This is a genomic window from Iodobacter fluviatilis (genome assembly GCF_900451195.1).
Lineage (GTDB): Bacteria > Pseudomonadota > Gammaproteobacteria > Burkholderiales > Chitinibacteraceae > Iodobacter > Iodobacter fluviatilis.
In genome coordinates this window covers 115079-230421 of the sequence record NZ_UGHR01000004.1, presented here as the reverse complement: position 1 = coordinate 230421, position 115343 = coordinate 115079, and the positions used below count along the sequence as shown (strand labels likewise).

The following is a 115343-nucleotide window of genomic DNA, read 5'->3' as shown; positions in this document are numbered from 1 at the left end:
GGTTGCGCCTTCCAATATTTTAGCTAAGCCTTGGCTGCTTTTTTCTAAAGCATGCAGGCTCTCAAAACTGCGTAATGAAGCAATCACTGTGGTAAATATTTTATTCGCGACCAGCTCAGTTTTTGTTTTGTAATCATTGATATCGTATTCAAGTACAACCTGCTGCTCTGGAGCGTGCCCCGGCTGCCCGGTACGCAGCACAATACGTACCAGCTGATTGCCTAATTCATCACGAATACGCCGCACGAGGCGTAAGCCTGCGTCGTCGGTTTCCATAACCACATCTAAAATCGCTAAAGCAATATCATGATGCTCCGCGAGCTTCTCAAACCCTTCCTGCCCTGAATAAGCATGGAGAATTTCTAAACCACGCCCTTTAAAAACGATATTTTTTAGGGCCAGAATCGTAGCGCGATGTACATCAGGCTCATCATCCACAATGAGTAGCTTCCAAGGCTGACGAACAAGCGCTGCAGAGGCTGACGCATCATTCTCATCATCCTCCAGCATCCAGTCTTCATCATGATCAAGTGCCATTAATTATTTTCCTGAGTTCAAACTCATGTTTCACGGCGGCCCCGACGGGCTTGCCTGAATCAATATATTTTTCATTTAAGAATAGAGTGATTAACAAGCAATGCCAAGCCTTGATCACTGCACTTAATCCATTATTTGAACAAGCACACACTGCGATAAATCATCTTTGCATAAAAAAGGCATCCGGGAACTAAGGCAATACGGGCAGTTTGATAAAACGGATTCTGTCTTCAGTGAATCAACACCACCCAATAAGGTTAAAACAACGGCAATCATGACATCTACGTCCGCTAGCCTTTCGAATGCGATTACAATAGAGGCTAAATTCATACCGAGTCCCCATTATGGCTATTCACCAACTACTCACCTCCCGCTTTGCTGCTGCACTGGCCCAGGTTGGCGCTCCTGATGCTTCACCGAATATTCAAGTCGCATCCAAACCAGAATTTGGCGACTACCAGGCCAATGGGATTATGGGCGCGGCAAAAGCCCTGAAAACCAATCCACGCGCCTTGGCTGAACAAGTGCTGGCCTGTGTTGATCTGGCAGGCATTGCTGATAAGCTGGAAATCGCGGGCCCGGGCTTTATTAATATCACTCTGAGTAATGCGTTTCTGTCGCAAACCCTGAGCACCCAGCAGGCCGATGCCCGGCTTGGCACAGGGGTGGCCAAAGCAGAAACCGTCGTAATTGATTATTCATCGCCGAATCTCGCAAAAGAAATGCATGTAGGCCATTTGCGCTCCAGCATTATTGGCGATTCGCTGACCCGTATTTACGGCTATCTGGGCCATAAAGTCATCCGCCAGAATCATGTGGGCGATTGGGGCACGCAATTTGGCATGCTGACCGCCTATATGCTGGAAAATGAAAATCAAAATTCGGAATTAGCGCTGGGCGATTTAGAAGGCTTCTACCGCGCCGCCAAAGTGCGCTTTGATGCCGACCCTGCTTTTGCTGATTTATCCCGCGAATATGTCGTGAAGCTGCAATCGGGCGACGCACAAGTGCGCGCGCTGTGGCAACGCTTCCTCAATATTTCAATGAAGCATTGCGAAGACGTTTACCAAAAGCTGGGCCTGTTGTTAACCCGCGATGATGTTAAAGGCGAGTCCTCTTATAACGATGATTTACCCGTCGTGATCGATGATCTGCGCGCCCAAGGTTTACTGACCGAAAGCCAAGGCGCTCAAGTGGTGTTCCTTGAAGAATTCCGCAATAAAGACGGCGATCCCGCTGCCTTTATCGTACAAAAGCAAGGCGGTGGTTTTCTTTATTCCACATCTGACTTAGCCACAGCCCGCTATCGCACTGGCGTGCTGGGCGCAAACCGTATTCTGTATGTGGTCGATGCCCGTCAGGGGCTGCACTTCCAGCAGCTGTTTACCGTGGCCCGCAAAGCAGGCTTTGTGCCCGCCGACACCCACCTAGAACACGTCGCCTTTGGCACCATGATGGGCGACGATGGCAAGCCATTCAAAACCCGCAGTGGCGAGTTGATCAAGCTGGTGGATTTACTCTCCGAAGCAGAAAGCCGCGCCTTTGATTTGGTGAGCAGCAAAAATCCAAATATGGACGAAGCCACCCGCCACCATATCGCCCACGCAGTAGGCATTGCTGCGGTCAAATACTCGGATCTGTCCAAGCACCGCACCAGCGATTATGTATTCGACTGGAACAGCATGCTGAGCTTCGAAGGCAATACCGCGCCTTATCTGCAATACGCCTACACCCGTATTGCCAGCATCTTCCGTCAGGCGGGTGAAGTAGACGCCAATGCAAAAATCGAGTTAATCGAGCCAGCCGAGCACGCGCTTTCCCTTACCATAGTTCAATTCCCGGATATCTTGCAACAAGCAGCAAACGACACCTGCCCGCACGTTTTATGCAGCTATCTCTATACCCTAGCCACCCGCTTCTCGCGCTTTTACGACGCCTGCCCAGTGCTTAAAGCCGAAGGCGAGATTCGCAGCAGCCGCTTAGCCCTTTGCCAGGCTGCAGCTAAAACCATGCAAACAGGTTTGGATTTATTGGGAATTGAAGTGCTGCAAGAGATGTAATCTTTAAGTATTTGCACTCTAAAATAAAAAACGCCACTCTATTTCTATAGAGTGGCGTTTTTTATTATTGAAGATAAGTTTTTGAAAAAAATAGTTTTACAATCAAAACCTAATTAGCAACTACAACTCTAAACTATTCACCCACCATGGCACGGGAATATTCACAATAGATAAATCAGAAGAGAGTGCTAATATTTGCCGCCAGTTTACAGGCAAGGTCAGAAAAATAAGGGGTTTTACCTATACATTCTGACGCATCTCTCTAATACTTCTTTGTAGAAAAAAATGAAAAAGAATATTCTTGCATCCCTGCTTCTCTCCACACTGATCGCATCTCCTGTATTTGCTGAAGGCTTCTATATTGGTGCAGATGTAGGCAGCAGCAAAGTAAGCTCCGACTTTATTTCCGGCAATGACACAACATTTGGCATTCACGGTGGTTACAAATTCTCACCTTATCTTGCCGCTGAAATTGGTTATCGTGACCACGGAAAAGCCGAAGAGAAATACTCCATTTACAACTTATCCGTAAACGCAAAATCAGTAAATGCATCCGTAATCGGCTCCTACCCATTTACTGAAGCATTCAGCGTGTATGGCCGCTTAGGCGTTGCTAGCATTAAAGCAACTCTTGAAGCTAACACAAAGAATAGCTATACCTTCTACTCCGATGAAAAAACAGAAACGAAAGCGATGTTTGGTATCGGTGCACAATATGCATTTAATAAAAACTTCAGCCTGCGTACTGAATACACACAATATGCTGAAATTGAAGATGTAAAATTATCTGCATTCACTATTGGTGCAAACTACAGCTTCTAAAAATAGATTTTTTTATTTTAAGCAAAAAAAAGCGCACCCAGATGGAGTGCGCTTTTTTTTAAACTAGCCGTTTATTAACCGCGGCTAGTAACAATCAGCAAGTGATAACCGAATTGAGTTTTTACTGGGCCTTGCACTTCGTTCAATGGCGCACTGAAAACCACTTTATCAAATTCCGGCACCATCATACCTGGGCCGAACGAGCCCAGATCACCGCCTTGAGCAGAAGAAGGGCAGCTGGAGTGCTTTTTAGCAACGGCAGCAAAATCAGCACCGGCCAAAATTTCTTGCTTCAATTCTTCACACTTGGCTTCGCTGCTTACTAAAAGGTGGCTTGCTGTCGCTTGTACCATTTCAAAACTCCAAAAAAGATGACACCACTCTGTGGCATCATTAAAAAGCGCTGAGCGCATAGGTTAAAAGGCAATATGATGCCTTTATGATCAATTTCAAGTAAAAGCATGAAAAAACACCACAGACTTATCGTCAAAACAGATCAATGACCTTACTTTTTCAATACAAAAAAGCAAAGTGCCATAAAATAGCCCGTCCTCACTTTTAATACTCCGTGGCCAAGCGATGAATAGTCAAAAAATCCGTTTTTTCCGCCAGCGAATTCCCTCATTTGAATGCATTCCAGGCTGTCATGATTGCTGCGGCCCCGTCACCACATCCAGTGAAGAAATGGCCCGCCTGCCCCGCAAAAGCGCCGCTGAACAGGCCGATGCGCTGGAAAACCTGAGCTGCCCCCACCTCGCCGATAAAGGCTGCACCGTCTATTCAGAGCGCCCACTGATTTGCAGGCTATTTGGCACCACCCCCGCGCTTGCCTGCCCTCACGGCAAGAGACCAGAAATGATGATAGACGATGCCATTGAGCAACAGATTTATCAGTTTTTCAAAGAAACGCGCCAGGTTCTTGTTTAGAAAAACAACAACGTCCCACAAGCAAAAAAACCATTCAAGAACTATGCTGACATAAACCCTGCACCAGGATTTATCTCTTGATCAGCAAATTACGAATCAGAGTATTACGGCTGCTCGGCATCACACTCTTGGTGACCGTTAGCTTCGGCTCGTATTTCTCTTACCAGATACTTTCTGAGAAATTCACTCAATTTGAAAAAAGAAGCATCCAAAGTGATTTAGATGCTGCTAATTTACTAATTAACGAACAACTCCTCTCTCATAAAAAATTTGCGACCGATTATTCCGTCTGGGATGACACATGCGCTTTTATGAAGGATGGCAATAAAAAATATATTGCTTCAAATTACACCTATGAAGCCATCAGCAATATGGGAAATGATTTTATCTTTTTAATTCATCCCAATGGTGAAATAGCACTATCGGTGATTCTTAGCGATTTCCTTGGCCAGGAATCAGGAAAATCCATCATTAATTCAAACAGCATAGAAACTAACACGCTTTTAAAAAAACTAAATATTAAAAAAGAAATGGCCATCTCCAGCTCAAGATCAGCTTTATATTTTTTAAATGATCAGGCCTATATTTTAGCATTTTCACCGATCGTAAAAAGCAATGGCAGTGGCCCGGCAATGGGCATGACGATTATGGGCAGGCATATCAATACCAGCAGGTTGCAGCATATGCAAAAGCTAAGCCAGACCCCCTTTAAACTCTTACCTCCCGATATTCAGACTGAAAGCATCAGCTTTAGCGATCAGAAATACCATGCAATACGGCAAATCAAAGATGCCCATCCATTTATCATTAGCATTGATGGTGTACGCCCGCTCTATAAAGAAGGGCAATTTGCTTATATTTTACTGCTTATTAATTTAATTTCTGTATGGGCCATATCACTGATATTAGTGATGCTGGGGCTGGGCCACTTGGTCATTAAGCGGATCACCTTTTACAGCCAGAAACTGCACAGGATTCGCTTAGGGGAACAATCAGACGGGCGCCTGCAACATTCTGGCATTGATGAAATAGATTTTCTTGCCCTTTCCGTCAATGAATTACTCGACGAAATAGAAAATCAGCATCAAAAATTGATCAGGGATGCGCTTTATGATCCGCTCACATCGCTTGGCAACCGCAGCCGTTTAAATGAGCAGTTAAAGTTATCACTTAGTTTATTGCGCAGAAAATCAATGCAGGCCCTGTGCTTATTATTAATTGATTTAGATGGTTTTAAAATGATTAATGATGTGCACGGGCACCCGGCAGGTGATCAGCTGCTTATTGTGCTTTCAAAACGAATTTTAGAGACCATTCGTGAAAGTGATTGTGCAGTACGGCTGGGGGGGGATGAATTTGCGATTATGCTGACAAACCCGATCAGCATGTCTACTGCGGAGCAAATCACAGAGCGAATTCGCGTACAACTTTCATTACCCGTAGATTTTGCGAATAAAACATTACGCGTTTCAGCCAGTATTGGCTTGGTTTATTTAAATAATGACATTAGTAAAACATTGCTTCCCGAAGATATTATCAAGCAGGCAGATATTGCCATGTATCAGGCAAAACAAGCTGGACGGGACAGGACGGTTATTTTTGATAAGGCCATGGAATCTCTGTTGGATGAATATGAAAAATTAGAAAACGATTTAAGATCGAGCGTCGATGGCGAATTAATTGATATTTCTTTTCAGCCTATTTTATCTACCGACGGAAAAAAACTGGAATCATTGGAAGTCTTAGGGCGCTGGTTTCACCCTAGGCTTGGTTTAATCAGCCCGGATCGTTTTATTCCTATTGCAGAAAATGCCCGGCTTATCCGCCGCTATACTTTAGGTGTACTAAAGAAAGCTTGCATGGTAGCTAAAATGGAATTTGGCGTTTATCCAGATTTACGCCTCTCTGTTAATATCAGTGTTCAGGAAATGCTAGAAAATGATTTTTTTGATGATTTGCACGCCATTCTATTAGAAACTGATTTCCCTCCCCATTTATTAAATCTTGAAGTAACCGAGTCTTTATTTGCAAAAAATGAATCTGAAATGACCGAAACCATGCTGAAATGCTGCGAATTAGGAATCAAATTTCATATTGACGATTTTGGTACCGGCTATTCTTCTTTAGCCCGCCTGCATGCGCTGCCAATCAGCATATTAAAAGTTGATCGTGCTTTTGTTAACAGAATTGGCCAGGGCGGTGAGACGCTGATTAAGGCCGTCATCGAAATGGCGCATGGCTTAAATATGAAAGTCATTTGCGAAGGCGTAGAAACCCCTGGGCAAGCCAGCTGCATTACTCAGCTTGGTGGCGACTATATTCAGGGCTATCTTTATGCAAAGCCTATGGCTACAGCTGAATTATCCATGTGGCTATTTAACTTTACACATCAGGAAACCAGCCCAAAACTTATTCACTAGCAAATCGCGGTAGAATAATTCATGCCCATTTAGCAGATACTGCCATGCCACATATCACAACAGCCCGCCTTTGCCTCAGCACAATCAGCATAAATGATGCCGCATTTTATTTGCAGCTACTTAACGAGCCATCGTGGCATCAGTTTATTGGTGACCGGGGCATTCGCACTTTAGAAGAAGCACAAACCGCCATTATAAATGGCCCCGTTGATATGCAAAACCGGCTAGGCTTTAGCCTGTATATTGTAAAGCTAAGCGATTCTGAAACACCCATTGGCCTTTGTGGCCTGTTAAAGCGAGATTATTTGGAAGACGCAGATTTGGGCTATGCCTTTTTGCCGCAATACTGGGGCCAGGGGTTTGCCTTTGAGGCGGCAACGGGTGTTGTTAAATACGCCAAAGAAATATTAAACATGCCGCGCTTGCTAGCAACAACTGATTTAAATAATCAAACATCAATACAATTACTGAATAAATTAAACTTTAAACTCATTAAAACACTGTCTCTGCATAAAGAACTAAACTTATTCTCTCTTGATCTTTAAATTATTTTTATCATAAAAAAACGGGCATAAATGCCCGTTTTTTTATTCAGAAGGGTTTTATTACTCCCCTTCTTCAGCCCAAGCCAGTTAAGCAATAATTGCTTTCGCCTTAGCCACTACATTTTCTACAGTAAAGCCAAAGTGTTTAAACAGTTGGCCAGCAGGTGCGGATTCACCAAATGTATCCATACCAATAACATCGCCTTCTAGGCCAACGTATTTGCGCCAGAAATCTGAAGTTGCTGCTTCAATGGCCAAACGCGCTACACCACGAGGCAATACAGCAGCCTTGTAAGCAGCATCTTGCGCATCAAATACATTGGTTGATGGCATAGACACTACGCGGGCAGCAACACCTTCAGCAGCCAGTGCTTCGGCCGCTTTCACAGCCAACTCTACTTCAGAACCGGTTGCAATCAGAATAACCGCCGGATTCGCCACGTCTTTTAATACATAGCCGCCTTTTTTGATATTGGCGATGGTGGCTTCATCACGCGCCATAAACATTAAGTTTTGACGGCTGAAAATCAGGGATGATGGCGTTGCTTTTTGCTCAATGGCGTGAGCCCAAGCCACCATGGATTCTACGGTATCGCATGGACGCCATACATGGTGGTTAGGGATGCAGCGCAGGGTTTGCAATTGCTCAACCGGCTGATGCGTCGGGCCATCTTCGCCCAGACCAATCGAATCATGGGTGTAAACGAAGAGGTTGTTGGTCTTCATCAAGGAAGCCATACGCAGCGCGTTCAGTGCATATTCGCAGAACATCAGGAAGGTTGCGCCATAAGGACGGAAACCGCCGTGCAGCACCACACCATTCATAATGGCGCTCATACCAAATTCACGCACGCCGTAGCTGATATGGTTACCGATCAGCTCATTGCCTTCACGCTTCAGTGAAACGCAACCTTTCCAGTTGGTCAGGTTAGAGCCGGTCAGATCAGCCGAGCCACCTAAAAGTTCTGGTACTTGGGGCGCATAGGCATTCAGTGCGTTTTGTGATGCTTTACGTGAGGCAATGGTTTCTGCCTTGGTATTGGCATCGCTTACGGCTGCTTGTACTACATCTTGCCAATTTGCTGGCAATTCATTGCTCATACGGCGTTTGAATTCTGCTGCTTCCACTGGATAGGCTGCTGCGTACTTAGCAAACAGCGCATCCCAATCAGATTCTAAACGCGCGCCGGATTCTTTTTTATCCCAACCTGCATACACATCCGCAGGGATTTCAAACGGGCCGTGGTTCCAGCCAATGGCTGCGCGAGTCGCGGCAATTTCAGCGTCCCCGAGTGGCGCGCCGTGGCAATCGTGGCTGGCCGCTTTATTTGGAGAGCCTTTACCAATAATAGTTTTGCAGCAGATCAGTGTTGGTTTGTCTGTTACGGCTTTAGCGGCAACGATGGCTGCATCGAGGGCATCTACATCGTGGCCATCTACAGAAATCACATGCCAGTTGTAAGCTTCAAAACGCTTAGGGGTATCGTCGGTAAACCAGCCTTCTACATGGCCATCGATAGAAATACCGTTATCATCCCAGAATGCAATCAGCTTACCGAGGCCCCATGTACCCGCTAAAGCGCAAGCTTCATGGCTGATGCCTTCCATCAGGCAACCATCGCCAAGGAATACATAGGTATGGTGATCAACGATATCCAGACCTGGCTTGTTGAAATCACGTGCGAGTAGTTTTTCTGCCAATGCAAAACCTACGGCATTGGTAATCCCCTGGCCCAGCGGGCCGGTGGTGGTTTCTACGCCCGGGGTGTAATGCACTTCAGGGTGACCTGGCGTTTTAGAATGAAACTGACGGAAATTTTTCAGATCATCCAGCGTTACATCGTAGCCAGTCAGATGCAACAAAGCGTATTGCAACATGGAGCCGTGGCCGTTAGATAAGATAAAACGATCGCGATCAGCCCATTGTGGATTAGTCGGGTTGAAACGCATATGGTTGCCCCACAGCGACAAGCCGATTTCCGCCATGCCCATCGGCATACCAGGGTGGCCGGAATTCGCTTTTTGAACAGCATCCATTGCTAAAGCGCGGATTGCATTTGCCAGATCATTACGCGTTGCCATATCTTTTCCTTGTGTGCATTAAGGTGAAACTGCGCCCGCCTCTCTTACAAAGAGAAGCTAAGGGGGAGGGAGGCCAGGGCGACTTGCCCAATCTGTCAGGAAGCCCCGTTGCCTTGACCGAAAGGCCAATCATCATCAAGTCTTTTTATGACTCTAAATACCGTAAAAAGGCATAAGAGTGAATCGCTGCCCCCATTATCACTGAGGGACTGTGTCTGCAACAATATCAAATTACCACATCATTTTTAACACGAGATAACGCGGATAGCGTTGAGCTGGCTCAAAGTGTTAAGGCGGGCTTTCGCCCGCCTTATAATAAATTAAAACCTGTAGACGTTTTTACTTAAAAAAATAAAGATGACGCAGTGGTGAGCTCATATTAATAAGAGCATAACTTCCCGAATAACGCGATTTTGTAGCTTGAGTTAGCGAGTATTTCGCGTAACCCAACATTTTTTTCACCGACCCCGCTGGGTTACGCCAGCGGACCGTATTCGGTGAAGTTATATTACCCCCATTTTAATCAATTTTTTCTCCGTGAACCTCTGTGGTCTTCATGATTAAGAATTTGAATTCTTATGCCACTACTCCAAAACATAAGTCCCCGGTGCAGCCCCTTGTTGTGGATAGGCCCGGCTGGATAATTTGGGTTTGACCTGCCCGCCACACTGCGGCTTAAGCCACTCTACCCAGTTGGGCCACCAAGAGCCCGCTACCTTTTTTTGCCGGGCTAAAAAGTCTTCAGCACTTTCACCAGTCTCAGGCACGCCCTGCCAGTAGCTGCGTTTGGATGTGGGGCCAGGTGGATTAACGATGCCGATAATATGGCCGGATGTGGAGAGAGTAAAGGTGACATCGCCCCCGCTGCGATCCGCTAGGGTATAAGTTTGCCGCCATGGGGCAATATGGTCTTCTTCTGCACTCACCATAAACAGCGGCTGCTTGATTTGGCCTAAATCGATTTTTTGCCCAGCAATTTCTAAGGCATCTGGCTGAACCAGCTTATTTTTCCAATATAATTCGCGCAAATAGGTGCGGTGCATTTTCATTGGCATACGGGTGGAATCCATATTCCAATATAAAACGTCGAATTCACTTGGCGTTTGGCCCAGCAAATAGTTATCTACCCAGTAATTCCAGATCAGACTATTGGAGCGCAGCATTCTGAAAGAAGCGGCCATATCTTTGCCATCCAGAAAGCCTTTTTTCTCCATCACGCCATCAATAAAATCCAGACCCTCCTCATCTAAAAAGACTTCAATATCACCCGGATATTCAAAATCGGTCAGCGTGGTGAGTAAGGTTGCTGAAACCACGGGCACTTTCCCCGGCATTTTTCTATTGGCCCACGCAAGGTATGTTGCAGCCAAGGTGCCGCCAAGGCAGTAACCCAATAAATGGACTTGTTCGCTGCCGCTGATTTCCTGCGCCACTTTAATAATTTGTGCCACACCATCGTTCAGATAGTCATCAAAGGCCACATCACGCATGCTGCCATCGGGGTTTTTCCAGCTGGTGATAAACACCGAGAAGCCTTGGTCAACCAGATACTTCACGAGGCTTTTTTTCTCGTTCATATCGAGGATGTAATACTTATTAATCCATGGGGACACCAGCACCAGCGGCACGCTGTGCACCGTGGGAGTAGTCGCCTCGTAATGCAACACTTCCAGTAAGCGCCCGCGATACACCACCGATCCTGCCGTTGTCGCCAGATTTTCACCCACTTTAAACGCGTTCATATCAGTCATGCTGATATCGCCACGCGCTTTGTCTTCTTTAAAGTTTTTATAGCCTGCAACGAGGCTGTCACCATTGGTGCTTAATGCTTTGGCAATTGCCACCGGATTAGTCAGCAAAAAGTTGGTCGGAGCAGCGGCGTTCAACACTTGTCTTAACCAGAAAGCACTGCGATTACGCTCGTGCTCGCCCATATCCGGCGTGGCATAAAGCGCATCCTGCAGCCAATGGGTATTAAGTAAATACCATTCTTTAATGCCATCCCAATAGGGGCTGTCGCTCCAGATCGGGTCTGCAAAACGTACATCTTCAGGATGAGGCGGAAAAACATCGCTATCCGCCTCGCCCCAGAAACGCCGCGTGGTAAAGTTTTGCCACTTACTTACATCATTCAGATAGCGAAACAGCTCATTGGATAAGGCCATGGGATTTTGCAGCCATGCCTGCTGAGCCTTAATCGAGCTGGCAAGCAAGCCAAAGGGATCGGTCGATTGCCTTAATTTATGTTGTAAATCAGCGTAGCGCTGAGATTGTTCCGTAAAAAAAGTAAACTCTGACATGGCCGTCCCCCTTGAGATCGTTGTTCCAGCTTAGGTTGCAGTGCAGCAGAACTCAATGTGTAAGATCAAAGAGCCCGCTGATTATTAAGCCAAAATATGTCAAATTGCTACCCTCTACGTCAGGCCCACACAAAAAACAACAGCACCCAGGCCCAGCCATATAAAGTCAGGCCGAGGCCCGCCAACGCCAGCGCGCCCAAACGTGGCCACCATTGCATCGTACGCTGGCCCGCCAAGCGCCAAAACAAGCGCAGAGACCACAATAGCGCCAAACTCAGCAACACCGCTCTGGCCGTTGGTGCCCATGCCATTGCTACGCCTTCATGCTTCAGTAAATTCACCGTCAGTGCTGACAGGCCTAAAAATACACCACAAGCCGCTGCGGGAATAAAGGACTGCGCCAGCTTATGCACGCTTAAAGCATCACGCTTGGGTAAGATCCAATCGGCCAGCTTTAAGCACAGATAAAGGCTGCCGCCCAGAAAAAGCATGCTGCAGCCGATATAGGCCACGATCAGGCCGCCATCGAGCCAGGAGAAGCTATCGTTCACCTCGGGGTAATGCGTCAGAATCCACCATGGCGCGTTGTCTTGCAGCGGCCAGAAGATATCTCGGTTTACCAGCCACTCCGCCATCATCTGCTTGGCATCCACCAGCCACGGGCTGGCGGTCCACTGAAATGCACCAACAGCAAGCCCCATCAGGCCAAATAAAATCAGCACGGTTTCCCAGCCACTGCCCTTGGCAACGTGAGTGATTTCGTCTTCAGGCGAACGCACGTTCAAAGCAATTGCGCCCCGATAATCACTGCAACGCCCGCACATATGGCATTCGGTTGCGCCCTGCATATTGCGCATCGGCACGAGCGGCGCACAGTTAATCGGCATCACTTTGGCTTGCGGCGCTTTCCAAGCCTCCACATCCACCTTGTAATGCCATGGCGCCAGCTTGGCCAACAAATTAAACACGCCATTCACGGGGCAAAGGTAGCGGCACCACACCCGCTTGCTGCGGCCATACCAATAACCAACGCCCACCGCCGCTAGGGTTGAGCCGCCCAGCACCAGCATCGCCGCCAGCGGGTATTGGTAAACACTCAGCAGCTGCCCGTAAACGGTGGTACAAGCAAAAGCCACAAAGGGCCAGCCCTGCCAGCGTATCCAGCGAGGGATAGTATGATTGCGCCCGCGCTCACTGGCCCATTCTGTCAGCATGCCTTCAGGACAAAACCAGCCACACCAGACACGGCCCATCAGCAGCATGGAGATCAGCACAAATGGCCACCAGATTCCCCAAAAGGCAAACTGCGCAAAAATCACCAGATGATTAAAAACCCGCGCGCTTTCATCAGGCAGGCTCACAAACGTCGGAATAATCAGCAGAAACAAATAGAAAAAAACCACCACCCATTGCAGCTTGCGCAGCCAATGAGCGTGGTCCCGTAAAAAATTGCCGAACTGAGCGGTACGCGAATTCAAAATAGTCATTGCCCTGTTCGACTCACCCGGCGCAGCACATAAGTGGTGGCAATCCAATAGCCACTCCAAATCACCAGCAGAGATAACGCTGGATGCGAGCGATAGCCTGCAAAATCGGCCAGTAATTTGCCCACACTCACACTTTCATCCAGCCAAGCCGAGCTATCCCAGAGCGGATCAATAATCGCGGGCAAAACACCCATACCAATCAAATGCTCTACGCCTGAGTTCAGCATTGCGCCCGCCAAGAGCAGCAGCAAAATTTCGGTCACCTTAAAAAACCAGCGCCAAGAAATATATTTACCACCCAATTGCAGTAGCAGAAATGTCGCCAGCGCCGCCACAAAGCCGCCCAAGCCCGCCAGCGCTAACGAGCCGCCATTGCTGCTACCTGCCACGCTGCCGTATAAAAACACAACGGTTTCACTGCCTTCACGCGCCACAGCCAGCGCCACTAAAAACAGCAAGCCCCACCAGTTTTTTTCCGCCGCATTGCTGGCAAGGCCGCCTTCTAATTCACGCTTAAGACTGCGACCATTTTTACGCATCCACACCACCATCTGCACAATCAGCAGAGCGGCCACCAAGGGCATTGCGGCCTGGAAATACTCCTGAGCCGTATCATCCAACCAGCTGGAAACACCCAATAGCGTCAGCGCCAGCAAGCTCGATAGCACCAAACCAAGGCCCACACCGCCCCAGAGATAGGCCATGCCACGCTGGCCAGCCACCGGATTGGCACGCAACCACGCATATAAGATCCCAACCACCAGCAGCGCTTCAACGCTTTCTCGCCAGACAATAAATGCGACTTGTTCCATAGTCTTTAACCTTTAAAAATTGCAACAACACATGAGAACAAAAACCTAAATCTTGAACCACAGAGGGCACAGAGAACACGGAGTTTCACGGAGAAAAACAGGTTTTGAATTAAGACGCTTGTTTTAAGGTTTTGGGTACTTTCAAACTCTTAGTTACCCAAAACTTTCCCGCTATCGTGGCACGGGGCTTAAATCCCCCCTTGAAGCCGCGACACGAGGAACAAGCGGGCGGGGTTTCTTTGATGCCTGTCTGAGCGAAGCGAGTTCCGCAGCCGCCGCTGTCCGCAGCGGAGGAGCCTTCGTACTTCGTGGGGGCGCCTTCTTTGCGTACTATGATTTCTGGCGAAGCAGAAATTAAAGACTTCGCGGGGATCCCGCACCTAAATCAACGTGCCGAAGGCACTAAAATAATGCCCCCTTACTTCACCACAATCACACCCCGAGCCTGTGGGTGGAAATCATCAAAGAAAATATATTCGCCAGCAGATACGCCCTGAATCACCACAAAGGATTCAACCCCAGGGGCGAGGACTTTTTCTTTGCGCAGCGGCAGGCTTTCAAATTCAGCAGGCGACTTGCCCTTATTCACCAAGATCAGTTTGAATTTGGTTTTTGCCGGAGCTTCAATACGCGTTGGCGTGACCTTGCCATCGTTAAGCTCCACCCTGAATGTCAGCAAATCATCCGCACTCGCCATCAGGCTGCATGTGCTTAACAAAGCCACCACAATACGTCGCATATCATTTCGTCCCATAAACCAACAACAATTTAAGCCATAAGAAAGCACAAAGCCCCCAGCCAGCAGCCTGTTGAACGGATGATCAGTAGGCTGAAAAGCTGAGGGCCTTGAATCAGACGATCTTAATAACCGCCCTTCTTGCCTGTTCCGGCGTAGGTAAATTCATAGTTCAGATCAAAAGGCTTAAACCAAGGTGCTACGCCCGTTTCCTTATCCACATGGCGGCCAAAGTGGGCGTGCGGGTTTTCTGATGGCGGCAGGATGGTGTATTTCAGCTTATATTTGCCGGGGCCTTCCAGCTTGATATTGTCGCCGTAATGCGGGCCGTCGCTAGCAACCATGGCCATAAAATCGCCCTTGATCACATTCTTACTGCCCGCTTTTTGCAACTCATACTTAATCAATAAATACGGCACCCACTCGCCTTCACCAAAACCATTCGGATTACCTTTCGCGGCATGAATATCCGCCTCAAGGTGAATATCCGAAGCTTCCGCCTTACGCATCATGCCATCCGGATCCATCTTCACCGGCTGCAAATAAACGGCAGCCAGCTCCATACCATTTTTAATCGTTGGCTTACCAATCGGATATTCTGCGGCATAGGCTTGTGCAGACAGCGCGAGCGCAATCGCGGGGACCAGATATTTCATAAACATACCTTTAAGCTAAGGAAAACAGCGATATATGTCGTATTCATTCTTAAATACGAACCACTATCAATCTTATTCCTATCGTTGCAACTTAAAAAGGTTCTATTTACGATGAAAGCAGGTAAATACGTTTTATTGACCCAAATCAAAAAAAACGCCCCCTGTCCTACGGAGGCTGAAGTGTTCATAAACAACTGAGGCCACGTATTACTTGTCTGATGCAAATCCCAATGATCTGATCGATCAGCATTCAAAAGTTTTAAAAATCACGTCTCTCAAACACCCAGCAACTTGCCATTACCTTCTCTGACTAAAGTATCCGCCTGCTGTAAATCAGCAGGCGTACCTACGTTTACCCATGTACCCTCAAAATACTCACCACTCACCCGACCCTCAGCCGCGTACTTAGCCAACATGGGACCTAATTTGGCTTTTTCACCAAGAACAACGTCTGCAAGTAATCCAGCTCGACAAATCGCTAAATTTCCATAGCAGTATTTCTCTGCCCCATTCGGCACAATCAAGCCGTTTTCCAAAGCAAAATCCCCCAGAGGATGATATTCAGGATTGGGCACCATCACCAAATGAGCGACATGGTTTTGATCCATTGTCTTTGCATAAGCCAACAAACGGTGTAAATCAAAATCAGTAAAAATATCAGCGCTAATCAATAAAAACGGCTCATCCCCCAATAGCGGCAGCGCCTTAGCAATCCCCCCTGCCGTTTCCAGCGCGACATCTTCTGCCGAATATTGGATGCGCACCCCGTAGGCACTGCCATCCCCCAAGCGCTCTTCTATCATCGCACCCAACCATGCATGATTGATCACCACCTCGGTGATACCCGCAGCGGCAAGACGATGTAAATGCCAGCCAATTAAGGGCGTGCCGCCCACTTCTAATAGCGGCTTAGGGCAGGTATCAGTAAGGGGGCGCATGCGCTCGCCACGCCCCGCAGCAAGAATCATCGCTTTCATCAGAAGGTGAATCCAGTGGCTACCGGCTCGCCATGCAGGTTTAAAAGCAAACGCCCCAGCGGAGTTAATTCGCTATAGCGCAGGCAAACTTTGCGTACATATTCAAATACACGCGGAATATCAGCCTGATATTGCTCTTTACCATCGCGGTGCTTCAGGCGAGCAAACAGGCCCAGGATTTTAAGATGGCGTTGCAGCCCTTGCCATTCGAATGCGCGATAAAAATCGCCAAAATCTTCGTGCACCGGCAAGCCTGCAGCACGAGCTTGCTCCCAATAGCGAATCGCCAAATCGAGCACAAAGGCTTCATCCCATGCGAGGTAAGCGTCTTTAAGCAAAGACACCAGGTCGTAAGTAATCGGGCCAAGCACCGCATCTTGAAAATCAATCAGGCGAAGCGTGTCGTCTTGCACCATGATATTTCGGGAGTGGAAATCACGATGCATATAGAGGGTTGGCTGAGCCAGATTATGTGCAACGATCAGCGCACAGCTGCGCTCCCAGACGCCCAAATCTTTGCCTTCCAGCGTCACGCCATAGGCTTTGCCAAAATACCATTCGCGGCAAATATCCATTTCGCGTTGCATAAATGCACCATCAAAAGGCGCTAAGCCATCGATGGGTGTACTCACCTGCATTTTCACCAACAAAGAAATGGCCTGACGGTAATAATTGGCGGCGTTGTCTGCATCAATCAGACTGGCGAGTGTTTTTGTACCCAGATCTTCAAGCACAACCCAGCCCTGCTCAAGGTTTTGTGCCAGTACAGCAGGCACCGGTAAGCCCGCACTGGCAAGGCGTTGCTGCTGTTGTAAGAAAGGCTGGCAATCAAAATCAGCGGGATGTGCATCCATAATAATCAGGCTTCGATCACTAAAAACAGCGCGCCAATACGAGCGAACGCTGGCGTCAGCAGCCGCAATTTCCAGTGTTTTTGGGGCTTGACCCAGTGTTTCGGTCAGCCAGGAATGAAGTGAATCTGTTCTAGTCATGGTCTTAGGTGCCAGCAATGCAGTAGAATCTGCAAATTCTATCAGCTCCTGATGGCCGCATGTCCGCGACCCACACACCATTTCATTTCCGTCTCACCGCAATTGCCGCTGCACTCCTCTGTGCGATGGCGCATTCGGCCGAGCCTCTTCCCATCAATGTGGAAGCCGACAACGTCGTTGGCACCACGACCGGGACCACTGAGGCCAGAGGCGATGTTCAACTCCACAGAGGCGATCTTGATGTCAATGCCGAGTGGGCCACCTTCGATCAAAAGTCGAATAAGGTGACCGCCGGTGATCAGATCGAGATGACACGCCAGGGGGATGTCTTAAAAGGCAATCAGCTCGATTATCTGCTCGATACCAAATATGGCACGCTCACCAATCCAGACTATGCCATTGCCCAAGGCTTGGGCCGAGGGGATGCGGTAAAGCTGCTCTTTGAGGGCGATGATAAATATCGCCTTGAAGATGGCCGCTTTACCACCTGCAAGCCTGGCGACAATGCCTGGTTTTTGCACGCCAATGAGCTGGAGCTGGATTACGTCACCAATAAAGGCGTAGCCCACAATGCTTGGCTGGAATTCAAAGGCGCGCCGATTATGTATATGCCGTGGATGAATTTCCCGCTCAATAGCAATCGGCAAACCGGATTTTTAGCGCCATCCTTCAGCACCAACAACCGTAATGGTTTTGAATTTTCCACGCCTTTTTATTGGAATATCGCGCCCAATTATGATTTCACCTTAACGCCGCGCTATATGTCGCGCCGGGGTGTAATGCTGGGTGGCGAGTTTCGCTATATGCAGCCTGATTACGCAGGCACGCTGAAAGTGGAAGGCTTAAGCAACGATACGGTTTCAGACAGCAGCCGCAGCAGTATTGTATTTCAACATCAGCAAGCGCTGACCGATCGCTTGTCGCTCAGCCTGAATGTGCAAAAAGTATCGGATGACGATTACTTTAACGATTTTGGCGATCGCTTAAGTGTGGCCTCGCAAACTAATTTGCCACGTGAAGCCGTACTGAGTTATCGCGGTGATAACTGGCAGACTTTTGGGCGCTGGCAGCGCTTTCAAACCATTCAAAGTACAACCAACCCGGTTGACGAGCCCTATGCCCGTGTACCGCAAATTGGTTTTTCTGCCACGCCAGACTGGATTAAAGGCGTACAACTGAGCGTTTCAGCAGAAGCCACTGAGTTTGATCACTCGACCAAAATCAACGGCACGCGCGTCTGGGTAAAGCCTGAGATCAGCATGCCTTTTATTGGTTCTTATGGTTTTATCAAGCCCAAGATCAGCGTACACGCCTCCAGCTATCAGCTGCGAGCCAATGGCCCTAATCAAGTCAGTAGCTCCGAAAATCGTGTTTTGCCTATTTTCAGCGTTGATAGTGGCCTGTATTTTGAAAAAGAAACCACACTGGGTGGAGAGGAATACACGCAAACTCTAGAGCCTCGGGCTTATTACGCCTATGTGCCCTACCGCGATCAATCCAAGCTGCCTAATTTTGATTCGGCCATTACTGATTTCTCTTTTGCACAAATGTTTTCTGAAAACCAGTTTTCAGGCAACGACCGTATTAATGATGCCAATCAGCTGACCTTGGCCCTCTCTTCCCGCCTGTACGAATCATCAACCGGGATTGAACGTGTCCGTGCCACGATTGGCCAGCGCTTTTACTTTACCGATCAAAAAGTCACCCTAGATGCTCCAGGCAGGCCCGAAGAAGCAACGTCATCCGATTTATTACTATCGGTAAGCGGGCAGGTCTGGCGTGATTTTATGGTAGGTTACAGCCTGCAATACAATGCACGGGACGACAGCACCATCCGCTCCGATATTAATCTGGGCTGGAGCCCGGGTGCTTACCGTGCGCTGAATATGCGTTATGTACAAAGCCGCAACAATAATATCGAACAGCTTGATTTCTCTGGCCAGTGGCCACTTGGCGGGGGTTGGTACGCGATTGGGCGCGCTAACTATTCGCTGCGTGACAACAAGGCTTTAGAAACGCTGAGTGGCGTTGAATATAATGCCGGCTGCTGGGCATTACGCTTTGCTGCCCAACGCTACATTACCAATGACGGCACATTCAACACCAACTTCTTCGCCCTTCTTGAACTGGGCGGTTTAGGCGGTTTAGGCAGCAATCCAATTGATGTGCTGCGCCAAACTATTCCTGGTTATACCGATACCTACAGCAAGGTCCACTGATTATATGAAGCTGCGCCACATTTCCCGCGCCTTAGCGCTCGTTGCCCTGATCGGCACATCCCAACTTGCAAGCGCATCGGTTGAAACGATTGATCGCATTGTTGCCGTAGTGAATAAAAGTGTCGTCACCCAGCAAGAGCTTGATGCACGGATCAGCAGCGTCCAGAAAAACATGGAAAGCCAGCGCATCACCCTGCCACCCGCTGCCGTGCTTAAACAGCAGGTGCTGGACAGAATGATTCTGGAGCTGGTGCAGGTACAGTACGCCGACCAAATGGGGATACGGGTTGATGACAGCCAGTTGGAACGCGCGATTGGCCGTATGGCCGAGCAAAATAAAATGTCCTTGCCACAGTTTCGCGAAACCCTTGCCAAACAAGGCATGAGCTGGAAATCATTCCGCGAAGATATCCGCCGCGAAATCACCCTTACCCGTCTGAAAGAGCGCGAAATCGACAACCGTATTGTGATCAGCGACAGCGAAATCGACGAATACATCAAGCTGAACACCGGCAAAGAACAGCAAGAATTCCGCCTTGCGCATATTTTGATTCCGCTGCCAGAAAACGCCAGCCCGGAACAAATCACCGCCAAACGCACCCGTGCGCTTGCCGCCATTGAAGAAATTAAATCCGGTAAAGACTTTGCCTCGATTGCTGCGGTTTATTCCAGCGCACCGGATGCCACCAGCGGCGGCAGCTTAGGCTGGCGCGCGGCAGGCTCACTCCCCCCTGCTTTTACCCAGCTTCTGGAAAAACTAAACCCCGGTGAAATCACCGATTTAGTGCGCAGCCCTGGTGGTTTTCATATTGTGAAGCTGCTTGAAAAACGCAGCCAGGAACAAAAAACCGTCGTTGAGCAAACCCACGCGCGCCATATTCTGATCCGCACAAACGAGCTGGTTTCAGAAGGCGATGCACGCCAGCGCCTGAATCAACTGGCCGACCGGCTAAAAAATGGCAGCAAATTTGAAGAACTGGCCCGCCTCTATTCCGACGATGGCAGCGCCAGCAAAGGTGGCGATTTAGGCTGGCTCACGCCAGGCGAAACCGTTCCAGAATTTGAAACCGCGATGAATGCACTCAAGCCAGGTGAAATCAGCCAAGTCATTCAATCGCCGTTTGGCCTGCATATTATTCAGGTACTGGAACGCCGCTCAAAAGATATGACCAAAGAGCGCGAGCGTTTCCGTGTAAGAAATGAACTAAAACAACGTAAGAGCGAAGAGCAGTTTGAAGACTGGCTGCGCCAGCAAAGAGACCGCGCTTTTGTTGAATTACGTTTAAAAGACGAGTAAAGCAATTCTGACAGCGCGAGCAGCAAGCCCGCGCTGTCACTATGCAGACCTGCAGCCATAACCTCTCAAGCCGTGTGAACATCAATGAACAAACCCACACTGCCCCGCATCGCCCTCACCAGCGGCGAGCCTGCAGGCATAGGCCCTGAAATCAGCGCCATGCTGGCAGCCACCGGCCTGCCCAATTGCCAGCTGGTGATTCTTTGCGATAAAACCCTGCTTGCAGAACGGGCAAACGCCTGCCAAATTGATGCCAGCTGGCCCGATTACTCGCCAGAGCAAACGGCCCCGGTTTCCATTTTGCATATCCCGCTCACCTCATCCTGCACCGCCGGCCAGCTCAATACCGGCAACGCCCGCTATGTGCTTGATCTACTGGACAGAGCCACAGACGGCTGCCAGAGCGGCGAGTTTGCTGCCATCGTCACTGCGCCGATTCATAAGGGCGTAATTAACGAAGGCGCGGATTTAGGACGGTTTTTCTACGGGCACACCGAGTATTTAGCAGAACGAACGCAAACCCCACAAGTTGTCATGATGCTGGCTTGCAGCGAAATGCGCGTGGCGCTAGCAACCACTCATTTGCCACTAAAAGACGTTGCAGCCGCCATTACGGCCGAATCACTCACCACCACGATCAATATTTTGCACCACGATTTACAAACTAAATTCGGCATGACCAAACCCAGAATAATTGTGGCGGGGCTAAACCCTCACGCGGGGGAATCAGGCCATTTAGGACGTGAAGAAATAGAAATTATCAGCCCCGTGCTGGATACATTACGCCAAACAGGCATGACGCTGATCGGACCATTGCCTGCAGATACCCTGTTTAATCGTAATATCCTCGCCTCTGGCGATGCGGTACTCGCCATGTATCATGATCAGGGGCTGCCAGTGCTCAAATATGCCAGCTTTGGCCACGGCATCAATATTACGCTGGGCCTGCCGATTATTCGCACCTCGGTTGACCATGGCACGGCACTTGATCTGGCGGGTACTGGCAAAGCAGACGCTGGCAGCCTGCTTGCTGCAACCCAACTAGCGGTTGAGTTGGCAAGCCATACGACTTGAACCAGAACATGGCCGGCGGATCAGTAGCCGGGCATCAGTTTTCCCACATTTTGCAGGATGGATTGCGCTTTCACTGGACGAGGTAAACCTCGAACGCAGACTGCTAACCCAAGCTGCACGCAATTTTAAAGCGCTGTGCCGGACATTCCGGCATACCGTACACATAATGACCGCGGCTTACGCCGCGACAGAACTCGCTGGAAAAATAATGACTTCGCATATCCCTCGTAAACGCTTCGGGCAAAACTTTTTACAAGACCAAAGTGTCATTTCCGACATTATCAACTCCGTCAGCCCGCGCAAAGGCGATGTACTGGTTGAGATTGGGCCGGGCCTAGCTGCACTGACCATGCCACTGATGGATCGCACTGAAACGCTGCACGTAGTCGAAATCGACCGCGATATCGTGGCGCATTTATCCGAAAAGTTTTCTCCGGAAAAACTGGTTATCCACAATGTAGATGCGCTGAATTTTGACTTTGGCGCGCTAGCTGCAGAGATTGCGCCTGGCAGCAAAATTCGCCTGATCGGCAATCTGCCATACAATATTTCCACGCCGCTGTTATTTCATCTGGCGAGCTTTGGCGACTCGATTTTTGATATGCATTTTATGCTGCAAAAAGAAGTGGTTGACCGTATGGTGGCCGAGCCATCGACATCGGATTACGGCCGCCTCAGCATCATGCTGCAATACCGCTTCAATATGGAGCGCGTGTTTGACGTACCGCCAGAGGCATTTTTCCCGCCACCTAAAGTTGATTCATCCATCGTACGCATGGTGCCGTGGGCAGAGCTGCCAGCGCCTGCCAGCGACTATCATCACCTGCAAAAGCTAGTTGCCCAAAGCTTTGGCCAGCGCCGCAAAACCCTGCGTAACAATGTAAAAAGCCTTGTGAGCGATGCCGAGCTAGAAGCACTGGGCATTTCCCCAAGCTGCCGCCCAGAAAACGTCACGCTGGAGCAATATGTAGCGCTCAGCAACTACCTTGTTGCAGCCGGACGATAAATACCTTGTAAGGCGGGCAGCGCCCCGGTCTTCCGGATATTCACTCAGGCAGGCGGAGCACTTGCCCGCCCTGCCCGCAGCTTCGCGTTTGCCCTAGGGTTTCCCCGCCTTGCCAACATTGCACAATATTTAACAGAATCAGGTCTCTTGTCATGCCCCAATCCAAGCCAATGATCAAATTTAATCACGTCAATAAATGGTATGGCCCAGACCATCATGTACTGAAAGACATTTGTCTTGAAGTCAAACAAGGTGAAGTGGTTGTGGTTTGCGGGCCTTCTGGCTCGGGTAAATCCACCATGATCCGCACCATCAATCAACTGGAACCCGTTAACGATGGTGAAATCTGGATTGGTGATGTGCAGGTCAACAGCCCCAAAACAGATATCAACAAACTGCGTGCTGAAGTAGGCTTTGTTTTCCAGCACTTCAATCTTTACCCGCATTTATCGGTACTAGAAAACATCACGCTCGCCCCAATCCGTGTAAAAGGCATGAAACAGGAAGAGGCCAATGCACTTGGCTTAAAACTGCTCGAACGAGTTGGCCTTGCTGACAAAAAAAATGCTTATCCGTCAAACCTATCCGGCGGCCAGCAGCAGCGTGTAGCCATTGCCCGCGGCCTAGCCATGAACCCGGGCGTGATGCTGTTTGACGAGCCGACTTCCGCACTCGATCCGGAAATGATTGGTGAAGTGCTGCAAGTGATGAAAACACTGGCTGAATCTGGCATGACCATGATGGTCGTCACCCACGAAATGGGCTTTGCCCGCGAAGTGGCAGACCGGGTGTTATTTCTGGATCAAGGCGTTATTTTAGAAGATGCTCATCCGGAAGACTTCTTTACCAATCCACAACACGATAGGGCTAAGCAATTCTTACGTCAGATTCTAGCCCCTATGCAGCAGTAATATTTGTAAGCTAACATCCAAAACGGCCCTTATGGGCCGTTTTTGTTTGAAACACTAAGGATTATCCCCAAAGTCTTATTTTTTCAGTCAGTCTATACTGAAACAAATACAGATCCCCCGTGATTTTAGGAGAACACTCGTGAAGAAATTGTTACTTGTTTTGGCTGTATCCTCTCTTTTTACCGCCACCGTGCAAGCAGAAGAATTAAGCGGTACGCTCAAAAAGATTCAAGAAACAAAAACCCTGGTATTAGGCCACCGGGATTCTTCTATTCCCTTCTCCTATTTAGACAATGGTCAGCGGCCAATTGGTTACTCTGTAGAAGTAGCTAATCACATTGCTGAAGCCATCAAGAAAAAACTGAATATGCCATTTATTCAGGTTCGCTATAACCTAGTTACATCGCAAACACGTATTCCACTGGTACAAAACGGCACAGTAGATTTGGAATGTGGCTCCACCACCAATAATGTTGAACGCCAGAAACAAGTTGCTTTTTCTAACGGTATTTTTGAAATTGGCACACGACTTCTCGCCAATAAAAAATCCGGGATTAAAGACTTTGCTGATTTAGCGGGCAAAAACGTAGTCACAACGGCCGGCACCACTTCGGAACGTCTGATTAAAAAGATGAACGAAGAAAAGAAAATGAATATGAATATCATCAGTGCCAAGGATCACGGTGAATCCTTCCTGATGCTGGAATCAAATCGTGCCGCTGCATTTATGATGGACGATGCTTTATTAGCCGGTGAAATTGCTAAAGCCAAATCACCAGCAGACTGGGCCATTGTTGGCACACCACAATCGAATGAAATTTACGGCTGCATGCTGCGTAAAGATGACGCCCAGTTTAAAAAACTGGTTGATGATTCCATCGTTGATCTTTACAAGAGCGGCCGTATCAAGGCCGTATATGCACGCTGGTTTACTCAGCCTATTCCACCAAAAGGCTTAAACCTGAATTTCCCTATGAGCGATGATCTGAAAAAGCTGATTGCCAGCCCAACAGATAAATCTGCAGAACAGATGTAAAAAACCTTTTCGGGTTTACACACATCATCAGGGAGGCCAGGTAGTCTGTTGGACTTAAGCAAGGCCGTAACAAGAAAAGCCAATTGGCATTGATTCACCCCATTAAAAAAGGGAAATCTAGGCCAATCCGACACTTCTGAAAATGGCCAGTCTTAAGCCCGGCAGGCTATCAGGCCTCCCTTTTACCTTCGGGGAGAAGATATGAATTACAACTGGGATTGGGGCGTTTTTTTTAAGTCCACCGGTATTGGCAGTGAAGTTTATTTAGACTGGTTTATTTCCGGACTGGGCTGGACACTCGCATTGGCTTTATCTGCCTGGATTATTGCGCTAATTTTAGGCACCATCATGGGTGTGGCGCGCACCTTGCCAAATCGTTTGGTTTCCGGTTTTGCCAGTGCTTATGTAGAATTATTTCGTAATATTCCACTCTTAGTACAATTGTTTATCTGGTATTTCCTAGTACCCGATTTTTTACCCGAGCCACTAGAAATCTGGTTTAAACAAGATATTAAACCTTCAACCTCTGCATTTATCAGTGTAGTGGTTTGCTTAGGCTTATTTACCTCGGCCCGTGTTTGCGAACAGGTACGCACCGGCATTCAGGCATTACCCAAAGGGCAAATCAATGCAGGCTATGCTTTAGGCCTTAATATCGCCCAAACTTACCGCCATGTATTACTGCCACAAGCTTTCCGCATTATTATTCCACCGCTCACCTCTGAGTTTTTAAATGTATTTAAAAATTCATCGGTTGCATCCTTAATTGGCTTAATGGAGCTATTGGCGCAAACCAAACAAACAGCAGAATTTACCGCTAATTTGTTTGAAGCATTTACCCTTGCCACCATTATTTATTTCACCCTCAATATGAGCCTGATGATGATCATGCGCTGGGTAGAAAAGAAAACCAGCGTGCCTGGCCTGATGTCGCTGGGAGGAAAATAAGATGGATTTATCAAATATTGGCCCGGCACTGCCAGGGCTTCTGGAAGGCATGATTCTTACGCTTGAGCTGCTCTTTTTTGCAGTCATTGGCGGTGTAGCATTAGGCACATTACTGGCACTGGCACGAATGTCCAGTAATCCGGTGTTATCCAAATTAGCCGGTTTTTATGTTAACTATTTCCGATCCATTCCATTACTCTTGGTCATCACCTGGTTTTACTTTATGGTGCCCTTTATTATTGGCTGGATTACAGGGCGGCCTACTCCAATTGGTGCATTCACTTCCTGCTTAATCGCTTTTATGATGTTTGAAGCGGCTTATTACTGTGAAATTGTGCGTGCCGGTATTCAGGCTATATCCAAAGGCCAGGTGAATGCCGCTTATGCCTTGGGCATGAATTACAGCCAAGCCATGCGCTTAATTATTTTGCCGCAAGCCTTTCGCAAAATGATGCCTCTGCTCTTAATGCAAAGCATTATTTTGTTTCAGGATACATCTTTAGTTTATGCCGTTGGACTGATGGATTTCCTGAATACAGCCCGCTCAAAAGGCGATATTGTTGGCCAGCCTCATGAGTTCCTGCTGCTGGCAGGTGCTGTATATTTCCTGATTAGCTTTAGTGCTTCCATGCTGGTGAAGCGTTTACAAAAAAAACTGACTGTGTAAAGAAAGCTTACACGGTAGCTTTAACCAAACAATATCGCGCAGAAGCACTGCTTCAACGCTGTTTGCAAAAGAGGTTAGCAGTATGATTTCAATACAGAATGTCAATAAATGGTATGGCAGCTTTCAAGTTTTGACCGACTGCAGCACCGAAGTAAAAAAAGGCGAAGTGATTGTGGTTTGCGGCCCATCAGGCTCAGGTAAATCCACACTCATCAAATGCGTAAATGGCCTAGAGCCTTTTCAGAAAGGCACCATCCTGATTGGCGACACTTCGGTGGGCGACCCAAAAACTGATTTACCAAAACTACGCTCTAAAGTCGGCATGGTTTTCCAGAATTTCGAGCTGTTTCCACACCTGTCTATCACAGATAATCTGTGCCTCGCCCAGCAGCGCGTGCTTGGCCGCAGCACGGATGAAGCGATGGAAAAAGGCCTGAAACTGCTGGATCGTGTTGGCCTGAAAGCCCATGCAAATAAATATCCGGGCCAGTTATCCGGCGGCCAGCAGCAGCGCGTCGCCATCGCCCGTGCGCTGGCGATGGATCCGATCGCCATGCTGTTTGACGAGCCCACCTCTGCGCTCGACCCAGAAATGGTCAATGAAGTGTTGGATGTGATGGTAGAGCTGGCTCAAGAAGGCATGACCATGATGTGCGTGACCCACGAAATGGGCTTTGCCCGCAAAGTGGCAACGCGCGTCATCTTTATGGACCAGGGCCATATCGTAGAAGACGCCAGCAAGGATGAGTTCTTTAACCAAACCCGCTCCGAGCGTGCCCAGCTGTTCTTATCCAAGATTTTGCAGCACTAAGCGCAACTTGCTCCAATCAACGCCACGCCCTTTGCGTGGCGTTTTTTTTGCCGGTGTATTGCTATATTCCAAATACTTACCAAAGCTAACATGAATATGTCTTAAAGCCGAAAGGCAAAGAATGCCAAGGCAGTATACAATCCGCCCCTTATAAGGTGCTCAACAAGAGTGAAACGGGAAGCAGGTTCAAATCCTGCGCTGCCCCTGCAACGGTAAGCAAGCGTAAATACATCCACAGCCACTGTCTAACAAAGATGGGAAGGCGGTGTATTGATCTGTCGGTTTTTCCAAATCGATGGCGACACTTGCAAGCCCGGAGACCGGCCTTAGACCTTGGCTGACACTCAGCCTAGGCAACCAACGCGCGGCAGGGTGCACGAAGCGGGTGAGATTCATCGCGCTTTGGCCATGCATCATCTCCTGCTCCCCCTGCTGCTATCATCGCCACACAGCGGGTGTGGCACTCAGGAGAGAGTAATGTTATTCCGTATCGCCCCATTAAGCCTTTTAATCGCCAGCATCTGTGCACAAGCTGAAGTTGTTCAGCTTCCCGCCGTGGTTACTACCGCAGCCCGCTTGCCGCAAGCCGCCAAAGAAGTGATCGGTGATGTAACCGTCATTGATCAAAAAACAATTGAAGCGGCTGGCACCGTAAGCCTGCCAGAGCTACTAGCACGCCAGCCGGGCGTACAGATCACCAGCAATGGTGGTGCAGGTAAAAGCGGTGGCATTTTTATTCGCGGCTCCAGCAGCCAACAAGCGGTTTATCTAATTGATGGCATACGATTTGGTTCCGCAACGGCAGGAGCGGCTGCCTTACAGCATATTCCACTGGCACAAATTGAACGCATCGAAATTCTGCGTGGCCCAGCGGCCAGCCTCTATGGCTCGGATGCGATTGGTGGCGTAATTCAAATCTTTACACGCCAAGGTGATAAAGGATTTCATCCATCTGTAGAAGTTGGCTTTGGTACAGAAAACACCCAAACTACCAGCGCTCATCTTTCTGGCGGCGAAGATGGCACTCGCTATGCTATCGGTTTAGCACACAGTAAAACGGATGGAATTAGCGCACGATCCAATCCTAAAGCAGGCACAATGAGCACCGATACCGATGGTTATGAAAACACCAGCTTATCGATCAATGCCAGCCATCGCATCAATGAAGCCCACGAATTTGGCGCAAGCCTGTTACAAGCCAAAGTAGAAAATCATTACGACTCTTCCGTCTCAAGTAATTATGACGATCGTGATGATGGCACGAATGGTAGCGCTACATTCTGGATGAACAATCGCTTTACAAAAAACTGGACCAGCAAATTACAAGCGGGCGTCAGCATCGATGACAGCACAAACTACACGCGTGCAGGTGAGAGCCGCTTTAAAACAAAGCAGACTCAAATATCTTGGCTCAATGAAATTAAAGTTGGCCCTGGCATTATGACTGTAGGCGCAGAAACACTAGAGCAAGCCATTAGCAGCACCACCAAATTTGATGTCGACCAGCGCCGTATTAACAGCCTGCTTGCGGGTTACCTTGCTCATTTTGACGATATTGCATTGCAGGTGAACCTGCGCAATGACAACAACAGCCAGTTTGGAGACAACACCAATGGCAGCATCGGAGCATCTTGGCAGCTTGCGGATGCTTGGAAAGTAGGCGGCAGCTTTGGTACTGGCTACCGCGCACCCACGTTTAATCAGCTCTATTACCCAAACTATGGCACGCCAACATTGCAACCTGAGACTTCCAAAAATACGGAAGTTTTTGTTCGCTTTGAAGCGAACAATATCCAACTTAGCGCAACGGCTTACCACAACGAAATCGATGGCATGTTAGAAACAGGCAAAACCACCACAACAGTGATTGGTAATGCAAAGTTAAAAGGCATTACCTTCACCGCAGACTGGCAAGGCGAGATGTTTCAAGCGGGTGGTAGCTTTGATTTACTGGATGCCAAAGATACTTCCGGTGGTGGGTCAACGGATGGCAAGCAACTCACACGCCGTGCCAAACAATTTGGCTCAGCCTATGTGGGCGTAGCGCAAGGGCAATGGAGCGCTCGCGGCGAAGTACAAGCACAAGCGCATCGTGAAGAAGATATTTACGGTGGTCCACGCGCCCGTCTGGCAGGCTACGCCCTCGCTAATCTGAGTGTGAACTGGCAGTTTGCTAAAGACTGGCAAGCCAGCGCCCGCGTCAATAATGTATTCGATACCGAATACGAGCTGGCAAAAGATTACGCCACGCTGGGCCGTAATGCCATGCTGAATCTGCGCTGGCAGCATTAATCTTACTTGATATATACGCAGCCCCACATGGATCAAATCAGTCCATGTGGGCTGTTCTGTTAGATTGGAGCTAAAGTGAGCGGTTTGAAATCGCACTGACGATTGAGCGCCGTGCAAGAGATGCAGATGGCAGCTCGCCAAATAGTTTTTTAAAATCCTGCGAAAACTGGCTCATATGCCAAAACCCTAGTGCTGCAGCAGCTTGCTGCACCGAATCATATTGCGAGTAAGGGGCAAGCAATTCGCGTCTGACCGCATTTAAGCGAATCGCTTTCAAATAAGCCAGCGGGCAAATATCTAAAGTTTGATGAAATATATTTTGCAAGGTGCGGCGGCTCATACCCAAATACTCGCAAAGTTCAACAATGCTTGTCGGCTCTCCGGAACGATCCAGTACAAACTCACGCGTTTTGGCGACAGCCTGCCAGGCACTCTCTACCCGGCGTATGTTTTGCCGATTGGGCCTAGCATCATCAATCAAGTCTATAAAACCTTCCAGTAATTCATGCCTTAATTGTTTACGGCAGACCTGCTCAAGCAATTGCCCCGATCCATTTCCCGCGACCTGCAGCATGGCCCGCATGAAATGCGTAAATTTACGCATTCGCTCTGCCCCCACATGCAGCACCATTGTGTTATCCAAATGCAAAGATTCTCCTTGCAAAATTGATGTATAACTTTCCAGCTCACTGCGGGCCAACACCAAACCCATAATCTGGAAATTATCTGGCGTGCCCAGCTCAAACTCCAGTCCTCCCCCACGTATTGCAACCGTATCTGCTTCAATAGTTGTCGTGCCAATACGTGCAAAATGCTCACTCGAAGCAGGAATACCCACCCATACAGAGCCAGGCCATACCATGCATGATTGACGTAAAGCATGGCTGGTGTGCTCTTCAAAGCACTGAATTCCATCCAGCCAAGTTTCAGCCAAAGACCCCTGAAACTGCCCAGGTTTGAGTTGATCATAAAGCTGTTGCCATGCAGTAATACTGCGCGCCTGCTGGCACACATCGCTGCTTTCCTCTATATATAACTGGCCATCCCGCCCCAGCGAATCACGCTGAGGGCCTTGAGCTAAACTCACTAAATGATGCATTCCCGCTGGTTCTGTAACAGACCATCCCAAGCCTGGCAAAGTCCCGGTCATCGTAAAATGCTCAATACACGGCGAGGGGGATAACGAAATGCTGTTCCCAGAGGGCAACCACCACCGTCCCTTGTATAAACAGTGCTAAAACCACTTTTTCCCTTCTTCATTATGCCCCTCTCATGCATCCGTTTTGCCTTTGATGTACTCGCCACCCATATCAAACTTCAGCTCAACAATAGCGGCTATCGGGCACAATTTATTGATACGAATCAAACACCTGTGCAAATCTTACAAACAATAAAATCATTATCATTAATTTATGTCAGCAGCATTCAAATGCGGTTTGATGAAAAACGGATATGAGGCAGTAGCCATTTTTAGAGCCTTCGAATAAAAAAAACCGGCACAGAATTGAGCTCTGTGCCGGCGGGGTAAAGCAAGAAATAGCGATTTATATTAAGTAAGCTTGCAATAGCGGCCCATTAGTTTCGCCAAGCGTTTTGCCTTACACAAATTTTCAAGCGCACGTCGTGTTACACCCGCTTCAGGTAACGCGGCAAGCAGCTCTGCAAGTGTCAGGCCATTCTCAGCCGCAGCTACTGCAGCCAAAATAGCCTCCTCATTACAGCCTGCCGCCTCATTTTTCTCATCGTGAGCAGAAGCCAGCACCACGGGCTGATCCGCTTCAGCTAAGGCTGCCGGCGGCTTAATGTCCACCACTTCCGCCGGAGTCTCAACGCGTGCGGGGCGGGAAACGCGTGTTTTTTTAGGCTGAGGAGCTAATATTTTTAAAACCATACGCTCAACATCGGGGTCTGGCCGACCAATCTCTTGCCGGCTCACCACTTCACCCAACCTTGCCGCAGCAGCAACGCCCGCATCTACAGCAGCTCGGCAGGAAGCAATATCACCCTCTACCACGAGTGAAATCCAGCCCGGGCTTGTCTCATATTGACGAATTAAACGTACACTCGCCGACTTCAGCATGGCATCTGCCGCCTCAAGAGCGGTTACAAATCCACGTACTTCAAGTAAACCCAAAGAATTAATCATCTCGACCTCTGTTAAATCCGGCCTATGGGCTGGCGTGCAACCTCTAATACCGCAGCACTAAAGGCTTGGCATGCGGCGTCACAGGCCGCTTGGCTGCCAGTGAGAAACGCGCCTGAATAATTTGTTTCTGATGGCGGAGCCACATAACTCACCAACTCAACATCGGCAGCCTTCAGCGCCGCATCAATGCCATAAGTGGCTTCCAGCGGTGGCGCAATCAAATACGCCAGTGGATCACCTAAGCGAATACCGGTTTGCGCCGATAAATACGAGCCGGTACGAGACACCACATGCGCCAAAAATGCGATGGTTTCATCATCATTCGCCCAACGAAAAGCAGGACCTGCTTCAATCGTTGCCACCATCGAATCCAAACCCGCACGCACTTCAGCAGGCGAGCTACCACCCAGCATAATCAAGACTTCACCAGCCGTAGGAGAGGAGCTATGCGCTGCCCCCGCATACAGCGAACGACCAAACACCACTTCAACCTGCGCCTGTTTGGTGGCTTCATCTGCCGCGATATACGCCACATCATCTGAATCAGCAGTCAGCAGCCCCAAGCAATTAATATGCTCAGGCAGCTTGAGTGTTTTTTTAAAATCACTCTGAACCGATGCAATCAAACGCATCGCTTTCACACTGGGTTTAATAAGATCGAGCATTGCCATGATGTATTTCCTTATGCAGAACGGCTGAGGGACATGCCAGACGCTTTCTTTGCCAGCATCTGCTTTGCTAAATCAACGATGACAGCGGCAGCCTCAACGGGCGGAGTGCCCCCACGGTGGATATTAGAAAAACAAGTTCGATCCGCTTCAACCGTTGCAGCCGTTGGGTTGTAGATCATGTAGCAAGACATACTTTCAGATTGCCCAAGCCCCGGCCGCTCACCCACTAACAAAATGACCACTTTGGCACCTAAAATCTCACCAACTTGATCTTCCACTTTAACGCGCCCATAGCGTACAAAAAGTGGCGTCCCCACTTTTAAACTTGCGCTTTCCAAGCCCTTTAACAGCGGAGGTAAAATTTCATCTAAGTTAACCGTAATGGCATCGGTCGATAAACCATCCGAAATCACGACCTGCACATCAGGCTGTTGCTTGCAGCTGGTTTTCAAAAGCGCTAGCGATTCAGCACAAAGGCGGCGACCTAAATCAGGACGAGTTAAATACTGATCTTTACTGCTGATCTCACTTTGCAATGCCAGCAAACCTTTCTTTTCTACCCATTCTTGCGGCACTTCTTTTAATACCGTGTCTTTTGAGCGCGAGTGATCCGCTAAAAAACGCAGTAATGCAGTAGTGCGCGGTCGAGGCCCAGCACGGCCTGTATTCACTCGAGCGGCAGTGCAATTACGAAACTCTTGCAGCACTTCAGGGCGATGCGCATTTTCTACGCCCATATAAGTACGAAACGCTTCGTCGCCCAAATCAGGCAAGCTCGTTTGATCCATATTGCTCTGGCACACGTCAGCCTCAGTGCTAGCAGGCTCTACAGCCAGCTGGCTCATTACGGCACGTACAATCTCATCAATTTGCATCTTGTCCATTTTTACACCCTAAAATTAAAAGAAGATTGACGAGTCACCAGCACGCGGCGTCAATATGCCGTTTTCCATCAGGCCCATTTTCTCCATCCATGCTTCAAACTCTGGCGCTGGGCGTAGCTTAAGCAACTGACGAATTGTGGCGGTATCGTGGAATGCCATGGTCTGATAATTCAGCATAATGTCGTCGCCCATCGACATCCCCATAATGAAATTACATCCAGCAGTGGCCAGCAAAATAGCCAGTGATTCATTCGCGCTCTGATTAGAATCGGCATGGTTGGTGTAACAACAATCCACGCCCATCGAGATACCGCTCAGTTTGCCCATAAAATGGTCTTCTAAACCGGCACGCATAATTTGGCGATCGTTATAGAGGTACTCAGGCCCAATAAAACCCACCACCGTATTCACCAAAAATGGATCGTAATGACGGGCAAGGCCGTAATTGCGTGCTTCCATCGTGACCTGATCTGCACCGTTATGCGCATTGGCCGAAAGTGCCGAACCCTGCCCTGTTTCAAAATACAGGCAGTTTGGCCCTGCTAGCCGGTTGTATTGACGACCCACTTCCAGTGCCTCATCCATCAGCTCCAGGGTTACACCAAATTCTTTTAAGCCTTTTTCGCTTCCGCAAATACTTTGAAAAATCAGCCCACCCGGTGCGCCCTTACGAATCGCCTCGATCTGGGTCGACATATGTGCCAACACGCAGCCTTGAGTAGGGATTGCAAATTTGTCGATGGCCTCGTACACGGTATTGAGCATACGAGTCACGTTTTCAACATTGTCGGTTACAGGGTTAATCCCAATCACCGCATCGCCTAAGCCATAAGACAAACCTTCATACATCTGGGCTGCAATACTGCGCACATCGTCACGCGTATCGTTTGGCTGCAAACGCGCACTAAAATGGCCAGGCAAACCTATCGTGGTATTGGCATGTTTAATCACCGGCATTTTCTTTGCGCCGTAGATCAAATCTGCGTTTGAGCAAAGCTTGGCAACCGCAGCCACCGTTTCAGAGCTCAGGCCCTTACGCATAAAATCAATGTCTGCCACGCTGGTGGTGTCTGACAAAATATATTCGCGCAATTCAGCAATGGTTTTACTGCGAATGCTGTTGTAAGCGGCGACATTAATATCGTCTTGAATAATCCGCGTCACACAGTCTTCTTCATAAGGAATCACGGGGTTATTGCGCAGATCCGCCACCGACATTTCAGAAAGCACATGCTTGGCCGCCACACGCTCTTGCGAGCTAGCCGCACTTACGCCCGCTAAAACATCGCCAGAGCGAGGATCATTGGCTTTCGCCAGCACATCTTTCACATCCCGAAACTGGTAGGTCTTACCAAACAACTGGGTCTTCAATTTCATATCTATCACCTGAACTAAGAAGGAAATGCCAGAGATTTAATGGTGACCGGTACGATATCGCCGCCGAATAAAGGCTCTCCGATATCGATGTAATCACCATCACGAGTTTCCACTTCATCAATCACGGCCAATTCGCGGCCAACAAGATGCGGCTGTAACAACATGCCTAAAACCTTGCCCAAATCCTGGCGGGCAGTCACCAAGAGGGGGTGGTTTGCATTGGGATAAAGCCGCCCAAATACGGCTAATTCATCAACACAAGCCTCAATTTGCAAATAAGTCAGCGGCAAATCTCGCGGCAGAGATAAAGCAAAAAAATCGTGTTGCAGATCAATATCCATCAGCATGGCGACGTGCGCCCACTCGGTGGCCAACGCCCCCGGCGTGACTTCGCTCCATGCAATCAAAGGATGAACAACAGGAATATTGCGCACCGGCAAATGCCGGTGATTCAGCCAAATGGTGCTGCCCGATAAAGACAAGGTGTGAGCTCCAGCACCAATCACCGTTGCACGGAGCGTTTGGGCCGGCATCTGAATCGGCTGCTTGGATAAAGCTAAATGCCCATGCATCGCCAGCGCCAATAAGGGGCCAACATCGCCAAAAGCAAGCACATCGGCAGCAAGGTGGTAATAGCACTCGCCCACGCCACCCGAAAACATCACGGTGTCGTAAGCCTTGCTTAGGTGCAGGCAATCGGTCATCAAAAGCGCACGAGCTAAGGGCGAAGGCTCGCCAATCAGCACTTCAAATATGAGTTCGCTCATGCGATGAGCCACACGCTCTATGCCCGCACGATCCAATTGAAGAGGATCAAAGCTCGTGCCAAATAGCTCGGTGCAAATCAGGCGTGCGGGTGCATGCACTTGCCGCACACGCCCCTGCTCATCCAGCTCGATAAGGCGACCACCCACATTAAGGCAGGCACTATCGACTGCTCTGCCCGCTTCAAACACCACATAATTCGATGTGCCACCGCCAATATCAATATTGACGACACGGCTGGTTTCACGGCGAGATAGCTCGCCTGCGCCTGAGCCGTGCCCTGCAATCACAGACTCAAGATGCGGCCCGGCACTCGCCACCACAAAATTGCCCAGCTCTTCAGCCAAAGCCAGTACCGCAGCGCGGGCGTTTTGAGCCTTGGACGTTTCACCGGTAATGATGATTGCGCCAGATTCAACACTCTGCTGATCCATCCCGGCCGTGGCGTACTGCTCACGGATAAAGACCGCGAGTTCATCCTCACGAAGCCGCCCTTCAAAATCGATGGGGGTAAACACCACGGGGCTAACATACACGATGTCACGCTTAGAAAACTCATAACGCGGCACCTGCGAGACACCGGCCCGATTAATCAGCTCGAGCCTCGAGAAAATCACTTGGGTGGTGGTGGTCCCGATATCGATACCCACGCTTTGAATTTGCCGACGTGACATCTGCAGCTCCTTAAGCGTGAGACAACTGACTCACTGGCTTGGCCGCTGGAGTCATATCATCTTTAGGTGCTAGCTTCATTGCCAAGGCTACGGCAGTAAAACCACCAAATAATTTACCCACGATCACCGGCAAAATCATCGCCGACATATTGCCTGCGGTAAAACCCAGATGGTCGCCAAGCGTAAAGGCGGCAGATACGGCAAAGGCCACGTTAATCACCTTGCCCCGGTTATCCATCTTGGCCAGCATGCCAAACATCGGGATCGAATTAGCCAATGTCGCCACCAAACCTGCCGCAGCGGTATCGTTCATACCCAGCAGGCTACCCACACGCATTAAAGGTTTATCAAACCAGCGTGTAAGCATAAAGACCATGGGATAAGCACCCAACAATACGCAGGCAATAAAGCCGATATTCTCAATCCCCAGCATCTCACCACCTTGACCAGAGCTAGAGAAAATAGGCGACATCCCAGGAATAATGGTCCAATCAACGGTCACTTCAAGCACGGCTAAAACCAAGCCAAAAGTAATCACCACCACAAGGCATTTGGCAAAAATTTGAAAGCCCGCAACCATTTTCTCTTGCATAAACTTCAGGCCCAACGCCAGCAATGCCGCCACGATAATCACGGGGATCATATTTTTCAGCAGCATCACCACATTGAAATCAGCCACTTGGCCATTTACCGCAACGCCCATAGCCATCGCCACCAAACCTCCGGCAATACAGCCAAGGGGAATCGTGATAATGCCGGCCATAATGCCCAGCGCCAGAAAGCGACGATCTTCTTTTTCGATGATGCCCAGCGCCACCGGAATATGAAATACGACAGTTGCCCCCATCATTCCGCCCAGCAATAAGCCGGAATACAGATAGGCAGCGGTATCGCCACTGGCTAATTCTTTGGCTAAGAAATAGCCGCCCATATCGTTAGCCAGCAAGGTTCCGGCAAACATGGCTGGATTTGCGCCCACTGCTTCATAAAGCGGAATCACCACCGGCCCAAGCAAAGTCGCCAGCACCGGCGCTAAAGCAATCACCCCGATCATGGCAAGGCCTAAAGCCCCCATTGCCATAAAGCCTTCATCAAATTGCTCACCCGAGCCGCCAATTTGTCGCCCCACGGAGCCAAGGCCAATCTTGCCCAACACCGCCTCGGAGCCACCAAACTGCGCCAACATTCGGTCAAAAGCGGCAATGATCATAAAGATCATCATGAACCACATGATTATGTCGTTGATACCCATGCTTACTTCCCCTCTAGATCAAAGCCCGAACAGCCACCATGGCCGCGATGCCCTTTTATCGATGCCTTAGCGCTGCCTAACATCCATATAAATTTCAATATTTATCGATGTCTTAGCGCTGCCAAACATCCGTATAAATTTCAATATTTATCGATGTCTTAGCGCTGCCAGGCATGCATATAAATCTCAATAATTTGCGCGCGTGTGGCGCTCCTTGGATTGCTGGCGGCGCACACATCAATCAAGGCGGCATCGGCCATTTCTGCAAAATCATCGGGGTTTACACTGGCAATTTGTAAGCTGGCGGGCAGCCCTACTTCAATAATCAACGCTTGCACAGCAGCTATCAGCTCAAGATCCGAAAGTGCATGCCCTGCCAAGGCCAAGCCCAATTCGGCATAGGATTTTTTGCAAACTAAGCGGTTAAAGTGCATAACCGAAGGCAGTAGCAAGGCATTGGCCATACCATGAGGAATGCTATAACGAGCGCCAATTTGATGCGCCATCGCATGGGTTAAACCAAGTCCCGCATTAGAAAATGCCATGCCCGCAAGATAGGAGCCCAGCATCATGGCCTCGCGCGCGGCAGCGTTTTTTCCCTGCCCAACCGCAATCGGCAAAGCATCCCCAATTAAGCTGATCGCCCGATAGGCCAACGCCTGTGTCAGCGGATTAGCCCCCAGCGCCACATAGGCTTCGATGGCGTGCGTCAGCGCATCCACACCGGTGGCTGCAGTGAGTGATGCAGGCACGGCAAGCGTTAAGCTGGCATCAATAATCGCTAAATCAGGCAGCATGGTTTCATGCAAGATCAGCTGCTTGATATGGGTAATAGAATCTGTAACCACCGAGACATTGCTGGCTTCTGAGCCAGTACCTGCAGTCGTTGGAATAGCAATCAGTGGCAAGCGGCCACGGCTGATATTGGCGGGATCAACCAACTGAGCCACGGCCAGCTCGGGGTGCAAAGCCAGCACCGCAATCGCCTTGGCTGTGTCCAATACGGATCCGCCGCCAAACGCAATCACCGCATCACAAACACTGGCGCGAAGCTGCGCACAGGCGGCTTCCACTTTTGCGCTATCTGGCTCGCCCTGTGGATAAGCCATCGTTTCATAGGCAATGCCTTGCCGCGCCAACGAGCGAAACAAGCCATCGGCCAGGCCGTTTTTTAATAAGAACTCATCAATCAAAACAAAGGCGCGCACGATGCCACGCTGACTTAAAGCGGTCCCCACTTTGGCAACAGCCCCTGCCCCCATTAAGGTGGTCGGTGGCACATTAAAAGCGCTCACCGTTTGCGCATGGAGCAAATCTATCGTTTGATAAATCGCGTTATTCATCTCATTTTGATTAAACATGGGCATTTCCATTCTCTGCTGCGATGCTTAGGGCGTAAGCCGCGATCGCCAGTGGCGTCAAATAAATAGGGTGCCGGGGCAGATGAACCCGATGATTGGGGAACTCATGGGCAAAGAGCGATTGCACGCCCGGCATGGTGCAAGAGCCGCCAGACAGATACAGATCCTCCACCTCATGCCCCACCAGATGATCGCGCACGATATCGCTCATCTTTTCGAACACCGGCTTGACCACCGGCCAGATGTCTTTACCCTGCGTTTTTTTAATCACATCGACGTCTTCTAAGGCCATGCGCAAACTACCTGCGAGCGTCAGCGAAATATGATGGCCGCCAGTAGGCTCGTCGCCTGAGTAAATCACCCGCCCGCCTTCCACCACTGCAATCCCTGTAGTGCCGCCGCCAATATCCACTACCGCAGCGCGATCGAGCTGCAGCAGATGCGCCACCGCTGAGGGCTCATCACAAACGCCAGTCACATTCAGCCCGGCGGCTTCCAGCACATTGACCGAAATTCGCGGATCTGTACCCGGTGGAAACGAGGTGGCAGCATGGCTGAAACGCTGGCCAAAGATGGTTTCTAAGGTATCCAGATGACGGCGCAAAATGGTCACTGCACCAAAGAAATCCCAAACAATGCCGTCCCGCACCACATCCGCCCAATCGAGACACACGGCCAAAGGTTGGGCGTTTTGATCGACCACCATCGACACCACATCGCTGGTGCCTAAATCAATCCCCAAGGCCATCACGGGCTCCGCCTCGGCAGGCGTTGCATCGTTTTGCAAGGCATGTGCTAAATCTAAACGAGGCTGTAACCAGCTTTGAATATCACGAGGAATCATGGTGGTCATCTCATCACACGATGCGGAAATTGCCGGCCATCACACAGCGGCGCAAACGAACAAAACTACGCGCCGAGGTAACGCCTTCACCGGTTGGGGTGGAAATCGTCATCGTGGTCCAGCCTTCACCTCCAAAACCTAAACCGGCCAGATGGGGACCATTTTTTACAAAGATGCTGGTATTCACGGCATTGGCCATGCGATCCAGATTGTCGATATTGCGTGAATGCATCCCTGCTGTATGACGGCAGCCGCCTTCTAATTTCACCGCCAGATCAATTGCGGCATTCACATTTGGCGCGCGAATCACCGGCAGTACGGGCATCATCAGCTCGGTCACGGCAAAGGGATGATTGGCGGGTGTTTCTACAAAGAGCAAACGCGTATCGGCGGGTACATCGAGGCCAATCGCGGCAGCAATCTTGGTGGCATCACGGCCAACCCAATCACGGCTCACCGTGCCGTGGCCGTTTTCATCAACCTTGGTCAGCAATACTTTTTGCAAACGCTCTGCTTGCTCAGCATTCAACTCAACGGCTTTATTTTTTTTCATCTCGCTTTTTAGCGCGTCACACACGCTATCCACCACGATCACTTCTTTTTCCAGCACACAGATCATGTTGTTATCAAACGAGGCGCCCCAAACAATGCTTTCACCTGCACGGGCAAGATCGGCCGTTTCATCCACCACCACGGGTGGATTACCAGCACCTGCCGCAATCAAGCGTTTATCGGTAATGGAGCGTGCGGCATCAACCACCGCCTCACCCCCAGTCACCACCAATAAATGAATGCCCGGGTATTTAAATAAACGCTGAGCGGCTTCCAGTGTTGGCTTGGCAATCGTCACCAGGGTATTTGCTGGGCCACCCGCTGCCACAATGGCTTCATTCAAAACAGTGATGGCACGTTGCGATGTTTTCTTGGCGGCTGGATGCGGGGCGAACACCACGGTATTGCCCGCAGAAATCATGCTGATCGCGTTGTTAATCACGGTGGCGGCAGGGTTGGTCGATGGCGTTACAGAGGCAATCACACCCCATGCAGCGTTTTCGATAATGGTGAGGCCGTCATCGCCAGTCAGCACTTTGGCTTCTAAACATTCCACGCCTGGAGTGAGGCGGGCTTGAGAAATATTCTTGGTAATCTTGTCATCAACACGGCCCATGCCGGTTTCAGATACAGCCATTTCGGCCAGCTCAATCGCATAGGCTTCGCCAGCGCTGCGAATCGCAGCCACAACTAAGCGACGCATCGAAACAGTAGATAATGCTTTTTGGGCTTCGATTGCGGCGGCAACAGCGTCGTCAAGTTCAGCAAACACGCCAGCGGGCAGCTTTGCTACAGGGGCCGCTACTACGGCAGAGGCTGGCTGCATCGAGGCAATCACCGCTCGAACAACCTGTTCTATTTCCTTCGCTTTCAAATCCACAATTTATCTCCTGTTCTGTACTCAAACACGGGCTTACTTGTGATAAGCCACAGCGCCATCAAGTACGACTTCATCAATAATGCCCACGACACATAAATCGACCGGAGCGCCATCGTTGGTCGACTCACGAGCCGAGCTACCCGAAACCAGCAGCACCCATTCGCCATTACCACCACCGATACTGTCTGCCGCAACATGCATCTCGCCACTGGCCACACCACTGGCATCAATCATCTTTACTAACAACAAACGCTCACGCGTTAAAGCCGCATGTTTTACGGTTGAAACAACCTGTCCAACGACGACACCCAGTCTCATAAGGAGCTCCAATTCATAAAAATTAGGCAAAGCAAGTCCCTGCCTGCTATTTCGGCATTTCTAGAATTCAGGGAGAAATCGACAGCAAGGTGAGCCGACGCGCCTCAGCGCACCGGCAGGGGTATTTCTAGATCAGTCGAAATCCTTGCTATCCATTTTGATTGGAAAAATATCTTCCAAATCAGAATGTGGGCGAGGAATAACGTGTACAGAAACCAACTCGCCAATACGCTGAGCCGCTGCCGCACCTGCATCTGTTGCCGCTTTACATGCAGCCACATCACCGCGAACCATGGCTGTCACTAAACCGCCACCGATGCTTTTCACACCAACCAGCTTTACACGAGCCGCTTTTACCATCGCATCGGAAGCTTCAATCAGAGCGACCATACCGCGTGTTTCAATCATGCCAAGTGCTTCCATTTTCAAACTCCTTAAGGGTGGTTAAATCTAAAACAAATTAACTTCGAGTCATCTCGCTCACGGCCAAACTTGGCTGTGAGCGTGCATTACCCGATTGGGCCATCTTCATTGCCAGCAGGCTGACTTGCACCATATCTTCGGCAGTACAGCCACGCGACAAATCGTGGTAAGGCAGGCGCAGCCCCTGAATCATTGGGCCTAGCGCCGTATATGCGCCCATACGCTGGGCAATTTTGTAGCCGATATTGCCCGCTTCTAAGCTTGGAAAAACCAGCACATTGGCACGCCCAGCCACTGGGCTATCTTTGGCTTTTTGCGCGGCGACTTCCGGCACCATGGCGGCATCAAATTGCAACTCACCATCGACGCTTAAATCAGGCCGGCGCTCACGCACCAAACGTGTGGCTTCGCGTACCGCATCCACCGAGGCATGACGTGCACTGCCTAAAGTCGAAAACGACAACATGGCGATATGAGGCTCTAGCCCTGTAACGCGGCGATAGCTATCTGCGGCGCTAATGGCAATATCAGAAAGCTGCGCAGGCGTTGGATGCGGCACCACACCACAATCGGTAAAGACCAAGGGTTGGCCCTCATCTGGCGGCAACATAAAAAAGATCGACGACACCGTTTTATTGCCTTCAGCCAAGCCCACTACACGTAAAGCCGCGCGCAATACATTACTGGTTGGGGAATGATTACCCCCCACCACACAATCCACATCCCCCGCCATGAGCATCGCTCCGGCAAACCACAAGGGGTCTTTCAATAAAGTGGCTAACTCTTCTTCGCTCTTGCTTGGCATACGCTCAGCAAGGGCTGCGATATACGCGGGTAATCTGGCGGATGTTTGTGGATCTATCATTGGCACTCGCCCTAGTGGCAAATGCTCCTGATGACAAAATGCCCGCATTTCAAAGGGGTTGCCCAGTAATATCGGCTGCGCATAGCCTGCTTCGGCTAAATAAAACGCTGCACGCACGCTTCTGGCGTCAAGGCTGTCTGGAAACACTAAACGCGCAGGACTCACTAAGGCTGCGGCGCGGCATTGGTCTAACAAAGTCATCAATGGCCTCCTAAATTAGGCAAAGGTTTGCCAGCTTCTTGCAGCAGCACCAAAATCATCAGCACATAAACCGCGCTGGAAAGCCGGTTAAGGGCTTGCAAAATATCGGGCCGGGACAGCTCAAAATCACGATCAATATAAAGATCTGCAGCCTGAACCTCGCACTCACGAATCCGCGCACGCAGTAAATTAAGCTTGGCGATGCTTGCCCCGTGCTCAAGCGCAGGAACGATATGATCGTGGCCCAGCTCTTTTAATGGCTGATGTGATAAGGCGTGAATACGCACTTCATCTAAATCACCCATCGAAATAGCCGACATCGGCTCCCCGCTCACCTCGGCACGTAAAACATTGCCCAGCCATGAACGGATATCGGCAAGCATATGCGCCAGCGCCTTGCGCCTGCCCTGTGGATCAAACTCTGTTTGTACCCAAATCGCCAAAGCGATGGTGCTATCGAGTAAGCCACGCAAACGGATACGCTCATCATTTTTGGCTACCATCGTGCTGGCATTCAAATGCGTCATCGCTGCGGATTTACGTGTAACAACTTGCTGGCACAGGGCGCAGTGCGCGGCGTGGTGCTCTGCATCGCCCGTCAATACATGCACCGGCTCGAGGACGATTTTTCCATCTGCGTCGGTCTGCTCTACAAACACACTGCCGTCTGCATTGATAAACTTCACGACTAAATGGCGATCTTCAATTAAAGAGCGCGCCGCGGGCGTCAGCCGCGCATTAGCGGGAAGTTGAATCTCGGTGCCTGTGGCGCGGCCAAAGTGCTCACGCAGCCAGTCTTCAGTAATGAAGGTCATCATGCTTAGCAATCTTGCCAATTTGCCGGATAAGCCACGTATAAAAAGGACACTTTGCTTGGCGTGCCAAATTCGATACTGGAATTCTTAGGAATAAAAATCACATCGCCGGCCTTGGCAATGGCTGTTTCACCATCGCAGCGAATATGTAATTCGCCGTCCAGCACGATATCAATCTCGTCGTAGCGCAGCGTCCAAGGGAAAAAACTGTTTTCCCATTGCATAAAGCCAGCCGCCATCGTGCTGCCGTCTGCACCAGTAATCACATCGGCAATCCCGATCTGATTCGCTCCTGCACCCTCGAGTAAGCCCATTTTTACCGAGCTGCCCGTCACACGTTTAATGCCACTTTTTAAAGTAATAGATTCATAAGCAGCAACGGCGGCCGCTGTTGGGGCCGAGGTAGAAGTAGCTTGCTCTGCAGCTACTTTGCGCACCAATTGATCAATCACATTTTCTGGTACGCTACCTGATGGCAACTGTGCCAATACGGCTTGACGAATCGCAGCAAGATTAGCCTCATACTCCACGACGGGCGCGGCTGTGGCAGCACCCAAGAGTGAAGAACTGGCCACGAGGGGTTTATTTGCAAGCACTTCAATAATTTCGACGCCTAAACGCTCAGCAACCATGCGAGCCTCTGCCGTCACAATGCAATCGGGCAGGGTAATTTCGATGCGTGTTTTACCTTCGGCGTGTGCTGTGCGCAGGGCGTCGGCGGTGATCAATTGCTTCATACTCTAATAACTCCTTGCGGTAGGCAGTCTTGTTCCGTACTACCCATGAGAGAGAATTTCAGTGCGGCCACCGTTTCAGGCCAATAACTGGAAACTTGGAAAATTTCACCCATAAATCCGTGTTCACGCAGCATGGCTTTAACGGCATCAGGATCAGCATCATCTAAATCAATTTGGCTAATCACACCCAGCACTCGCTTACCGCCATATACACTCAGCAAACCCGGCGGCATCCGATACTGCATATCATTTGCGGCATGTACGTATACCAATACATCCACATCATTAACGGTATTGATCAAGGCGCTATAGAGGCGAGGATGATTAAAAAATTCGCCCGGCGTATCCACCCCTCCCTTGCCATCGAATTCCAATGCTTGAGTTTTTTGTGCCACCAGCCCATCACCCTGCATGGCATGAAACAAGGTTGATTTACCTGCGGCAACAGAGCCCACCATGGCGTAACGAATCGTCTTCTGCATTAGCTGCGCGTCTGTACGCAAATGGTGTAGCCAAGCACACGTTGCAGGCCAAGAATGGTTTGACTTAAGGCTTCCTCTACCGCCCCTGTTGATCCGTAAATCACCAGAGCCCCAGAAAATCGGTCTAAAAAACCAATCTGAATATTGGCGGCCTTACTGGCAAAATCTCCGGCGATCATGGCGGTTTCACCCGGAGTGAGCGTCATGATTCCAATCGCCTCAGCCGTTGGCACGCCAATTTTTTTGGCTAGCTCTTCGGTTGGGTGTGAAATCAAATGCGCCAGCGTCACCTGCTTGCCGGGCACAAACTCCTGAATGATTCTTTCCTTTTCCATGCCAACCTGCCGTATGAAATGCTGATTTAGCCTGCATATTAATTCGCCCCATAAATTAGCCACTATCAAAAATCGGCAACAATTTATGTGCAAATTTACATCGCAAAAACGCACCCATTTGAGACTTTTTTAGGAAAGAATAAGAAGAGAACATACAAATGCATCTAGAAAATGCGCTGAGAAAACGAGGAGATGCCGCATTGATTTAGCTAAGATAAAAAAGCCGCATGGCTTCAATATGACGAAAAAATAGCGTGTTGTTCCCCGGCAGAACCCAGCCTTTAAACGATGCCTGAACGCACACTGAACGATTCTTACAATATCGCGACCATATGTAATATTCAGTATAAAAAACAAACCTGTCTGCCTTTCTGCCATTTATTGCAATTTATTCAGGACATAGGCAATTTGGGCTGATGAGGTATACAATCCGCCCTTCTAAGGTGCTCGAAAGAGTAAAACGGGAAACAGGTTTAAATCCTGTGCTGCCCCTGCAACGGTAAGCAAGTCAAAATACATCAGATAAACCACTGTCTAAGCAAGATGGGAAGGTGATGTATTAGGTCTAGAAATTGAGTGCGCTCACATTGATAGATCTGCTTGTAAGCCCGGAGACCGGCCTTACAACCTTGCCTTCAGGGCAAGGTCAATCACGCGCGGCAGGGTAGCCGAAGCGAGCTTGATTCATCGTGCCTTTGCGCCTTGATTCCTCTCTGCCTCCTCCTTGTCATCCCCTCACTTTGGGTGGCGCTCAGGAGATTAGTCATGTTGTTCCGCAATACGCCCTTCTTTGTTTTAACTTCACTTGCAGCCAGTCTATGTGCTCAGGCTGAAACGATCCTGCTTCCCCCTGTGATCACTACGGCCGCACGCCAACCCCAATCGCCTCGTGAAGTAATTGGTGACGTAACCCTGATTGATCAGGCCAGCATTCAAGAATCAGCGGCCATCAGCCTACCCGATTTGCTCGCCCGACAACCCGGCCTGCAAATCTCCAGCAACGGCGGAGCAGGCAAACCAAGCAGCGTGTTTTTGCGCGGCAATAATAGCCAGCATACTTTGGTCTTAATCGATGGGATTCGCGTTGGCTCGGCCACGCTGGGTGCGGCGGCATTTCAGCATTTCCCGCTGAGCCAGATTGATCGTATTGAAATACTGCGCGGGCCAGCCGCCAGCCTTTATGGCTCTGATGCCATCGGTGGCGTGATTCAAATCTTTAGCAAAACAGGGAAAAAAGGCTTTCATCCTTCGGTAGAGATCGGCTACGGCAGCCACAACAGCATAGAAGCTAAGGCGGGAATTTCAGGCGGCGATGAAGACACTCGCTACGCGCTGAATTTGGCCCACTCAAAAACAGATGGCATCAGCGCCATTAAAAACAGCAAGAACCCCGGCTTTTATCCTGATGATGATGGCTACGAAAACAACAGCCTGTCTTTTTCTCTTACGCATAAAATCAACAAAGACAATGAGCTGGGCGCCAGCCTGATTTCTGCTTGGGGAAAAAACCAGCTGGATGGTTATGTATTTGATGACAACTACGCAGCGGTTGCGCAAAGCTATGACTATCGGGATGAAACACGTAATAGTAGCGCCAATATCTGGAGCAAAAATCGCCTGACTAGCCACTGGAGCAGCCTGATCAAACTGGGCCACAGTAGCGATAAAAACACCTCATTCACCCCTCAATCAGCCACCGATTACAGCGATAAAACGAGCCGAATCCAAACCGAACAAACGCAATTATCCTGGCTAAATGATATAAAAACCGACTTGGGCACCTTTCAATTAGGGGCAGAAACCTTAGAGCAAAAGGTGAGTGGTGATGTCGCTTATGCCGTAGATCAACGCCGGATAAACAGCCTACAAGCAGGCTATTTAGCGCATTTTGGCGACGTTTCGCTACAAATAAATGCACGTAGTGATGACAACTCCCAATTGGGCCGACACAACACCGGCAGTGCAGGTTTAGCTTGGCAGCTCAATGATGATTGGCAGTTAGGCGGCACAGCAGGCACCGCTTTCAAAGCGCCCACTTTCAATGATTTATATTGGCCGGAAGATCCTTACAGCAGTGGCAACGCCAATTTACGTCCTGAAGAATCCAATAATAAAGAGCTCTTTATTCGCTATAGCGCGGGCACGATCAATGCCTCTTTAACCGCCTACACCAATAAAGTCTCCAACTTGATTCAATGGGCAGAAAGCCGCCCTTATTTTTCTCAGCCGATGAATGTGGGAGAAGCGCAGCTTCGCGGCATCACGCTCACCAGTGATTGGCAACAAGGCGATTACTTAGCAGGCTTTAGCTACGATTTTTTAGATGCAAGTGATAAATCAACAGGAGCCAACCACGGCAATCGCTTGGCCCGCCGCGCCAAGCACTCCGGCCTCATCTATGCAGGCATGACCTTAGATACCTGGACGCTGCGCGCTGAAATACAAGCTCAGGGGCATCGCTTTGATGACCCTGCGAATAAAAAAGAGCTAGCGGGATATGCCCTGACTAACCTCTCTGCCAGCTGGAAAATCAATAAAGACTGGTCCTTGCAAGCGCGTGTTAATAACCTCTTTGATCAAGAATACGAACAGGTTAAGGATTACGGCACGCTAGGGCGCAATGCCATGCTTAATTTGCGCTGGCAACAATGAACACCGATCCTACTAGGGCGCATAGCGCTGGCTGGCCAGTCACCGAGCTTATTTTAGGCGGGGCGCGTAGCGGCAAAAGCGGCTACGCGCTAGCCAAAGCACTGGCCCATGATGGGCAGGTGTTCTGGCTGGCCACCGCTCAGGCTTTTGACGAAGAAATGCAGGAACGCATTATCCGCCACAAGGCCGAGCGCCCCGCGCATTGGCAAACGCGAGAAGCCCCGCTGCAGCTGGCCACAGCACTGGCACAAAGCCAAGATCAGTTTTGCGTGATTGATTGCCTAACGCTGTGGCTGTCCAACTGGCTGTGCAAGGATGACTTGGCAGGCTGGGCGCAAGAAAAGCAGGCCTTTATTACCGCAGCCGCCGCACATCGCGGCACGCTTTTATTGGTGAGCAATGAGGTGGGCTTTGGCATCGTGCCGGACAATGCGCTGGCCCGATTATTCCGCGATGAAGCTGGCCGCTTGCATCAGGATATCGCCAGACAAGCCGCTAACGTGACGCTGGTGGTCGCCGGAATCCCTATGCCGGTGAAGCGCAGCGGATGTTGAATCTTGCGTCATCTCACTGGCTATTCGCCTTCACCCTTGGCCTCTTGCTGGAGCTTTGTTTGGGCGAGCCTAAGCGCTTTCACCCGCTGGTAGGCTTTGGCTGGCTGGCGTCCTGGCTAGAGCGGCGCTTTAATCTGGCTAAAGATCAACAAACAAATAGCAGATTAAATCAATTCAATATTTTCTGTGGTGCGGTGGCGTGGCTCTTACTGATAGGCTCATCGCTGGCCGCCTTTGCCTTGCTAAAAAATTTCACAGGCTGGTGGGCCGACGCTTTGGCGCTGTGGTTTGCCCTTGGCGCGCGCAGCTTGTTTGAGCATGTGCACGCCATCGCCCGCCCCTTAAGCCTAGGGGATTTAGCCGCTGCTCGCCTTGCCGTTAGCCGCATTGTGAGCCGCGACTGCAGCCAACTAAATGAAACGGGCGTTGCAAAAGCGGGCTTAGAATCCACCCTAGAAAACGGCGCAGATGCGGTTTTTGCCAGCCTGTTTTTCTTTGCACTATTCGGCGGCTATGGCGTGCTGCTGCACCGCCTTGCCAATACGCTGGACGCCATGTGGGGCTATAAAACCTCGCGCTTATTTCATTTTGGCCGCATTGCCGCAAGGGCCGACGATGTGCTCAATTTTATCCCCGCCCGCCTTACCGCACTCAGCTACGCCCTACTCGGCCATAGCCGCAGTGCGTTTTCCTGCTGGCAGAGCCAAGCGCCACTCTGGGACAGCCCCAATGCAGGCCCGGTGATGGCCAGCGGTGCGGGTGCTTTGCAGGTTTGTTTAGGCGGCGAGGCCATCTATCACGGCGAGCTACATCAGCGTACTGAGCTCGGAATCGGCCCAGCGCCAAACGCCCACGATTTACAGCGCGGTATCGTGCTAGTGCAAAAAACGCTGGCCCTGTGGATTGCACTTTTATTTGGAGGTGCACTGTGGATGCTGTAAGCCAGCCCCAACATGGCGGCGATCTGCAACGTGCAGTGGCAGCATATGGTGGAGATTTAGCCGACTGGATTGACTGCTCCAGCGGCATCGCCCCCTGGGCCTATCCCCTGCCCGCCGTACCCGATCATATCTGGCAGCGCCTGCCCGACCAAGACCAGGCCTTGCTGCTTGCCGCGCAAAAGTATTACGGCTGCGAGCACCTGCTCGCCCTTGCTGGTAGCCAAGTTGGCATCGCCCTACTGCCCAAACTACGCCCTGCTTGCCGCGTGGCCATCATCAGCCCCACCTATGCTGAGCATCATTGGCAATGGCAACATGCTGGGCATGAGGTCAGCGCAATCAGCAGTGAGCAAGTGGATGAATATTTAGAAAGCAGTTCCATTGATGTACTGATCGTGGTCAATCCAAACAACCCCAGCGGCCAGCAAATCAGCGCTGCCATCTTACTCGGCTGGCATAAAAGATTGGCTCAACAGGGTGGCTGCTTGATTGTGGACGAAGCCTTTGCCGATTGCGCCCCCGCAGAGAGCCTGCTGCCCCATGCAGGCAAAACAGGGCTGATTATTCTGCGCTCTATTGGTAAATTCTTTGGTCTGGCTGGGATTCGCCTGGGCTTTATCGCCTGTGAACAGCCGCTTTTAGAAGAGATAAAACAAGCACTCGGCCCTTGGCATATCAGCGGTCCAGCACTATGGGCAGGGCAAATCGCCTTCAGCGATACCGCTTGGCAAGCCGCGCAACAACAGCGTTTGCTGGCCAATCAGGCGTGGATGATAGACACACTCAGCGAGGCAGGTTTAAGGCCTAGCGGCAGCCTGCCCCTGCTGCACTGGTGCCCCACGCCCGATGCCAAAGCATTGCATAGCCAACTCGCCCAACAAAAAATATGGTGCCGCCTGTTCGATCAAAACAATCACCAGGGCCTGCGCTTTGGGCCGGTAGCAGAACATCAGCAAGCACAATTTAAAACCCGACTGTGGGCGGCGTTAGGAAATGAGATTGCATAGGGTGTGAAACGACGAAGTCGTTACGCACCACAACCGGTGCGCAAAGACTTGCCCCTTCTGAATTCAACGCTGGTTTTTTAGGGCGGATAAAACCCGCCGCCACTCATACGGCACGCGAAAAAAGGATTTGAACATGAACACCCCTACAAAAATCGCCTGTCTTTCCAGCGAAACCGTGGATGTTTTATACGCACTCGGCCAGCAGCATCACATCGCGGGCATTAGCGCTTTTTCGCGCCACCCTGAGGGCGTCACCAAGCAGCACCCGATTATTTGTGGCTTTTCCAGCGCCAAAGTCGAGAAAATCCTCGCAGTAAAGCCCGATCTGGTGCTGGCGTATTCCAGCCTGCAAGGCGAGATGGTCAAAGAATGCATCTTGGCCGGTCTGGAAGTGCACTTTTTTAACCAAAAAAGCCTGGCTGGTATTTTCAATATGATCGCTACGCTGGGCCGCCTGCTCGATTGCCAGCCCGCCGCTACGGCGCTACTTGCTGATCTACAGACCCAGATCGAAGCCGCCCGCGCCAAAGCAGCAACTTTCAAATCGCGGCCTAAAGTCTATTTTGAAGAATGGCACGACCCGCTCTACACCGGCATCCGCTGGGTTTCTGAGCTAATCGAGATTGCCGGTGGCGACGATATTTTTAGCCAGCTATCGCACGCTACCCGCGCCAAAGATCGCACCGTCAGCCCGGAGCAAATCATTGCCGCCCAGCCGGATATCATCATCGGCAGCTGGTGCGGCCAACCCTTCGATGCCGATGCCGTACGGGCAAGGCCAGACTGGAAATCCATACCCGCCATTGCCAACAATCAACTATTCGAAGTAGCCAGCCACGACCTCCTCGTCCCCGGCATCGCCGCGATTCGAGATGGCTTACCCAAAATTCAAAAAATGATTGCTGATTGGCAGTTGAACACAAAACCCACTTCTTGAAACACGGAGGCCACAGAGAACACGGAGTTTCACGGAGAAACCAGTCAGATATACTTATTCCCCCCTTTGAAAAAGGGGGGCTAGGGGGGATTTGGTACGGCATATCTTTACGAAAAAGAGCCAAGGCAAATCCCCCTCAATCCCCCTTTTACAAAGGGGGAAGCTGCAGCACTGAAGTGTGGCTGTGACGCCTGAAGTTGAGCAAGTACTTAGCGCGCAGTGATTACCGCAGGAAATCACTGCGCCGAAGGTATTAAATAATTTGCTTTTTAAGTAGCACATCAAGAAGAACGTAATTTCTACGCTCTTCGCACGGGGCTTTTACCTCCCCCTGAGACCAGCCGATCGAGGAACAAGCGGCATGGGGATGTCGTCAATTCGTGTTTGAGCGCAGCGAGTTGAATCGACGCCTTGCCGATTGTCCGCAGAGAGGGAACCCCGCGCAGCGGGGCGCAGCTTTGAGTCGCTTGGCTTCGTTTCTTGGCGAAGCAAGAAAGGAAGGCCCCCGCGGTGGCTACCGCACCCAAACACCGTGCCGCAGGCACTATTTAACAAAATACTTCTAACTTTAAGTTAGCGAATGACCGGAGAGCCATCACCATGACCATCAACACCGAACGCAATGCCCGCCACGCCGCCCGTATGGCGCGTAAAAAAGCCGTCATCGATGCGCACATCGCCGAAGCCAATATCGACACCGGCATCATGATTTTGCTCACCGGCAATGGCAAAGGTAAATCATCCTCCGCCTTTGGCATGGTCGCGCGCGCCATTGGCCACGGGCTTAAAGTGGGCGTAGTGCAGTTTATTAAAAACCGCACCGATACCGGCGAAGAAGCCCTGCTCGGCAAGCATTGCGAATGGCATGTGATGGGCGATGGCTTTACTTGGGAAACACAGAATTTTGAAGCTGACAAAGCGCGCTCAGAAGAAGCATGGGCGATGGCGGCCAAAATGCTCAACGACCCAAGCTACGATGTGGTGGTCTTGGATGAGCTGACTTACTGCCTGAGCTACAAATATTTGGATAAAGACATCATTATTAAAGACATCGAATCCCGCCCAGAAATGCAGCATGTGGTGGTCACTGGCCGTGCCGCAGTAGCAGAGCTACACGATATTGCCGACACCGTAACCGTACTCAACGATGAAAAACACGCTTATAAAGCCGGCATCAGGGCGCAAAAGGGTTTGGAATGGTAAGCGCCGCTACTCTGCTGATTGCAGCGCCTTCTTCAGGCAGTGGTAAAACCACCATCACGGCAGCGCTAGCCTGGCATCATCGCCGCTTGGGCCGCAGGGTGAAGGTTTTTAAATGCGGGCCGGATTTCCTAGACCCGATGCTGCTGAGCTACGCCAGTGGCGCGCCGGTAGATAATCTGGATTTGTGGATGGTCGGCGAGGACTTATGCCGCCAGATGCTGGCCGATGCGGCGCAAGACGCCGATGTCATTCTAATCGAAGCCGTAATGGGCCTCTTTGATGGCGAGCCTTCTGCCGCAGATTTAGCCACGCGGCTTGGATTGCCTGTGCTGGCCATTATTGATGCCAGCGCCATGGCGCAAACCTTTGGCGCGCTGGCTTTTGGGCTGGCGCATTACAAAAGCGATCTGCCCTTTTATGGCGTGCTGGCGAATAAAGTAGCAGGCGATCGCCACGCACAAATGTTGCAAGAATCGGCCAAAACTGAGCATTGGCAAGGCTGGCTGGGCAAACACGAAGCCCTGCCCGAGCGGCATTTAGGCCTAGTGCTGCCGAATGAAATTTCTGATTTGGCGCAAAAACTCGACGCACTGGCCGATGCCCTAGCTAGCCAGCCGATTGCAGCTTTGCCGCGAGTCATCGATTACAGCAGCTCTACACGCCCAGCTTTAGCCCCGCTGCTGGCAGGTAAACGCATCGCCATCGCTCGTGATACTGCCTTTTGCTTTATTTACCCAGCCAATTTAACTTGTCTGAGCGAAATGGGCGCAGAGCTGGTGTTTTTCTCACCGCTTGCGCATGAAGCGTTGCCGGATGCCGACGCACTCTATTTGCCCGGCGGTTACCCTGAGCTGCACGCTGCAACGCTCGCCGCTCATCCCAGCATTGCCGCCGATTTACGCCACTGGCTGGCCGCAGATAAGCCGGTATTTGCCGAATGCGGCGGCATGCTGGCACTTTGCGAATTGCTAACGCTCAGCGATGGCACATCACATAAAATGTGGGGCGTTTTAGACGCCACAGCCACCATGCAAAAACGCCTTTCGGCCCTTGGTATGCAAGCTTTTGACTTAGGTGCGGGCAAATTACGCGGCCACACGTTTCACTACTCAACATTGCAAAGCACACTGCCGCCGCTGACCCATGCCACGCCCTGCCGCTTGGGCAGTAGTGGTGAGGCCATTTACCGCCAAGGCAGCCTCACCGCCAGCTATGTGCATGCATGGATGAGGAGCAACCCTGCCGCCAGCGCCGCCCTTTTTGGATATTCCCAATGAAAATCATCGCCCTTATCAGTAGCCTGCTACTGGCCTTAAATGCAGCGGCCAGCGTCAGTGTAAAAGACGACCGTGGCCAAGACATCACCTTAGCCAAGCCAGCACAACGCATCATCAGCCTAGCCCCGCACGCCACCGAAGACTTGTTTGCCATCGGCGCAGGCAAGTTGATTGTTGGCGCGGTGAATTACAGCGATTACCCGCCAGAAGCGAACAAGATCGAGCGCATCGGTGGTTACAACGGCTTTGATCTGGAACGCATCCGCGCCCTTAAGCCCGATCTCATCGTGGCCTGGCAAAGCGGCAACCCCGCCAAGCAGCTGGCACAAATCGAAACCCTCGGCCTGCCCGTTTTTTATACTTTCTCTAAAAAACTGGAAGACGTGCCCACGGTGATGGAACGTTTAGGCGTGTTAACCGCCAAAGAAAGCGAAGCGCAGGCAGCCGCCAGCAAATACCGCAACAGCCTTGCCGCACTAGAGAAAAAATACGCGGGCAAAAAGCCAATCCGTGTTTTCTATCAGGTATGGGACAGGCCCTTGATGACGATTAACCGCGAGCAAATTATCTCTGATGCGATGCGCCTCTGTGGTGGTGTGAACGTCTTTGCCGACTTGCCTGCACTGGTGCCCACCATCGACGACGAGGCCGTGCTCGCCGCTAATCCGGATGTGATCATCACCAGCGGCGAGCCGGGGGTGAAAGACAGCTGGCTGAATCGCTGGAAACGCTGGCCTAATCTGAAAGCCAATAAACACCTCTACATCCTGCCCAAAGACCTGCTTAGCCGCATGGGGCCAAGATTGGTAGAAGGCACCGCCAAACTTTGCGAAGCCATTGATAAAGCGCGTTAAAACCCAAACCAAACCCAGATCTTGAAATTCCGTTTTTCAAGATCTGGGTTGTATTTATTACTCTCAGCAATTCAAGATTTGGTTTTTTAGGCAAAGTAATTATGAAGCATTCCCGCCTCACCCCGGCCAGACTTACCCTCACGCTGCTTGTGCTCAGTGCCCTGCTATTGATCACCGTTGTCCTTAGCCTCTGCTTTGGCAGCACCAGCTATCGCCCTTGGCAATTACTGGGTAATGGGCCTGATGCCGCACTGGCCCGTGATGTGGTGCTGGAGCTGCGCCTGCCGCGCACCTTGGCCGCCATTGCCGTCGGTGGCCTGCTGGCTTTGGCCGGAGCCTTACAACAAGTTTTACTCAGAAACCCGCTTGCCGATCCTTACATCCTTGGCACATCAGGCGGGGCCAGCGTTGGGGCCTTGCTGGCGCTGCTGTTAGGAGCGGGGGTCGGCACGGTCAACTTAGCCGCCTGCTGTGGTGCCTTGCTCAGTATTACGCTGGTGTTTATCCTGGCACGCAAAGATCACTCCAGCAGCCAAGCACGCTTACTTCTCACAGGGGTGGCGATTGCCTCTTTCTGTGGGGCACTATCGAGCTTATTACTCAGCCTTGCACCCGATGGCCTCTTGCGCGGCATGGTGTTCTGGATGTTGGGTGATTTGGCCGGGGCACGTTGGCAACTGGCCTTACCACTGCTTTTAGCGCTACTTTTACTCGTCTGGCCCTTGGCGCGTCAGCTTAATGTACTCAGCCAGGGCGCTCAAACCGCCCATGCACTCGGGGCTAATACGCGTAAATTGCAATGGTTGCTTTACTTTGTCGCAGCCGCAGCAACGGCCATCGCTGTGACCACTGCGGGGATGATTGGTTTTATCGGCTTAATCGTTCCGCACGCCTTGCGGCTGGTTTTAGGCCACGATCAACGCCTGCTCTTACCCGCCGTTGCGCTCACAGGCGGCACGGTCCTGCTTGCCGCTGATATCACTTCGCGGATTATTCTGGCCCCGCAACAACTACCCGTTGGGGTGATTACCGCGCTGGCAGGAGTACCCGTGTTTCTATGGCTATTACAACATCGAGGGGCCGCACGGTGAGCCATTTATCACTTAGCTCCTTAGCGATTCAGCAGGGTGAGCGCCTGCTTTGCCAAGATTTAAACCTTGAAATTAATCAAGGCGAAAGCTGGCTTATTTTGGGTGAAAATGGCTGTGGCAAAAGCACCTTACTCGCCACACTGGCGGCATGGCTCAAGCCTGCAGCGGGCAAGATCCAGCTCAAGCAACGGCCATTAAAAGAATGGGCCGGCCATGAGCGTGCCAAACAAATCGCCTGGCTTAGCCAACAGGATGACTGCCCTTTTCCCTTATCCGTCATCGAAAAAGTGCTCAGCGGCCGCCACCCTCATCAGGGGCCATGGGATTGGGAAAGCCAGGATGATCTGCGCCTCGCCGATGAACAATTAGCAAGGCTGGATCTAAGCGATCTAAAACACCGCGATCTTGCCACGCTATCAGGAGGCGAGCGCCGCCGGGCCAGCCTTGCCGCGACGCTCGCTCAGCAAGCGCCATTGATTTTACTGGATGAACCCTTGTCCCAGCTCGATCTACGCCACCAGCAACAAGCTTTATCCGTATTGCGCGAAGAAAACCAAGCAGGCAGAACCCTGCTGATGATCAGCCATGACCCCAACCACGCCCAGCAATGGGCAAGCCATGTGCTGCTGATGTTTGGCGATGGCCAATGGCTGGCAGGGCCTGCCTCAGAGATCATGAATAGTAAGAACCTCAGCGCGCTCTACCGCACCGAAATACGCAGTGCCAACATCGAAGGGCAGGAGTGGTTTATTCCTCTGCCTCGCTAAGCCCCAAACCCAAATATTGAACCATAGAGGACACTGAGAACACGGAGTTTCACAGATCTTAGGTTTGAAGCTTTGAGCATTTTCACCCTCTACACACTCCCCAAAAGGCAAAACCATGCCCACTCTTATGATTCAAGGCTGCACCTCGGATGCAGGCAAGACCACCATTGTTGCCGCGCTCTGCCGTATTCTCCTGCGCCGTGGCATCAAAGTTGCACCATTTAAGCCACAAAATATGGCGCTCAATAGTGCGGTCACCAGCGATGCAGGTGAGATTGGCCGCGCCCAAGCCATGCAAGCCGTTGCCGCTGGCATCGCCCCGCATACCGATTTCAACCCGGTATTACTCAAGCCCTCCAGCGATTGCCGTGCCCAAATCATTATTCAAGGTAAAAGCATCGGCAATCTGGATGCAGTTGATTACCACGCCTATAAGCAAACGGCTAAAAAAGCCGTATTTGAATCATGGGGGCGCTTAAAAGAGCAATATGAATGGGTGATTGTTGAAGGCGCGGGCAGCCCTGCCGAAATCAATTTACGCGCAGGTGATATTGCCAATATGGGCTTTGCCGAAGAAGCCGATTGCCCGGTATGGTTAGTTGCCGATATCGATCGGGGCGGTGTATTTGCTCACTTTATTGGCACACTTGCCTGCCTTTCCGAATCAGAACAGGCGAGGATTAGCGGCTTTATCATCAACCGTTTTCGGGGTGATTTAAGCCTGTTGCAAGGTGGAATTGACTGGCTAGAACAAAAAACCGGCAAACCCGTCATCGCCGTCGTCCCCTATTTGCACGGGTTGGATATCGCAGCAGAAGACGCCGTACCTCGCACAGCAGGCAATGGCGGCGACTTTAAAATCGTTATCGCCACCCTGCCGCATATTTCCAACCACACCGATTTCGACCCACTACGCCGCATTGCTGGCGTCGATTGCAGCTACGCCACGCCCAATCAGCCTTTGCCCGCTGCCGATCTGATCGTCATCCCCGGCAGCAAAAACACCCGTGGCGATCTGGCATGGCTACGCCAGCAGGGTTGGGATAAACAGATCGAAAAACACCTACGCTTTGGTGGCAAAGTCATCGGCATTTGCGGCGGCTACCAAATGCTAGGCCAAACCATCGCCGATCCGCTCGGGCTGGAAGGCGAAGCAGGAGACTCTAAAGGGCTGGGCTGGCTGCCTATTGTCACATCGCTGGAGCAAGACAAGCAGCTGCGTAATTTATCCGGGCAACTCATCGCAAATGGTGAAACGGTAACAGGTTACGAAATCCACCATGGCGAAACCCAAATCATAGATTCAGCAGCCACTCCACTGATTAAATATGCCAATGAACACGACGGCATCATCACCGACCAAGTCCTTGGCTGCTACCTGCACGGCCTATTTGACTCCAGCGCAGCATTAACATCATTACTCGCATGGGCTGGCCACCAATTCGCAGAAGTCGTTGATCACCAACAGCTGCTGGAGCAAGAAATAGACCGCCTTAGCGATGCGCTAGACCAAGCTATAGACTGGAAAAAAGCAAAACAAGCAGATCTAAATATCTCTTAGGTTTTGTAGCTTGGGTTAGCAGTCTGCGTGCGAGGTTTACCTCGCGTAGGTTGGGTTAGCAGCTTTATCGCGTAACCCAACACGCAAACCATCAAGATGGTCGTTACGCTACAGCGTGCATTTCTTCCACGCAAAGCAAAACCCCCGCCTCTTTCGAGTACGGGGGTCTTGGTACGGCTTAGGGTGTCTGGCAATGACCTACTTTCACACAGGTAATCTGCACTATCATCGGCGCTAAGGTGTTTCACTGTCCTGTTCGGGATGGGAAGGAGTGGGACCACCTCGCTATGGTCGCCAGACTTTAACGGGTTAACTCGTTGCACTTACTACTCTGCAACGCGTTCAGTTCAATAGAAGAAGTAATATATTACTTTGTACTGCTTGTTTCTCAAATTCAGCTCTAATCTTGGGTAGATTATACCGTCGCACACACGCGCTTCAGGTTATAGGATCAAGCCTTACGGGCAATTAGTATCGGTTAGCTTAACGCATTACTGCGCTTCCACACCCGACCTATCAACGTCCTGGTCTCGAACGACCCTTTAAAAGGCTTAAAGCCTTGGGGAAATCTCATCTTGAGGCGAGTTTCGCGCTTAGATGCTTTCAGCGCTTATCTCTTCCAGATTTAGCTACCCGGCGATGCCACTGGCGTGACAACCGGTACACCAGAGATCTGTCCACTCCGGTCCTCTCGTACTAGGAGCAGCCCCCCTCAAATTTCCAACGCCCACTGCAGATAGGGACCAAACTGTCTCACGACGTTTTGAACCCAGCTCACGTACCACTTTAAATGGCGAACAGCCATACCCTTGGGACCGGCTACAGCCCCAGGATGTGATGAGCCGACATCGAGGTGCCAAACTCCGCCGTCGATGTGAACTCTTGGGCGGAATCAGCCTGTTATCCCCGGAGTACCTTTTATCCGTTGAGCGATGGCCCTTCCATTCAGAACCACCGGATCACTATGTCCTGCTTTCGCACCTGCTCGACTTGTCTGTCTCGCAGTTAAGCCGCCTTATGCCATTACACTATCAGTACGATGTCCGACCGTACCTAGGCGACCTTCGAGCTCCTCCGTTACAATTTGGGAGGAGACCGCCCCAGTCAAACTGCCTACCATGCACGGTCCCCGATCCGGATAACGGACCAAGGTTAGAACCTCAAAGGGGTCAGGGTGGTATTTCAAGGACGACTCCACACAGACTAGCGTCCATGCTTCAATGTCTCCCACCTATCCTACACAAACCACTTCAAAGTCCAATGCAAAGCTACAGTAAAGGTTCACGGGGTCTTTCCGTCTAGCAGCGGGGAGATTGCATCTTCACAAACATTTCAACTTCGCTGAGTCTCAGGAGGAGACAGTAGGGCCATCGTTACGCCATTCGTGCGGGTCGGAACTTACCCGACAAGGAATTTCGCTACCTTAGGACCGTTATAGTTACGGCCGCCGTTTACTGGGACTTCAGTCAAGAGCTTGCACCCCATCATTTAATCTTCCAGCACCGGGCAGGCGTCACACCCTATACGTCGTCTTTCGACTTTGCAGAGTGCTGTGTTTTTGATAAACAGTCGCAGCCCCCATTTCTCTGCGACCCATGTCAGCTCCAGCCGCAAGGGCCTTCACCTAATATGGGCTCACCTTCTCCCGAAGTTACGGTGATAATTTGCCGAGTTCCTTCTCCTGAGTTCTCTCAAGCACCTTAGAATTCTCTTCCTACCCACCTGTGTCGGTTTGCGGTACGGTCAATATAAAGCTGAAGCTTAGAGGCTTTTCTTGGAAGCATAGGATCAATCACTTCAGTCCGAAGACTTCGTCGTCACGTCTCAGCGTTAAAGCAGCCCGGATTTGCCTAAGCCACACGCCTACTCGCTTAAACCCACTATTCCAACAGTGGGCTGACCTACCTTTCTCCGTCCCCCCATCGCACTTTATATCGGTACGGGAATATTAACCCGTTGTCCATCGACTACGCATTTCTGCCTCGCCTTAGGGGCCGACTCACCCTGCGCCGATGAACGTTGCGCAGGAAACCTTGGGTTTTCGGTGTGCGGGCTTTTCACCCGCATTATCGCTACTCATGTCAGCATTCGCACTTCCGATACCTCCAGCATCCTTCTCAAGACACCTTCGCAGGCCTACGGAACGCTCCTCTACCATATGCACATCGTGCATATTCGCGTCTTCGGTTATCAGTTTGAGCCCCGTTACATCTTCCGCGCAGGACGACTCGACCAGTGAGCTATTACGCTTTCTTTAAATGATGGCTGCTTCTAAGCCAACATCCTGGCTGTCTATGCCTTCCCACCTCGTTTTCCACTTAACTGATTATTTGGGACCTTAGACGGCGATCTGGGTTGTTTCCCTCTTGACCATGGACGTTAGCACCCACAGTCTGTCTCCCATGCTCGCACTTGACGGTATTCAGAGTTTGCCATGGTTTGGTAAGTCGCGATGACCCCCTAGCCATAACAGTGCTTTACCCCCGTCAGTGATACATGAGGCACTACCTAAATAGTTTTCGAGGAGAACCAGCTATTTCCAAGTTTGTTTAGCCTTTCACCCCTATCCACAGCTCATCCCCTAATTTTGCAACATTAGTGGGTTCGGACCTCCAGTGCGTGTTACCGCACCTTCATCCTGGCCATGGATAGATCACTTGGTTTCGGGTCTACGCCCAGCAACTATGCGCCCTATTCGGACTCGGTTTCCCTACGCCTCCCCTACTCGGTTAAGCTTGCTACTGAACGTAAGTCGCTGACCCATTATACAAAAGGTACGCAGTCACCCCATTTTTCAAGGGCTCCCACTGTTTGTATGCATCCGGTTTCAGGTTCTATTTCACTCCCCTCCCGGGGTTCTTTTCGCCTTTCCCTCACGGTACTGGTTCACTATCGGTCGATGATGAGTATTTAGCCTTGGAGGATGGTCCCCCCATCTTCAAACAGGATTTCTCGTGTCCCGCCCTACTTGTCGCATGCTTAGTACCAACCAATCTTTTTCGTGTACGGGGCTATCACCCACTGTCGCCAGACTTTCCAGACTGTTCCACTAAAGTTTGATTTATCACATGCAGGCTCTTCCCATTTCGCTCGCCACTACTTTGGGAATCTCGGTTGATTTCTTTTCCTTCGGCTACTTAGATGTTTCAGTTCGCCGAGTTCGCTTCTCATGACCTATGTATTCAGTCATGGATGACCCAAAAGGGCCGGGTTTCCCCATTCGGATATCACGGGATCAATGCTTATTTGCCAGCTCCCCCGTGCTTTTCGCAGGCTAACGCGTCCTTCTTCGCCTATCATCGCCAAGGCATCCACCAGATGCACTTAGTCGCTTGATCCTATAACCTCAAACACGTATCAACAAAGTTAATACAATTCGAAGTATCTGATTTCGCTTTGTTTGCGACATCGATTATTCAGTTCTGACTTCGAACAATCGATTTTGATACAATCTACCCTTATTTATTTCTAAATTTGAGTATTACTTCTTCTATTTTTTTAAAGATCAAAGATACGTCTTGCTGATTTTAGAAATCAGAAATAAACCATCGTCCCAAGCTTTGAATCTCTCTTGAGACAGTGTGTTATTTCTAGTTTCTTTATTCCACCACTCAAAAGGAGTGGTGGAGGCTAACGGACTCGAACCGTTCACCCCCTGCTTGCAAAGCAGGTGCTCTACCAGATGAGCTAAGCCCCCAAATTACTTCGCTATACTTCGTCATTCAATCTCTCGTTTACTTCAGTAAACGTCGAGATTTCATTTCTCGTCTAGCTTGCAATTAATTTACTGCAATCAAAACCAAACTGGTCGCTCTGTTGACAGAGCCTTCCAACCATCAAAAAATCAATGGTGGGTCAGACAGGAATCGAACCTGTGACCCCCGCCTTATCAAGACGGTGCTCTAACCGACTGAGCTACTGACCCATTTCAGAATATTCAGGTAGCTAATCTACGCCGCCCGAGCTACTGACCCAATCTGATTTTGTATCTTTGTTTTTTTACAGTCGATGAGTGTGAGTACTCAATCCAAAAGTCTTCTCTTGAAAGGAGGTGATCCAGCCGCAGGTTCCCCTACGGCTACCTTGTTACGACTTCACCCCAGTCATGAATCCCACCGTGGTAAGCGGCCTCCTTACGGTTAGCCTACCTACTTCTGGTGAAACCCATTCCCATGGTGTGACGGGCGGTGTGTACAAGGCCCGGGAACGTATTCACCGCGACATGCTGATCCGCGATTACTAGCGATTCCGACTTCATGGAGTCGAGTTGCAGACTCCAATCCGGACTACGATCGGTTTTATGAGATTAGCTCCACCTCGCGGCTTGGCAACCCTCTGTACCGACCATTGTATGACGTGTGAAGCCCTAGCCATAAGGGCCATGAGGACTTGACGTCATCCCCACCTTCCTCCGGTTTGTCACCGGCAGTCTCCTTAAAGTGCCCAACTAAATGGTAGCAACTAAGGACAAGGGTTGCGCTCGTTGCGGGACTTAACCCAACATCTCACGACACGAGCTGACGACAGCCATGCAGCACCTGTGTTCAAGTTCCTTGCGGCACTCCCCAATCTCTCAGGGATTCTTGACATGTCAAGGCTAGGTAAGGTTTTTCGCGTTGCATCGAATTAATCCACATCATCCACCGCTTGTGCGGGCCCCCGTCAATTCCTTTGAGTTTTAGCCTTGCGGCCGTACTCCCCAGGCGGTCTACTTCACGCGTTAGCTGCGTTACTAAGGAACGAATTCCCCAACAACTAGTAGACATCGTTTAGGGCGTGGACTACCAGGGTATCTAATCCTGTTTGCTCCCCACGCTTTCGTGCATGAGTGTCAGTATTAGCCCAGGGGGTTGCCTTCGCCATCGGTGTTCCTCCGCATCTCTACGCATTTCACTGCTACACGCGGAATTCCACCCCCCTCTGCCATACTCTAGTTGACCAGTTTGCAATGCAATTCCCAGGTTGAGCCCGGGGCTTTCACATCACACTTAATCAACCACCTGCGCACCCTTTACGCCCAGTAATTCCGATTAACGCTTGGACCCTACGTATTACCGCGGCTGCTGGCACGTAGTTAGCCGGTCCTTATTCTTCCGGTACTGTCATCCCCAATGGATATTAGCCACTAGGATTTCCTCCCGAACAAAAGCGCTTTACAACCCGAAGGCCTTCTTCACGCACGCGGCATTGCTGGATCAGGCTTGCGCCCATTGTCCAAGATTCCCCACTGCTGCCTCCCGTAGGAGTCTGGACCGTGTCTCAGTTCCAGTGTGGCGGATCGTCCTCTAAGACCCGCTACAGATCGTGGCCTTGGTGAGCCTTTACCTCACCAACTAGCTAATCTGATATCGGCCGCTCTAATAACGAGAGGTCTTGCGATCCCCCTCTTTCCCCCTCAGGGCGTATGCGGTATTAGCTATCCTTTCGGATAGTTATCCCCCATTACTAGGTACGTTCCGATATATTACTCACCCGTTCGCCACTCGTCAGCGGTGCAAGCACCCTGTTACCGTTCGACTTGCATGTGTAAAGCATGCCGCCAGCGTTCAATCTGAGCCAGGATCAAACTCTTTAGTTTAATCGCTAAGCTAGTACTTACTGGCTTACTTTATTCAGAGCAACCATCGCTGGTTGCTCCTTACTCATGTAAGCACTTGTTTCGCTTCCGAATCAAGCACTCACACTCATCGACTGTATTTTTTTAAAGATCGTTCTCGCTACCTGCATCACTCCGTTTCCGTGTGTGCTGCAGCGAGAGGCCGAACTATACCGGCGGGGCCCCATTCGGTCAACACCCTGAGCAAGATAAAACGAAGTAAGTCGCTAAGTGATTGATTTTAAGTAAATCTATTTTTCTATATTTCAGCCACACACACTCAAGCCAAAGACTCGCCGCAACCAAATTACTTTCATTTCCGTGAAATAATCATGCATTTAGAAACTTTATCGTTTCGTTAGACAATGGAAGTCCAGCGTCATCGCTCCCGGCAGCAAGCAGAGCTTGTTCCGCCGGCCTTTACACCTAGCGAGGCTTGCCAACCTTGGAGCCACGAACACGTCGAAATCAATGGCGTGTTTCAGACTGTCAATCAGCGTCCAAATGTTGCCAGTTTGGCAGTCCGTTTTTTTCCCGTTTTTCGCTATTTAAACCAGAACAAATCATTTCCCGTTTCAAGTATTTCACAGCAATGCGTTGTCCAGTCCAGCAGCGCCAGTAGCTGCACAAACCAGAGTGGTATTGGACGCCGATTAATAAACTGAATGACTAGAGCCCTTAATGTGGCTCAAAGAAACGCTGGAAAAACGGCCAATCTGGCCGAATAGTCGGATTGATGAATTGCTACCGCTACGCGGCCAATTCACATCAGAGCGCCCAACCAGGTTGTCACGCTGGACACATACGGTTTATCGCGTAACCCAACACGCAAACCTCTGGTGCTTATCGTTAAGCTACAGCGCGCATTTCTTCCGCGCAAAGCAAAACCCCCGCCTCTTTCGAGTACGGGGGTCTTGGTACGGCTTAGGGTGTCTGGCAATGACCTACTTTCACACAGGTAATCTGCACTATCATCGGCGCTAAGGTGTTTCACTGTCCTGTTCGGGATGGGAAGGAGTGGGACCACCTCGCTATGGTCGCCAGACTTTAACGGGTTAACTCGTTGCACTTACTACTCTGCAACGCGTTCAGTTCAATAGAAGAAGTAATGTCTTACATTTCAAATCTAGTTTTCTAATCTGGGTAGATTATACCGTCGCACACACGCGCTTCAGGTTATAGGATCAAGCCTTACGGGCAATTAGTATCGGTTAGCTTAACGCATTACTGCGCTTCCACACCCGACCTATCAACGTCCTGGTCTCGAACGACCCTTTAAAAGGCTTAAAGCCTTGGGGAAATCTCATCTTGAGGCGAGTTTCGCGCTTAGATGCTTTCAGCGCTTATCTCTTCCAGATTTAGCTACCCGGCGATGCCACTGGCGTGACAACCGGTACACCAGAGATCTGTCCACTCCGGTCCTCTCGTACTAGGAGCAGCCCCCCTCAAATTTCCAACGCCCACTGCAGATAGGGACCAAACTGTCTCACGACGTTTTGAACCCAGCTCACGTACCACTTTAAATGGCGAACAGCCATACCCTTGGGACCGGCTACAGCCCCAGGATGTGATGAGCCGACATCGAGGTGCCAAACTCCGCCGTCGATGTGAACTCTTGGGCGGAATCAGCCTGTTATCCCCGGAGTACCTTTTATCCGTTGAGCGATGGCCCTTCCATTCAGAACCACCGGATCACTATGTCCTGCTTTCGCACCTGCTCGACTTGTCTGTCTCGCAGTTAAGCCGCCTTATGCCATTACACTATCAGTACGATGTCCGACCGTACCTAGGCGACCTTCGAGCTCCTCCGTTACAATTTGGGAGGAGACCGCCCCAGTCAAACTGCCTACCATGCACGGTCCCCGATCCGGATAACGGACCAAGGTTAGAACCTCAAAGGGGTCAGGGTGGTATTTCAAGGACGACTCCACACAGACTAGCGTCCATGCTTCAATGTCTCCCACCTATCCTACACAAACCACTTCAAAGTCCAATGCAAAGCTACAGTAAAGGTTCACGGGGTCTTTCCGTCTAGCAGCGGGGAGATTGCATCTTCACAAACATTTCAACTTCGCTGAGTCTCAGGAGGAGACAGTAGGGCCATCGTTACGCCATTCGTGCGGGTCGGAACTTACCCGACAAGGAATTTCGCTACCTTAGGACCGTTATAGTTACGGCCGCCGTTTACTGGGACTTCAGTCAAGAGCTTGCACCCCATCATTTAATCTTCCAGCACCGGGCAGGCGTCACACCCTATACGTCGTCTTTCGACTTTGCAGAGTGCTGTGTTTTTGATAAACAGTCGCAGCCCCCATTTCTCTGCGACCCATGTCAGCTCCAGCCGCAAGGGCCTTCACCTAATATGGGCTCACCTTCTCCCGAAGTTACGGTGATAATTTGCCGAGTTCCTTCTCCTGAGTTCTCTCAAGCACCTTAGAATTCTCTTCCTACCCACCTGTGTCGGTTTGCGGTACGGTCAATATAAAGCTGAAGCTTAGAGGCTTTTCTTGGAAGCATAGGATCAATCACTTCAGTCCGAAGACTTCGTCGTCACGTCTCAGCGTTAAAGCAGCCCGGATTTGCCTAAGCCACACGCCTACTCGCTTAAACCCACTATTCCAACAGTGGGCTGACCTACCTTTCTCCGTCCCCCCATCGCACTTTATATCGGTACGGGAATATTAACCCGTTGTCCATCGACTACGCATTTCTGCCTCGCCTTAGGGGCCGACTCACCCTGCGCCGATGAACGTTGCGCAGGAAACCTTGGGTTTTCGGTGTGCGGGCTTTTCACCCGCATTATCGCTACTCATGTCAGCATTCGCACTTCCGATACCTCCAGCATCCTTCTCAAGACACCTTCGCAGGCCTACGGAACGCTCCTCTACCATATGCACATCGTGCATATTCGCGTCTTCGGTTATCAGTTTGAGCCCCGTTACATCTTCCGCGCAGGACGACTCGACCAGTGAGCTATTACGCTTTCTTTAAATGATGGCTGCTTCTAAGCCAACATCCTGGCTGTCTATGCCTTCCCACCTCGTTTTCCACTTAACTGATTATTTGGGACCTTAGACGGCGATCTGGGTTGTTTCCCTCTTGACCATGGACGTTAGCACCCACAGTCTGTCTCCCATGCTCGCACTTGACGGTATTCAGAGTTTGCCATGGTTTGGTAAGTCGCGATGACCCCCTAGCCATAACAGTGCTTTACCCCCGTCAGTGATACATGAGGCACTACCTAAATAGTTTTCGAGGAGAACCAGCTATTTCCAAGTTTGTTTAGCCTTTCACCCCTATCCACAGCTCATCCCCTAATTTTGCAACATTAGTGGGTTCGGACCTCCAGTGCGTGTTACCGCACCTTCATCCTGGCCATGGATAGATCACTTGGTTTCGGGTCTACGCCCAGCAACTATGCGCCCTATTCGGACTCGGTTTCCCTACGCCTCCCCTACTCGGTTAAGCTTGCTACTGAACGTAAGTCGCTGACCCATTATACAAAAGGTACGCAGTCACCCCATTTTGCAAGGGCTCCCACTGTTTGTATGCATCCGGTTTCAGGTTCTATTTCACTCCCCTCCCGGGGTTCTTTTCGCCTTTCCCTCACGGTACTGGTTCACTATCGGTCGATGATGAGTATTTAGCCTTGGAGGATGGTCCCCCCATCTTCAAACAGGATTTCTCGTGTCCCGCCCTACTTGTCGCATGCTTAGTACCAACCAATCTTTTTCGTGTACGGGGCTATCACCCACTGTCGCCAGACTTTCCAGACTGTTCCACTAAAGTTTGATTTATCACATGCAGGCTCTTCCCATTTCGCTCGCCACTACTTTGGGAATCTCGGTTGATTTCTTTTCCTTCGGCTACTTAGATGTTTCAGTTCGCCGAGTTCGCTTCTCATGACCTATGTATTCAGTCATGGATGACCCAAAAGGGCCGGGTTTCCCCATTCGGATATCACGGGATCAATGCTTATTTGCCAGCTCCCCCGTGCTTTTCGCAGGCTAACGCGTCCTTCTTCGCCTATCATCGCCAAGGCATCCACCAGATGCACTTAGTCGCTTGATCCTATAACCTCAAACACGTATCAACAAAGTTAATACAATTCGAAGTATCTGATTTCGCTTTGTTTGCGACATCGATTATTCAGTTCTGACTTCGAACAATCGATTTTGATACAATCTACCCTTATTTATTTCTAAATTTGAGTATTACTTCTTCTATTTTTTTAAAGATCAAGTTACTGTCTTGCTGATTTTAGAAACCAGAATAAATGTGACTTTATTAAATCACATCAATTCTGAATCCTAATCAACAATCCCTAAACCTACAGTCGATGAGTGTGAGTACTCAATCCAAAAGTCTTCTCTTGAAAGGAGGTGATCCAGCCGCAGGTTCCCCTACGGCTACCTTGTTACGACTTCACCCCAGTCATGAATCCCACCGTGGTAAGCGGCCTCCTTACGGTTAGCCTACCTACTTCTGGTGAAACCCATTCCCATGGTGTGACGGGCGGTGTGTACAAGGCCCGGGAACGTATTCACCGCGACATGCTGATCCGCGATTACTAGCGATTCCGACTTCATGGAGTCGAGTTGCAGACTCCAATCCGGACTACGATCGGTTTTATGAGATTAGCTCCACCTCGCGGCTTGGCAACCCTCTGTACCGACCATTGTATGACGTGTGAAGCCCTAGCCATAAGGGCCATGAGGACTTGACGTCATCCCCACCTTCCTCCGGTTTGTCACCGGCAGTCTCCTTAAAGTGCCCAACTAAATGGTAGCAACTAAGGACAAGGGTTGCGCTCGTTGCGGGACTTAACCCAACATCTCACGACACGAGCTGACGACAGCCATGCAGCACCTGTGTTCAAGTTCCTTGCGGCACTCCCCAATCTCTCAGGGATTCTTGACATGTCAAGGCTAGGTAAGGTTTTTCGCGTTGCATCGAATTAATCCACATCATCCACCGCTTGTGCGGGCCCCCGTCAATTCCTTTGAGTTTTAGCCTTGCGGCCGTACTCCCCAGGCGGTCTACTTCACGCGTTAGCTGCGTTACTAAGGAACGAATTCCCCAACAACTAGTAGACATCGTTTAGGGCGTGGACTACCAGGGTATCTAATCCTGTTTGCTCCCCACGCTTTCGTGCATGAGTGTCAGTATTAGCCCAGGGGGTTGCCTTCGCCATCGGTGTTCCTCCGCATCTCTACGCATTTCACTGCTACACGCGGAATTCCACCCCCCTCTGCCATACTCTAGTTGACCAGTTTGCAATGCAATTCCCAGGTTGAGCCCGGGGCTTTCACATCACACTTAATTAACCACCTGCGCACCCTTTACGCCCAGTAATTCCGATTAACGCTTGGACCCTACGTATTACCGCGGCTGCTGGCACGTAGTTAGCCGGTCCTTATTCTTCCGGTACTGTCATCCCCAATGGATATTAGCCACTAGGATTTCCTCCCGAACAAAAGCGCTTTACAACCCGAAGGCCTTCTTCACGCACGCGGCATTGCTGGATCAGGCTTGCGCCCATTGTCCAAGATTCCCCACTGCTGCCTCCCGTAGGAGTCTGGACCGTGTCTCAGTTCCAGTGTGGCGGATCGTCCTCTAAGACCCGCTACAGATCGTTGCCTTGGTGAGCCTTTACCTCACCAACTAGCTAATCTGATATCGGCCGCTCTAATAACGAGAGGTCTTGCGATCCCCCTCTTTCCCCCTCAGGGCGTATGCGGTATTAGCTATCCTTTCGGATAGTTATCCCCCATTACTAGGTACGTTCCGATATATTACTCACCCGTTCGCCACTCGTCAGCGGTGCAAGCACCCTGTTACCGTTCGACTTGCATGTGTAAAGCATGCCGCCAGCGTTCAATCTGAGCCAGGATCAAACTCTTTAGTTTAATCGCTAAGCTAGTACTTACTGGCTTACTTTATTCAGAGCAACCATCGCTGGTTACTCCTTACTCATGTAAGCACTTGTTTCGCTTCCGAATCAAGCACTCACACTCATCGACTGTATTTTTTTAAAGATCGTTTCGCTACTGCTCGAACACCGTGTTGCTGTGTGTGCTGCAGCGAGAGGCCGAACTATACCGGCGGGACCCTATTCGGTCAATACCTTCGTAGCGATAAAGTGCATAAAATAAGGTAAACGGTTGATTTCAAAGCAATCGCACTGATAGCCATTTTTAGCAAATGACTTTTTAATTAATTATGCACTCACTCAAAATCATGCTAAACAAAGCAAACAAGCCGCTTTCAGAAGCGGCTTGTTTCAATTTTCAGTAATTTACTCGTCTGAACCTGCGGGCTTTCTGCGCATTCCACCGGCAACCATCTTGTATTCAAACAAACGACACTCTAAGCCACCGTTATAGAGTGGTGTGCGTTTAGATGCTTTAAGGCCCATATGCTTGGTGATATCCATATCGGCAGTCAGGAAATAAGCTCTCCAACCTGAGAAGCGCTTTTTCAAGGCATCGCCCCACTGAGGATAAAGCTCAGCCAGTTTTTCTTTCTCATCCAGCCGCACACCATACGGCGGGTTGGAAAGCCAGACACCGGCCATATCTACCGGCGGCTTAGCATCCATCGCGTTCAGTTGTTTTAAATGAATGGTGTCGTCAAAGCGGGCGTAATCCAAATTAGCCTGGGCATGCGCAATAGCAGCCGCCGAAACATCGCTACCATAGATAGGGAAAATTTCTTTGGTTTCAGCCGCACGCGCAGCAGCAACCTGCTCTTGCCACATGTCTTCGCTATGCAAACGCATTTTCTGGAAGGCAAATTCGCGACGCGCACCTGGTGCAATTTTTCGTGCAATCATGGCAGCTTCAATTAAGAAGGTAGCCGAACCACACATTGGATCGTACAGCGCTTCGGCCGGCGTCCAGCCAATCAAACGCAAAATCCCTGCAGCGAGATTTTCGCGCATCGGCGCGTCCCCAGTTTCGATACGGTAGCCACGCTTAAACAGCGCGTCGCCTGAGGTATCTAAATAAAGGGTGGCATTGCGATCAGTAAGATAAAGCTGGATACGCATATCTGGCTCAGCGGTATCCACACTTGGGCGCTTGCCCCCTTTCAGACGGAAGCGATCGCAAATACCGTCTTTAATTCGCAGCGCCACAAATTCTGGGCTGCGAATCTGCGGTACGCGGTAAGCCGTAACGCCTACCTTAATGGTGCAATCCACTGAAAACATTTCGGCCCAATCTAAATCACGCGCCATGGCGTAAAGATCGTCTTCTGTTTTCCAGCTTTTTTCTGCCACGCGCCAAAGAATACGGCTGGCAATACGGGATTGCAGATTGGCTTCGTACATCAGCACCCAAGAACCAGCGAAACCTACCCCGCCATCGGTTGCTTTAATCTGATCAGCGCCGAGTGCTTCTAATTCAGCAACGAGCGGCCCTTCAAGACCTCGTGGGCAGGGGGCGAAAAAATGGAATACTTGTTTCATACAATCAACTCTTGTTGTGCTGTTTCAACCCGGCGACGAGTCTGAAGAATAAGCGGTGCCCAAGTATCCCCTGGGCGCTTTTTGCGTGTGGTCAGCGTCAAATCAGATGGCGCGTAAACATTGGTATTGTGCGTGAGTGGCGTGGTAATTAAATACTGCGCCTGAGTGGCCTTTAAGAATGCGCCAACGCGATCAATATTAAAGATATCCAAGTGAGCGAACGGCTCGTCAATAAACACAAAGCCCGATGGATTGGCGTCATCCATCATCAAGCCAATCAGCAGAATCAAAGATTTCATTACCTGCTGGCCACCCGACGCTTCACCGTCGTTCATGCCCATCATGCCTTTCTGGTCAAAATTGAAACGCGCCGCCAAGCCCGCTTGCGCCAGCACCGCATCATCGTTATCCAGATGCGGCATTTCGGCTTCTACATCAATCCCTGCCAGCTCGCCCAGACGGGCAATATTGCGGCAGTAAGCACGCACCGTGGCACGTAGCTTATTAATATAGGCGGCACGGGCTTCATGCGTCAGCTCGCCAGTACGCTGCACTTCTTTGTAATGCACTTCGGCATCACGCTGCACCGCATCGTAATCATTTTGCAGTTTATCGCGGCGGGCCAGAATCGTTTCATCAGTTTCCCAAGACCCATTAGCCAGCTGCTGGCGTTGGCGCTCTAGCAAATGCTGCACTTCACGCACGCTGCCAAATTGCTCACGCACTGCATTCAACGCAGATACATCGCTTAAATGATCCTGCATACTGGTTTTTAGCTCGCGCAGCTGGCGCAATTGCTTGTGGATTTCCAACTGCTGACGCTGCGCCTGATCTTGCTGATAATTCACTTGCCCAGCCAGACGCTCGCGCTGATCTTTGCTGCGCTCAAAACCCACGCGCAATTCTTCACGCGCATCCCGTGCGGCTTCCCAAGCAGCCTGCGCTGCGGCCAGCTCGGCACCCAAGGTTTGCACCGACTCCTGCTCTCCTGGGAAACGTGCTGCGGCAGCGGCAAATTCTTCCTGACGCGCCGCCAGCTGTACCACCGCCTGCATACCCATCAATTGCTCGGTATGCGCGCTAATATCGCGGCTTAAATCTACATCACGCGCTTCTGCATCTAAAATTTGATGATTCAATACTTTTAAGCGGCTCAGCGCATCGCCTAAGCGTGATTGTCTTGCGGCCTCACCAAAGGCAAAATCACTTGGGCGTACGCTAATATCGCGGCCACCACGGCGCTCTTTGTGATAACCCTCTTTGGTGATCCAGTCGCCATCGACCTTACCACCCGCTTCAACCGTAACAACACGCTGAGTGCGGTTAAGCAATTGCACGACCCAGCTTGGCGCATCGCCATTGAAATCCACCACTTCCAGCACCGAGCCTTTATTGGCGCGCGGCACAGGCTCACTATCAGGCACAATAAAGTGGCGGTAGCGTAAGCGCTGGGCAATTTCCCATGCGCGGTTTCGATCACTGGCCCGCTTAAGCAAAACGATGTGACGATAAGGAGCCAGCAAGGCTTCCACTGCCTGCTGCCAGCTCGCATCGGTGACTTCAACAATTTCAGTTAACACCTGATGCGGAATCGCCGCCTCATCCAAGGCAGAGCGCATGTTCCGGGTAAAATCTGGCGATGGCGCTCTACCCGCTTGCAGAGTATTTTGCATATCGGCCAGCTGCTGGCGCTCTTCTTTGGCGGTACGCAACCACTGTCTTAAGCTGGCAAGCTGTTCTTTTAAGGCCAGTAAGCGGTCGTTAATACTGACCGCATCACGGCCATGTTCTGACTCGGCCAGCTCACGTAGCCGCACCTCTTCTTTCAGTAGTTTTTCTGTATCACGGGCTGCATCACGCACCTGTTGAAACAGAGCAAAGTGATTATCGTAAGCCTGCTTGGCTTCACGCTCGCCCACCATGGCGGCTTCGCGGCGTTGATCAAACTCCGAATACGCCAGATTTAATTCATCCAACTCCTGCTTCTTGGCCCGCAAATTGGTTTTAGCCAAGCGAAACTGAGTCAAGCCTGCCAACAAACCATCCCACTGCTCAAGGTATTTAAGGCCTGGCACCACATCTTTTTCTAGGCGAACCACATCGCGTTGCAATGCCTGCCATTCCAAAAAGCTATTAGAGCGCAGCTTCATCCGCTCCACATCAAGCCCAATCTGTGCCATCTGTTGCTCGACTTTTCCCAGCTCACCTTCAGTTTCTTTGAGGCGCAGCTTGGCATCCTGATAGTTATCCAGCACTTGCTTATCGCCAAATACCTGGAAAACCAAATCAAGCAAAGCTTTTGGGCTGTACTCACACAGCTTATCGGTGTCGCCCTGCTCGAGCGCCAATACTTCAGCAATCGCAGCAGTCAAGCCTGCCGATTCAAGACGGCGCTTGTATTCATTCACCCCCAGCCATTGCAAGCCGCTTTCCGTTTCTGGCGTTAGCTCAACCACACCTTCGGCAATGGCGTAATGACGCACCCAATCGCCACCTTGTTTTTTTACGCGACAAAACAGCGTGACTTCAGGGCTGGTAATGGGGAAAAACAAATAGGGGAACAAGCCGCCTTCGCCACGACGCGGGTTGGAGACCACTCCACGCAGCCAAGCAAAGTTTTCTTTATTATTACGAACATAGCGCTTGTAATCGCGGCGGCCCGAGCAGCGCAGAGCCAGCAGGGTGCGCAGCGCATCCAGCATCGTCGTTTTGCCTGAGCCATTTGGCCCAACAATAGTCACAATCTGGGCATCCAGCGGCACGCGAATCGCACGCCAGAAATCCCAATGGACCATTTCAATTTCACGAATCTGAAACATTAATTTTTAACCTATGTCCCGATAAAGCTGTAGCACAGCTTATCTGCTTACTGACTATTCTGACGCAACCCCAAAACGGCTGAGGGCTCTTGGCTCGATACGCTCACCCATCTGCCGCACAATCCCAATAAGCCCGAAGACAACATCAATCTTCAATCGGTGTTTCAACCGCAACCGCATCAATCTTCAGCAAATCAGCCAAAGCACCATTAATAATCCGAGGAGCCAAGCGTGCGTAATCGATCATCAGATCAAGCAGCGGCCCTTCAAAGACCATTTTATTGCGGCGATTAATAAAACCAAGTTTGGCAAGCTGGCTTAAATTCATAGAGAAACGCGCCTTACCGCCGAGCTTTTTACCAAAATCAGCATAAATCGCTTCTTCAGGAATCCCCGGAGCCACCTCATCACCAAACTCGATCGGCGATGCTTCGCCAAACATATCATCAGGATCCGATGCAGACAGGGCAATCTGGCGCTGGCGTTTTGGCAGAATAATTAAGGCCCAGACCACGATCAAAAGGGCAATCGCATCCCTTGGCATGCCCATATTATTAGACAACCAATTTTCGCCCTCACCGAACACCCAGTCTTCCATTTCGGTAGCAAGGCCAACGGCGATGTATTCTGCGTAGGGATTTTCTAAGAGGCGCAGGCCACAGCCGGCCAGCCGGTGATCCAGCGATTCACGGAACGCTTCGTCAATCAAAGCGCGCCGCGCTAAAGGATCTTTGCGCGGTAAAAAACGATGCGCCAAGAGGCGCGCGACCAAAATATTAAGAGCTTGATCCATGTACACCCATACAGATATGAAACGCCAAAATTAAACGAATAACTCAAGCAAATAGCGAAACTTAACCAAAACCTTGGCATGCCGCACAGATTATGGCGGCATACTACACAAATAGATAAGGCCAAATTTACCGAAAAGATGCAGAAAAGCCAGCCCGGAGGGCTCAACCCCATGCAGCCATGGTCAGGCACAGCAGGCTGCAGTGCCCGCTAAGCTAATAAATCAGCCAAATGATGAGGCTTGCCCAACATGGCCTTGGCCAGCTCTTCACAGAGCGCAGGCGTGCATTGTGCAGCATCTAATAAATGCTGATCTTCGCCTAAATTGGCCAGATTACGAATATTTAAACGAATTTTCCCGGAGTCATATACCGCGTCAAAGCGAAAGCGCGTTGGCACCAAAGGGGCTATCGTCATTGCCGAGCGGATAAATTTACCATCCGGCGCAGCCTGAATTTTTTCTTCCAGCTTACATCCGTACTGCCACATCTGCTCTTTCAAGTGTTTAGCGGCACTTTGCGATGAACAGACTGTACGTAAAGGCTCCCGACCCTGCCACTCAACAATAAACTCAACGTAATCAGGGTGTTCTCCACCCTCCAGCGATTTATTACGCGAATTCGCCGCAGCCAGCGTCATATTCATCTGCGTAAACTCACCCACACCCCATACCCGGTAGGTATGCGGGCTGGCCGGCTTTACCACCTTAAGTTGATTAGCCAGCTCGTAAAAATAAGCAAGGACTGCACGCATTGCGCTATCGATCAGGCCCATATTGGCAAGATAAACACGTCTTTGCTCTGCACTATCTGTTTCTACTGACGCGGCCTGCTGCTTCAGATCATCCAAAAGACCCATTATGCACTCCACAACGATTTGACTAGACCCAAGCCTACCTTATTAATACTGTCCAATACAGAAAGCAATACGCGCTTATTTGAACTATTTTATGTCAACAGGACGTAACCGACCGCGGCTAATTGCAGCGACCTCAAGGTGTTCCAACAACTCCACCCCTTCCTCTGCCTCTAGGAATAAAGGCAGGCGAACTAAATCTGCCACCACACTTTGTTCTAGTGCAGCATCGGCATCACCAAGCAAAGAAAGCAAAGATAAGCGATAAGCTGTGACATTGTAAGTATCGGCGACCACCTGCTCAAACAGCTCGGCCGTGCCGCCACGGGCAGCCAAAGCCCCCAGCTCTTCAAACAGTGCTTCTGCATCCAAGAGACGCTCTACTTCCATCGCCTCAACATCTTCTGCCACCTCGCTTGACGGCAGGGCACTCTCGATATACTCAAGCCGCTCACGACTCACTAACTCGTATTCAGAAATATCTAACAACTCATCCGCAGTCACAAACACAGGCTCTGGATGGAAAATCAATAAATCCCGCCCCAAATTAGCCAATTCATCCTGATCAAGGCGCCGCAGCCAATCGGCCACATTAGTGGATGTCAGCCCGGATTCGCCCAGATGCACGCGCTGCGCGGCCAGCTCGCTTAAACGACGCTGAAATACGCTGGTTAAACGCAACATACGGCTTTGCGCGGTAGCAATGGCCTGCGCCTGATTCAGTGTCAGCAGATCCAGCGTGTCATCATCCAAAATGGCATGCATGACCTCGGTACCTTTCTCTACCCACTTCCAAACACTTTCTAGCTTAGATTGCGCTTTGCGAATTTGGAACTCAGATTGCGATTCAAGCGCTTCTTCAAAATCGCGGTATAGCTCGTTCAAGCGAGCCAAAAGGTGCTGCAATGCTTCATGCGCCACCCGCCCAACTGACTGCCCCGCCGCTACTTGCGCGGTTAAATAACCCAGCTCGGCATCGCCATCAGAAAACTGTACCAGTGTGCCAATTGAGGCCAGCGCAATACGGCCCGGCTCTGATAATGAATAAAGCTGCTCATCCGAATCCCAGACCAAAAGTCCGTTATCACGGATCCGCTTTAGAACGGTTTCAAGCTTTACGGGGTTGATATAGGCAAAGTGTGCTTGCAAATCTTGCGGCGTCCAGCGCGGAGCCTGTGCACGCGCACCAATTTCACGCAGCACCAAGAGGCGCACCATGACTTCTTCCTCACCGCCTCGAAAGAGCGTGATAAAAGCGTCTAAATAGGGGCGAGCGCGGATCAACCCTGCCAATGGCGGCAGATCAAGTGGCACAAAGCCAGGCTGAAAAAATTCTAAGAGAGCGGAGTCGTTCTGCATGTGACCGGCAGATGAGTACTAAAAGGGAAAGGAGCTTAACGCGTACACCCAGCAAGTACCAGCCCGAACATTTCACGTTCAGGCTGCACCTTGCTAGGCATTCGCTAATTACGCGCTGGCGCTATCGTCTGAAGCCAGTAAATCTGCCTGTGTAGCGGCTACTTTAGCTGCTTCTTTTGCAGCATTTGCTTCTGCTTTTGCAACAGCTGCAGCTTCGCGGGCAATTTCTAATTGTTCGGCACGAATCTTATCTTCATTACGCGCATAGATACGAGCAGCTTCCAGGTAATCCATGATTGCGTACGTTAAATCACGACAACCTTCACCCGTTAAACCAGAAATAGTAAACAGGCGCGGCTGCATCGGATCAAACGCTTCATAAGCATCATGCACACCCGCTTCCCAGCCATAGGCTTTTAAGAAGTTGGCTACACGCTCGGCCCGCTCGTCTTCTGGAATCATATCCAGCTTATTGAGCACCAACCAGCGCGGCTTTTTATGCAGCTCTTCATCGTATTTACGCAGCTCTTCAACAATGGCGCAGGCTTCAGCCACCGGATCGGTTGACTCATCAAAGGGAGCCAGATCAACGATGTGCAGCAAAATACCGGTACGCTGCAAGTGCTTCAGAAAGCGATGCCCCAGACCTGCACCTTCAGCCGCGCCTTCGATCAGACCAGGAATATCAGCCACAACAAAGCTGCGATTATCATCGATACGTACCACGCCCAGATTTGGGAATAAAGTGGTAAACGGATAATCAGCCACCTTAGGTTTAGCAGCTGAAACAGCGCGAATAAAGGTTGATTTACCGGCATTTGGCATGCCCAGCAAACCAATATCAGCCAGTACCTTAAGCTCTAAACGCAGCTCACGGCGCTCGCCCTCTTCCGCTGGTGCGGTTTGGCGTGGAGCGCGGTTTACAGACGATTTAAAGTGCAAATTGCCCAAACCGCCCTTGCCACCCTTAGCGATCACAACGCGCTGGCCGCTTTCGGTTAAGTCTGCAATCAGCTCACCAGATTCGGCATCCACAATTGATGTACCCACTGGCATGCGCAATTCAACATCATCGCCGCCCTTACCGTAACAATCCGCACCACGGCCATTTTCACCATCGCGTGCTTTATATTTTTTTACAAAACGATAATCAACCAATGTATTGATGTCTTCATCCGCAACCGCCCAAACGCTACCACCTCGGCCACCATCGCCGCCATCCGGACCACCACGGGGAATAAATTTCTCACGGCGCATACTTGCAGAGCCACTACCACCCTTGCCGGCAATGGCTTCAATTCTTGCTTCATCAATAAATTTCATGCGTAGAGCTCCAGCAAAATACTTTAGAAGACTGCCCGCGTGTTTTGGGCGAGGCACTGTTGCTTGTTATTTTTAAAGCATAAAAACGAGACAAATGCCGTGCAAAAATAATAAGCAACAGAACCAAAACTTCCGATAGAAAAAAAGCCCCATCCATGATGGACAGGGCTTTAAAATATACCACTATCGCTTAATAAATTAAGCAGCTACTTCTTCACCAACGTAAGGCAGAATGGTAACAGTGCGACGCTTCAGAGCGCCTTTAATTGCGTACTGTACATAACCATCTTTCAGCGCAAACAAGGTGTGATCCTTACCAACGCCAACGTTATCGCCTGGGTGGAATTCTGTACCGCGCTGACGCACGATAATAGAACCAGCAGGAATTAATTCGCCGCCGTAAACCTTAATACCAAGTCGTTTTGAATGTGAGTCGCGGCCGTTACGTGAACTACCGCCAGCTTTCTTGTGTGCCATGTTGCAACACTCCTACTGAATTACGAAAAGGCGGAATTACTTAACGATCGCGTCGATACGCAATTCAGTGTAATTCTGACGATGGCCTTGATGGCGCTGATAATGCTTACGACGACGCATTTTAAAAATGGTCACCTTGTCGCCACGACCGTGTGTTACCACGGTTGCGGAGATAGATGCACCAGCTACCAGTGGGGCACCAATCACCACTGCTTCACCGTCTGCCACCATCAATACTTCATTCAGTACGATCTGGCTGTCGATGTCTGCAGTAATCTGTTCTACTTTAAGTTTTTGGCCGACGACAACTTTATACTGCTTGCCCCCGGTTTTTACGACTGCATACATAACAAGCTCCATTGGAGAGTTTGGGTCTTGCGCTTTACTACCTGTCACGCCCTCTATTATTAAATAGCGCGAGCAGCAAAACGTCTTCCCGAATCGGGAAACGCGCGATGCTACGCTGAAGGACCAATCAAGTCAAGCACTTACGCAGCACCGACATCTGTATCCTTGGGGAATCGCGGCAAACTCCTATACCCAAGACAGAGCGGAGTGTCGAAGTTTCTGCTAACATGCGCGATTAATTCATGCACGAGCAGTACGGGGCACAAGCGTGGCAATGGAGTTCGTAAAATCAGTTATTGGCGAAGAAATGCAGGCGGTGGACCAAGTTGTCCGCGATCGCCTCTATTCTGACGTCATTCTAGTGCGGCAAGTCGCCGAATATATTGTGAACTCGGGCGGTAAACGCCTGCGTCCGATGATGGTGCTCTTGTCTGCAAAAGCCTTGGGCTATGAAGGCACCCATCACCGCGAGCTGGCTGGCGTGATCGAGTTTATTCATACCTCGACGCTGCTGCATGACGATGTGGTCGATGAATCCGATCTGCGCCGAGGCCGTGACACAGCCAATGTGCTGTTTGGCAACGCCGCATCGGTTTTGGTGGGCGACTTCTTATACTCGCGCGCGTTTCAGATGATGGTGAGCTGTGGTTCGCTGCGAATTATGCAAGTGCTGGCCGATACCACTAATATTATTGCTGAAGGCGAAGTACTGCAGCTGATGAATATTGGCAATGTCGATATCGATGAAGCCGCTTATTTAAAAGTAATTCGCTACAAAACAGCTAAATTATTTGAAGCCGCAGCACGCCTTGGCGCCATTCTTGCCGAAAGCAATCCTGATACGGAAGATCGTATGGCGCGCTTTGGTATGCATTTAGGTACCGCCTTCCAGATTATTGACGATGTATTGGATTACTCTGGCAAAACCAGTGAAATCGGCAAAACGCTGGGCGATGATCTGGCTGAAGGCAAAGCGACTTTGCCGCTGATTCATGTGATGAGCCACGGCACGCCAGAAGCCGCCCATATTGTCCGCACCGCATTGCAACACGCTAACCGTGATGAGCTGCCTGCCGTACTGACTGCTGTGCAAGCCAGCGGTTCATTAGAATATGCGCGTGCTGTTGCGGCAAAAGAAGCGCAACTGGCTAAAGACTGCCTCGAAGGACTTACGCTAAACCCTTATTTGCAATCACTTCTTTTACTGGCCGATATATCAATTAACAGAAACAGTTGACAAGCGGTACGGCGTCAGTAATAATGCGCACCTCTTCGCAGTAATGCAAAAGAGATTTCGGGGCGTAGCGCAGCCCGGTAGCGCATCTGCTTTGGGAGCAGAGGGTCGTGAGTTCGAATCCCACCGCCCCGACCAAATATTAAAACCTCAGGACTTCGGTCTTGAGGTTTTTTATTGCCTGTCATTTCTCCATCTTGCCCCCGCACATAATTCCCCTTAAGCAGACTAGGGCTTATATCAGTAGTCAGGTAATACAATTAAGTAGTAATCTCTAATATTCGTTTATCATCCTGCCAAACTGCATAAACATCGCCATGCCTGCAACACGCAAGCATAGCAACCCATGCCTGTCATCCCCTATTGGATTTCGTAATGCGCCGCAATTTACCCATCACCGAACACGAAGTCAGCGTTGATCCCCGCCGCCCCATCGTCAGCAAGACAGATTTAAAGGGCCAAATAAGCTATGCCAATTCATCATTTAAAGAAGTGGCAGGCTTTAGTGGGCAAGAGATCATTGGCGAGCCACACAATATTGTTCGTCACCCCTTTATGCCCAGCAGTGCCTTCGACGATATGTGGCAAACCTTAAAAAAAGATTTACCTTGGCGCGGCATTGTTAAAAACCGCTGCAAAAATGGCGATCATTACTGGGTAGAAGCCTTTGTCACGCCGATTCGCGAAAACGGCAGAAAAATTGGCTATATGTCGGTACGCAACACGCCCAGCAGAGCGCAAATCTCTGCGGCAGAAGCGCTTTACAGCAAAGTGAACGCAGGCCAAGCCAAACTGCCCGCCACACAATGGCAACAGCAAAGCTCAATGAAGCAAAGAATCTGGCTGGTACTGGCTGCAGTGGCGCTTCCTGCGCTGGCCTCCCCTTTTGCCATGCCCCTGCTTGCCATATCTGCTATTGCAGCCATTGCTGGTGGCTGGTATTTAAGCCAGTCGATGACCCGCCCTATTCAGCAAATCGAGTACGCATTTTCACAACTCAGTGAAGGCAATTTTCGCTTTGATGTCGATGCCAAAGCCCCTGAGGAGTTCAGCCATTTACTCATTGCTCTGGAATCAATGCGGATTAATTTACGCGCCATTATTGCCGACGTAGTACTTGCAGGGAGCCGCGTGGACGAGCGTGCAAAGGGCGTTGCTAAAAGTGCTGAAGAATTACTCAACCGCAGCAGAGAGCAATCAGACGGCGTAGGCACCGTTGCCGCTGCCTTAGAAGAAATGGCAGCCAGCGTAGGTGAAATCAGCCTTGCTACACGCCTAAGTGCAGACCACGCAGCCAAAGCCAATGAGCTTGCAACGCGTGGTGCGATCGAAATGGGTGCGGCACAGCAGGCCACACAAGAAGTAGTTAACGTGGTTGACCAGGCTCGCGTAACCCTTGGATTACTCTCCGATGCGGTACGAGAAATCAGCGTGGTGACGCAAACCATTCGTGAAATTGCCGACCAGACCAATCTGCTTGCGCTTAACGCCGCAATCGAAGCCGCCAGAGCAGGCGAAACCGGCCGTGGCTTTGCCGTAGTGGCCGATGAAGTACGTAAGCTGGCCGAGCGCACCAGCGCCAGCACCATCAGTATTGCCAGCACCATCAGCAGCGTCGAAGCCCGCACCAGCGAAGCGCTTGCCACCATGCGTGAGGCAGTCGCTTCGGTAAACCACGGCACAGCACAAATTGATGCCTGCACGGTGACGCTGAGTGAGATTGCTGCCGCCAGCAATGGTGTAGACCAATCATCCCGCCATGTGGCAGGAATGCTGGATCAGCAATCATCGGCCTCTGAAGAAGTGGCGCAGACCATGGAAAAAATGAACGCACTGACCGAGCAAAATGTCAGCCGGATTGCAGATGTAGGGCAAACCGCATCACAGCTCACAGAAATTGCCAGCGAGCTGCATCAGTTGGTACAGCAATTTGAAAAATCACTGTAAATATCACAGCAAGAAAAAAGAGGGACGCTGAATGCGCCCCTCTTTTTTTGGGTTCTCTATTTATAAAACCGCTTTACCACCAGTACTCAAGCTGCACACCGTAAGTTGAGCCATTTAAATCAGCGCCAAATATGCCGGTTTTAGACAGCGCCGAACCCGCAGATGCGGCATTCTGGGCCGCTTCATTCCAGCGGGCGTAGGTATAAAACAAGCGCAGCTCTGGCCTGCTCCAGAATGCTTTATCCAAAGTAAAAGTAGGCGCAATGGTCAGCTTGCTTAGATTACGCGTTTGCCCGTCTAAAGCCTCAACGCGATCATGGCCCGCCTCGCCCACTAATTTAAAATTCTGGCTAAAGGCGTAAACCGGCCTTGCCCCTGCCGACCACCAGGTTTGTCTGCCTGCATCGCTTTGATCACGCTGATAAACCGCAGTCAGCTGGCCGCCAAATTCTGGCGTGGCTTGCCAATCAAAAGACTCGACCAAACGTAAACGCTTATTGCTCTGATTTGCCAGTAAGGGGCCGGTATAACCCAAGCCCGTACCTGGGCCTACACCATACTGAATGGCAAATTTATTGCTGCCGCCCAGCCAGCCCTTTTGCTCGTGCTGCGCAGTGACCGACCAGCCACTATTGGCCCCGCTTACCTGCCCCGCATCTTGGATATAACTCAGGCCCAGCGCCACTTCCCCACCCTGATTTGTCTTAATCCCACCCAGTTGAAAATCATGCTTATTGGCGTAATCGGCCTGATAAAGATTATCTTCACGAGAGAAGGCGTAGCTGAGTTTTAAATCGCCAACTTTATAGTCCTCAATCCCCAGCCCCGTACCGCTTGGATTCCAGTAGTAAAAATCAGTGATATGCACATCATGACGCTTGTAATAACGACGTCCTGCCCATAGCGTTGCACCGTTTAACTCAGAGATATTGCTGTATTTGGCGTAAATCTGCGGCGCTCTGGCGCTGCCATCTTCCGGCTGAAAAGTGGGCGATCTATCGTTGCGATTATAGAGGCTACCCATTCCGACTACGGTAAAGGTGCTGCCCTGCTCGCTTTTAAAAAAATCGTGGCTTATTTCCAGCTCGCCGTATAACTCGCACTCATTACCAAGGCGATATTTGGTCTCGGCACCCGCCAGCTGAAAACAGCTTTGCGCGCCGCCAGATCCTGTTGAAGCCCCAGAGCCAATTCGGCCATAGCCATGAAACTCGAATGCCATTGCGGGCATGGTTATCGCCATGAAAATGCCACTTAATAGTGTGGTTTTAATAGTGGTATTGATTTCTGAATGAGACATCGCTCTACTCCTTATTTATTTTTAAAAACAAACTAACAAGCAAAAGCATCCCTAGCCCTGCACATTGGGAGGGGACAAAACTGCCTAAAGGCAGGAATAAGGGTGGTGTTAAAACTGGGCAGCGGGTGCTGCCCAGTGCGTGCTACCGAAAAGTTAGAAAGATCTTTTTAGTACCTTCGGCGCAGTGTTTAGCTGCGGCAATCCCTCCGCGCATACATTTGATCTACTTATTTCCCCCTTTGAAAAAGGGGGGCCAGGGGGGATTGGGCACGGCATCCCTTTACAAAAATGCGCAAACCAATTTAAAGGCAAATCCCCCTCATTCCCCCTTTTACAAAGGGGGAAGCATTAGCCCTAGAGGTATTTGGCGTGCTCTGTAGTTCGCTGGAAAATCCCCCCCAAGAACTAAGCAGCACTAAACCTCACCATCAATGATTCAAATGGCCGCAAATTAAACTGGCTGAAATCTGCGCCAATATCGGCGTAATTCGTCAGCAGCAGCTCGCCTGACCAGCCAGCAGGGATGGTGACATTCGAAAACACTGCCCTGCTAGCAGTAAAGTTACTCACCACCAGCAAGATTTCACCCGGCAGGCTGCGGGTATAAGCCCAAACCGCCGAATCCTGAGCACTCAGGCAACGGTATTCGCCATATTTAAGTGCTGCCGATGTTTTGCGTAGCGCGATCAGCTGACGGTAGTGATGCAGCACCGAGTTTTGATCCGCCATCGCCGCAGCCACATTCACTTTTTCTGGCTGACTGGCAATCTTGATCCATGGCTCAGCGCTAGAAAACCCAGCGTTCAGGCCATCATTCCACTGCATTGGGGTGCGGGAGTTATCGCGGGATTTTTGCTTAATCGCCGCCATCATGTCGGCCTCGGGCACGCCCGCTGCGCTCAAGTTTTGATAGGCATTCAGCGTTTCTACATCTCGGTAATCGCTGATCTGGGTAAAGGCCGGATTAGCCATGCCGATCTCTTCGCCCTGATAAATATAGGGCGTGCCTTGCAGGCCGTGCAGGGTGGTGGCGAGCATTTTTGCGGATTCAACGCGATAGCGGCCATCGTCGCCAAAGCGTGAAACCACGCGCGGTTGATCGTGGTTACACCAGAAAATAGCGTTCCAGCCACCGCCCTCGTTCATGCCGCTTTGCCAATCAGACAGGATGCGTTTTAGCTGGATAAAATCATAGGGAGCCGCCACCCATTTTTCGCCATTCGGGTAATCCACTTTCAGATGGTGGAAATTAAACGTCATGGATAATTCATGGCGATCTGGCCGCGAGTATTGAATACATTGAGGCAAGCTGGTCGATGACATTTCGCCCACCGTGAGTAAATCTCTGCCAGCAAATACCTTGCGATGCATTTCTTGCAGATATTCATGCACGCGCGGGCCATCGGTATAAAAGCGGCGGCCATCGCTCTCGTCGTCGCTAAAATCTTGCTGCTTAGAGATCAGATTAATCACATCAAGGCGAAAGCCTGCCACGCCTTTATCGGCCCAAAACTGCATCATCTCGAACACAGCTTGGCGCAGCTTTGGGTTTTCCCAATTTAAATCAGCCTGGCTTTCATCAAATAAATGCAGGTAATACTGGCCGCTAGCCTGATCGAGCGCCCACGCCGAGCCACCAAATTTGGATTGCCAGTTATTGGGCTGATCGCGCCAAATATAGAAATCACGATAAGGATTATCACGCCCCTTTAAAGCCTCTTGAAACCAGGCATGCTGCACTGACGTATGGTTGACCACGATATCCAGCATGATGCGTAAGCCCCGAGCGGATGCTTCGCTCAGTAGCAAATCAAAATCGGCCATGCTGCCGTAAGCCGGATCAATTGCGAAGTAATCGCTAACATCGTAGCCATTGTCTTTTTGCGGTGAGGCGTAAATGGGCGTCAGCCACAGATAATCCACCCCCAGCCATTGCAAATAATCCAGTTTGTCGACAATGCCCAATAAATCTCCCGTTGCCCTGCCCTGATGGCTGCAAAAGCTTTTAGGATAAATTTGATAAACCACCGATGATTGCCAGTCTTGTTGCATCTGAATACTCCCTGCGCAGCGCCACTGAGACGGCGCTGCTTACTAAAAAACTGAGGCGTTGCCGCTTCGGATATCTACACAGATTGCTGAGCCAGCACCGGCTCAGCCTTCCACGCCCTACGCTTGGCAAAGACCCATGTCAGGCAAAAAGGCACGATGACGGCGATTAAGGTACCCAGCAGAAACACCGGAATATGCACAGGCACAATCGAGATAAACGCGGGTAAGCCGCCCACGCCAATCGCGGAAGCTAAAACATGGTTTAGGGTAATCAAGACCGAAGCGCAGGCAGAGCCAATCAGCGCGGCGTAGAAAGGATATTTAAAGCGCAGATTGACCCCAAACATGGCTGGCTCGGTAATGCCAGAGAAAGCAGAGATGGCCGAGGTCGACGCCATGCTTTTTTCGGTGGCGCTTTTTGCAATACAGAACATCGCCAAAGCCGCACTACCCTGAGCAATATTAGATAGCGCAATAATCGGCCAGATAAAAGTGCCGCCGTGGCTGGTAATCAGCTGTAAATCCACCGCAATAAACATATGGTGCATGCCGGTAATCACCAGCGGCGCATAGAGCGCACCAAAAATCGCCGCGCCCAGCACTGGGGCTACTTCAAAAATATGCACCAAGCCTTGGGTAATCAACACGCCAAGGCCACGCGCTACTGGCCCAATTACCGCCAGCGCTAGCACGCCACTGACTACGATGGTGGTAATCGGCACAACAAGCAGTTGAATCGCATTAGGCACGCGCGCTTTCAACCAGATTTCTACCTGACTCATCACCCAAGTGGCGGCCAAGATCGGCAATATCTGCCCCTGATAACCCACGCGCTCAATCTTAAACAGGCCCAGAATATCGAAGTAAGGAATCGCCTGGCCATCAAGCCCGGCTGCGGCCTTGCCGTAATTCCATGCATTGAGTAAATCGGGATGCACCAGCAACAAGCCCAGCACGATGCCTAAGACTTCGCTGCCGCCAAAACGCTTAGCCGCCGACCAGCCCACTAGGGCAGGTAAGAATACAAAGGAGGTATTGGCCATCATATTAACCAACTGCCACAGCCCGCTTAGGCCGGGATACGCATCCAGCAAGCTTTTGCCGGGGATAAACATATCCTTAGCACCGAGCAGATTGTTTATCCCCATTAAGAGGCCAGCGACAATAATCGCGGGCAGAATCGGCATAAACACATCTGAGAAAATCTTAACGAGGCGCTGCAAGGGGTTGAGTTTATTGTCGCCCTTGCCTTTTACATCCGCCACGGTGGCGGCGCTTCTGCCTGCCAGATCGATCAGCTGGGCATAAACCCGATCCACATCGCCCGAGCCAATCACAATCTGAAACACGCCACCATTGCTGAACTGGCCTTTCACCAGCTCGACGCCTTTGAGCTGCTCGTGCTTAATTTTGCCTTCGTCTTTTAAAGCAATGCGCAGCCGCGTAATACAGTGCGCCGCCTGCTCGATATTTTCTGCCCCGCCTATGGAATCGAGGATCTGCTGTGCAATCTGCCGGTAGTCGTAGCTCATCTGTCTGCCTCTTTGTGTAATATTCACAGCGACACATTTAACTCGTACAGACGAGTTGTGTCAATACTCGTATGTACCAGTTAAGTACTTAAATTCACTGACTATTAAGCTAAATCAAACACAGCAAGCCTCCGTATTGATAGAAAACCCTAGGTTAAATGGCATGTCTGGCGGGTAATTCAGAGCAGAAGAAGCTTAGAAACACGCATCAGCGCTCGGCGCAGCGGGCCAATAAACCACAGGTGCAAGCATAAAACAGCCTGTTTTAAAGCCAGCTTGATCGTGGATAAAGCATTCCAATGTAATTACTTTATGATGAAAGCTCTGTTGACGTTTGCCTGCCCTTGCGCGGAGCCTATGAAAGCCATCTACGCACTGACCGATATTCTGACGCTGGCCTTAAAAGCAGGCCTGCTTGCCCATCAATCCGGGGCAGGCACGCATCGCACCTCGCTGATTATTCAGCGCACGGCCAAGGCGCTGGGCGCGGTGCAGGTAGAGGTGATTATTTCATCCACCAATATTGGCGCCACCATTGAGCGGGAGCACGAGAGGGAAACCGGCTTTAGAAAAGCGCCGCATATGGGGGTGAATTTTTCACTACTGACTTCACTGGATGGCTGGCTATTCGCATTAGAGCAAGGCCAGCTTGATGCCGATGCGGCCCATGCCGCTTTAGATTTAATCGCTCAAGCCAAAGGCCATTACCCGCGCAGCGTGGTGACTTTATTTGTGGGTTTATCCTGCGGCGCATTTGCAGCTTTATTTGGCGGAGATATAGCGGCTATTTTGATTACCACCTTGGGCGCAACGATGGGAATGGCGGTGCGATTTCAACTGGTATTACAGCACTTCAAGCCCTTTGTATTTGCCAGCGTGGCCAGCTTTGTCGCCCTGCTTTGCACCGGCTTATTAAGAGATTTCACCAGCACGCCCGATACGGCCATGGCCGCCTCGGTCTTATTTTTAATTCCTGGCGTGCCCTTGATTAATGGCGCATCTGATTTACTGAATGCCAATTATTTAAATGGCATTGTCAGATTTACCATGAGCGCCGTTATTGTTCTGGGCATTGCCATTGGCATTAGCCTTGCACTGCGTATATTAGGAATCTAAATGTCTACAACTTGGTTAATCGAGCTGATGGCAGCGCCTGCCGCATTAGGCTTTGCACTTTTATTTAATGTGCCGCCCAAAGCATTATGGATGTGCGGCATTCTGGCCGTATCCGGCCATGCCGTACGTAAGCTGGTATTAACCATGGATGGTGATATTGTATTTGGCACGCTATTGGCGGCACTATTAATTGGCATCGTGGCCGAGCTTTGGGCAGACCGCCACAATCAGCCCGGCGTGATTTACGCCATTAGCGCCGCCATTCCGATGATACCCGGCAAATCAATGTACCAATCCGTACAAGCCTTATTAGGCATCGCCACCATGTCGGCAGAAGCAGACGGCACTGCTTTATTAGTGGCCGCCGGTGTGCACGGCGTAAAAGCCATCATGATTGTATTAGCGCTAGCCTTTGGTATTGCTGCGCCTTTATTGCTATTGCCAAAGCGGGGGAGATAAAAGGTCTCAAGCCACACAAAGGCAAATCCCCCTCAATCCCCCTTTTCCAAAGGGGGAAGCTACAGCGATGAAATGACGTTTGATGCCTTTATTCCCCCCCCTTTGAAAAAGGGGGGCAAGGGGGGATTTGGCACGGCATATCTTTACAAAAAAGCCCCAAGCCAACTCAAAAGCAAATCCACCTCAATCCCCTTTTACAAAGGGGGAAGCTACAGCAATGAAATGACGTTTGATGCCTTTATTCCCCCCCTTTGAAAAAGGGGGCAAGGGGGGATTTGGCACGGCATATCTTTACAAAAAAGCCCCAAGCCAACTCAAAAGCAAATCCACCTCAATCCCCTTTTACAAAGGGGGAAGCTACAGCAATGAAATGACGTTTGATGCCTTTATTCCCCCCTTTGAAAAAGAGGGGGAAGGGGGGATTTGGCACGGCATATCTTTACAAAAATACGCCAAGCCAAACAAAGACAAATCCGCCTTTTACAAAAGAGGAAGCTATAGCACTGAAGTAACAAGAAAAGTGATACAGATCGATATGCACGCAATAGCTAGCGCACTAGGATCAACGCCGCGCAATATCCGAGAAAAAAAACTTATCCAGCCGGTGCCGGGATTCAGTGTATTCAAACTGGCGGCCATCATAGAAATGGGTGTGGTTTTTCACCACAATCACATGATCCATGCCATTTAAATCTAAATAGCGGCGATCGTCCTCAATACAGGGCTGGGCTTCAAATACCCGCTGGGCATAGCAGATATTTAGCTTAAGCACTTTCTCTATATATTCATAAATCGAATTCTGCGCAATTTGCGGCGTAAGACCGGGTATCATCCCAGCGACAAAATAATTAATATCCAGAATCACATTCTCTCCATCGATATTACGCACCCGTTTAATCCGCACTAGCTCGGTTTTTTCCGGCACTTGCAAAAGCTTAGCCTGCAATTTATCTGCGCTAATCAATTGAAAATCAGCAATCTGCGTCGTCACCGCCCGCCCTAGGCGCTCGTAAGATTCTTTAAAGCTAACAATACCGCTGAGTTGAAATTCGATATTGCCCGGCTTTAAGACAAACACCCCCTTGCCGTGGATTTTTTGCACATAGCCACGCTCCTGCAACTGATCCACCGCCTTACGCACCGTACCTCTGCTTGCCGCATAGCTATCCATCAGCTCAGATTCAGAAGGAATCCGCTCGCCTTTTTGCAAACGCTGATTATCAATATCCGCAACGATATCGGCGAAAATCTGGCTGTATTTGTTCACGCTGGGGTCACTTCGGGGGAATCAGGAATGGAACAGGCAGTCTGCCTGAAACTGACTTTGGATGCCAGTTTGGGGAGGGGGAATAATCTAGAGAACAGCATCATCCTCTAAGGCTTTAGTAGCGTTAGCCTGCTGTTTTGGTAATCCCAAACCGAAATATAGTTTTTTAAAAAGTGATAACCTAATCCTATCTGATTCGTTTTACCAATTTTAAAAGTCAGATTACAAGCCCCTGCTAAAGCGGTAGAACCCTCATAAAGCCCCTGCAAATTTGCACTCATATGCGGCTCGCGCAGGCCGTAGGTGAACTCTCTAAGCTGAAGCTTCAACTCACCGCTGGTAAGCAGCGCGTTTTTCATGGCTTCAGTCAGCTGCAAACTCCCAATATTGCCGGTATCAAACGATGCTTTTATATTGTGATCGCCAATGTGCAGCACGACTTCCGGCATTTTTCCATCGACGCCAGTCGGGGTAAATTCAAAGGTGGCGACAACCCGCGCCGGATCAACCACACTGGCGAGCAGGGCTTTATCCTGATTAAACGCGTGAAATGCAAGCGTCTGCGCTTCATAATCAATCACAAATAAATAATTGCGATTAAACCCATGGCCAATGCTGCCCAAAAAATATGGCGTGTAAGCCTGCTCAATAAAACGCCAATCCGTGTGTAAAACAGCGGGTACGTTTTTAAGCTGCATCTGCCCTGCAAGATCTATTTTATTAATCGGCTGATGTTGTTGATACAACACCATCTTCTGCCCTGAAGCGGTCTGGCCCTCACCAATTTTTTTATCTTTGCCCAAGGGTAAATAGTGATTATTCAAAAAAAACGGGAATTCAGTTCCCGTATCAAACATCAGCTTCCCTTCCCTGCCATTAACCACGCCATCGATCAAGATGTGGCCGTTAAATAAATAAAATGGCAAGGTAAAGTTAGCCGGAGCGGACAAATATGGCGTACGAGCTAAGAGCGCAGGCTCTGCCCCGAAAACGGAAGGGGTAATCAAAACTACAGCAACAACGATCGCCCTTAGCGAGGTTAAAAACATCATTTTACAAGCTCCTGTCCGAGGTAATAACCTGATAGACGCACACTCGACAAACATCCAGACCATACAATAGAAACACAAATAGTCTAAAGCTGATACCTTATTCCTTCAGCACGTTGATTTAGGTGCGGTAGCCACCGTGAGGGACTTCCTGTCTTATACGGCCAAGAAACGAAGCTAAAGAAGGCCGCCCCGACCAGCACGAAGGCCCCTTACTGCGGACAGCGGCAGCTGCGGAACTCACTTCGCTCAGACAGGTATCAAAGAAACCCCGCCCGCTTGTTCCTCGCCTCGGCGTGCTTCAAGGGGAGTCTTAAAAGCCCAGTGCAATCATCGCGACTAATAGTAAAGATTCGTCTAGTTCATTTTAAAAACATATCAAAAACAAATATCACATGGTTTCGTAGGGTGGGTTAGACAAAAGCGCTGCACCTTTGGCGTAACCCAACGTTTTATCTGCAAAATACAATGTTTAGCTAATACAGCTTTAGCCAAAGCTACTGTACTAATTACTCCCTTTGGGCAAAACGTCTTTGATAACTTTGGCAAAAAGAGCGATACGGCAGGTGTTTCATGTTTATGGATGCACAATCCCTGAAAGTTGTGCATATTATCAAAACTAATCCGCCGCCCCTTAATACCTAATCTGGCGCTTAAGCTAACAAACCGAAGCTGTGCAGTGGCGTGGCTTAACTTTTCCGTTAAAGGTCAAAATGCTTGGTAAACGCACACATCCAGCACCTTACTCACACCCACGCATTCCTCCGCTAATTGAACTGGCGTGCAAGTGTGGGGGGTTAATTACCTGCACTCACCCGGTAAATTCAGAAGGCTATTCAGATACCCCGGAAGGGTGGTGGCTACGAACAGCAGAGGACAGATCATTCACTGCAAAATGCAACAAATGTCATTTTTCTAAAAAGAATTTGAATTATTTTGAGGTGGTTCAGATTGGCCCGCCTTACTATTCCGCCTCTGTTGGTCTGGATCATATTTGGGGTTGGAATAAAGAACATTTAGAGACCATCATTCAATACCTGCATGGTGACCCGATTACAAACAGGTGGCTTGGATATATGCGCTATGTGCCAGGCAAATGGAAAGCAATAAGCCGCAGATCAACCTATATTAAAGCTGCAAAAAAAGTTTTAAAAAACAATTAAAGAAAGCGATATGTTGGGCTCGATATTTTCCTGTTAAAAACCATTCTGAGCTTTAAATTGTTGGGCTGATCAAAATTTAACCTAATAAAAATTGCCGGATTATTAATTAAAACCACATTACCCCATCAAACCAAGGATAAAAAAATGAAGTTCATCCCTTTACTATTAATCAGCCTTAGCGCACACGCTATTGCCTCTGAATATGAGCTGCTGCAAAACTTCCTGAAATGTGACGATAGTTTTAGCCAGTATTTAGCAAAGAATCCAGATGCAGCAAATGGTGCCAAGCTGGTTACTAACGGCGACCTTGCAACTTTCGAGCTTGGAGCCCCTCACGATGCAGCAAAAGATTTAGGGGAGCTTGGCGAAGGTATAAGTGAAATAACACGACGTGCTGGATTTACGCCGGAGCTGCCATTAACAGGGCCAATATCTGCTCTTATCTATACAGAAAAACATTTTAAAAGCACAAAGAACCATTATGTCCAAAATGGAAAAGAAGAATTCTACGAATGGCGATTTTCATCAAAAAATTCAAAAAAAGAAATACTGGAACAACTTAATAAAATTAAAGCCACACCAAAATGGACATGTGATTCAGATAACAATTGTGCAGAATATCGCCAATTTAAAAAAGGGAAATGGGTAACAACTCCATCAAATAAAGTTAACGAAAGCAAGCCATATCTAAAAGTAGCATTAGAAGGATCAACTCATATGTATGCTGAATCAGATCTCGAATGCAAACTTATTGTGCTTGGTAGTTTTCTTCCTCCAAATATGATTAAGAGCCTTCACTCTAATTGGCAGTATTAGCGCGGTAGCCTGGGCCAAAGTTTTATCAGCCCAACATTTCAATGCGCAGAACAACTTTGGGCTGGTAAATCACTAGCCTAAGCTACCTGTACTAACAAACAATAGAGCAACTTCACGCAATCAACACCCCCTCCCCCAACCACCCCAGTTCCTCCCTCTGCCCCAAATAAAAACTAGCATTCAGGCGTATTTGCTTACACATCGGGCCACCTTGGGGATAACAGAGCCAGCCGGGGGCGAAGTGGATTCCTTTGGCTAGGGCTTTTTTTAACAGGGCGCTCAGGTCTATGGCTTGCGGCAGGGTGATCCATAGCAGGTAGCCGCCGACGGGGATTTCTACCTGGGTGCCAGCTGGAAAGCAGGCGAGGATGTCGGTGCGCATGGAGTCGGTACGTTTTTGTAATTCGGCTCGGAGTTTGGCGATGCTGCGGGTATGTAAATCGCCTGCGAGTAAGGCGGCCAGTGCCAGTTGGCTGGGGAGTGGCGAGCTGAGTGAGCTGCAAAACTTGAGGGCGCGGATGCGATCGCTCCAGCGGCCTGGCTCTATCCAGCCAACCCGATAACCGGGGGCGATGGTTTTGCTGAATGAGCAGCAATGCAGCACTAGGCCCAGCCTGTCGTAAGCTTTAAGCGGCAAGGGGGCTTTATCGGCAAAGTGCAGGGCGCGATAGGTATCGTCTTCGATAATCGCCAGCTGGTGTTGATAGGCTAAGTCGAGCAGCGCTTGTTTATCTGCCTCGGGCATGCAGCGCCCGCTTGGATGCTGAAAATTAGGCATCACCAGCAAGGCGGTAATGGCTTGCTCTTGCAAGAGCGCCCCAAGCGCGGGCAGATCTAAGTAAGGCTCGGAAGCGACTTCAACGACGCTGATTCCTAGCTGACGAATCAGGCTAAGCACGCCGGGGAATGCAGGTGTGACCACGGCAAGGCAGGGCTTACTAATTCCTTGCACTACGGCTTGAATCGCCAGCGACAAGGCTTCCATACCGCCACAGGTAACGATCAGGTTTTCCCAATGCAAATGCACGCCTTCGCTGTGATACATGCGGGCAATCTGGCGGCGTAGCTGATCTAGCCCAAGCATGGGCTGATGATTAAGCGCTTCTGGATAAGACGCCATGGCCCGCATTAATTCCCGATTCAAGGCGCGGGTATCAAGCAGCTCGGCATTGATAAAGGGCGAGCCCCAAGGCAAGGCAACGTTTTCTAACAGGCAAAGCGGATCAAACTCGCCAGCGGCCAGCGCATCGACCTTTTTACCTTGCCCCGCCACAATCACCCTGAAAGCCGCCCGTGGCTCGGCCTCTACATAGGCCAGCCGCTCTAGCTCATAAAACGCTTTTTTGGCGGTGGTCATGCTCACTTGATGCGTTTGGCACACCGAGCGCAAAGAAGGCAGCTTGTCACCAAGCTGGTAATCCCCCCTATCAATAGCAAGGGTAAAGAAGTCGATTAATTGCTGAAATTTGCTCATACACTCAGGGCTGGATTGCGGCCTGACAGGCCGCTCAGCCATAGTGTAAAGCATTGGTAAATCAGGCTTCAATTTACAGCCAGAAAACTGCTTGGGGCGCTAACTTTCCACGCGGGGTGGTTGCGGCTTTGGGCGGTAAAGACGATAGGCACACTGCCGCTAGATTTAGCGACTTCCAGCCTTACCGTAATCTGCCGGTTGCTGCCTGCGGGCAGAGCAATCACTGGCTCGTCGCTGTAGATTTCTACGCCGGGCAAGCCCTCTACCGTTAGCTCTAAATGCTGCTCGCTGGCCGAGCTGTTGCCCAGTTGCAGGGTGTAGCTGTTTTCCAGCCAGCCCCGGTCTGTTTCTCGGGCGAGGATATTTCTGTCTCTGGCGATATCTAATTTGAGCGGCTGGCGCTGCATCAGCGAAACACTGGTCAAGCCCAATACCACCACCACAGCTAGGCCATAAAGTGCCGCCTTAGGGCGCAGCAGATGCTGCCAGCTTAAGCCCACCGCGCCGGGCTTTTGCATATTTTGCTCATTGGTAAAACGGATCAGGCCGCGTGGTTTTTCGATTTTATCCATCACCACATCACAGGCATCAATACAGGCGGCGCAACCGATGCACTCGTATTGCAGCCCCTTACGGATATCAATGCCTACCGGGCAAACCTGCACACAGATATTGCAGTTCACACAATCGCCCTGTGGCGCGGATTCTTTATGTTGAGCACCACGCGGCTCGCCACGCACGGCATCGTAAGCCACCACCAAGGTTTGCTGATCAAACATTGCACTTTGAAACCGCGCATAGGGGCACATATGCTTACACACCTGCTCACGCAGCAAGCCCGCCAGCACATAGGTAAAGCTGCCATAGCTAAAAATCCATAACCATTCGATGGGCCCAAAAGACAAGCTTGGCAAAGCGCCCGCCATATCGCGGATCGGGCTGAAATAGCCCACAAAACTAAAGCCGGTCCAAAAGCAGAACAGCAGCATCAGCGCGTGCTTGCTAGATTTTCGCAGCACTTTTTCTAGCGACCAAGGCGCTGCATCCAGCTTGGCCCGCTGCGTGTGGCTGCCTTCGGTCAGGCGATCAATCCACAACATAATGGTGGAATACACCGTTTGCGGGCAGGCATAGCCACACCAGATACGCCCGGAAAGCGTGCTCCAGAAAAACAGCGCAAACGCCCCCGCCATCATCAGCGCCATTAAATAAATAAAATCCTGCGGCCAGAAATTGAAGCCAAACACAAAAAACTGCTGCCGCGCCAGATCAAACCAAACCGCCTGCTGCCCCTGCCAGTTAAGCCAAGGCAGGCCAAAGAAAATCAGTTGGGTAATCACAATCATCAGCACCCGCCAATTATTAAACCGCCCCTTAGTCAGGCGCGGATAAAATTGTATGGGCATGGCTTTAACAGGCTTGGCAGACATGGCACAAATCCAATCAGCAAAAGCCACTTTATACGGTGGAACGACAGTGAAACAAAGACACAGGCAAGCACAGATAAAGGTACACAGGGCTAAGCTGCCCCGCCCACAAAAAACGTCAAATTTCACCAATGACAGTGTCACGTTTCTGCAGTAGGCTGCTGGCTAATTCAGATTGAAGTAAAAAAATCACTGGTTTTTAATGTTTCTTGTAAGAATCTCCAATGACAGGGATTTAATTGTGCTTAAAATAAATTTATTCATTCTTATGATTACTGTGGCCATGTCATCAGGTGCAATAGCGCAATCCCCGCAAGCCCAAAAAATACTTATCTATAAGGGCCCGGGCACCTGCCAAGGATGCCCAGAAGCCATTAGCAGCTTATTAACAAAAGCCGGTTTTAATACTCAATATATAAAGCCCGGCCAGCTGACTAAAAAAAACTTTAAAAAAACAGCGATGTATGTACAACCGGGCGGCAGCGATGATGCAAGTGAAGTCATCAACGCTTTAAGTAAAAATGAAATAAAAAATCTAAAAAGTTATGTATTTAATGGCGGTAAATATTTAGGAATATGCTCTGGTGGTTATCTAGCTGGCCGACATATTGTTGATAAAGAAACGATTAAATCTTTCAGCTTATTGCCCACCACGGTTGATGAAGAGCAGGAAGATCCGGATTCTAAAATTGAAAGAATAAAATGGAAAAACAAAAAACGATCCGTTTACTTTCAATCCGGCCCTGCATTCAATTTAAAACACCTTCCCAATGCTGATATTTGGGCTATATATACAAAAACCGGCAATGGTGCCGCGTTAATTAATAAGTACGGCCACGGCAAAGTGGGCGTCATTGGCCCGCATTTAGAAGCAACAGAAGATTGGTTTGATGATAGTGACCTGGAATCCCCCGGCCTGAGCCATCATTTACTGATGGATTTTATTAACACATTGTTGCAAGATAAAAGCATCTTTAAACGCATCATTCTGAATGGATAAATGCTGTTGGCGTAGCCGGGCATTTTCCCTCTCCAGTGCAGATCACCTAATGCTGTGAATGCCTCACAAAGGATTAAAAACAGGAACCCCATGTACTCAGCCGAAACACTGGAATTTGCTCAGCATAAAGAGAATGAAGCCGAAAAATTAGCTTACCGTTTCCACGCCGAAAAAAGCATGGATGGCCGGGACCGCGATAACTATATGCGCGATTACGCCCGCGTTTTGTATTGCTCATCTTTCCGACGCCTGCAAGGCAAGATGCAGCTGCTCAGCGTAAACAACACTAAATTCAGCCGCAACCGACTGACACACAGCTTAGAAGTGGCACAGATTGCCCGCAGCATTGCCATGGATTTAGGCCTGAAGCACCCCGCCGTTACCGAAACCTGCGCGCTGATCCATGATATTGGCAACCCGCCATTTGGCCACCATGGCGAGCGGGTTTTGCATTTGCTGGCGAAAGATGTGGGCGGCTATGAAGGCAATGCCCAGGCATTCAGAATTGTGCACAATTTAGAAACCAAAAGTATTCATTACTCCGGCCTGAATTTAACCCTACGCACGATTTGGGGCACGATTAAATACTTTCATACATCGGCAGAAAACCCGAATAAATTTCTTTACGATGATAATTACAGTTTTTTAAAAGAGCAATTAGATAAGAATAATATTACCGATACCAAAAGCATAGATGCGCAAATTATGGATATTGCAGATGAAATTGCCTATGCTGCGCATGATTTAGAAGACGCTATTAATGCCGATATGGTGGATATGGGTGAGCTGCTTTACGCTTTTAAAATCAGCGAAAAATACAGCGATGCCTATGACACATTTAAAGATATTATTGAATCCTGCCAGAAAGAAGCTGGGGACGCTTATTTAATGCGCACCTCAGAAGAATTCTCTTATATCTTTATTAAAGAACTGACATCCACCATTATCAACACACTGTGTAAAGATATTGCCGTGGTAAACAATAATGGTGTAGAGGAAATTGGCTATCAGCACCACGCCAAGCTAGCAGCAGGCCTGAAGAATGTTTTATCTAAAATGATACTTAAAAAGAAAAGCATTCTGCAGTATGAAAAACGCGGTGAAAATATCATTCGTGGCTTGTTTCAGGTTTACTCGGATGAGCAATATAATCCGGACTTGCAATTATTCCCCGCCGAATTACGCTACCGCGTGGGCAAGGAAAACAGAATCCGCCTGATTACTGATTATATTTCCGGCACCATGGATGCCTTTGCCACGCAGGAATATATTAAATACTTTGGTGAATCTGAATACAATAAATTGTATAAAAATCATATTGCGCCATAGGCAGGCCTGATTTTTCATTCACGCTCAGCTGGGCATCCCTTACTAAGAAGGGGTTCCCAGTAAAACATGCAAGTTTGGCCGTTAAACCTAGCTGATATCAATACTGCACAGCATTTCGCACCCCTTCTGATTAAAACCCCATCCCCTGCTCAGCCATGCAATACGCAGCACCTAGCATCTTCCACTAAGCACTATGAAGTACAGACATTCATTTACAACTTGCCTAGTTTAAAAAAGGAAAATGAATCAATCAGCAAAGAGCCCACATTGACGAATCCTCAACGCACTCTTTTATCTGCCCTGCTTGCCGGCTTTAGCGTGGCAGGCGCAGCTGCAGATACGAAGCCGGTGCATATCATGCAGCAATCGGTGGAAGAGCAATCCCGCCGCATGATGCAAGAAAACGCGGATCGGTTTCGCAGCATTGTGAATGATCACCGCATGCGTCAGCTTAAAAATGACGACAGCCCCCTACCAGATACTCCCGCCTCCACCATGCAGGAATTCGATTGCCTTGCCATCAAAGGGCTGAAACTAGCGGGTATTTCACTGCTAAGCCATGCAGAAGTGAATGCGCTAGAGCGGCCCAATGCCGAATGCCTGAGCAATCAGGATATCAACCGCTTTATTCAGGCGCTCACCACGCTCTACGTGCAAAAAGGCTATATTGCCGCGCGCATTCTGGCATCCGGCCCGGATGCAGACGGGGTACTAACGCTGAGGGCCGTAGAAGGCCATGTTGAAGCAATCCAAAGTAGCGACCGCCGCCTGAACACGGCCACTTTGTTTCCCGATGTGATCGGGCAGCCCCTGAATATTAAAGATATCGATCAGGGGCTGGATCAGGCTAATCGCTTGCAATCCAACCATGCCACGGTCGATATTTTGCCCGGCGCAGCTCAGGGCGGCTCAATCCTCTTGCTGCGCAATCCTGAATCCCAGCCTTGGCATGGCGGCGTGTCGCTCAATGACTCTGGGCAAGAATCAACCGGCGAGTGGATTGCTGGCATCAACGCATCTTGGGATAGCCCATTTGCGGCGTCTGATTTTATTAGCTTATCGACCCAAAGCACCACGGATAATCCCAATACCCGCTATAGCCGCAGTAGCTCTTTGTTTTACTCCCTGCCCTATGGTTACTGGACACTCAGCGCCTTTGCCAGTGAATCCCGATATTTAAATACCCAGCAGTTAGATATCTATGCCGTGCAGCTATCAGGTGAATCTAGCCAAAGCGGCGTGCGCCTTGATCGGGTACTTGCCCGCAGCCAACGCTCCACCAGCACGGCCAGCGTGCAGCTTAGTCATAAGCGCTCGGATAATTATTTTGAAGATGGCTGGCTGGATATCAGCAGCCCCAAGCTCACCGTGATGGAGCTGGGTTTTAACCAGATGCTGATCAGCGACAGCGGCATCTGGGTGCTGGATGCATCACTGGAAAAAGGCCTCAGCTGGTTTGGAGCAGATCAAGAGCGGCCCATCGCCGACTGGCCCACACCGGAATTCGCCAAGGCCAAACTGGGGATAAAGCTCTATCGCAATTTTATGATTGCAGAGCAAGCCATCAGCCTGCAAAGCAGCTGGAGCTGGCAAGGCAGCCGTGATCGCCTACCCGCCATCGAGCAATTAGAGCTGGCCAGCCAGTCAGCAATCCATGGCTTTAAACGCAATTCTTTATCGGGCGATACAGGTTGGTATTGGCGCAATGCCCTATCTGCCCGCCTGCCTCTGGCGGGCGCATATTTAAGCCCAAGAATTGGCATCGATGCTGGGCGAGTTTTACAAACTAATATTGGCTATCAAAGCTTAGCTGGAATGACTTTGGGCTTAAGCTTAAATATGCAGGATTTTAATATTGATTTGGAATACAACCGTGCGCTCTATATGCCGGGTGGATTTAAACATGAGGAAGGCCAGATTATTTCCAGATTAAGCTGGCAGTTTTAAAGCGGCTTTTCTCTCAATGATAGGGTGTGCAAGTTTTTAGGCCCACGCGTGCCCACCCTGCACAGCTTTTTGGCACTCGCCCTTAAATCAATCTAATTCCTTTCCTCAAAATTCAATCTGCAATATTCACAAAGTACATCTGCAAGAAGCATAAATTTGCGGCGACTAAGCGTTTGCAAAGAACAATGAGTCTTAATCACCCCCTATTTTGCCCGTTTTCAAAAAAAAATGACTTTTAGTGTGAATACCCTATTAGGCAAGCCATGCAGGGCTGTATTAGCCTTTGCTAATAGCACCTTCAAAACAATTTTTTGCGATAAACCATGTGGTGATTAGCACTCTGCTCAACAAACTCAAGAGGCACGAATAATGAACTTTAATCTATCAATCAGCGGCAAAATCTCTGCCGCACTCATTATGGCCTTTGTGCTGACAGAAAATGTATCAGCCAACGGGATTGTAGCCGGGGGCGATGCCGCAAAGCAGGCGCAAATCAGCACTGCGAACAATGGCGCAGCCGTGGTTAATATTGTTGCACCTAGTGCCGCCGGTTTATCGCATAACCAATTTAAAGACTTTAATGTAGGCACGGCCGGGGCTGTTTTAAATAACTCCACCATTGCCGGGCAATCACAATTGGCGGGCCAGCTTAATGCCAACAGCCAATTGGGTAATCAGGCCGCTAAAGTGATTTTAAATGAAGTGGTCAGCCGCAATCCGTCCTTGCTATTAGGTAAACAAGAAATCTTTGGCATGGCTGCCGATTATGTATTGGCCAATCCCAATGGCATTACTTGCAATGGCTGCGGCTTTATCAATACCCCGCGCGCTTCATTACTGGTGGGTAATGCCAATGTGCAAGAAGGCCAGATCCAATCATTAGAAGCCGCAAAAAATAATAATTTATTGCAGGTACAAACTGGCGGCGCACGCGGCGAAAAGGTATTGGATTTAATCGCGCCACGTATTGATGTGCGCGGCAATGTGCAGGCACAAAATGCCGTCAATGCAGTGGCTGGCTTTAATAGCGTGGCTTTCGACCATTCGGTGGATAGCATCAGCGGCAAAATGCTCAGCACCAGTACCGCCCCTACAGTGAGTGGCTCTTTAGATAGCTATTACCTTGGCGCAATTCAGGCTGGGCGCGTTAATTTAATCAGCACGGCAGCTGGGGCTGGCGTCAATATCACAGGCCAAATTCAGGGGCAGGAAGCGCTTAATATTGAAAGCGCGGGCAAGCTGGCGCTTAATGCGGCACAGCTCAAAGGCCAAGCCATTGCCCTGCAAGCCCAAGATATTGAAAGCAGCGGCAAGATCAGCACTAAAAACACGCAAGACCAAAGCCATGATGAAAGCTGGTTTATCTGGAAAACCGGCGAAACTGATAAAAAATCTGCCAGCAGCAAAAGCAGTATTGAGCGCAGCAGCATCCAAGGCGATGAGATCAGTATCAAGGCCAGCCATACCGCAACGCTTGCCGCTACAGATATCGATAGCAAAAATCTAAGCCTCAGCGCAGCCATGGTTAATTTGGATGGCCAGCTGCTCAGCAATAGCGAAAGCAGCAGCAAGAATGAATGGAAAAACTCTTGGGCATATAACAAGGCCGAATCCAGCAGCACAGAGCAGCAAATTGGCACGCGGATTAAAGCCAGTAACGATATTCAAATCAGCGCTACGGGGGGAGACCTCAATCTGAAAGGCAGCAGCATTCAAGCTGCTAATCAATTAGAGCTGGCAGCCAGCGGCAATATCGCCCTAGCGGGCTTGGTCGAGCGCGATAGCAAATCAGACAAGGGCAATCGTAAAAACGATGGGGCCAGCCTGCAAACCGGCTCATGGGATAACAGCAGCAGCAGCGAGCGCCTAGTAAGCACGTCATTGCAAAGCGGAAAATCACTGATTATCAACGCCGCAGGCAATATTGATGCCACGGGCGCACAGATTAATACCGGTGCAGACAGCCAGATTGCCGCTAAAGGCACGCTTAATATTGCTACACAGGCCATTGCCAACAGCAGCCAGACTCAAAACCAGCAAAAATACTGGGGCGGGATAGGCGGCGGGGGTGAAAAAAATAATGGCGCAGATCAAAGCATTAATGTGCGCTCCAATATTATTAGCGCAGGCAAATTAAGCCTGATTGGCGGGCAAGGCATACGCATCAATGGCAGCACGGTAAAGGCCAGCCAAGGCGCTTATGCCCAAGCCACAGCGGGCGGAGTAATCATTGACAGCGCGCATGATTTAAGCAAAACCAGCATCGATCAGCGTAATGGCACGGTGTTTAATATCACCAGCAACTCCAATCAGACCAAAAGCAGCGTTGAAGCCAATCAGGCATCCACTTTGCAATCTGATACCGATTTAAACATCGTTTCTGCCCAAGATATCGCCGTGATTGGCAGCAATATCAAGGCAAAAGACCAGCTCAGCCTTGCCGCCAAAGGCAATGTAGAGATCAGCAGCGCCGCCAATGCCGAAACCAGCAAGGGCACAGAAACCAAGCTGGAAGTGAACGGCTACGCCAAAGAACAAAGCGATAAGCAATATCGGGCTGGCGTGCGCATTGAGCACACCGAAACCAAAACCGATATCGAAAAAACCAGCAACACCGGTTCAGTGCTCAGTGGCGGCAGTATTAGCGTGAACGCAGGCAACGATGTGGCCATTAAAGGCTCTACCGTTGAAACCACAACAGGTAATGCAGACATCAGTGGCAAGAATGTGGCCATTACCGCCTCGCAAGATACAGAGAAATCCAGCACCAGCAGCACTGTCACCGGCGGTGGCTTTTATTACACCGGCGGCATTGATAAAGCAGGCAGCGGCTATGAAGTAGGCCAAAGCAGCCAACAAACCGATAGCAACAAATCCACTGCCAACACCTCATCGGTAAAAACAGCAGGCGATTTAAACATCAATGCAGGCAAGATCAGTAATGAAGGCTCACAACTGGCAGCGGGTGGCAATGTTGCACTAAAGGCCGACAGCATTGATAACAAAGCCGCCACCAATACCAGCCATACCGATACCAAGAGCAGTAATTGGAGTGTGGATATCGGCGCCAATGTGGATTACAGCAAAGTAACCCGGCCTGTTGAAAAAGCCGTTAATGGGCTAATCACCGGCAAAGTCGGCGATACCCTTGCCATTGCCTCGGTGGCAGGCAAAATTGGCGCGCCCAATGTAGGTATTGATGTGCAGGTTAAAGCGGGCAATGGCCAAAGCAGCAGCGACAGCAGCAAGGCGATTGTTAGCCAGATCAGCGGCAAAGATATCAATATCACCAGCAAAGGCGCACTGAGCGATCAAGCCACGCAATACAAGGCAAATGGTGCCGTAAATATCCAAGCAGGCAGCCATGATTTAAGCGCCGCAGCCAATACGCAATCGTCCACACAAAACACCGTGCAGGGCCAAGCAGATGCGCGGGTTTATACCGAAACCGGTAAAGATGTAAATGTGAATGCCAGCGGCAAAGGTGGCAATCAAACCACTGCATCCAGCCAATCGGATGCCGTTACCGGCAGCATCAATGCTAAGCAAGGCATCAATATAAATGTGCAAGATCATGCCAGCTATCAGGGAAGCCAAATCAATGCAGGCGAAGGCAAAACCGTCATCCATGCCGGTGGCGATGTGCGCTTTGATCAGGCGAATAACAGCCAAAGCGCCAGCAGCAGCAGCGTAGGTGGCAATGCCAAGCTCAATGTAAATGTCAGCTCTTCTGCCAGCGGCGGCGCGGGTGTGGGCGGGCAAATTAACAGCAGCGAAAGTAAATCCAGCACGGCGATCGTTAGCAGCCTAGATGGCAAGGGCGGCGTAGAAATTAAATCGGGTAAAGATTTGACCCTGCAAGGCACACAGATTGGCAAGCAAACGGCTGCAGGCGATGTCACGCTACAAGCCACCGGCAAGGTGGATTTTCAGGCAGGCAACAATAGCAGCAGCAAAACCGGATCTGCGATTGGCGGCAATATCAGCGGGGGCGGCGGCTCCAGCGAAAGCAGCGAAAAATCATCCGGCAATGTGAACTTTGCTGCCGATTTTAATATCGGCAAGGTGAATGAATCGGCCCATAGCCAGACTGCAGGCAGCATTAATAGTACGGGCAATGTAGTGATCAGTGCAGGCGCAGCGGCCAAGGATGCAGTGAGCCTAACGGGCACGCAAGTTAAAGCAGAAAACGTGGCGCTGGATGCTGCCAATGGTGGCATCAACATTCAATCTGCCCAATCCAGCAAAGAAGCTAATAACTGGAATGTAGCCATTGGGGGCGGCGCAAAAGCAGGCCAATCCTTTAATAAAGACAGCAATGGCAAGGTAGATGAAGGCAAGGACACCTACGGCTTTAACGCTAAAGTAGCCGTGGGTGTAGATAAGCAAGATATCTTGCAGCACCAAAATGCCAGTATCGATGCGGGCAAGGTCAGCATCAATAGCGGCAAAGATGTAAGCATTCAGGGCGGCAATATCAAGGCCGATGCGGTAAGCGGCAAAGTGGGCGGTGATTTAATCGTGAGCAGCCAGCAAGACAGAGACCACAGCACCAAGGTAGATATCAGCCTTGGCCTGAATGCTGAAAAACATCAGGGTAACAAAGGCCTAGTTGCCGATAAATTAGGTGGGCTGGGTGATACCGTAAAAAACAAAGCCACCGACGCCGTCAGTAAGGCAGCAGATAAAGTAGCAGACAAATACGAAAGCTTCGCCTTTAACAAAGGCCTAAAAACCGACACCACTCAAGGTGTTAGCTTTTCTGCCAAAGACGGCGGCAGCGTCACCCTGCCAGAGCAACTCACTAGCGGCCCATCTGAGGGTGGCAAAGTAGATGGCCTAGCGCGTAAAGCAGGCAATGGTATTAAAGAAGCGCTGCTTGGCCACGATAAAGAAGGCTCATCAATCACCCCATCGCTTGATTTAGCCATTAAACATAGCGCCAGCGATATTGTAAAAACCGAATCAGGCATCAGCGGCAAGCAGAGTGTAACGCTGGATGTAGCCGGTAAATCGGTTTTGACCGGCGCTAAAGTAGAATCCGCGGCGGGCAAAGCAGCAATCGGCCAGGTTGAAACGCATCAGCTTAGCGGCCGGGAATATTCGGTCTCTGTTGGTATTAACGCATCCACCTCGCCTGTTGAAGTGATTTCTAAGGGCATAGATAAAATTAGCAAGGGCAACACACCCGTACTTCACGTGGGTGTGACCAACCAAGCGCAAGTCATCGATGGAGCCCTTATTTCTGCAAAATAATGCTTATACCTTGCCTGCGTGTATCTTACGCAACAGGTAAATCAAATAGCTTATATTCAATATGATTAAATTTAACGATGATCGGGCTATTAAGAGCTGGACCGGCAAGATCTCGTTATACCCAAGGCGGAGCGTATCAATCCGGGTGAAAGCCCGGATTGATCACCACCGGATGCCAAGCCCTTAAACCCTTGCCTGAGGCAATCAAACAATGGCTTTTATTCACATTTAAACTGACCGGGTCTATCGCCATGAAATGGCCTTATTTAATTGCTGCAGCCTCCCTGATTGCCCTGAGCGCTTACTCACAATGGCCTGCAGACGCGCAATCCCCCCCCGCAGCACCCCCTTCTTCTTCCCCCTCCGGCATCATCAGTGTAAAAGCCCCTTGGCTTAGTGCCGCATCCACAGCCGGATCAGCAGAGCGGGTAAAGGATCAAGACCAAAATCACGATGGCGTACCCGATGAGGTTAATGCTTATATCAGGCAGCATTACGCCACCTCCCAGGTCAGCCAGCTCGCTTTTACCCAGCTGGCCCAGGGCTGGAGCAGCGCCATTTATGAGGTATCCACCCCGGAACAAGCCAAGCTGGCGGGTGAGAAAATTGCCCGTGGCATTGCCTGCTTGATGAGCGAGGGCGTCACTCAAAAAACCGGCAAAACAGTGCACGCCATGTATGACGAGCTGCTCAAGACCCGCGCCGAAATGCTGGGCACACCCCAGCGTACCGAGGCCTATTTACGCTTTCAAACCTTGGCCGCCGGCCAGTATTTTGCTGATCCCGGCAATCAGCCCTGCGATTTCCAGCCTGCACGTTTAGACAACTGAAACCACGCTTTACCCCGACACAAAACAGGAGCTAACCATGCTGAAACGCCTTATCCTGCTTGCCACTTTAATAGCCAGCCCGGTTTTTGCTGCGCCCGCTGCCGTGGTTTTTGTAAATGGCATTCAAAATACTTTTGATGATTCTGTTGCCAGCATGCTGGTACTCAAAGCCAATATGAAGGCCAAAAAACTGGATAAAGACTTTGTCTATGGCAATGCCTATAACGCCAGCAATGGTTTTTTTAGCGATATGTGGCAGGTATTCCAGCAAAAAAAACATGAGACGCAAAACGTCAAAGACTTCTGGCGCATGCTTGATGGCGGCACCACCCAGGCGGGCTGGATGAGCCAGGACATTTACGATAAATATTTAAATGCCTTAAGCACCAGCTCAATGCCTGAGCTGCCTGAGCATTTAAAAATGTACCGCCAGTATCTGGCCGAAGGACGCAAGCTGGTACTGGTTGCGCATTCACAAGGCAATCTCTACGCCAATACCGAGCAAAATATGCTGATTTCCGGCCCGCGCAACGCACAGGGCAAAATCAGCAGCGTAGGTGTGGCCAGCCCAGCGCAATATCTGTTGCCAGGCTCCAGCTATATCACCTCATCCTGGGATCAGGTGATTAACGGGCTGAGGATAATAAAAAACGCACTGCCATCGAATATCAGCATTGGCTTTCATCCCGCACAAGACATACTGGGGCATTCTTTTGTAAAAATTTATATGAACACCGAATACCCGGCTGCAGATCAGGTACTAAATAATGTCAGCCTGCAAGCTGCTTAAGCACTTGCAGCTTACTCAAGCCCAAGCACGTTTTCGCATTAGTTGTAATCAATCGCACATATAATCTGGCCATACCCGCTTGCACATTTGATTGCTGCGGCGTATCACTCTATGTGCGGGCAACAGCACAAACTGTTGGCGCACCGCATCATTCACTAAGGGATATTAAAGATGACTATCAAAGCAATCGGAATCTCTGGCAGCCTGCGTAAAGCCTCAACGAACAGTGGTCTGCTGCGTTGTGCTAAAGCCAATTTACCTGCGGGTATGGAATTAGAAATCGTCGATATCTCGGCGATTCCTTTTTATAACGGGGATATCGCAGCAGGCGATCGCCCTGCGGTATTGCTGGAGCTGCTGGCTAAAATTGCAGCGGCCGATGCGCTGGTATTAGCCTGCCCTGAATACAACTACTCGCTGGCCCCTGCCCTTAAAAACGTCATCGACTGGGCATCGCGCGAAGCCGATAACAAGGTGCTGAACGGCAAGCCAGTCGCCATTTTAGGTGCCGCGGGTGGCATGGGTTCCTCACGCTCGCAATATCATCTGCGCCAAGTCTGCGTGTTTGTAAACCTGCATCCGCTGGCCAAACCCGAAGTCTTTGCCAATGCCTTTGCTGGTGGCTTTGATGCTAATGGCAATGTAATTGATGAGGCCATCAGCAAAAATGTAGCGGCCCAGATGGTGGCATTGCAGGAATGGACAAAGCAGTTGCAGAAATAAGTTTCCGCTGCCCCCCCCTTTTTTTAGTGCCTCCGGCACGTTGATTTAGGTGCGGGCGTCCCGCGAATTATATGATTTTTGTGTGGCCAAGAAAGGAAGCGAAGCCACAACACCAATAACACGAAGGCCCCTTCACTGTGGACAATCGAGTCGGCGGCGGGCGGGATTGGCTCGCTGCCTCGCTCCCAAGCGATCCCCCGCCCCGCTTGTTCGGAGCTTGCGTGTTTCAAGGGGAGATTTAAGCCCCCTGCTACTAGCTGCGATACGAATCCAAATGGCTGGGTTTTAAAATACTTAAAACCTACAAAGCAACTTACTGCCAGCGATACACATCCATCGCCAATACCCCGCCAGTGATTCCACTATGGCTGCGCTCTACTTTTTCCCCCTGAGCAGCGCCCATCACCACAAAAATCGGTAAGAGATGCTCATCTGTTGGATGCGCACGGCTGGCTTCTGGTGCCTGACGGCGGTAATCGAGTAAGGCGCTGATATCGTTTGCCAAGAGCTTTTCATTCATCCATGCCTGGAAAGCAGGCACATAGGCTGGCACACGCGGATCGCCCTCGGTAATATCGCCCATTACTTCATACAGATTATGCGTCAGGCTGCCCGAGCCGATAATCATCACCCCTTCCTGCTGCAAACCAGCTAAAGCCTGCCCTAAGCGGTAATGATGCTCGGGGCCTTGCCTTGGCTGAATCGACAACTGCACCACAGGCACATCGGCATCCGGATACATCACCCTGAGCGGCACCCAGGCCCCATGATCCAAGCCCCGGCTGGGGTGAACGGCCACTGGCAAACCTGCGGCCTCTAATAAAGAAGCGACTTTTTCTGCCAACCACGGCGCGCCGGGCGCTGGGTATTGCAAATCAAACAGCTCTGCAGGAAAACCACCAAAATCATGAATCGTCTCCGGCTGGCTGACCGCCCCCACCGCAGGCTGTAAAGAGCCCCAATGCGCCGACACCATCAAAATCGCCTTAGGCTTAGGTAAATCTGCAACCAAAGCTTGCCAAGCCAGGCCCGTTTTCCCAGCATCCAAAGCCAGCATGGGAGAGCCATGAGAAATATAAAAACTGGGAAACATGGTGAATTCCTTGGTATTAGATATTTTAAGAACCTAAAGTCTGTAAACACAGATTCAAAACAGCACGCAGGTGCATTTTTTGTAGGGTGTACAACGACGAAGTCCTTGCGCACCCTATAAAAATCAAACCCAATCCTGTTAAGTTGGCAGGATTGGGGTTACCCGCCATACGATTATTTAATCAGCAAAACGAGGTGAGCGTTTCAGGGCAAATGCGCCGTCGCCCATCAAGACCTGTACCAGGGCCGCAGCAATCAGAAACACGGGGTATTCCCAGCCGCCATTGGCATTGCCAAACGACCAGCCATTAGCAAAGTGAACCGTGCTGGCACCAATCAATACCGGCAACAAGGCCGCTGCTACTAAACGCGGGTAAAGACCCAGCAACAGGAATAAGCCACCAAACACCTCAGCCCCCGCTACCGGATAAGCCATCCAGCCAGGAAAGCCTACCGAGGCAAAAAACTGCGCCGTGCCTGGCAGAGTAAACACAAACACTTTAGTTAAGCCATGAGCCAGAAACATAATGGCCAGAGCCGTGCGAAGAAAAAGGGCTGCGTATGGGGCGGTTTTGTGATCAATCATTTTGAATCTCCAGTGGTTTGCGCCATGTGTTTGGCATCGATGGAGTGCAGTATGACGATTGCCTCTTGAGGGATAAATACAGATATCCTCAAATAATTATCCCTGAATATGGGATAATTGGATGGGCATTGGCTGTGGCCCAAAGCAAAAGATCTTTTTGACTTTAATTACGGCGGGCCTCACCCCGCCCCAACACGAGCCACCATCATGGACAAACTCACCGCCATGCAAATCTTCACCCGGGTGGTTGACGCGGGTAGTTTTGTAAAGGCTGCCGATCAGCTGGATATCTCCACCAGCGCAGTATCACGTTTGGTTGCCGAGCTGGAGGCACATTTAAATACCCGTCTATTACAGCGCAGCACCCGCAAGCTCAGCCTCACCGAAGCGGGGCGGCTTTACCATGGGCGCTGTTTACAGATTTTAGGCGATGTGGCCGAGGCCGAATCGGAGCTGGGGCAGGAAGGCCAGCGGCCCTTTGGCCTGCTGCGGATTAATGTGCCGGTGTCTTTTGGCCAGCTACACCTCTCCCCGCTGATTTCGGCTTACCAACAGGCCCATCCCGATGTCATCGTAGAAGTCGAGCTGACCGACCGCAGCGTAGACTTAGTCGAAGAAGGCTTTGATCTGGCGCTGCGCATCTCAAGCCAGATCACCGATACGCTGGTGGCAAGGCGTTTGGCGACGATTCGTATTGTTACGGCCGCAGCACCCAGCTATCTGGCCAAGCATGGCAGGCCGCTCTCCCCTGCCGATTTAGCCAACCATAACTGCCTGATTTACACCCATGGCACACGCCGGGGCGAATGGGATTTTAGCGGGCCAGATGGCGATATCACGGTAAAAGTAGCCGGGCATTTTCGCGCTAATAATGGCGATCTGCTGCGCCGTGCTGCTCTAGCAGGGGAAGGCATTATTTGCGAGCCAAGCTTTTTAATTGGTGAGGACTTAGCCAGCGGCGCGCTGGAAATCCTACTGCCCGATTACGCCACGCCAGAGCTGGCCCTCTACGCCGTCTACCCCAGCCGCCGCCATCTTTCTGCCAAAATCCGCAGCTTTATCGACTTTCTGCCCGCCCAAATGAGCGAGCCCCCCGCATGGGATGGCTGGATGAAAAAATAAACGATTACATATACCAAGAGATTGCCGCTGTATATTGCCCACATCAAAGCCTGACTCGGACAAACGCCCCATGAAATCCATCTTACTGATCAGCACCCTCTGCTCACTTTTAGTGGCTTGCGGAGGGGGTGATGTCACCGTCAATAGCGACGGCATCAATATTGTTGCCGTCGATACCGTGCCCACAATCAATGCCCTGCGAGTGCTTGCCGGAGACAAAGACACCAGCGGCATCACCCCGATTAACGACGGCGTATTCATGGTGGAATGGGATGCAAAAGCGGTAGATGCAGTTACTTTTAATCTTTACCTCAGTAAAGATGCACTGGTCAGCGAGGAAGATACCGATTTGTTTCTTACACTCAACCCGGAAAAAAACGCCAGAGCAACTCTGAAATGGGAAAAAGACAAAGACAATATCTCTCTGTCTGGCGTGCCGACTTCGGTCAATTCATTTTTAAGCAATAATCCGGAAGGCAAAGGCTATATCATCGCCAAAGCATGTGGCTTTAAAGTAGATACTGCAGGCGGATCACGCAAAGAATGCGTGCAAAAAGAAGTGGCGATTAAGCTAAATAAATAATGTTTATTATTTTTAAAATAAATAGAAAAAACAGCCCTTTCTTTGCATTAGAAATGTGAGAAATATCATTAACTTTCCGTAAATAGTTGCTACTCTTTAAAGCAGATCATCAATATGATGCCTTATCAATCAGGCAATGCCCCTGCAATAAAGATGATCCAATAAACGCTTAAGGAAGATTAAATGAAAATTAAACTTTCCATCCTGACCGCCATCACCTGCGCCTGCAGCTTTGCCGCAAGCCCGGATCCAATGAAAGCCTTTCCTGCACCAGAAGCAGGCTTTGTGCGCAAAGTGATTCAGCTGCCTGAAGTTAAAAACCCGGAGCTGTATCGGGTGCAATTATTGCCAGGCAAAATAATGGAAGTCGATTGCAATACCAAAAATCTGGGTGGGCAATTGAAAAAAGAAACCGCTCAGGGCTGGGGATATGATTACTGGGTATTGCCACAGATTCAACCAGGCATCAGCACCATGATGGCATGCCCTCCAAATACGCCTAAAAAACAAGCGTTTGTCAGCGTCTATTCAGAAGAGCTGCACCGCTATAACTATAAATTACCCATGGTTATTTATGTGCCTGAAGGCGTTGAATTACGCTACCGTATTTGGTCTGCCAAAGATAAAACCCAAACTGCAGTAAATGGCTAATTAATCTATTTAAAAAGGCGATGCTGTCTCAATTAAATATTGAGCTGGCGTCGCCTTTTTAAATTGCTATCACTTATAGCATGTCTAATACCCAATTAAATATGCTCAGCCTGAGCGCCTTCTGCCTGCGCTTTAAGTCTTTGCAGGGTAATGGGCAGGCCCTTATCCACCAGCGGGGCAAGCATTCTAATTAATAGAGGTTTCAGCAGCCCAGCAAATGTCACACGATGTACCACTCTAGTACCGCCCTCAACGGCCACCAACTCGTGATCAAAATCCATGCGATACAAGAAGGTCTTGCTGCTTACCGTAAAGTGCCGATTAAGCTCAATCGCCGTCACTTCCATAGGCACCGTGTTGCCCTTGGTGGGCGTTAAACGCCCCTTAGAACCAAGCGTTAAGCCCTCTTTTAATGAAGAAGACTTCGTATCCGGATCCCATGCCTTCCAGTTATCAACATCCTGGTAAATACGAAAAATCGTTTCAGGTGCAGCGGCAATCACAACTTGCTTCTCTACGATATTCATCGCTTTTCCCAAGTAACAGCAAAGATAAACACCCACAAGGTGCAGCCAGATTTATGCCGTCATACTACACCCGTAGCTTTACGCAATTTACATAAACTTGTCAGTTTAATGTATTAATTTATTGTTTTTTTTATTACTAAGAAATGAAACAGGTTTATACAAAAAAACTGTAGAGCGGCTTAGCGGCAGGCGTAACCCCGCGACTCAAACAAGACTAGCTGGGTGGCAATGAGGAGGTGATTTGTGATTAGCGCATCGCTCAGCGCGGGTTAATGCAACTGACCCGCCCTACAGGGCTAACAAAGTCCGTAGCAACAGATCGGTAAATAGAAAAAAGTCAGACCACGTGTATTTCACATTAAAAGCATGGTCTGATTTCATTTATCCGTAGTGGTTGTCATTGCCGACTCGAGGCGACTCCAGTTCCCTGCATTGTGTAGCCGCTCGCGAGCCTCCACGTAAACTGAATTACCCTGAGAAGGGCGTCGCATTGGGTCTGCGCCAAATCTTACTAACACGGCAGTCGCTGCGATTGACTCATCGTCGGCCACTCTCGTTGTGTACTGAAGCGCCGCCAAGCCTTCTACCCCCACCACATTTGCATCAGCTCCCTGCATCATAGCGAGTTCGATGCCCGGAACGCAGTTTTCCTTGGCTTGTGAAATCAAAAGTCGGTTTGCATCCGTATGTCGGACACCTATCCGCTCAAGCTCAGCAAATATCTGACGAGCTTTCTCGGGTTCGTGTTTGCAGTTTGCCGCTACTTCAAAGACCCTGTCAGGCCCCCCTTTGCACAGCGCAGGCTTAGCGCCCTTAGAAATTAGTTCACTGAACACTACCGAGTTGTTAAAGGACATTGCATGGACAAGCGGGCAATCTGGTGGACTACCCACCGGTTCGTTCGCATTTTCGCGAGTGACCACCGACTCTGCACTCCGTGAGCATTCTTCCCCCTTAAGCAGCAAAAGAACTGGAGCATCTCGACAATGCCCGCCTAGAGCCCAACTCACAACAATCAAAGGCCCATAGGCGACGACTGGCAACCAGAGAGGCACAGTAACAAATACGATAGCCAATATAGCCAGAACAATGATGATTTTCGATAGTTTACTCATTTGACTCTAACGTTTGACATGAGCCCTATAGGGCGGGTTAGCCGCAGGCGCGGAAGTATTGAGGTTAGTCCTAGGTTTACCTTTTGCTATCCTTAAGTATCAGAATAACCACCATCTATAGTCGCAGGTGCAACCCGCGATTCAGGCATGCGAGAGGCAGCACCGAGTTAGAACTCACTCCTCTAGCCGTCTCTTAAAGCCCTCAAAAGTTCGTACCGCCAACTCATCATTACTAGCTAGTCGCGCAACGCCGATTACAGACCATGAGGCAATGATTTCAGCGAATTTCAGCACTTCAAGAACTTCATCTCGGGTGTAATTTGCTTCGATTCCATCCTCCGTGTTCCAGCGCTGCACATGGAGACCCCCAGTATGCGTATAGGCACACATTGATTTCCATGTCTGTTGCTTGATTTGCGACAGACGCTTTTCGTTAAATGATTCGAGCATTTCTAGCTCAGCCAGCTGGCAATCGACTTTAGGGGGTTCTTTTCCTCGAAGAAAGGAATCAACGATCGGATCGCTTGCGCATTGTGATAGCCACTCGCCACGGATATACGCTTCAAATTCGACTCGAAGGAGAGCGAAAGACGAAGCGAAAAGCTTTTCTTGAATAAGTAGAACGATTGCATGGTGATGATCTTGCGCAATTGCGAAGCACGAACCTGCAGCGCGCATGCGATTGGAGCTCGGCAGATCAAGCCCGTGGACGGACAGACGCAACTCCTCAACGTAACATCTTGCACGTTCAAGTTCCTCGGTGGTCAGCATGAGTCCTAACAAAATATACCCCCATAAAATGGCCGCCCTGTAGGGCAGATTAGCCGCAGGCGTAACCCACGATTCGGGACCGCTAATAAGCTGAAGAGCAATAATCGAGTAGGTAACGTGTAATTAGCGGCATGGCTCAGCGCTGGTCGATAAACCCAACCCGCACCAAAGAACCAACAAACAATGAAAATAATAAGTAAGATAACAACCATATAGCATAGCTATAATACTCACCAAAACCAAACTCAACAGGTAAGATATGCAACGACGATTACTTGCTTGCCTAACATTAATAACGCTGAACACCCACGCAGGTGTAATTGAAAATACCTCGCGTGAAATCAGCCGGGGTATCACGGACGGCGCAATACAAAGCACCACCAAAGCACTTGAACAAATTCAAAAAGATAACGAACGAAAAGCCAAAGAATATGCCGCAGATAATAAGCGCAGGCAGCGTTTAGCCAGTATCAGCGGCTGCGCAACAAACGCTAAAAAAACCAGCTGCAAATGCTTTGATAAGCAAGGTGGAATTGAAAACATTCTGGATGAGAAACAATGTATGGATGTGGTCAACCGCGGCTTGGCTGCCATCAATGATATGTAGAACTTGGGTAAACACCGCTATGGCATCGACGCTTGCAGCCATCGATGCCATTTTCACATTCGCAGCTTTACTTACTCTGTCTGACTAAACTTTCTACATCCAGCGTTGCGGCACTGGTTCTTTCTGCTAGTTTTCTGACTTCATCGGCCACCACGGCAAAGCCACGGCCTGCTTCTCCGGCGCGGGCGGCTTCGATGGCGGCGTTCAGCGCCAGCAGATTGGTCTGATCGGCAATCGATTTAATCGTACCGACAATGGTGGCGATTTCGGCCAGGCTTTTTTCTAAGCTTTGCCTTTGCGAGCTTTCGCCGCTCAGTGCTTCGGATTGTTTTTCGGCATCGATGGCGGCCAAAGCCCCCACCACGCGCAGCGCTGCGCCATTGCTGTCGCGGCGGGTTTTGCCTCTGGCGCGAAACCAATGGTATTCGTTGTTTTTACACTTCAGGCGGTATTCGATGTCGTAGGGGGTTTTGCCGGTTTTATCGTTTAAATGCGCGG

At 50.1% G+C, this 115343-nt stretch carries 91 protein-coding genes, 3 tRNA genes, 6 rRNA genes and 2 riboswitches (2 of these 102 running past the window's edge); of the genes, 44 read left to right on the top strand and 56 right to left on the bottom strand.

Going from position 1 to position 115343, the window contains the following annotated elements; all coding sequences use genetic code 11:
- Nucleotides 1-537: the beginning of a response regulator gene (locus tag DYD62_RS19795; protein WP_115229360.1), read on the bottom strand. Its footprint begins 1050 nt before the window's first position; the window shows 537 of its 1587 coding nt (coding positions 1-537); its start codon is at nt 535-537; its stop codon lies off the left edge, out of view.
- Between the two features lie 344 nt (nt 538-881).
- Here DYD62_RS19795 and argS point away from each other — a divergent pair, with 344 nt between their 5' ends.
- Together argS and DYD62_RS19780 are read left to right on the top strand one after the other, a co-directional pair.
- Entirely contained in the window at nt 882-2597 is a 1716-nt protein-coding gene (gene argS / locus DYD62_RS19785; protein ID WP_115229355.1) for an arginine--tRNA ligase, read from the top strand.
- Nucleotides 2598-2882: 285 nt separating this feature from the next.
- A complete protein-coding gene (locus tag DYD62_RS19780; protein ID WP_115229353.1) occupies nt 2883-3419 on the top strand; it encodes an outer membrane beta-barrel protein in 537 nt (178 codons plus the stop codon).
- Between the two features lie 74 nt (nt 3420-3493).
- Here DYD62_RS19780 and DYD62_RS19775 read toward each other — a convergent pair whose 3' ends face one another.
- Nucleotides 3494-3772, bottom strand: a complete 279-nt coding sequence (locus DYD62_RS19775; RefSeq protein ID WP_115229987.1) for a peptidylprolyl isomerase — start codon at nt 3770-3772, stop codon at nt 3494-3496.
- A 226-nt stretch (nt 3773-3998) separates the two neighbouring features.
- On the opposite strand from DYD62_RS19775, the gene DYD62_RS19770 reads away from it, so the two are divergent.
- From DYD62_RS19770 to DYD62_RS19760, 3 genes are all read left to right on the top strand, one after another.
- Nucleotides 3999-4346, top strand: coding sequence for a YkgJ family cysteine cluster protein (locus tag DYD62_RS19770; protein WP_115229350.1), 348 nt, complete (start codon nt 3999-4001; stop codon nt 4344-4346).
- 77 nt (nt 4347-4423) lie between these two features.
- Nucleotides 4424-6766, top strand: coding sequence for a bifunctional diguanylate cyclase/phosphodiesterase (locus DYD62_RS19765; protein WP_115229347.1), 2343 nt, complete (start codon nt 4424-4426; stop codon nt 6764-6766).
- A 44-nt stretch (nt 6767-6810) separates the two neighbouring features.
- The gene (locus tag DYD62_RS19760; RefSeq protein ID WP_115229344.1) at nt 6811-7311 is read left to right on the top strand and encodes a GNAT family N-acetyltransferase; all 501 of its coding nucleotides are present in this window, start codon (nt 6811-6813) and stop codon (nt 7309-7311) included.
- Between the two features lie 87 nt (nt 7312-7398).
- On the opposite strand, the gene tkt is transcribed toward DYD62_RS19760, so the two are convergent.
- From tkt to DYD62_RS19720, 8 genes are all read right to left on the bottom strand, one after another.
- A complete protein-coding gene (gene tkt / locus DYD62_RS19755) occupies nt 7399-9393 on the bottom strand; it encodes a transketolase (protein ID WP_115229341.1) in 1995 nt (664 codons plus the stop codon).
- 584 nt (nt 9394-9977) lie between these two features.
- Nucleotides 9978-11693, bottom strand: a complete 1716-nt coding sequence (locus DYD62_RS19750; RefSeq protein ID WP_115229338.1) for a PHA/PHB synthase family protein — start codon at nt 11691-11693, stop codon at nt 9978-9980.
- A 119-nt stretch (nt 11694-11812) separates the two neighbouring features.
- On the bottom strand, nt 11813-13180 hold the full coding sequence (locus tag DYD62_RS19745; RefSeq protein WP_115229336.1) for a 4Fe-4S binding protein: 1368 nt from the start codon (nt 13178-13180) through the stop codon (nt 11813-11815).
- The gene (locus DYD62_RS19740) at nt 13177-13992 is read right to left on the bottom strand and encodes an FTR1 family iron permease (RefSeq protein WP_115229334.1); all 816 of its coding nucleotides are present in this window, start codon (nt 13990-13992) and stop codon (nt 13177-13179) included. Before DYD62_RS19740 ends, DYD62_RS19745 begins: the two co-directional genes overlap by 4 nt.
- A 418-nt stretch (nt 13993-14410) precedes the next feature.
- Entirely contained in the window at nt 14411-14731 is a 321-nt protein-coding gene (locus DYD62_RS19735) for a cupredoxin domain-containing protein (RefSeq protein ID WP_172476528.1), read from the bottom strand.
- A 122-nt stretch (nt 14732-14853) separates the two neighbouring features.
- Nucleotides 14854-15384 carry an iron transporter gene (locus DYD62_RS19730; protein ID WP_308418356.1) on the bottom strand — a complete coding sequence of 177 codons (531 nt, stop codon included), beginning with the start codon at nt 15382-15384 and terminating at the stop codon, nt 14854-14856.
- Between the two features lie 275 nt (nt 15385-15659).
- Nucleotides 15660-16361: an N-acetylmuramate alpha-1-phosphate uridylyltransferase MurU gene (murU, locus tag DYD62_RS19725; protein ID WP_115229326.1), complete on the bottom strand. Its 702-nt coding sequence runs from the start codon at nt 16359-16361 to the stop codon at nt 15660-15662.
- On the bottom strand, nt 16361-17353 hold the full coding sequence (locus DYD62_RS19720) for an aminoglycoside phosphotransferase family protein (protein ID WP_115229324.1): 993 nt from the start codon (nt 17351-17353) through the stop codon (nt 16361-16363). The genes murU and DYD62_RS19720 overlap by 1 nt, the downstream gene beginning before the upstream one ends.
- A gap of 59 nt (nt 17354-17412) precedes the next feature.
- Between DYD62_RS19720 and DYD62_RS19715 the strand changes: the two genes are divergently transcribed.
- The 10 genes from DYD62_RS19715 (at nt 17413) to DYD62_RS19670 (ending at nt 29614) form a co-directional block, all read left to right on the top strand.
- On the top strand, nt 17413-19572 hold the full coding sequence (locus tag DYD62_RS19715) for an LPS-assembly protein LptD (protein ID WP_115229322.1): 2160 nt from the start codon (nt 17413-17415) through the stop codon (nt 19570-19572).
- A gap of 4 nt (nt 19573-19576) precedes the next feature.
- Nucleotides 19577-20869, top strand: coding sequence for a peptidylprolyl isomerase (locus DYD62_RS19710; protein ID WP_115229320.1), 1293 nt, complete (start codon nt 19577-19579; stop codon nt 20867-20869).
- 84 nt (nt 20870-20953) lie between these two features.
- The gene (gene pdxA / locus DYD62_RS19705; RefSeq protein ID WP_115229318.1) at nt 20954-21943 is read left to right on the top strand and encodes a 4-hydroxythreonine-4-phosphate dehydrogenase PdxA; all 990 of its coding nucleotides are present in this window, start codon (nt 20954-20956) and stop codon (nt 21941-21943) included.
- A gap of 208 nt (nt 21944-22151) precedes the next feature.
- Nucleotides 22152-22949, top strand: coding sequence for a 16S rRNA (adenine(1518)-N(6)/adenine(1519)-N(6))-dimethyltransferase RsmA (gene rsmA, locus DYD62_RS19700; protein WP_115229316.1), 798 nt, complete (start codon nt 22152-22154; stop codon nt 22947-22949).
- A gap of 170 nt (nt 22950-23119) precedes the next feature.
- Complete coding sequence (locus DYD62_RS19695; RefSeq protein WP_115229986.1) at nt 23120-23860, top strand: amino acid ABC transporter ATP-binding protein; 741 nt, start codon at nt 23120-23122, stop codon at nt 23858-23860.
- Nucleotides 23861-24008: 148 nt separating this feature from the next.
- A complete protein-coding gene (locus DYD62_RS19690) occupies nt 24009-24896 on the top strand; it encodes a glutamate/aspartate ABC transporter substrate-binding protein (protein ID WP_276527802.1) in 888 nt (295 codons plus the stop codon).
- A 201-nt stretch (nt 24897-25097) separates the two neighbouring features.
- Nucleotides 25098-25844 carry an amino acid ABC transporter permease gene (locus tag DYD62_RS19685; protein WP_115229312.1) on the top strand — a complete coding sequence of 249 codons (747 nt, stop codon included), beginning with the start codon at nt 25098-25100 and terminating at the stop codon, nt 25842-25844.
- 1 nt (nt 25845) lies between these two features.
- Nucleotides 25846-26511 carry an amino acid ABC transporter permease gene (locus DYD62_RS19680; RefSeq protein WP_115229310.1) on the top strand — a complete coding sequence of 222 codons (666 nt, stop codon included), beginning with the start codon at nt 25846-25848 and terminating at the stop codon, nt 26509-26511.
- An 82-nt stretch (nt 26512-26593) separates the two neighbouring features.
- The gene (locus tag DYD62_RS19675; RefSeq protein WP_099397827.1) at nt 26594-27322 is read left to right on the top strand and encodes an amino acid ABC transporter ATP-binding protein; all 729 of its coding nucleotides are present in this window, start codon (nt 26594-26596) and stop codon (nt 27320-27322) included.
- Nucleotides 27323-27458: 136 nt separating this feature from the next.
- Nucleotides 27459-27665, top strand: a riboswitch (cobalamin riboswitch).
- A gap of 134 nt (nt 27666-27799) precedes the next feature.
- Nucleotides 27800-29614 carry a TonB-dependent receptor domain-containing protein gene (locus tag DYD62_RS19670; RefSeq protein ID WP_165928656.1) on the top strand — a complete coding sequence of 605 codons (1815 nt, stop codon included), beginning with the start codon at nt 27800-27802 and terminating at the stop codon, nt 29612-29614.
- A gap of 70 nt (nt 29615-29684) precedes the next feature.
- On the opposite strand, the gene DYD62_RS19665 is transcribed toward DYD62_RS19670, so the two are convergent.
- The 17 genes from DYD62_RS19665 to eutS all read right to left on the bottom strand — a co-directional run bounded on the left by DYD62_RS19665 (nt 29685) and on the right by eutS (nt 45196).
- A complete protein-coding gene (locus DYD62_RS19665; protein ID WP_115229305.1) occupies nt 29685-30764 on the bottom strand; it encodes a helix-turn-helix domain-containing protein in 1080 nt (359 codons plus the stop codon).
- A 399-nt stretch (nt 30765-31163) separates the two neighbouring features.
- A complete protein-coding gene (locus DYD62_RS19655; protein WP_115229301.1) occupies nt 31164-31760 on the bottom strand; it encodes a BMC domain-containing protein in 597 nt (198 codons plus the stop codon).
- A gap of 11 nt (nt 31761-31771) precedes the next feature.
- On the bottom strand, nt 31772-32431 hold the full coding sequence (eutL, locus tag DYD62_RS19650; RefSeq protein WP_115229298.1) for an ethanolamine utilization microcompartment protein EutL: 660 nt from the start codon (nt 32429-32431) through the stop codon (nt 31772-31774).
- 11 nt (nt 32432-32442) lie between these two features.
- Nucleotides 32443-33315, bottom strand: coding sequence for an ethanolamine ammonia-lyase subunit EutC (eutC, locus tag DYD62_RS19645; RefSeq protein WP_115229296.1), 873 nt, complete (start codon nt 33313-33315; stop codon nt 32443-32445).
- Between the two features lie 15 nt (nt 33316-33330).
- The gene (locus DYD62_RS19640; protein WP_115229294.1) at nt 33331-34692 is read right to left on the bottom strand and encodes an ethanolamine ammonia-lyase subunit EutB; all 1362 of its coding nucleotides are present in this window, start codon (nt 34690-34692) and stop codon (nt 33331-33333) included.
- 14 nt (nt 34693-34706) lie between these two features.
- Nucleotides 34707-36131, bottom strand: coding sequence for an ethanolamine ammonia-lyase reactivating factor EutA (locus DYD62_RS19635; protein ID WP_115229291.1), 1425 nt, complete (start codon nt 36129-36131; stop codon nt 34707-34709).
- Between the two features lie 10 nt (nt 36132-36141).
- On the bottom strand, nt 36142-37383 hold the full coding sequence (gene eutH, locus DYD62_RS19630; protein WP_115229289.1) for an ethanolamine utilization protein EutH: 1242 nt from the start codon (nt 37381-37383) through the stop codon (nt 36142-36144).
- 158 nt (nt 37384-37541) lie between these two features.
- Nucleotides 37542-38744, bottom strand: coding sequence for an iron-containing alcohol dehydrogenase family protein (locus DYD62_RS19625; RefSeq protein ID WP_115229286.1), 1203 nt, complete (start codon nt 38742-38744; stop codon nt 37542-37544).
- Nucleotides 38737-39588: an ethanolamine utilization protein EutJ gene (gene eutJ / locus DYD62_RS19620; RefSeq protein WP_207916473.1), complete on the bottom strand. Its 852-nt coding sequence runs from the start codon at nt 39586-39588 to the stop codon at nt 38737-38739. The genes DYD62_RS19625 and eutJ overlap by 8 nt, the downstream gene beginning before the upstream one ends.
- Nucleotides 39589-39601: 13 nt before the next feature.
- Entirely contained in the window at nt 39602-41020 is a 1419-nt protein-coding gene (locus DYD62_RS19615; RefSeq protein ID WP_207916471.1) for an aldehyde dehydrogenase family protein, read from the bottom strand.
- Nucleotides 41021-41053: 33 nt separating this feature from the next.
- Nucleotides 41054-41338: a EutN/CcmL family microcompartment protein gene (locus DYD62_RS19610; RefSeq protein ID WP_115229284.1), complete on the bottom strand. Its 285-nt coding sequence runs from the start codon at nt 41336-41338 to the stop codon at nt 41054-41056.
- A gap of 132 nt (nt 41339-41470) precedes the next feature.
- Nucleotides 41471-41761, bottom strand: a complete 291-nt coding sequence (eutM, locus tag DYD62_RS19605) for an ethanolamine utilization microcompartment protein EutM (protein WP_115229281.1) — start codon at nt 41759-41761, stop codon at nt 41471-41473.
- Between the two features lie 37 nt (nt 41762-41798).
- Nucleotides 41799-42827 carry a phosphate acetyltransferase gene (gene pta, locus DYD62_RS19600; RefSeq protein WP_115229279.1) on the bottom strand — a complete coding sequence of 343 codons (1029 nt, stop codon included), beginning with the start codon at nt 42825-42827 and terminating at the stop codon, nt 41799-41801.
- Nucleotides 42827-43645 carry an ethanolamine utilization cob(I)yrinic acid a,c-diamide adenosyltransferase EutT gene (gene eutT, locus DYD62_RS19595; RefSeq protein ID WP_115229277.1) on the bottom strand — a complete coding sequence of 273 codons (819 nt, stop codon included), beginning with the start codon at nt 43643-43645 and terminating at the stop codon, nt 42827-42829. The genes pta and eutT overlap by 1 nt, the downstream gene beginning before the upstream one ends.
- 2 nt (nt 43646-43647) lie before the next feature.
- Nucleotides 43648-44379 carry an ethanolamine utilization acetate kinase EutQ gene (gene eutQ, locus DYD62_RS19590; RefSeq protein WP_115229274.1) on the bottom strand — a complete coding sequence of 244 codons (732 nt, stop codon included), beginning with the start codon at nt 44377-44379 and terminating at the stop codon, nt 43648-43650.
- Nucleotides 44376-44861, bottom strand: coding sequence for a EutP/PduV family microcompartment system protein (locus DYD62_RS19585; RefSeq protein WP_115229272.1), 486 nt, complete (start codon nt 44859-44861; stop codon nt 44376-44378). Before DYD62_RS19585 ends, eutQ begins: the two co-directional genes overlap by 4 nt.
- Nucleotides 44861-45196 (bottom strand): ethanolamine utilization microcompartment protein EutS, encoded by a 336-nt coding sequence (eutS, locus tag DYD62_RS19580; protein WP_115229270.1) that lies wholly within the window; start codon nt 45194-45196, stop codon nt 44861-44863. Before eutS ends, DYD62_RS19585 begins: the two co-directional genes overlap by 1 nt.
- 424 nt (nt 45197-45620) lie before the next feature.
- Nucleotides 45621-45834: riboswitch (cobalamin riboswitch) on the top strand.
- A 127-nt stretch (nt 45835-45961) separates the two neighbouring features.
- On the opposite strand from eutS, the gene DYD62_RS19575 reads away from it, so the two are divergent.
- The 11 genes from DYD62_RS19575 (at nt 45962) to DYD62_RS19525 (ending at nt 58040) form a co-directional block, all read left to right on the top strand.
- Nucleotides 45962-47848: a TonB-dependent receptor domain-containing protein gene (locus DYD62_RS19575; protein ID WP_115229268.1), complete on the top strand. Its 1887-nt coding sequence runs from the start codon at nt 45962-45964 to the stop codon at nt 47846-47848.
- Entirely contained in the window at nt 47845-48402 is a 558-nt protein-coding gene (gene cobU / locus DYD62_RS19570; protein WP_115229265.1) for a bifunctional adenosylcobinamide kinase/adenosylcobinamide-phosphate guanylyltransferase, read from the top strand. The genes DYD62_RS19575 and cobU overlap by 4 nt, the downstream gene beginning before the upstream one ends.
- Complete coding sequence (gene cbiB / locus DYD62_RS19565) at nt 48396-49343, top strand: adenosylcobinamide-phosphate synthase CbiB (protein WP_115229263.1); 948 nt, start codon at nt 48396-48398, stop codon at nt 49341-49343. Before cobU ends, cbiB begins: the two co-directional genes overlap by 7 nt.
- Nucleotides 49331-50350, top strand: coding sequence for a threonine-phosphate decarboxylase CobD (gene cobD / locus DYD62_RS19560; RefSeq protein ID WP_165928655.1), 1020 nt, complete (start codon nt 49331-49333; stop codon nt 50348-50350). The genes cbiB and cobD overlap by 13 nt, the downstream gene beginning before the upstream one ends.
- A 133-nt stretch (nt 50351-50483) precedes the next feature.
- Nucleotides 50484-51287, top strand: coding sequence for an ABC transporter substrate-binding protein (locus DYD62_RS19555; protein WP_115229258.1), 804 nt, complete (start codon nt 50484-50486; stop codon nt 51285-51287).
- Between the two features lie 600 nt (nt 51288-51887).
- Nucleotides 51888-52490 (top strand): cob(I)yrinic acid a,c-diamide adenosyltransferase, encoded by a 603-nt coding sequence (gene cobO, locus DYD62_RS19550; protein ID WP_115229256.1) that lies wholly within the window; start codon nt 51888-51890, stop codon nt 52488-52490.
- Nucleotides 52484-53767 (top strand): cobyrinic acid a,c-diamide synthase CobB, encoded by a 1284-nt coding sequence (locus DYD62_RS19545; RefSeq protein WP_115229253.1) that lies wholly within the window; start codon nt 52484-52486, stop codon nt 53765-53767. The genes cobO and DYD62_RS19545 overlap by 7 nt, the downstream gene beginning before the upstream one ends.
- The gene (locus tag DYD62_RS19540; RefSeq protein ID WP_115229251.1) at nt 53764-54621 is read left to right on the top strand and encodes a cobalamin-binding protein; all 858 of its coding nucleotides are present in this window, start codon (nt 53764-53766) and stop codon (nt 54619-54621) included. Before DYD62_RS19545 ends, DYD62_RS19540 begins: the two co-directional genes overlap by 4 nt.
- Before the next feature lie 101 nt (nt 54622-54722).
- Nucleotides 54723-55712, top strand: a complete 990-nt coding sequence (locus DYD62_RS19535; RefSeq protein ID WP_115229249.1) for a FecCD family ABC transporter permease — start codon at nt 54723-54725, stop codon at nt 55710-55712.
- Nucleotides 55709-56479, top strand: coding sequence for an ABC transporter ATP-binding protein (locus tag DYD62_RS19530; RefSeq protein ID WP_165928654.1), 771 nt, complete (start codon nt 55709-55711; stop codon nt 56477-56479). Before DYD62_RS19535 ends, DYD62_RS19530 begins: the two co-directional genes overlap by 4 nt.
- Nucleotides 56480-56594: 115 nt before the next feature.
- Nucleotides 56595-58040, top strand: a complete 1446-nt coding sequence (locus DYD62_RS19525; protein ID WP_207916468.1) for a cobyric acid synthase — start codon at nt 56595-56597, stop codon at nt 58038-58040.
- 185 nt (nt 58041-58225) lie between these two features.
- On the opposite strand, the gene rrf (DYD62_RS19520) is transcribed toward DYD62_RS19525, so the two are convergent.
- From rrf (DYD62_RS19520) to rplU, 16 genes are all read right to left on the bottom strand, one after another.
- Nucleotides 58226-58339: ribosomal RNA gene (gene rrf, locus DYD62_RS19520) — 5S ribosomal RNA — on the bottom strand.
- Between the two features lie 148 nt (nt 58340-58487).
- Nucleotides 58488-61378: ribosomal RNA gene (locus DYD62_RS19515) — 23S ribosomal RNA — on the bottom strand.
- 283 nt (nt 61379-61661) lie between these two features.
- Nucleotides 61662-61737 (bottom strand) — tRNA-Ala (locus tag DYD62_RS19510).
- A gap of 151 nt (nt 61738-61888) precedes the next feature.
- Nucleotides 61889-61965: transfer RNA gene (locus tag DYD62_RS19505), tRNA-Ile, on the bottom strand.
- A gap of 119 nt (nt 61966-62084) precedes the next feature.
- A 16S ribosomal RNA gene (locus DYD62_RS19500) occupies nt 62085-63618 on the bottom strand.
- Nucleotides 63619-64567: 949 nt separating this feature from the next.
- Nucleotides 64568-64681, bottom strand: a 5S ribosomal RNA gene (gene rrf, locus DYD62_RS19490).
- Between the two features lie 135 nt (nt 64682-64816).
- Nucleotides 64817-67707, bottom strand: a 23S ribosomal RNA gene (locus DYD62_RS19485).
- Between the two features lie 304 nt (nt 67708-68011).
- Nucleotides 68012-69545 (bottom strand): 16S ribosomal RNA (locus DYD62_RS19480).
- Together the 16S, 23S and 5S rRNA genes with 2 tRNA genes alongside form the textbook arrangement of a ribosomal RNA operon.
- A 389-nt stretch (nt 69546-69934) precedes the next feature.
- Entirely contained in the window at nt 69935-71107 is a 1173-nt protein-coding gene (locus tag DYD62_RS19475; protein ID WP_115229244.1) for a THUMP domain-containing class I SAM-dependent RNA methyltransferase, read from the bottom strand.
- On the bottom strand, nt 71104-73926 hold the full coding sequence (locus tag DYD62_RS19470) for an ATP-binding protein (protein WP_115229241.1): 2823 nt from the start codon (nt 73924-73926) through the stop codon (nt 71104-71106). The genes DYD62_RS19475 and DYD62_RS19470 overlap by 4 nt, the downstream gene beginning before the upstream one ends.
- 145 nt (nt 73927-74071) lie before the next feature.
- Nucleotides 74072-74719, bottom strand: a complete 648-nt coding sequence (locus tag DYD62_RS19465; RefSeq protein WP_115229238.1) for a hypothetical protein — start codon at nt 74717-74719, stop codon at nt 74072-74074.
- A 209-nt stretch (nt 74720-74928) separates the two neighbouring features.
- Complete coding sequence (locus tag DYD62_RS19460) at nt 74929-75576, bottom strand: hypothetical protein (RefSeq protein ID WP_115229235.1); 648 nt, start codon at nt 75574-75576, stop codon at nt 74929-74931.
- A gap of 84 nt (nt 75577-75660) precedes the next feature.
- Complete coding sequence (locus tag DYD62_RS19455; protein WP_115229233.1) at nt 75661-76932, bottom strand: hypothetical protein; 1272 nt, start codon at nt 76930-76932, stop codon at nt 75661-75663.
- Between the two features lie 108 nt (nt 76933-77040).
- Nucleotides 77041-78255: a GTPase ObgE gene (gene obgE / locus DYD62_RS19450; protein ID WP_115229230.1), complete on the bottom strand. Its 1215-nt coding sequence runs from the start codon at nt 78253-78255 to the stop codon at nt 77041-77043.
- A gap of 198 nt (nt 78256-78453) precedes the next feature.
- Entirely contained in the window at nt 78454-78732 is a 279-nt protein-coding gene (rpmA, locus tag DYD62_RS19445; RefSeq protein WP_099399560.1) for a 50S ribosomal protein L27, read from the bottom strand.
- A 36-nt stretch (nt 78733-78768) separates the two neighbouring features.
- The gene (rplU, locus tag DYD62_RS19440; RefSeq protein WP_046351465.1) at nt 78769-79080 is read right to left on the bottom strand and encodes a 50S ribosomal protein L21; all 312 of its coding nucleotides are present in this window, start codon (nt 79078-79080) and stop codon (nt 78769-78771) included.
- Between the two features lie 274 nt (nt 79081-79354).
- Between rplU and DYD62_RS19435 the strand changes: the two genes are divergently transcribed.
- The 3 genes from DYD62_RS19435 to DYD62_RS19425 all read left to right on the top strand — a co-directional run bounded on the left by DYD62_RS19435 (nt 79355) and on the right by DYD62_RS19425 (nt 82261).
- Nucleotides 79355-80317 carry a polyprenyl synthetase family protein gene (locus DYD62_RS19435; protein ID WP_115229228.1) on the top strand — a complete coding sequence of 321 codons (963 nt, stop codon included), beginning with the start codon at nt 79355-79357 and terminating at the stop codon, nt 80315-80317.
- Between the two features lie 58 nt (nt 80318-80375).
- Nucleotides 80376-80452: transfer RNA gene (locus DYD62_RS19430), tRNA-Pro, on the top strand.
- A gap of 237 nt (nt 80453-80689) precedes the next feature.
- Nucleotides 80690-82261, top strand: a complete 1572-nt coding sequence (locus DYD62_RS19425; protein WP_115229226.1) for a methyl-accepting chemotaxis protein — start codon at nt 80690-80692, stop codon at nt 82259-82261.
- Between the two features lie 73 nt (nt 82262-82334).
- Here the strand turns inward: DYD62_RS19425 and DYD62_RS19420 are convergent, their stop codons facing one another.
- The 3 genes from DYD62_RS19420 to treP all read right to left on the bottom strand — a co-directional run bounded on the left by DYD62_RS19420 (nt 82335) and on the right by treP (nt 87145).
- A complete protein-coding gene (locus DYD62_RS19420) occupies nt 82335-83561 on the bottom strand; it encodes a maltoporin (protein ID WP_233702983.1) in 1227 nt (408 codons plus the stop codon).
- A gap of 405 nt (nt 83562-83966) precedes the next feature.
- Nucleotides 83967-85613: an alpha,alpha-phosphotrehalase gene (treC, locus tag DYD62_RS19415; protein WP_115229223.1), complete on the bottom strand. Its 1647-nt coding sequence runs from the start codon at nt 85611-85613 to the stop codon at nt 83967-83969.
- A gap of 74 nt (nt 85614-85687) precedes the next feature.
- Complete coding sequence (treP, locus tag DYD62_RS19410; protein WP_115229221.1) at nt 85688-87145, bottom strand: PTS system trehalose-specific EIIBC component; 1458 nt, start codon at nt 87143-87145, stop codon at nt 85688-85690.
- 357 nt (nt 87146-87502) lie between these two features.
- On the opposite strand from treP, the gene DYD62_RS19405 reads away from it, so the two are divergent.
- Both DYD62_RS19405 and DYD62_RS19400 read left to right on the top strand, forming a co-directional pair.
- Complete coding sequence (locus DYD62_RS19405; protein ID WP_165928712.1) at nt 87503-88261, top strand: threonine/serine exporter family protein; 759 nt, start codon at nt 87503-87505, stop codon at nt 88259-88261.
- Nucleotides 88262-88720 (top strand): threonine/serine exporter family protein, encoded by a 459-nt coding sequence (locus tag DYD62_RS19400; protein ID WP_115229212.1) that lies wholly within the window; start codon nt 88262-88264, stop codon nt 88718-88720.
- Between the two features lie 562 nt (nt 88721-89282).
- Here the strand turns inward: DYD62_RS19400 and treR are convergent.
- Together treR and DYD62_RS19385 are read right to left on the bottom strand one after the other, a co-directional pair.
- Nucleotides 89283-89987, bottom strand: coding sequence for a trehalose operon repressor (gene treR / locus DYD62_RS19390; RefSeq protein WP_115229207.1), 705 nt, complete (start codon nt 89985-89987; stop codon nt 89283-89285).
- A gap of 107 nt (nt 89988-90094) precedes the next feature.
- Nucleotides 90095-91039, bottom strand: coding sequence for a hypothetical protein (locus DYD62_RS19385; RefSeq protein ID WP_115229205.1), 945 nt, complete (start codon nt 91037-91039; stop codon nt 90095-90097).
- A gap of 710 nt (nt 91040-91749) precedes the next feature.
- Here DYD62_RS19385 and DYD62_RS23505 point away from each other — a divergent pair.
- Entirely contained in the window at nt 91750-92199 is a 450-nt protein-coding gene (locus DYD62_RS23505; protein ID WP_132038682.1) for a hypothetical protein, read from the top strand.
- Nucleotides 92200-92343: 144 nt separating this feature from the next.
- A complete protein-coding gene (locus tag DYD62_RS19375) occupies nt 92344-93015 on the top strand; it encodes a hypothetical protein (protein WP_115229200.1) in 672 nt (223 codons plus the stop codon).
- Between the two features lie 112 nt (nt 93016-93127).
- On the opposite strand, the gene DYD62_RS19370 is transcribed toward DYD62_RS19375, so the two are convergent.
- Both DYD62_RS19370 and ccoG read right to left on the bottom strand, forming a co-directional pair.
- Nucleotides 93128-94543: an aminotransferase-like domain-containing protein gene (locus DYD62_RS19370; RefSeq protein WP_115229198.1), complete on the bottom strand. Its 1416-nt coding sequence runs from the start codon at nt 94541-94543 to the stop codon at nt 93128-93130.
- A gap of 14 nt (nt 94544-94557) precedes the next feature.
- Nucleotides 94558-95919, bottom strand: a complete 1362-nt coding sequence (ccoG, locus tag DYD62_RS19365) for a cytochrome c oxidase accessory protein CcoG (protein WP_115229196.1) — start codon at nt 95917-95919, stop codon at nt 94558-94560.
- A 238-nt stretch (nt 95920-96157) separates the two neighbouring features.
- Here ccoG and DYD62_RS19360 point away from each other — a divergent pair, with 238 nt between their 5' ends.
- The 7 genes from DYD62_RS19360 (at nt 96158) to DYD62_RS19330 (ending at nt 107791) form a co-directional block, all read left to right on the top strand.
- Complete coding sequence (locus DYD62_RS19360; RefSeq protein ID WP_165928714.1) at nt 96158-96916, top strand: BPL-N domain-containing protein; 759 nt, start codon at nt 96158-96160, stop codon at nt 96914-96916.
- Between the two features lie 90 nt (nt 96917-97006).
- Complete coding sequence (locus tag DYD62_RS19355) at nt 97007-98245, top strand: deoxyguanosinetriphosphate triphosphohydrolase family protein (RefSeq protein ID WP_115229191.1); 1239 nt, start codon at nt 97007-97009, stop codon at nt 98243-98245.
- Nucleotides 98246-98512: 267 nt separating this feature from the next.
- Nucleotides 98513-100192 carry a ShlB/FhaC/HecB family hemolysin secretion/activation protein gene (locus DYD62_RS19350; protein WP_165928715.1) on the top strand — a complete coding sequence of 560 codons (1680 nt, stop codon included), beginning with the start codon at nt 98513-98515 and terminating at the stop codon, nt 100190-100192.
- A 369-nt stretch (nt 100193-100561) separates the two neighbouring features.
- Nucleotides 100562-105448 (top strand): hemagglutinin repeat-containing protein, encoded by a 4887-nt coding sequence (locus DYD62_RS19345; RefSeq protein WP_115229187.1) that lies wholly within the window; start codon nt 100562-100564, stop codon nt 105446-105448.
- A gap of 251 nt (nt 105449-105699) precedes the next feature.
- Nucleotides 105700-106278: a hypothetical protein gene (locus DYD62_RS19340; RefSeq protein WP_115229185.1), complete on the top strand. Its 579-nt coding sequence runs from the start codon at nt 105700-105702 to the stop codon at nt 106276-106278.
- A 37-nt stretch (nt 106279-106315) separates the two neighbouring features.
- Nucleotides 106316-107068 (top strand): hypothetical protein, encoded by a 753-nt coding sequence (locus tag DYD62_RS19335; protein ID WP_115229182.1) that lies wholly within the window; start codon nt 106316-106318, stop codon nt 107066-107068.
- A 171-nt stretch (nt 107069-107239) separates the two neighbouring features.
- Nucleotides 107240-107791 carry an NADPH-dependent FMN reductase gene (locus DYD62_RS19330; RefSeq protein ID WP_115229180.1) on the top strand — a complete coding sequence of 184 codons (552 nt, stop codon included), beginning with the start codon at nt 107240-107242 and terminating at the stop codon, nt 107789-107791.
- 313 nt (nt 107792-108104) lie between these two features.
- Here the strand turns inward: DYD62_RS19330 and DYD62_RS19325 are convergent, their stop codons facing one another.
- Both DYD62_RS19325 and DYD62_RS19320 read right to left on the bottom strand, forming a co-directional pair.
- Complete coding sequence (locus DYD62_RS19325) at nt 108105-108884, bottom strand: DODA-type extradiol aromatic ring-opening family dioxygenase (protein WP_115229177.1); 780 nt, start codon at nt 108882-108884, stop codon at nt 108105-108107.
- Between the two features lie 177 nt (nt 108885-109061).
- A complete protein-coding gene (locus DYD62_RS19320) occupies nt 109062-109469 on the bottom strand; it encodes a DoxX family protein (protein ID WP_115229175.1) in 408 nt (135 codons plus the stop codon).
- 207 nt (nt 109470-109676) lie between these two features.
- Here DYD62_RS19320 and DYD62_RS19315 point away from each other — a divergent pair, with 207 nt between their 5' ends.
- The 3 genes from DYD62_RS19315 (at nt 109677) to eco (ending at nt 111825) form a co-directional block, all read left to right on the top strand.
- The gene (locus tag DYD62_RS19315) at nt 109677-110591 is read left to right on the top strand and encodes a LysR family transcriptional regulator (RefSeq protein ID WP_115229981.1); all 915 of its coding nucleotides are present in this window, start codon (nt 109677-109679) and stop codon (nt 110589-110591) included.
- A gap of 70 nt (nt 110592-110661) precedes the next feature.
- Nucleotides 110662-111174, top strand: a complete 513-nt coding sequence (locus DYD62_RS19310; protein WP_115229172.1) for a hypothetical protein — start codon at nt 110662-110664, stop codon at nt 111172-111174.
- A gap of 183 nt (nt 111175-111357) precedes the next feature.
- On the top strand, nt 111358-111825 hold the full coding sequence (eco, locus tag DYD62_RS19305; protein WP_115229170.1) for a serine protease inhibitor ecotin: 468 nt from the start codon (nt 111358-111360) through the stop codon (nt 111823-111825).
- A 95-nt stretch (nt 111826-111920) separates the two neighbouring features.
- Here eco and DYD62_RS19300 read toward each other — a convergent pair whose 3' ends face one another.
- The 3 genes from DYD62_RS19300 to DYD62_RS19290 form a co-directional block, all read right to left on the bottom strand.
- Nucleotides 111921-112352 carry an SRPBCC family protein gene (locus DYD62_RS19300; protein ID WP_115229168.1) on the bottom strand — a complete coding sequence of 144 codons (432 nt, stop codon included), beginning with the start codon at nt 112350-112352 and terminating at the stop codon, nt 111921-111923.
- Between the two features lie 377 nt (nt 112353-112729).
- Nucleotides 112730-113467, bottom strand: a complete 738-nt coding sequence (locus DYD62_RS19295) for an ankyrin repeat domain-containing protein (protein ID WP_115229166.1) — start codon at nt 113465-113467, stop codon at nt 112730-112732.
- A gap of 174 nt (nt 113468-113641) precedes the next feature.
- Complete coding sequence (locus DYD62_RS19290; RefSeq protein WP_115229164.1) at nt 113642-114238, bottom strand: DUF6988 family protein; 597 nt, start codon at nt 114236-114238, stop codon at nt 113642-113644.
- Nucleotides 114239-114497: 259 nt separating this feature from the next.
- On the opposite strand from DYD62_RS19290, the gene DYD62_RS19285 reads away from it, so the two are divergent.
- Nucleotides 114498-114845, top strand: a complete 348-nt coding sequence (locus DYD62_RS19285; RefSeq protein ID WP_115229161.1) for a hypothetical protein — start codon at nt 114498-114500, stop codon at nt 114843-114845.
- Nucleotides 114846-114912: 67 nt separating this feature from the next.
- Here the strand turns inward: DYD62_RS19285 and DYD62_RS24325 are convergent, their stop codons facing one another.
- A protein-coding gene (locus DYD62_RS24325; RefSeq protein ID WP_115229159.1) for a methyl-accepting chemotaxis protein crosses the window boundary here: on the bottom strand, nt 114913-115343 show its final stretch. The gene runs 889 nt beyond the window's last position; only the last 431 of its 1320 coding nucleotides appear in the window; the start codon falls outside the window, past its right edge — the gene reads right to left on this strand; it ends in the stop codon at nt 114913-114915.

Bases quoted from the DNA above. Each gene is read 5' to 3' on its own strand.
- argS (WP_115229355.1), top strand. From the start codon at position 882: ATGGCTATTCACCAACTACTCACCTCCCGCTTTGCTGCTGCACTGGCC.
- DYD62_RS19780 (WP_115229353.1), top strand. From the start codon at position 2,883: ATGAAAAAGAATATTCTTGCATCCCTGCTTCTCTCCACACTGATCGCA.
- DYD62_RS19775 (WP_115229987.1), bottom strand. From the start codon at position 3,772: ATGGTACAAGCGACAGCAAGCCACCTTTTAGTAAGCAGCGAAGCCAAG.
- DYD62_RS19770 (WP_115229350.1), top strand. From the start codon at position 3,999: ATGAATAGTCAAAAAATCCGTTTTTTCCGCCAGCGAATTCCCTCATTT.
- DYD62_RS19760 (WP_115229344.1), top strand. From the start codon at position 6,811: ATGCCACATATCACAACAGCCCGCCTTTGCCTCAGCACAATCAGCATA.
- tkt (WP_115229341.1), bottom strand. From the start codon at position 9,393: ATGGCAACGCGTAATGATCTGGCAAATGCAATCCGCGCTTTAGCAATG.
- DYD62_RS19750 (WP_115229338.1), bottom strand. From the start codon at position 11,693: ATGTCAGAGTTTACTTTTTTTACGGAACAATCTCAGCGCTACGCTGAT.
- DYD62_RS19745 (WP_115229336.1), bottom strand. From the start codon at position 13,180: ATGACTATTTTGAATTCGCGTACCGCTCAGTTCGGCAATTTTTTACGG.
- DYD62_RS19740 (WP_115229334.1), bottom strand. From the start codon at position 13,992: ATGGAACAAGTCGCATTTATTGTCTGGCGAGAAAGCGTTGAAGCGCTG.
- DYD62_RS19735 (WP_172476528.1), bottom strand. From the start codon at position 14,731: ATGCGACGTATTGTGGTGGCTTTGTTAAGCACATGCAGCCTGATGGCG.
- DYD62_RS19730 (WP_308418356.1), bottom strand. From the start codon at position 15,384: ATGAAATATCTGGTCCCCGCGATTGCGCTCGCGCTGTCTGCACAAGCC.
- murU (WP_115229326.1), bottom strand. From the start codon at position 16,361: ATGAAAGCGATGATTCTTGCTGCGGGGCGTGGCGAGCGCATGCGCCCC.
- DYD62_RS19720 (WP_115229324.1), bottom strand. From the start codon at position 17,353: ATGACTAGAACAGATTCACTTCATTCCTGGCTGACCGAAACACTGGGT.
- DYD62_RS19715 (WP_115229322.1), top strand. From the start codon at position 17,413: ATGTCCGCGACCCACACACCATTTCATTTCCGTCTCACCGCAATTGCC.
- DYD62_RS19710 (WP_115229320.1), top strand. From the start codon at position 19,577: ATGAAGCTGCGCCACATTTCCCGCGCCTTAGCGCTCGTTGCCCTGATC.
- pdxA (WP_115229318.1), top strand. From the start codon at position 20,954: ATGAACAAACCCACACTGCCCCGCATCGCCCTCACCAGCGGCGAGCCT.
- rsmA (WP_115229316.1), top strand. From the start codon at position 22,152: ATGACTTCGCATATCCCTCGTAAACGCTTCGGGCAAAACTTTTTACAA.
- DYD62_RS19695 (WP_115229986.1), top strand. From the start codon at position 23,120: ATGATCAAATTTAATCACGTCAATAAATGGTATGGCCCAGACCATCAT.
- DYD62_RS19685 (WP_115229312.1), top strand. From the start codon at position 25,098: ATGAATTACAACTGGGATTGGGGCGTTTTTTTTAAGTCCACCGGTATT.
- DYD62_RS19680 (WP_115229310.1), top strand. From the start codon at position 25,846: ATGGATTTATCAAATATTGGCCCGGCACTGCCAGGGCTTCTGGAAGGC.
- DYD62_RS19675 (WP_099397827.1), top strand. From the start codon at position 26,594: ATGATTTCAATACAGAATGTCAATAAATGGTATGGCAGCTTTCAAGTT.
- DYD62_RS19670 (WP_165928656.1), top strand. From the start codon at position 27,800: ATGTTATTCCGTATCGCCCCATTAAGCCTTTTAATCGCCAGCATCTGT.
- DYD62_RS19665 (WP_115229305.1), bottom strand. From the start codon at position 30,764: ATGACCGGGACTTTGCCAGGCTTGGGATGGTCTGTTACAGAACCAGCG.
- DYD62_RS19655 (WP_115229301.1), bottom strand. From the start codon at position 31,760: ATGATTAATTCTTTGGGTTTACTTGAAGTACGTGGATTTGTAACCGCT.
- eutL (WP_115229298.1), bottom strand. From the start codon at position 32,431: ATGGCAATGCTCGATCTTATTAAACCCAGTGTGAAAGCGATGCGTTTG.
- eutC (WP_115229296.1), bottom strand. From the start codon at position 33,315: ATGGACAAGATGCAAATTGATGAGATTGTACGTGCCGTAATGAGCCAG.
- DYD62_RS19640 (WP_115229294.1), bottom strand. From the start codon at position 34,692: ATGAAATTGAAGACCCAGTTGTTTGGTAAGACCTACCAGTTTCGGGAT.
- DYD62_RS19635 (WP_115229291.1), bottom strand. From the start codon at position 36,131: ATGTCACGTCGGCAAATTCAAAGCGTGGGTATCGATATCGGGACCACC.
- eutH (WP_115229289.1), bottom strand. From the start codon at position 37,383: ATGGGTATCAACGACATAATCATGTGGTTCATGATGATCTTTATGATC.
- DYD62_RS19625 (WP_115229286.1), bottom strand. From the start codon at position 38,744: ATGTTTAATCAAAATGAGATGAATAACGCGATTTATCAAACGATAGAT.
- eutJ (WP_207916473.1), bottom strand. From the start codon at position 39,588: ATGATTCCTCGTGATATTCAAAGCTGGTTACAGCCTCGTTTAGATTTA.
- DYD62_RS19610 (WP_115229284.1), bottom strand. From the start codon at position 41,338: ATGAGACTGGGTGTCGTCGTTGGACAGGTTGTTTCAACCGTAAAACAT.
- eutM (WP_115229281.1), bottom strand. From the start codon at position 41,761: ATGGAAGCACTTGGCATGATTGAAACACGCGGTATGGTCGCTCTGATT.
- pta (WP_115229279.1), bottom strand. From the start codon at position 42,827: ATGACTTTGTTAGACCAATGCCGCGCCGCAGCCTTAGTGAGTCCTGCG.
- eutT (WP_115229277.1), bottom strand. From the start codon at position 43,645: ATGATGACCTTCATTACTGAAGACTGGCTGCGTGAGCACTTTGGCCGC.
- eutQ (WP_115229274.1), bottom strand. From the start codon at position 44,379: ATGAAGCAATTGATCACCGCCGACGCCCTGCGCACAGCACACGCCGAA.
- DYD62_RS19585 (WP_115229272.1), bottom strand. From the start codon at position 44,861: ATGCAGAAGACGATTCGTTACGCCATGGTGGGCTCTGTTGCCGCAGGT.
- eutS (WP_115229270.1), bottom strand. From the start codon at position 45,196: ATGGAAAAGGAAAGAATCATTCAGGAGTTTGTGCCCGGCAAGCAGGTG.
- DYD62_RS19575 (WP_115229268.1), top strand. From the start codon at position 45,962: ATGTTGTTCCGCAATACGCCCTTCTTTGTTTTAACTTCACTTGCAGCC.
- cobU (WP_115229265.1), top strand. From the start codon at position 47,845: ATGAACACCGATCCTACTAGGGCGCATAGCGCTGGCTGGCCAGTCACC.
- cbiB (WP_115229263.1), top strand. From the start codon at position 48,396: ATGTTGAATCTTGCGTCATCTCACTGGCTATTCGCCTTCACCCTTGGC.
- DYD62_RS19555 (WP_115229258.1), top strand. From the start codon at position 50,484: ATGAACACCCCTACAAAAATCGCCTGTCTTTCCAGCGAAACCGTGGAT.
- cobO (WP_115229256.1), top strand. From the start codon at position 51,888: ATGACCATCAACACCGAACGCAATGCCCGCCACGCCGCCCGTATGGCG.
- DYD62_RS19545 (WP_115229253.1), top strand. From the start codon at position 52,484: ATGGTAAGCGCCGCTACTCTGCTGATTGCAGCGCCTTCTTCAGGCAGT.
- DYD62_RS19540 (WP_115229251.1), top strand. From the start codon at position 53,764: ATGAAAATCATCGCCCTTATCAGTAGCCTGCTACTGGCCTTAAATGCA.
- DYD62_RS19535 (WP_115229249.1), top strand. From the start codon at position 54,723: ATGAAGCATTCCCGCCTCACCCCGGCCAGACTTACCCTCACGCTGCTT.
- DYD62_RS19525 (WP_207916468.1), top strand. From the start codon at position 56,595: ATGCCCACTCTTATGATTCAAGGCTGCACCTCGGATGCAGGCAAGACC.
- DYD62_RS19475 (WP_115229244.1), bottom strand. From the start codon at position 71,107: ATGAAACAAGTATTCCATTTTTTCGCCCCCTGCCCACGAGGTCTTGAA.
- DYD62_RS19470 (WP_115229241.1), bottom strand. From the start codon at position 73,926: ATGTTTCAGATTCGTGAAATTGAAATGGTCCATTGGGATTTCTGGCGT.
- DYD62_RS19465 (WP_115229238.1), bottom strand. From the start codon at position 74,719: ATGGATCAAGCTCTTAATATTTTGGTCGCGCGCCTCTTGGCGCATCGT.
- DYD62_RS19460 (WP_115229235.1), bottom strand. From the start codon at position 75,576: ATGGGTCTTTTGGATGATCTGAAGCAGCAGGCCGCGTCAGTAGAAACA.
- DYD62_RS19455 (WP_115229233.1), bottom strand. From the start codon at position 76,932: ATGCAGAACGACTCCGCTCTCTTAGAATTTTTTCAGCCTGGCTTTGTG.
- obgE (WP_115229230.1), bottom strand. From the start codon at position 78,255: ATGAAATTTATTGATGAAGCAAGAATTGAAGCCATTGCCGGCAAGGGT.
- rpmA (WP_099399560.1), bottom strand. From the start codon at position 78,732: ATGGCACACAAGAAAGCTGGCGGTAGTTCACGTAACGGCCGCGACTCA.
- rplU (WP_046351465.1), bottom strand. From the start codon at position 79,080: ATGTATGCAGTCGTAAAAACCGGGGGCAAGCAGTATAAAGTTGTCGTC.
- DYD62_RS19435 (WP_115229228.1), top strand. From the start codon at position 79,355: ATGGAGTTCGTAAAATCAGTTATTGGCGAAGAAATGCAGGCGGTGGAC.
- DYD62_RS19425 (WP_115229226.1), top strand. From the start codon at position 80,690: ATGCGCCGCAATTTACCCATCACCGAACACGAAGTCAGCGTTGATCCC.
- DYD62_RS19420 (WP_233702983.1), bottom strand. From the start codon at position 83,561: ATGTCTCATTCAGAAATCAATACCACTATTAAAACCACACTATTAAGT.
- treC (WP_115229223.1), bottom strand. From the start codon at position 85,613: ATGCAACAAGACTGGCAATCATCGGTGGTTTATCAAATTTATCCTAAA.
- treP (WP_115229221.1), bottom strand. From the start codon at position 87,145: ATGAGCTACGACTACCGGCAGATTGCACAGCAGATCCTCGATTCCATA.
- DYD62_RS19405 (WP_165928712.1), top strand. From the start codon at position 87,503: ATGAAAGCCATCTACGCACTGACCGATATTCTGACGCTGGCCTTAAAA.
- DYD62_RS19400 (WP_115229212.1), top strand. From the start codon at position 88,262: ATGTCTACAACTTGGTTAATCGAGCTGATGGCAGCGCCTGCCGCATTA.
- DYD62_RS19385 (WP_115229205.1), bottom strand. From the start codon at position 91,039: ATGATGTTTTTAACCTCGCTAAGGGCGATCGTTGTTGCTGTAGTTTTG.
- DYD62_RS23505 (WP_132038682.1), top strand. From the start codon at position 91,750: ATGCTTGGTAAACGCACACATCCAGCACCTTACTCACACCCACGCATT.
- DYD62_RS19375 (WP_115229200.1), top strand. From the start codon at position 92,344: ATGAAGTTCATCCCTTTACTATTAATCAGCCTTAGCGCACACGCTATT.
- DYD62_RS19370 (WP_115229198.1), bottom strand. From the start codon at position 94,543: ATGCTTTACACTATGGCTGAGCGGCCTGTCAGGCCGCAATCCAGCCCT.
- ccoG (WP_115229196.1), bottom strand. From the start codon at position 95,919: ATGTCTGCCAAGCCTGTTAAAGCCATGCCCATACAATTTTATCCGCGC.
- DYD62_RS19355 (WP_115229191.1), top strand. From the start codon at position 97,007: ATGTACTCAGCCGAAACACTGGAATTTGCTCAGCATAAAGAGAATGAA.
- DYD62_RS19345 (WP_115229187.1), top strand. From the start codon at position 100,562: ATGAACTTTAATCTATCAATCAGCGGCAAAATCTCTGCCGCACTCATT.
- DYD62_RS19340 (WP_115229185.1), top strand. From the start codon at position 105,700: ATGAAATGGCCTTATTTAATTGCTGCAGCCTCCCTGATTGCCCTGAGC.
- DYD62_RS19335 (WP_115229182.1), top strand. From the start codon at position 106,316: ATGCTGAAACGCCTTATCCTGCTTGCCACTTTAATAGCCAGCCCGGTT.
- DYD62_RS19330 (WP_115229180.1), top strand. From the start codon at position 107,240: ATGACTATCAAAGCAATCGGAATCTCTGGCAGCCTGCGTAAAGCCTCA.
- DYD62_RS19325 (WP_115229177.1), bottom strand. From the start codon at position 108,884: ATGTTTCCCAGTTTTTATATTTCTCATGGCTCTCCCATGCTGGCTTTG.
- DYD62_RS19320 (WP_115229175.1), bottom strand. From the start codon at position 109,469: ATGATTGATCACAAAACCGCCCCATACGCAGCCCTTTTTCTTCGCACG.
- DYD62_RS19315 (WP_115229981.1), top strand. From the start codon at position 109,677: ATGGACAAACTCACCGCCATGCAAATCTTCACCCGGGTGGTTGACGCG.
- DYD62_RS19310 (WP_115229172.1), top strand. From the start codon at position 110,662: ATGAAATCCATCTTACTGATCAGCACCCTCTGCTCACTTTTAGTGGCT.
- eco (WP_115229170.1), top strand. From the start codon at position 111,358: ATGAAAATTAAACTTTCCATCCTGACCGCCATCACCTGCGCCTGCAGC.
- DYD62_RS19300 (WP_115229168.1), bottom strand. From the start codon at position 112,352: ATGAATATCGTAGAGAAGCAAGTTGTGATTGCCGCTGCACCTGAAACG.
- DYD62_RS19295 (WP_115229166.1), bottom strand. From the start codon at position 113,467: ATGAGTAAACTATCGAAAATCATCATTGTTCTGGCTATATTGGCTATC.
- DYD62_RS19290 (WP_115229164.1), bottom strand. From the start codon at position 114,238: ATGCTGACCACCGAGGAACTTGAACGTGCAAGATGTTACGTTGAGGAG.
- DYD62_RS19285 (WP_115229161.1), top strand. From the start codon at position 114,498: ATGCAACGACGATTACTTGCTTGCCTAACATTAATAACGCTGAACACC.